Origin of the sequence: Sarcina sp. DSM 11001, from assembly GCF_900101015.1 — a bacterium.
In the GTDB taxonomy this organism is placed as follows: Bacteria; Bacillota; Clostridia; order Lachnospirales; family Lachnospiraceae; genus CAG-791.
In genome coordinates, this window is record NZ_FNFZ01000012.1 from 1 (window position 1) to 115343 (window position 115343).

General features: G+C 50.1%; 88 protein-coding genes, 5 tRNA genes and 1 rRNA gene (1 of these 94 running past the window's edge). 89 read left to right on the forward strand and 5 right to left on the reverse strand.

Going from position 1 to position 115343, the window contains the following annotated elements:
- From BLT02_RS07770 to ybaK, 11 genes are all read left to right on the forward strand, one after another.
- Positions 1–273, forward strand: a 23S ribosomal RNA gene (locus tag BLT02_RS07770); the annotation flags it as partial.
- 163 nt (positions 274–436) lie between these two features.
- Positions 437–508 (forward strand) — tRNA-Asn (locus BLT02_RS07775).
- 78 nt (positions 509–586) lie between these two features.
- Positions 587–658: transfer RNA gene (locus BLT02_RS07780), tRNA-Glu, on the forward strand.
- A 56-nt stretch (positions 659–714) separates the two neighbouring features.
- Positions 715–788 (forward strand) — tRNA-Ile (locus BLT02_RS07785).
- 20 nt (positions 789–808) lie between these two features.
- Positions 809–894 (forward strand) — tRNA-Leu (locus BLT02_RS07790).
- A gap of 249 nt (positions 895–1143) precedes the next feature.
- On the forward strand, positions 1144–2694 hold the full coding sequence (locus BLT02_RS07795) for a C40 family peptidase (protein ID WP_092993356.1): 1551 nt from the start codon (positions 1144–1146) through the stop codon (positions 2692–2694).
- 414 nt (positions 2695–3108) lie between these two features.
- A complete protein-coding gene (gene raiA / locus BLT02_RS07800; RefSeq protein ID WP_092993359.1) occupies positions 3109–3636 on the forward strand; it encodes a ribosome hibernation-promoting factor, HPF/YfiA family in 528 nt (175 codons plus the stop codon).
- A 261-nt stretch (positions 3637–3897) separates the two neighbouring features.
- Positions 3898–4776, forward strand: a complete 879-nt coding sequence (locus BLT02_RS07805; RefSeq protein WP_092993362.1) for a 3-hydroxyacyl-CoA dehydrogenase family protein — start codon at positions 3898–3900, stop codon at positions 4774–4776.
- Between the two features lie 183 nt (positions 4777–4959).
- Entirely contained in the window at positions 4960–5763 is an 804-nt protein-coding gene (locus BLT02_RS07810; RefSeq protein ID WP_092993365.1) for an electron transfer flavoprotein subunit beta/FixA family protein, read from the forward strand.
- 17 nt (positions 5764–5780) lie between these two features.
- Positions 5781–6785, forward strand: coding sequence for an electron transfer flavoprotein subunit alpha/FixB family protein (locus tag BLT02_RS07815; RefSeq protein WP_092993368.1), 1005 nt, complete (start codon positions 5781–5783; stop codon positions 6783–6785).
- 122 nt (positions 6786–6907) lie between these two features.
- The gene (gene ybaK / locus BLT02_RS07820) at positions 6908–7399 is read left to right on the forward strand and encodes a Cys-tRNA(Pro) deacylase (RefSeq protein ID WP_092993370.1); all 492 of its coding nucleotides are present in this window, start codon (positions 6908–6910) and stop codon (positions 7397–7399) included.
- Between the two features lie 76 nt (positions 7400–7475).
- Here ybaK and BLT02_RS07825 read toward each other — a convergent pair.
- Positions 7476–7549: transfer RNA gene (locus tag BLT02_RS07825), tRNA-Arg, on the reverse strand.
- A 493-nt stretch (positions 7550–8042) separates the two neighbouring features.
- On the opposite strand from BLT02_RS07825, the gene BLT02_RS07835 reads away from it, so the two are divergent.
- The 33 genes from BLT02_RS07835 to BLT02_RS08000 all read left to right on the forward strand — a co-directional run bounded on the left by BLT02_RS07835 (position 8043) and on the right by BLT02_RS08000 (position 55551).
- A complete protein-coding gene (locus BLT02_RS07835) occupies positions 8043–9842 on the forward strand; it encodes a serine/threonine protein kinase (RefSeq protein ID WP_092993375.1) in 1800 nt (599 codons plus the stop codon).
- Entirely contained in the window at positions 9839–18784 is an 8946-nt protein-coding gene (locus BLT02_RS07840) for a hypothetical protein (protein WP_092993378.1), read from the forward strand. Before BLT02_RS07835 ends, BLT02_RS07840 begins: the two co-directional genes overlap by 4 nt.
- A 275-nt stretch (positions 18785–19059) precedes the next feature.
- Positions 19060–20115 (forward strand): LacI family DNA-binding transcriptional regulator, encoded by a 1056-nt coding sequence (locus tag BLT02_RS07845; RefSeq protein ID WP_092993381.1) that lies wholly within the window; start codon positions 19060–19062, stop codon positions 20113–20115.
- A 675-nt stretch (positions 20116–20790) separates the two neighbouring features.
- Entirely contained in the window at positions 20791–21420 is a 630-nt protein-coding gene (locus BLT02_RS07855; RefSeq protein ID WP_092993387.1) for a sugar transferase, read from the forward strand.
- A 28-nt stretch (positions 21421–21448) separates the two neighbouring features.
- Positions 21449–22315 (forward strand): aldolase/citrate lyase family protein, encoded by an 867-nt coding sequence (locus BLT02_RS07860; RefSeq protein WP_092993390.1) that lies wholly within the window; start codon positions 21449–21451, stop codon positions 22313–22315.
- A 146-nt stretch (positions 22316–22461) separates the two neighbouring features.
- The gene (locus BLT02_RS07865; RefSeq protein ID WP_092993393.1) at positions 22462–24039 is read left to right on the forward strand and encodes a polysaccharide biosynthesis tyrosine autokinase; all 1578 of its coding nucleotides are present in this window, start codon (positions 22462–22464) and stop codon (positions 24037–24039) included.
- Positions 24005–24994, forward strand: a complete 990-nt coding sequence (locus BLT02_RS07870; protein WP_092993396.1) for an NAD(P)-dependent oxidoreductase — start codon at positions 24005–24007, stop codon at positions 24992–24994. Before BLT02_RS07865 ends, BLT02_RS07870 begins: the two co-directional genes overlap by 35 nt.
- Before the next feature lie 34 nt (positions 24995–25028).
- The gene (locus BLT02_RS07875) at positions 25029–26132 is read left to right on the forward strand and encodes a glycosyltransferase family 4 protein (protein WP_175453741.1); all 1104 of its coding nucleotides are present in this window, start codon (positions 25029–25031) and stop codon (positions 26130–26132) included.
- A 136-nt stretch (positions 26133–26268) separates the two neighbouring features.
- On the forward strand, positions 26269–27303 hold the full coding sequence (locus BLT02_RS07880; protein ID WP_175453742.1) for an ATP-grasp fold amidoligase family protein: 1035 nt from the start codon (positions 26269–26271) through the stop codon (positions 27301–27303).
- Positions 27281–28156, forward strand: coding sequence for a glycosyltransferase (locus BLT02_RS07885; RefSeq protein ID WP_092993406.1), 876 nt, complete (start codon positions 27281–27283; stop codon positions 28154–28156). The genes BLT02_RS07880 and BLT02_RS07885 overlap by 23 nt, the downstream gene beginning before the upstream one ends.
- 45 nt (positions 28157–28201) lie before the next feature.
- Positions 28202–29302, forward strand: coding sequence for an EpsG family protein (locus BLT02_RS07890; protein WP_092993409.1), 1101 nt, complete (start codon positions 28202–28204; stop codon positions 29300–29302).
- The gene (locus tag BLT02_RS07895) at positions 29299–30315 is read left to right on the forward strand and encodes a WaaS/CpsH family glycosyltransferase (RefSeq protein WP_092993412.1); all 1017 of its coding nucleotides are present in this window, start codon (positions 29299–29301) and stop codon (positions 30313–30315) included. Before BLT02_RS07890 ends, BLT02_RS07895 begins: the two co-directional genes overlap by 4 nt.
- Complete coding sequence (locus BLT02_RS07900) at positions 30308–31291, forward strand: glycosyltransferase family 2 protein (protein ID WP_092993415.1); 984 nt, start codon at positions 30308–30310, stop codon at positions 31289–31291. The genes BLT02_RS07895 and BLT02_RS07900 overlap by 8 nt, the downstream gene beginning before the upstream one ends.
- Positions 31292–32755: 1464 nt before the next feature.
- Complete coding sequence (locus tag BLT02_RS17775; RefSeq protein WP_242869739.1) at positions 32756–33751, forward strand: Coenzyme F420 hydrogenase/dehydrogenase, beta subunit C-terminal domain; 996 nt, start codon at positions 32756–32758, stop codon at positions 33749–33751.
- A 100-nt stretch (positions 33752–33851) separates the two neighbouring features.
- Positions 33852–34826, forward strand: a complete 975-nt coding sequence (locus BLT02_RS07910) for an NAD-dependent epimerase/dehydratase family protein (protein ID WP_092993421.1) — start codon at positions 33852–33854, stop codon at positions 34824–34826.
- Positions 34827–34860: 34 nt separating this feature from the next.
- Positions 34861–35847, forward strand: coding sequence for a glycosyltransferase family A protein (locus BLT02_RS07915; protein WP_092993424.1), 987 nt, complete (start codon positions 34861–34863; stop codon positions 35845–35847).
- Complete coding sequence (rfbF, locus tag BLT02_RS07920) at positions 35844–36623, forward strand: glucose-1-phosphate cytidylyltransferase (protein WP_092993427.1); 780 nt, start codon at positions 35844–35846, stop codon at positions 36621–36623. Before BLT02_RS07915 ends, rfbF begins: the two co-directional genes overlap by 4 nt.
- 38 nt (positions 36624–36661) lie before the next feature.
- A complete protein-coding gene (gene rfbG / locus BLT02_RS07925; protein WP_347474921.1) occupies positions 36662–37729 on the forward strand; it encodes a CDP-glucose 4,6-dehydratase in 1068 nt (355 codons plus the stop codon).
- Between the two features lie 155 nt (positions 37730–37884).
- Entirely contained in the window at positions 37885–39231 is a 1347-nt protein-coding gene (gene rfbH / locus BLT02_RS07930; RefSeq protein WP_092993430.1) for a lipopolysaccharide biosynthesis protein RfbH, read from the forward strand.
- Between the two features lie 11 nt (positions 39232–39242).
- Entirely contained in the window at positions 39243–40118 is an 876-nt protein-coding gene (locus tag BLT02_RS07935) for a transketolase (RefSeq protein WP_175453743.1), read from the forward strand.
- On the forward strand, positions 40115–41071 hold the full coding sequence (locus tag BLT02_RS07940; RefSeq protein ID WP_092993436.1) for a transketolase family protein: 957 nt from the start codon (positions 40115–40117) through the stop codon (positions 41069–41071). The genes BLT02_RS07935 and BLT02_RS07940 overlap by 4 nt, the downstream gene beginning before the upstream one ends.
- On the forward strand, positions 41072–41983 hold the full coding sequence (locus BLT02_RS07945) for an NAD-dependent epimerase/dehydratase family protein (protein ID WP_092993439.1): 912 nt from the start codon (positions 41072–41074) through the stop codon (positions 41981–41983).
- 82 nt (positions 41984–42065) lie between these two features.
- On the forward strand, positions 42066–43073 hold the full coding sequence (locus tag BLT02_RS07950; protein WP_092993442.1) for a glycosyltransferase family 2 protein: 1008 nt from the start codon (positions 42066–42068) through the stop codon (positions 43071–43073).
- Positions 43074–43581: 508 nt separating this feature from the next.
- Positions 43582–44010, forward strand: coding sequence for a hypothetical protein (locus BLT02_RS17780; RefSeq protein ID WP_242869740.1), 429 nt, complete (start codon positions 43582–43584; stop codon positions 44008–44010).
- Positions 44011–44058: 48 nt separating this feature from the next.
- On the forward strand, positions 44059–44895 hold the full coding sequence (locus BLT02_RS07960; protein WP_092993448.1) for an ABC transporter permease: 837 nt from the start codon (positions 44059–44061) through the stop codon (positions 44893–44895).
- Between the two features lie 9 nt (positions 44896–44904).
- Complete coding sequence (locus tag BLT02_RS07965) at positions 44905–46188, forward strand: ABC transporter ATP-binding protein (protein WP_092993451.1); 1284 nt, start codon at positions 44905–44907, stop codon at positions 46186–46188.
- A 59-nt stretch (positions 46189–46247) separates the two neighbouring features.
- Entirely contained in the window at positions 46248–47288 is a 1041-nt protein-coding gene (locus BLT02_RS07970; RefSeq protein WP_092993454.1) for a glycosyltransferase family 2 protein, read from the forward strand.
- A gap of 193 nt (positions 47289–47481) precedes the next feature.
- Positions 47482–48489, forward strand: a complete 1008-nt coding sequence (locus BLT02_RS07975) for a metallophosphoesterase (RefSeq protein WP_175453744.1) — start codon at positions 47482–47484, stop codon at positions 48487–48489.
- A 467-nt stretch (positions 48490–48956) separates the two neighbouring features.
- Entirely contained in the window at positions 48957–50153 is a 1197-nt protein-coding gene (locus BLT02_RS07980; RefSeq protein WP_139187479.1) for a hypothetical protein, read from the forward strand.
- 177 nt (positions 50154–50330) lie between these two features.
- Positions 50331–51815: an LCP family protein gene (locus BLT02_RS07985; RefSeq protein WP_092993460.1), complete on the forward strand. Its 1485-nt coding sequence runs from the start codon at positions 50331–50333 to the stop codon at positions 51813–51815.
- Between the two features lie 83 nt (positions 51816–51898).
- Positions 51899–53905 carry a L,D-transpeptidase family protein gene (locus tag BLT02_RS07990; RefSeq protein WP_092993463.1) on the forward strand — a complete coding sequence of 669 codons (2007 nt, stop codon included), beginning with the start codon at positions 51899–51901 and terminating at the stop codon, positions 53903–53905.
- Between the two features lie 187 nt (positions 53906–54092).
- On the forward strand, positions 54093–54701 hold the full coding sequence (locus BLT02_RS07995; protein ID WP_092993466.1) for an NUDIX hydrolase: 609 nt from the start codon (positions 54093–54095) through the stop codon (positions 54699–54701).
- Between the two features lie 127 nt (positions 54702–54828).
- Positions 54829–55551: an NUDIX hydrolase gene (locus BLT02_RS08000; protein ID WP_092993468.1), complete on the forward strand. Its 723-nt coding sequence runs from the start codon at positions 54829–54831 to the stop codon at positions 55549–55551.
- Positions 55552–55942: 391 nt separating this feature from the next.
- Here BLT02_RS08000 and BLT02_RS08010 read toward each other — a convergent pair whose 3' ends face one another.
- Positions 55943–56809 carry an endo alpha-1,4 polygalactosaminidase gene (locus BLT02_RS08010; RefSeq protein WP_092993475.1) on the reverse strand — a complete coding sequence of 289 codons (867 nt, stop codon included), beginning with the start codon at positions 56807–56809 and terminating at the stop codon, positions 55943–55945.
- Positions 56810–57091: 282 nt separating this feature from the next.
- On the opposite strand from BLT02_RS08010, the gene BLT02_RS08015 reads away from it, so the two are divergent.
- Positions 57092–58180 carry a diacylglycerol/lipid kinase family protein gene (locus BLT02_RS08015; protein ID WP_092993478.1) on the forward strand — a complete coding sequence of 363 codons (1089 nt, stop codon included), beginning with the start codon at positions 57092–57094 and terminating at the stop codon, positions 58178–58180.
- Between the two features lie 96 nt (positions 58181–58276).
- On the opposite strand, the gene BLT02_RS08020 is transcribed toward BLT02_RS08015, so the two are convergent.
- Positions 58277–59092: an IspD/TarI family cytidylyltransferase gene (locus BLT02_RS08020; protein ID WP_092993481.1), complete on the reverse strand. Its 816-nt coding sequence runs from the start codon at positions 59090–59092 to the stop codon at positions 58277–58279.
- A 326-nt stretch (positions 59093–59418) separates the two neighbouring features.
- Between BLT02_RS08020 and BLT02_RS18090 the strand changes: the two genes are divergently transcribed.
- The 9 genes from BLT02_RS18090 (at position 59419) to BLT02_RS08065 (ending at position 73315) form a co-directional block, all read left to right on the forward strand.
- Entirely contained in the window at positions 59419–62793 is a 3375-nt protein-coding gene (locus tag BLT02_RS18090; protein WP_092993484.1) for a DUF2142 domain-containing protein, read from the forward strand.
- A 269-nt stretch (positions 62794–63062) separates the two neighbouring features.
- Positions 63063–64082 carry a dTDP-glucose 4,6-dehydratase gene (gene rfbB / locus BLT02_RS08030; protein ID WP_092993487.1) on the forward strand — a complete coding sequence of 340 codons (1020 nt, stop codon included), beginning with the start codon at positions 63063–63065 and terminating at the stop codon, positions 64080–64082.
- Between the two features lie 293 nt (positions 64083–64375).
- Entirely contained in the window at positions 64376–65290 is a 915-nt protein-coding gene (rfbD, locus tag BLT02_RS08035) for a dTDP-4-dehydrorhamnose reductase (protein WP_092993490.1), read from the forward strand.
- Between the two features lie 368 nt (positions 65291–65658).
- A complete protein-coding gene (gene rfbC / locus BLT02_RS08040; RefSeq protein ID WP_092993494.1) occupies positions 65659–66267 on the forward strand; it encodes a dTDP-4-dehydrorhamnose 3,5-epimerase in 609 nt (202 codons plus the stop codon).
- A gap of 80 nt (positions 66268–66347) precedes the next feature.
- Positions 66348–67151 carry a glycosyltransferase family 2 protein gene (locus BLT02_RS08045; protein ID WP_092993497.1) on the forward strand — a complete coding sequence of 268 codons (804 nt, stop codon included), beginning with the start codon at positions 66348–66350 and terminating at the stop codon, positions 67149–67151.
- Positions 67152–67420: 269 nt separating this feature from the next.
- A complete protein-coding gene (locus tag BLT02_RS08050) occupies positions 67421–68848 on the forward strand; it encodes a flippase (protein WP_092993500.1) in 1428 nt (475 codons plus the stop codon).
- A 123-nt stretch (positions 68849–68971) separates the two neighbouring features.
- Positions 68972–70687: an ATP-binding protein gene (locus BLT02_RS08055; protein ID WP_092993503.1), complete on the forward strand. Its 1716-nt coding sequence runs from the start codon at positions 68972–68974 to the stop codon at positions 70685–70687.
- Between the two features lie 125 nt (positions 70688–70812).
- Positions 70813–71808, forward strand: coding sequence for a glycosyltransferase family 2 protein (locus tag BLT02_RS08060; protein ID WP_175453745.1), 996 nt, complete (start codon positions 70813–70815; stop codon positions 71806–71808).
- 394 nt (positions 71809–72202) lie between these two features.
- Positions 72203–73315 (forward strand): glycosyltransferase, encoded by a 1113-nt coding sequence (locus BLT02_RS08065; RefSeq protein WP_139187481.1) that lies wholly within the window; start codon positions 72203–72205, stop codon positions 73313–73315.
- Between the two features lie 263 nt (positions 73316–73578).
- Here the strand turns inward: BLT02_RS08065 and BLT02_RS08070 are convergent, their stop codons facing one another.
- Entirely contained in the window at positions 73579–75510 is a 1932-nt protein-coding gene (locus BLT02_RS08070; RefSeq protein ID WP_092993512.1) for an O-antigen ligase family protein, read from the reverse strand.
- Positions 75511–76174: 664 nt separating this feature from the next.
- On the opposite strand from BLT02_RS08070, the gene BLT02_RS08075 reads away from it, so the two are divergent.
- The 25 genes from BLT02_RS08075 to BLT02_RS08195 all read left to right on the forward strand — a co-directional run bounded on the left by BLT02_RS08075 (position 76175) and on the right by BLT02_RS08195 (position 105917).
- A complete protein-coding gene (locus BLT02_RS08075) occupies positions 76175–78142 on the forward strand; it encodes a polysaccharide biosynthesis protein (RefSeq protein ID WP_092993644.1) in 1968 nt (655 codons plus the stop codon).
- Positions 78143–78405: 263 nt separating this feature from the next.
- Positions 78406–79077 (forward strand): PIG-L deacetylase family protein, encoded by a 672-nt coding sequence (locus BLT02_RS08080; protein ID WP_092993515.1) that lies wholly within the window; start codon positions 78406–78408, stop codon positions 79075–79077.
- 171 nt (positions 79078–79248) lie between these two features.
- Positions 79249–80019 (forward strand): sugar transferase, encoded by a 771-nt coding sequence (locus BLT02_RS08085; protein ID WP_092993518.1) that lies wholly within the window; start codon positions 79249–79251, stop codon positions 80017–80019.
- Positions 80020–80059: 40 nt separating this feature from the next.
- On the forward strand, positions 80060–80905 hold the full coding sequence (locus BLT02_RS08090; RefSeq protein WP_092993521.1) for an NAD-dependent epimerase/dehydratase family protein: 846 nt from the start codon (positions 80060–80062) through the stop codon (positions 80903–80905).
- A 98-nt stretch (positions 80906–81003) separates the two neighbouring features.
- The gene (locus BLT02_RS08095; protein WP_092993524.1) at positions 81004–82002 is read left to right on the forward strand and encodes a glycosyltransferase family 2 protein; all 999 of its coding nucleotides are present in this window, start codon (positions 81004–81006) and stop codon (positions 82000–82002) included.
- 29 nt (positions 82003–82031) lie between these two features.
- Positions 82032–83270: a hypothetical protein gene (locus BLT02_RS08100; protein ID WP_092993529.1), complete on the forward strand. Its 1239-nt coding sequence runs from the start codon at positions 82032–82034 to the stop codon at positions 83268–83270.
- Between the two features lie 102 nt (positions 83271–83372).
- On the forward strand, positions 83373–84506 hold the full coding sequence (locus BLT02_RS08105) for a hypothetical protein (RefSeq protein WP_139187483.1): 1134 nt from the start codon (positions 83373–83375) through the stop codon (positions 84504–84506).
- 18 nt (positions 84507–84524) lie between these two features.
- Complete coding sequence (locus tag BLT02_RS08110; RefSeq protein ID WP_092993535.1) at positions 84525–85130, forward strand: acyltransferase; 606 nt, start codon at positions 84525–84527, stop codon at positions 85128–85130.
- A 93-nt stretch (positions 85131–85223) separates the two neighbouring features.
- Positions 85224–86546: a nucleotide sugar dehydrogenase gene (locus tag BLT02_RS08115; protein WP_092993538.1), complete on the forward strand. Its 1323-nt coding sequence runs from the start codon at positions 85224–85226 to the stop codon at positions 86544–86546.
- A 257-nt stretch (positions 86547–86803) separates the two neighbouring features.
- The gene (locus BLT02_RS08120) at positions 86804–87826 is read left to right on the forward strand and encodes an N-acetylneuraminate synthase family protein (protein WP_092993540.1); all 1023 of its coding nucleotides are present in this window, start codon (positions 86804–86806) and stop codon (positions 87824–87826) included.
- Positions 87827–88014: 188 nt separating this feature from the next.
- Entirely contained in the window at positions 88015–89160 is a 1146-nt protein-coding gene (gene neuC / locus BLT02_RS08125; RefSeq protein WP_092993543.1) for a UDP-N-acetylglucosamine 2-epimerase, read from the forward strand.
- A 109-nt stretch (positions 89161–89269) separates the two neighbouring features.
- Entirely contained in the window at positions 89270–89977 is a 708-nt protein-coding gene (locus tag BLT02_RS08130) for an acylneuraminate cytidylyltransferase family protein (protein ID WP_092993546.1), read from the forward strand.
- A gap of 71 nt (positions 89978–90048) precedes the next feature.
- A complete protein-coding gene (locus BLT02_RS08135; RefSeq protein ID WP_092993549.1) occupies positions 90049–91467 on the forward strand; it encodes a lipopolysaccharide biosynthesis protein in 1419 nt (472 codons plus the stop codon).
- A 108-nt stretch (positions 91468–91575) separates the two neighbouring features.
- Positions 91576–92763 carry a carboxylate--amine ligase gene (locus tag BLT02_RS08140; protein ID WP_092993552.1) on the forward strand — a complete coding sequence of 396 codons (1188 nt, stop codon included), beginning with the start codon at positions 91576–91578 and terminating at the stop codon, positions 92761–92763.
- Positions 92764–92795: 32 nt separating this feature from the next.
- The gene (locus BLT02_RS08145) at positions 92796–94130 is read left to right on the forward strand and encodes an MmgE/PrpD family protein (RefSeq protein WP_092993555.1); all 1335 of its coding nucleotides are present in this window, start codon (positions 92796–92798) and stop codon (positions 94128–94130) included.
- Positions 94131–94248: 118 nt separating this feature from the next.
- Entirely contained in the window at positions 94249–95232 is a 984-nt protein-coding gene (locus tag BLT02_RS08150) for an aldo/keto reductase family protein (RefSeq protein ID WP_092993558.1), read from the forward strand.
- A gap of 89 nt (positions 95233–95321) precedes the next feature.
- On the forward strand, positions 95322–96467 hold the full coding sequence (gene aepY, locus BLT02_RS08155; protein ID WP_092993561.1) for a phosphonopyruvate decarboxylase: 1146 nt from the start codon (positions 95322–95324) through the stop codon (positions 96465–96467).
- A gap of 125 nt (positions 96468–96592) precedes the next feature.
- Positions 96593–98197, forward strand: coding sequence for an AAA-like domain-containing protein (locus BLT02_RS08160; protein WP_092993564.1), 1605 nt, complete (start codon positions 96593–96595; stop codon positions 98195–98197).
- A gap of 132 nt (positions 98198–98329) precedes the next feature.
- Positions 98330–99232: a peptidase gene (locus BLT02_RS08165; protein ID WP_092993566.1), complete on the forward strand. Its 903-nt coding sequence runs from the start codon at positions 98330–98332 to the stop codon at positions 99230–99232.
- Between the two features lie 167 nt (positions 99233–99399).
- A complete protein-coding gene (locus BLT02_RS08170; protein WP_092993569.1) occupies positions 99400–100545 on the forward strand; it encodes an HpcH/HpaI aldolase/citrate lyase family protein in 1146 nt (381 codons plus the stop codon).
- Positions 100546–100628: 83 nt separating this feature from the next.
- Positions 100629–101138: a fumarate hydratase C-terminal domain-containing protein gene (locus BLT02_RS08175; protein ID WP_092993572.1), complete on the forward strand. Its 510-nt coding sequence runs from the start codon at positions 100629–100631 to the stop codon at positions 101136–101138.
- Complete coding sequence (locus BLT02_RS08180) at positions 101131–102078, forward strand: fumarate hydratase (RefSeq protein ID WP_092993575.1); 948 nt, start codon at positions 101131–101133, stop codon at positions 102076–102078. Before BLT02_RS08175 ends, BLT02_RS08180 begins: the two co-directional genes overlap by 8 nt.
- 141 nt (positions 102079–102219) lie before the next feature.
- Entirely contained in the window at positions 102220–103770 is a 1551-nt protein-coding gene (locus BLT02_RS08185) for a hypothetical protein (RefSeq protein ID WP_092993578.1), read from the forward strand.
- 345 nt (positions 103771–104115) lie between these two features.
- Positions 104116–104850, forward strand: a complete 735-nt coding sequence (locus BLT02_RS08190; protein WP_092993581.1) for a CpsB/CapC family capsule biosynthesis tyrosine phosphatase — start codon at positions 104116–104118, stop codon at positions 104848–104850.
- A gap of 29 nt (positions 104851–104879) precedes the next feature.
- Entirely contained in the window at positions 104880–105917 is a 1038-nt protein-coding gene (locus tag BLT02_RS08195; protein WP_092993584.1) for an LCP family protein, read from the forward strand.
- A gap of 36 nt (positions 105918–105953) precedes the next feature.
- On the opposite strand, the gene BLT02_RS18095 is transcribed toward BLT02_RS08195, so the two are convergent.
- Positions 105954–106079: a hypothetical protein gene (locus tag BLT02_RS18095; RefSeq protein ID WP_278277402.1), complete on the reverse strand. Its 126-nt coding sequence runs from the start codon at positions 106077–106079 to the stop codon at positions 105954–105956.
- A gap of 324 nt (positions 106080–106403) precedes the next feature.
- On the opposite strand from BLT02_RS18095, the gene BLT02_RS08200 reads away from it, so the two are divergent.
- The 10 genes from BLT02_RS08200 to BLT02_RS08245 all read left to right on the forward strand — a co-directional run.
- Entirely contained in the window at positions 106404–107582 is a 1179-nt protein-coding gene (locus BLT02_RS08200) for a YveK family protein (protein WP_092993587.1), read from the forward strand.
- A gap of 30 nt (positions 107583–107612) precedes the next feature.
- Positions 107613–108338 (forward strand): CpsD/CapB family tyrosine-protein kinase, encoded by a 726-nt coding sequence (locus BLT02_RS08205; RefSeq protein WP_092993590.1) that lies wholly within the window; start codon positions 107613–107615, stop codon positions 108336–108338.
- A gap of 191 nt (positions 108339–108529) precedes the next feature.
- Positions 108530–109225, forward strand: coding sequence for a hypothetical protein (locus tag BLT02_RS08210; RefSeq protein ID WP_092993594.1), 696 nt, complete (start codon positions 108530–108532; stop codon positions 109223–109225).
- Between the two features lie 306 nt (positions 109226–109531).
- Complete coding sequence (locus BLT02_RS08215) at positions 109532–110575, forward strand: nucleoside-diphosphate sugar epimerase/dehydratase (protein ID WP_092993597.1); 1044 nt, start codon at positions 109532–109534, stop codon at positions 110573–110575.
- A 277-nt stretch (positions 110576–110852) separates the two neighbouring features.
- Positions 110853–112160 carry a DegT/DnrJ/EryC1/StrS family aminotransferase gene (locus BLT02_RS08220; RefSeq protein ID WP_175453750.1) on the forward strand — a complete coding sequence of 436 codons (1308 nt, stop codon included), beginning with the start codon at positions 110853–110855 and terminating at the stop codon, positions 112158–112160.
- Positions 112161–112427: 267 nt separating this feature from the next.
- Entirely contained in the window at positions 112428–112646 is a 219-nt protein-coding gene (locus BLT02_RS08225; protein WP_139187485.1) for a hypothetical protein, read from the forward strand.
- A gap of 104 nt (positions 112647–112750) precedes the next feature.
- Positions 112751–113434, forward strand: coding sequence for a sugar transferase (locus tag BLT02_RS08230; RefSeq protein WP_092993650.1), 684 nt, complete (start codon positions 112751–112753; stop codon positions 113432–113434).
- Positions 113418–113951 carry a GNAT family N-acetyltransferase gene (locus BLT02_RS08235; RefSeq protein WP_092993603.1) on the forward strand — a complete coding sequence of 178 codons (534 nt, stop codon included), beginning with the start codon at positions 113418–113420 and terminating at the stop codon, positions 113949–113951. The genes BLT02_RS08230 and BLT02_RS08235 overlap by 17 nt, the downstream gene beginning before the upstream one ends.
- Complete coding sequence (locus BLT02_RS08240; protein ID WP_092993606.1) at positions 113944–114912, forward strand: ATP-grasp domain-containing protein; 969 nt, start codon at positions 113944–113946, stop codon at positions 114910–114912. The genes BLT02_RS08235 and BLT02_RS08240 overlap by 8 nt, the downstream gene beginning before the upstream one ends.
- Positions 114913–114923: 11 nt before the next feature.
- Positions 114924–115343, forward strand: partial view of a glycosyltransferase family 4 protein gene (locus BLT02_RS08245; RefSeq protein WP_092993609.1) — the 5' end (the start) only. The gene runs 675 nt beyond the window's last position; the window shows 420 of its 1095 coding nt (coding positions 1–420); it begins with the start codon at positions 114924–114926; the stop codon falls past the right edge of the window.

The following is a 115343-nucleotide window of genomic DNA, read 5'->3' on the forward strand; positions in this document are numbered from 1 at the left end:
ATCCGGCGCGGGCGTAGGATGTTTGAGGGGAGCTGCCCTTAGTACGAGAGGACCGGGGTGGACGGGCCGCTGGTGTATCTGCTGCGCCGCCAGGCGCAAGAGGCAGGGTAGCCAAGCCCGGCAGGGATAAACGCTGAAGGCATCTAAGCGTGAAGCCCCCCCCAAGATGAGACATCACAAGACCCCTTGAAGACTACGAGGTGGATAGGCGCGAGGTGGAAGTGCGGCAACGCATGGAGCTGACGCGTACTAATAGGTCGGCTGCTTATCCTCAGTTCTGGCACCGCCGCGAAGCGGAGGATGCCGGTCCTGCAGGCAGCAAGTGCTCGACAGTGAGATGTGCGCTTTTCTTATTCAGTTTTGAAGGTATGAAAACGGACACAGAACGTTTTCCATTGAAAACATTTTCTGCGCGTTATGATTCGTATACTGTTATGCCTTGATAGCTCAATGGTAGAGCACGCGGCTGTTAACCGCGGTGTTGCAGGTTCGAGCCCTGCTCGAGGCGGTTTGGGCGGCAGAGAGTTTTTCCTGCCGCTTTTTCGGTAATTATCCTTTCTTTGAGGATAGCATATATTTTTTATAAGGCTCCGTGGTCAAGCGGTTAAGACATCGCCCTTTCACGGCGGTAACACGGGTTCGATTCCCGTCGGAGTCACTTCCGGGAAAAGATCATTTTTGATTACTGCTTCAAGAGATTATTTCCTGATACAAGGATCCTTAGCTCAGTTGGTTAGAGCAACCGGCTCATAACCGGTCGGTCCTGGGTTCGAGTCCCCGAGGATCCACTAGAGTCAGCTCTGTTCATGCCGGCATGGCGGAATTGGCAGACGCGCGGGACTTAAAATCCCGTTCGACTTAAATCGAGTGTCGGTTCGACCCCGACTGCCGGCATCCTGAAAGCGTTCGCTTAATGCGGACGCTTTTTCTGTGCGTAGCAATGAGCCATGCACGTCCGAGGAAGCAGAGGACTGCCGCGTGCTGGCATCCCGTATAATTGCATACAATCCAATACCTGCGCTTACTTGACATACTATTTTATGTTTGTTATATTATGTCATAGATGTAATATATTTGTAACAAAAGACTAACAGTCCGTAAAAAAATAACAGTTATTTTTGTAATAAATATTCTGGAGGTTCAATGGCTTCTAAAAAGATAAAACTTTTATCAGGATTATTATCATTTACAGCAATTGCTTCCATGACGGGGGCTCCTGTTCTGGCGAATGAGTTCCTTCAGAACCCTCTTTCAGGTTCTGAAACTCAGGATGAAAAAGAAGCCCGGAAGTCTTTGTCTATTCTCGATGAGGACGCTGCTTCAGGTTCCATATCACAGTTTATTGAACAGGAAGATGCTGAAACACCAGCTGAAACTGTCGAGGAAGAGACGCAGAAAGAAGAGGACGGCGGACAGCAGCTGGTAGTTCTCAGTGACACGGAAGCGGCTGATGAGAATAACGTGTCGGATGAGCAGGATGCTCCTGAAGAGATTCCTTCTGCTCTTGATGCTGTAGTGGATAACTATAATCAGGCTGTGATGCCGGAGGTTTCCATTGTCTCTGGCAGAGACTCCGCAGTTACCGGCCTGCTCGGTATTGACCTTGCCGCAGATCCTGTTTCTGCTGCCCAGAGTCTTGCCATAGTAGTCCAGAAACCTGAAGCAGCTGACAAAAAGCTTGTCATTGCTTCTCCCAATGTATACCTGAACATTCACGAGTCGCCTTCTCTCGGCAGCGAGATCATTGGCAAAATGTACGGAAATGACGTCGCGATCGAGCTCCGCAGGGCAGATGACCGCTGGACCAGAGTCCGTTCCGGTGATATTGTCGGATATGTCATGAGCGATTACCTTGTTCAGGGCGATCAGGCGCAGGCACTGTCCGAAATTATCGGGAAACAGGTCGCAACAGTCGACAAAGGCGATAAAAAGGAAGTCTATCAGGAAGCAAACGACACTTCCAAGGTAGTCACCATGGTCGAAGAAGGCGAACAGTATGAAGTTCTTCAGAATGAAGACGGATGGCTGGGAATTCTCACAGAAGACGGTGAGGGATATATTCCTTCTTCGGATGTAACACTCAGCATGGCTTATCCGGTCGCGGAATCTTCCCGGGATAAGAAAGACCGGATTTTAAATTCGAATGTCAAGGAGCGCGCGGATCATGAGTTGCGTAAGGCTGAGAAAGCTGATGCAGTAGCGGAGCTCGCCAGGACCAGAGCGGATCTGGCATCCGGTCAGGATGAAGAGACAGCGACAGCGGTCGTTCAGGTTGCGCTTAGAGCGGCTGATGCCGCGGCAGCCCAGGCCAATGTAGCGAAGGTCGCCGTGAGCCAGGCAGGTGAAGAATCCGGACAGGCAGTCATTGATTTTGCCCTTCAGTATGTCGGAAATCCTTATGTATGGGGCGGCTCCAGCCTTACCCATGGCGCCGACTGTTCCGGTTTCGTTATGGCTGTTTACGGAAACTTCGGTTTCCGCCTTCCCCACTACGATGTTTCTGACAGAAGCGTAGGATCTCCGGTTTCATCGCTGGCAGATGCCCGTGCGGGAGACATTGTCTGTTACAATGGCCATGTGGCCCTTTATATGGGAGATGGAAGGATCGTGCATGCGCAGGATGAGCATCACGGGATCACCACTTCCAATGCCAACTTTATGCATATCGTCTGCATCCGCAGACTTTTCAACTGATTTTAAAATGACCGCCGGAAGATACTGGTAAAAAATACAGGAGAAAGATAACCTGTAAATAATACCGGCGGTAGAATACCTGCGAAAGATTACTGGTGAAAGAATACCGGTGCGAGAGTACCGGCGAAAGATAACTAGTGAAAGACTATTGTAGAAAGACAGGGATGAAATGTCCCTGTCTTTTTTTGTACGGGAAAGCGGATGAAGTGAGTTCATAAATGGAAAATTATTTACAATTATTTTTAATTATGGGATACAAAAATTGTGCAAATTTTGCATGGGATATGCTATAATGAGTTCGTGCAGAAAATGCTGTCTTTTACAGACAGCATATGTTCTGTATTCAGCTCATCCGCTGCAGGCTTATTTATGCGGTGGAAATAAAAGCAGGTTGCGCTGCGGAAAGAGGCATCTATGAAATACACAATAGTCGGAAAAAATATGGAGGTCACGCAGTCCCTGAAGGATGCGGTCACCCAGAAGCTGGACAAGCTGGACAAGTTCTTTTCACCGGATACGGTCGTCCATGTCACACTTCAGGTGAACCGTGACAGACACAAGATCGAAGTTACGATCCCTGTTCGCGACAACATTATTCGTTCAGAGCAGGTCAGCAACGACATGTACGTGTCGATCGATCTCGTAGAGGAGGTAATTGAAAGACAGTTAAAGAAGTACAAGAGCAAACTGATCAAACGGCACCAGGAGGCGGCAGCGTTTAAACGCGACTATATTGAGCGCGATTATTATGACGATGAGGCCATCCGCATCGTTCGAAAGAAACAGTTTGAGATCAAACCCATGTATCCCGAGGATGCATGCGTGCAGATGGAACTTTTGGGCCACTCTTTCTATGTATTTATTAACGCGGAGACCGAACAGATCGCTGTTGTTTATAAGAGAAAGGGAAATACTTACGGTATGATCGAGCCCGGAAACTGATGGAAATTTATAGGCTGAAGAAGGTTTTATAATATTTTTATAATATAAAGAATTCCTGGTAAGTACTCATAATATAGTAAGTACTCATAATATAATATATATTTTCATTTATTCTATTCAGATAGTAATCTGCAACGGATACTGCAGGTAAGGGCAGGAGATGTCACGGGGAGACGGAAACTGCGCGGCCCTGCCAGGTACCGCCTATGCGGTGAACTATAAAAGCTGAAACATCTGTTTGACAAAAAGGAGGATACGACCATGAAAGTAGCAGTTATCGGCGCTGGTACGATGGGATCCGGCATTGCGCAGGCATTTGCGCAGTGTGACAAGGTAGAGAAAGTTTATCTCTGCGATATCAAAGTAGAATTTGCGCAGGGCGGCTTCAATAAGATCAAAGGCAATTTTGACAAGATGGTTGCCAAGGGAAAAATGGAGCAGGCTGCAGAGGATGCTATCCTTGCCAAATTTGAATGCGGACTCAACACCATCGCCGTGGATCCTGACCTCGTAGTTGAGGCAGCTCTCGAAGTGATGGAGCTTAAACAGAAGACATTTAAGGAACTGCAGGATGAGATCGTCAAGAACCCTGACTGCATCTTCGCTTCCAATACCTCCTCCCTTTCCATTACTGAGATCGGCGCAGCTCTTTCCAAGCCCATCATCGGCATGCATTTCTTCAATCCCGCTCCCGTGATGAAGCTTATCGAGGTTATTGCCGGCATCAATACTCCCGCAGAGTATGTTGACAAGGTTAACGAGATCTCCAAAGATCTGGGCAAGATCCCGGTACAGGTCAATGAGGCTGCAGGCTTTGTCGTCAACAGGATCCTGATCCCTATGATCAACGAAGCAATCAATGTTAAATACACCGGCGTTTCTGATATCGCCGGCATCGACACAGCTATGAAGCTTGGCTGCAACCACCCCATGGGACCGCTTGAACTCGGTGATTTCATCGGCCTGGATATCTGCCTGGCAATCATGGATGTTATCTATGCTGACACTGGCGACAACAAGTATGCCGCCAGCCCGCTCCTTCGTAAGATGGTCCGCGGCAAAAGGCTCGGCGTCAAGACCGGCATCGGCTTCTATGACTATTCCAATGGCCCTAAGAACAAAGTCGCGACCGATAAATAAGAATATATTAGCAGTGTGATAGACCGTCATGGACAAAACAGAAAAGCGGGAAGCTTGCTTTTTTGGACTGACGTAAAAGCGTATGAAAAATAATACACTGATTTCCCGAGTCTAACTTGCGGTTTATTTGCAGTGCATGATATAGTAGACTGTATGAAAGATTCACTTTAGAAGGAGGCATTTATGAACATTCTGGTATGCGTAAAACAGGTTCCGGATACGACAATGATTAAGATCGATCCGGTCAAGCACACCCTTATCCGCGAAGGTGTTCCGGCAATCCTGAATCCTTTCGACGGCTATGCTCTCGAGGCAGCTGCCCGTATCAAGGATAAGAACCCCGGCACCAAGATCACCGTCGTGACCATGGGACCGCCTCAGGCTAAGGCTGTTCTGAAGGAGTGCATCGGTATCGCTGCAGATAAGGGTTATCTCGTAACAGGCCGTACTTTCGGCGGTTCTGACACTCTGGCTACTTCCTACATTCTCTCCCATGCGATTAAGAAAATCGAGGAGACAGAGGGCAAGTTCGATGCGATCTTCTGCGGCAAGCAGGCTATCGACGGCGACACCGCACAGGTCGGTCCCGAAATCGCTGAGTGGCTGGATCTTCCTCAGGTCACCTATGGACTTGAGTGCTTTGAGGACGGGGATGGCCTCAAGGTCAACAAGGAAATCGATGGCGGCTACGAAGTGATCGGTATCAAGTGCCCTTGCCTTGTTACTTTCACAATGCCCAGCTTTGAGTGCCGTTATCCTACCATCAAGAGAAAACTGATGGCTAACAAGGCTAAGTTCGAAGAGCTCGGCGATGATTTTGATCCTACGATGGATGCAGCACACTATGGCCTGAACGGCTCCCCTACACATGTTAAAAGGTCCTTCACACCTCCTGTAAAAGAGGGCGGCATGAAGATCAAGGAAGAGACCGGCGAAGACTCCGCAAAAGTGCTTGCTAAGATTCTTGTGGATAAAGGCATTGTCTAATAGGAGGGGAATATAGAATGGAAGCTAAGACAAAAGATTTGTGGGTATTTATTGAAACAAATGAAGACGGCACACCCATGAGGGTCGGCCTTGAGCTTCTTAACCCCGGCCGTATGATGGCTGACAAGCAGGGCGGCAAGCTGGTTGGTATCGTTGTCGGTAACAACGTAGCTCCCACTGTTGAGCAGGCCGGTATCTACGGTGCTGACCAGGTCATCTATGTTGAAGGCCCTGAGTACCAGCACTACACCACTGATGCCTATACAAAGGCTCTGTACTATCTGGTAGAGAAATATGGCCCCACCACCGTCATGATCGGTGCAACCAACAACGGCCGTGACCTTGGTCCCCGTCTCTCCTCTCGTCTGCAGACCGGTCTGACCGCAGACTGCACAAGCCTGGATATCGATGAAGAGACCGGCAACGTTGCATGGACTCGTCCTGCATTCGGTGGTAACCTGATGGCTACCATCATGTGCCCTGATCATCGCCCTCAGTGCGGTACTGTCCGTCCCGGCGTGTTCAAGAAACCTGCAGAGGGTGAGAACAAGGCTGAGGTTATCAAGGAAGAGTTCCACGTAGCTCCCGAAGATATCCGCACAACCCTGATCGAAGTCGTCAAGGAAGCAGCCGGCGAGCTGGTTGACCTTGAAGGCGCTGATATCATCGTTGCCGGCGGTCGTGGTGTCGGCGGACCCGAAGGCTTTGCTCCTCTTAAAGAGCTGGCTGATCTCCTGGGCGGCGTAGTTGGCGCTTCCCGTGCAGCTGTTGACGCAGGCTGGATCCCTCATGCTCACCAGGTTGGCCAGACCGGCAAGACCGTTGGTCCGAAGATCTATGTCGCAGCTGGTATCTCTGGCGCTATCCAGCACGTCGCTGGTATGAGCAGCTCCAAGTATATCATCGCCATCAACAAGGACGAAGATGCCAGCATCTTCAACATTTCCGATTACGGCGTAGTTGGCGATCTGTTCGAGGTCGTTCCTGCTCTGACCGCTGAGATCAAGAAACTGAAAGCATAATCTTTCACTTTTCTGATATCGAATTAATCCCGGGCCCCTCCGCACATTCGTGTGCGGAGGGGCTTGTTGCTTGAAACACATTACTGTATTGCTAACTCTTCTGCAGTTCCCAAGAGGAAAATATGGCTAAAAAAGATAAGGGAGAGGTCAAGACAAATGCCATGCGGATCCTGGACCGCGCCGGCGTGAAATATGAGCATTTCTCCTATGAAAGTGATGAATTTATTGACGGGGCGGCTACGGCAGACAAGCTTGGCCTGCCTCATGACCTGGTTTATAAGACGCTTGTCACAGTCTCGCCTGATAAGCAGTATTTCGTATTTGTGATCCCGATCGACGCTGAACTTGATTTAAAAAAATGCGCAAAATCAGTTGGCGTAAAATCAGTTGCCATGATCCATCAGAAGGAGTTGTTCCCTCTGACGGGTTATGTGAGGGGAGGCTGTACATCGATTGGAATGAAAAAAAGCTTTGTGACCAGAGTGGATGAGAGCGCAAAAGACAGAGCAAAAATATACATCAGCGGAGGAAAGATCGGCTGTCAGATCCTCCTCGCTCCCGGAGATCTCCTGAAGACAGCTTATAAAGCACAGTACGCTGCCCTGACAAGATGACCAAAACAGAAAAATAATAAAACAGAAAAATGTTAAAAAAAGAAAAGCACCTGCTCTACGCAGATGCTTTTTTTCATGTACGTGACAAGATTCGAACTCGCGACCTTCTGGTCCGTAGCCAGACGCTCTATCCAGCTGAGCTACACGTACATACCCGCTGTTCCTCAACAGCGAGTATTATTGTAGCGCTGGTTGGGACTTTTGTCAATAAGATTTTCAATCTTTTTTGACATTTTTCGAAGCCTTTTATCATTGTTGCTTTTTGACTATTTGTATGAAATTTATACTGGATATCCATTTTCTTTGATGTATAATAGAAATGGTTCAAAACTATGGATGTCAGGCGCGACATTTTCAGAAAGGAAATTCTGATATTATGCATGCGTCTGCACGTCTGATAAAAGTTGATAAAGTCAGCCGCGCCCGTTCTGAGGACAGGGCATGCGGCCGGATCCCTTTTCAGGATACTTTTAAGCCGGAGCAGATTTTAATCTGCTCCGGTTTTTTTATACCTTTCGGCTATGAAATAACGTGTGCCTGGGTAAATAACGTGTGCCTGGGTACTGAACAGGCAATAAACAGGCGTATGCTTCAGGACTCGCGGACGGATCATGCAATAGCGGATTTATAAGGAGAGAGGAATATGCTGGAAACGGGATCACTTCTCGATGGGAAATATAGAATACTGAGCGAGATCGGCAGGGGCGGGATGAGTATTGTCTATCTTGCGATCAATGAAAGCGCGAATAAAACCTGGGCGGTGAAGGAAATCCGGAAGGATAAAAAGGACGACGGGTCATTTGCGGCCAAAAGACTTATTGCGGAAACAGAGATGCTCAAGAAACTGAGGCATACGAATCTTCCAGCTGTCGTCGATGTGATCGACCAGGAGGACACCCTGGTCATCGTCATGGATTACATTGAAGGGAACAGTCTTCAGGACCTGCTGGAGGACGAGGGTGCCCAGCCGCCGGAGAAGGTCATTGACTGGGCGGTCCAGCTGTGTGATGTCCTGGGATATCTGCATGGCAGATATCCTCCGATCATATACAGGGATCTGAAACCCTCCAATGTCATGCTTCGCCCGGATGGCCAGGTCACATTGATCGATTTCGGCACAGCGCGGGAATACAGCTATGCCGGGAATGAGGACACAACCTGGCTGGGAACCAGAGGCTATGCGGCTCCGGAGCAGTTCGGCGGAGGAGGACAGACAGACGGGAGGACCGATCTTTACAATCTGGGGGCCACCATGTTTCACCTTCTCACCGGTACAGCACCTGTAAACGGCGGAGCAGCAATAGATTCTCTGGGAGATCATGTACCGGAACTGCGGGGAAGCGGACTGGAGAAAATCATAAGAAAATGCTGCCGGCAGGATCCGGAGGAACGTTTTCAGACCAGCGAAGAACTCCGGTATGCTCTTTTACATGTACATGAAGAGGATGACAGGGCTGTCCGCAGGAGAAGCTGGCGGCGGAGAGTCTTTCTGGCATGCCTTACTGCCGCCTTGCTATTCCTTTTGTCCGGAACAGGTTTCACGAAGGCTTATGCGGGAACACGGGAGGAAATGTACAGGAAGTGCATGCTGGATGCGGCAGAAGCGGACGGCTTCTGTGATACAGCGGAAGCCTGTAAAAAGGCAATGCGGATCAGTGCTTCAAACCCGGAAGCCTGGAAGTACCTGGCAGGAGCGCTTGAGGGACTGCCTGCCATAACAGAGGAGGATTATTGTTCGTTTATGCTCTGCATCCGCGATACAGACAGCGATGAAGGGCGGGCCCGAAAAGAAAACCTGCAGGTTTTTATGGAAACAGAACCTGATGAATACGGGAGGTTTCTGTACCGGACAGGGATGGCTTTATATTTCAAAAAGACATCAAACGGAGAGACTGTTTCCCGCGACTGCTTTCGCCAGGCTTTGGAGACAAAGGGACTGAGCCGGACTGAAAGATCGATCGCGTCGGTAATGTTTGCACTGGCGGATCTGCAGACAAAGCTGAGAGAGCAGGAAGCACAGGAGCTGGGGAACTCCCTGTATACCATCCGGGGATATGAGATCGATTCCGGATACAGGGAGTGCTGGGAGCGTTTTGATGAACTTGCCGGTTACCTGGAGGATCTGGGGAAGGAGACTGGAAACGTAGGGTATCCCATCGCGGTCTGCGAACTGATCGCGGATGAATTAATCGGCAGCAATATAGGAAGATATGCCAGAGACGGTGTCGATGAGAAAAAAATGAGGGCTCCCCTGGTCAAAGCAAAGCAGTTCATGGCCGGACTTGATCGATCAGGGCAGACGGACAACATGCGGCGCCGCGTGAATGAAGTGAATGAAAAGATCGCACAGGCGGAAAAGAATGTAGGGTACAGATACTATTCCACAGTACCGAAGGAAGCAGCAGAAATGAAAAATACACAGGGGAAGGAGGGAGAAGAATGAGACTACTTGAAGATCCGCAGTTTTTGAAAACAGCAGCCGCCGTCTGTTACGGCGTGGCAGCTGTCTTTGCGGTACTGGCGATTATTCTCTTCTTTGTATTTGATATCCGGGGAATGATCAGGGCATACAGAGAGATCAGAGAGATCAGAAGAACCAGAAAGATCAGTGATAGTAGTAAGATCAGACAAAACAGTAAAGCCAGAAAGACCAGTGATGGAAGCAAGATCAGACAAAACAGTAAAACCAGAAAGATCAGTGATAGAAGTGAGATCAGACAAAACAATAAAATAAGAAAAACCAGACAAAGCATTAAGGGCGGGCAAGACAGCGGTCAGAGACAAAAAGAGAGCACCGACAGGACTATGACAAACAAAAAGCCGGAAAAGAAAGTCAATATTATTCTGGCGGTGATCCTGGCAGCCGCACTGCTTCCTGCCTGGCCGCTTTCTTCTGCGGCGCATACGGTTCCCTGCACAGCAATCTCCAGCAGGGGATATGATGGAAAAACACTGTCAGCGTCAAAGGCAGGCCCCGGCCTTGCCTCCGAAAGAGGAAAAGAAGAAGCTTCTTCAGAAAGAACGAAAGCCGGTGGTACTTCAGAAAGAGTGAAGGCCGGTGGTACTTCCGAAAGAGTGAAGGCCGGGGATACTTCCGAAAGAACGAAAGCCGGTGGTACTTCCGAAAGACCGGAAGCAGAGGCTGCTTCCGAAACAGCAGAGACAGGTATCACTTCTGTAACAGCAGAGACAGGCACCACTTCCGAAATAGCAGAGGCAGGCACCACATCTGAGATAGCAGAAACAGGAGCTTCCTCCGAAAAGGCGGAAACAGGAGATTCTGATGAAAAAAGCAATCCTGACAAAACGGAGGATTCTGGTAAAAAGAGTGAATCCGTAGAAAAAAGTGATTCTGGTGAAAAAAACAATTCTGACGAAAAAAGTAATTTTGATGAAAGGAGTGATTTCAGAGAAACCGGTAATGCATCTTTAGAAGCTGACAGAGATGAGAGCCCGGCAGAGAATGATTCAGGGAATCAGTCTGAGAATCCTGGAGAAAGTGCTGCATCGGAGACAGGGAGTACACCAGCGGGAGCAGGGAGCACCGCAGCAGAGACAGGAAGTACACCAGCGGGATCAGGGAGTACCCCAGCAGAGACAGGGAGTACATCAGCGGGAGCAGGGAGTACCACAGCAGAGGCAGGGAGTAGACCCGCGGGAGCAGGAAGTACCACAGCGGAGTCAGAGATTTCCGATGAAGAGATACCGGGGATAGAAGTTTCCATGCCGCAGCCGACGATAGTATCAGACTGGCCGACATGGCATCGGGCAGACAACTGTGCTGTTTCTGTGAGGATCAAGGGAAAAGGAATCAGCGGGTACAGAATCAGGATCGGAGATGCCGTGGAGGTCACTTCGGAGAATGTGAAGGAGACCTGGCTCAGGTCAGACGAAGAAGGGATGACCATTACAGTCCCCTCAGCTGAAGTCTGCAAGAATCCTGACGGGACGATCAGGATCAGTGCACAGGCTGTCAATCAGTCAGGGGCACAGACGCATATCCTGAATGTGGTCGGCAGATACATGACCGTGGAGCGGGATGAAGAAGGGATGATCACGGAGGCCTGTTTTGAACTGGATACGAAAAGTCCGGTGATGGGAAAGGTTCAGGCAGGACTCAGGGAGAGTGGATCTTCTGCATTGCGGGAACTGACAGAGGATGATCTTCGTTACAGGATGGACACTGACGCCTTTTATTTTGCGCAGGAAAGTGTAGTCCTTGTCTGCGGGATCGAAGAGGAAAATTTTGACAGCAGTCTCTTTTCTGCCAGATGTAAAAAAGACGAAAAGAATTATGAGATCCCGGACGGCGGGGCCGGGAGCCCGGGGACTTTTTCCATTGCCATGGAGGACGAGGCCGAATATACAGAAATCACGATATGCGGGACAGATAAGGCCGGAAATCCGCTGCTGTCTGCATCCGGGAAAACGGATCCGGAGGCTGGTGTACAGGAGGAAGAGAACGGAACAGGGGGCGGCAGCCAGGAAGGAAACTCAACTGATGCTGCCGGGACTCCTCTGTGTACGGCTTTTTCAGAGGCAGGAGAAGGGAAAATTTCCTTTTTGCATGGCTTTATTGTGGACCGCACTGCGCCGGAAATCCTGATCGAACATGGGGCAGACAGAAACGGAAGAGCTTTTTTATACAGCGAAAAAGAGGGAGACCGGCTGTTGACGCTTTATACGAACTTTCAGGTTTCGACAGAGGTTACGATCACGGACCGCTGCGGGGAAAACGCTTCTCTTCTCGATGGGGACGGTATCTCTGCCGTAGCTTACAGGGGAAGCCCGGACGGGACTGTGACAGGACTGGAGATTTTGGGAAACTGGTCTGACATCACTTCTGCCAGGACTTTTTCAGGAAGTTTCAGACCTGAGAACGGTGAGGAAGGACACTATTGGTTTGAAGTCTTTGCGACAGACCGGGCAGGGAACAGGCCGGTGGTCAGAGAAGTACTCAAAAAAGAGAGGATCACGGACTTCAGGGAAAGCACATATTCCTCAGGCGTAGAGACCACGGAAAACGGTTCTGCGGAAAACGGTTCTGTGGAGTCCACTTTTACTATAGTCTGTGACTGTACGCCGCCTGAGCTGTGCCTGACCTGCCGCACCGATGCGGCCGCTTATCTGTACAGGAGCAGAATGAGAGGAACGCCGGAGAAGGAGGCCTATATGAACAGGTCTCTGACAGCCGAAGCGGAAGTTCTGCAGGAAGAAAATTATGACAGGAACCGGATCTGCTTTCTGTTGGATTTTAAAGAGGCTGATAAAATACCGGCTGGTCATATTCCTGATGCGGCAGAAGGAGCTGATGGGACGGAAGGAACCGATACAGCAGTAGAAGTTGGTACGTCAGAAGAAGTTGATGGGACGGAAGCAGCCGCTTTGTCAGGATCTGATTGTGAGAGGATCCCCATGGGTCAGGGGACCGGGCGGGCTTCCCGGACGATTGAAGCGGACGGCAGAGCAGTCTTTTCTCTGTTCGGGACGGACAAGGCGGGCAATCCTGCAGTAGTCACAGAGCAGTTTCTCGCGGAAACAGAGGACAGAAGCGGAAGCAATACGGAGGATGCAGGACCGTGGAAAGCATCAGGATGCGGGGATCATTACGATCCGCATCTGGCCTTTGTTGTGGATACAGTGGCTCCGGAAGCGGAGATCCTGTATGAGATCGGGAAAGAAGACGTATGGCTTTACAAGGAGACACTGGTAGAAACGGTGCCGGGGGCCGGAGGAGAGGAGGGCCCTTCCGTCTCTGCCTACGGCAGAGGAGATATCAGGCCGGCTGTGCGGATCAGGGAAGCCAACGACCTGGATGAGGAACGGATCCGGATCAGTGAGTTCCGGGCGAAAGTACCGGATGCCCTGACCGGTTCTTCCCGTGCGCTCAGGCCGGCATCAGTCCCTTCCAAAGAAGGATACAGAGAAGTTGAGGGTATCAAAAAGCTTTCCGGAGACAGCCTTTATCTGTTTTACGCGATCGTGGGAGAAGACAGGGCAGGAAATCCGGTCCGCGTCACAGAGAGGTTTTCTGATGAGAAAAAAGCAAAGAGCGGAAAACAGGGGGGATTCAAAGGAAACAAAGTGTTTTCCGGTTCTGCCGCGTCCGGCGGGAGGACGGGAGAGTCCGGAAGCCCTGAAAGTACGGAAGGGCAGAATGGAACAGGAAATTCCGGGAACACCGGGGATGACTGGTATATCTCCCGGCTGCTCTTGATCGTGGACAGAACCGCTCCGGAGGTTGAGCTCAGCTATGTACCCGAAAAAAGCGATCGTGAGATTTTTCTCTACAGGGAGAAACTGACCGACAAAGGCCCGGAGGTCAGCTCCTATTTTAACGGAGAGATAAGGCCTTCAATAAGTGTGAAGGACCTCAATGAAATAGATCCGGACCGGTTGGAAATCTTTGAATATACAGGGACTCATCAATTGCCTGCAAAAGGGAAAAAGAAGACTTTGGGCAGGACGGGGACGGATACCGGGAAGACCGGCGTTGATCAGGTTCATATGGTTGAGGGACTCACCACTCTGAAAAAAGACGGCAGCATGGCTTATTTTGTCATCCGCGGGACGGACCGGGCAGGAAATCCGATCGTTGTTACAAGAGATGCGATTGAGGGAAAAACAAAAATCCGGAAAATGGGACATGAGACAGGCTCTCTTGGCGCTTCTGCTTCAGCTGCGGAACGCAGGACTGACCCGCAGACCCGGTCCTATACCTCTCATTTCCTGTTTGTGATCGACCGGACTGCTCCCCGGGTCTCCCTGACATACAGGACAAAGGAAAAAGTGTATGTCTATTCCCGGAAAAGATCTGTAAATGAGCATGAAAAGCTTTTGGGAAAACCTTCCGGGATTATTTCCGGAATTTCCGGAGTAACATCCGGGAAGAGGGAAGAGACCAGCCTCTATGCATTTATATCCGGGACGGCTGACATCAGAGCTGAAGTGACGAACCGGAATGAACATATTGATCTGGCGCGGTTGTACTATGCAGTCGAAGGACCCGGAAGGGAGACTATACGGGAAAGGCCCTGGACCAGCGGCTCCTTAAACCCGGCTGTGACCTCTGTGCTGTTAAAAAGGGCGGAGACGGAGGGAGAGTATATCTGCGGGATCTGGGGAGAGGACAAGGCAGGAAATGCCATTGTCGTCACAGAATCTATTGACGGCAGGATCGTAAATCGGACAGCGGATCCTGCAAAAAATACTGTGAAGGATTCCGGAAACAATTTGAACTCCGGAAATAATACGACAAATGATAGGACACAGTTCACAAGGACTGCCTCGGACTGCGGGAAGGGCTATAGTCCCCTTTATACACTGGTCATAGACAGGACTGCGCCGCTGGTGACCTTAGAGTATTCCTTTTCTTCCACAGATACGGCTGCAGGTTCTTCTGCGGATTCTGCTGGAGGCGGGGGTAAGAAGACGGTCACTGCCTATGTCTATGATGAGAATGGCTATGATAACAGAAGCAGTAAAGAAAATAAAAACGGTAAGGAAAACAAGGATGGGCTTTCTGTTTATGTCAGCGGCAGGGCAGAGGTGACCCTGACTGTAGAGGAGGCCTACGGAGATCCGGAGAGGCTTTTTTATACCAGGACTGTGGAAGAGGTCTCGGGAAGGGAGACGAGTTCCCGTCACACAATCGGGAGTTTTTTTGCTGACATTCCAACGGGAGTTTTTTTTGGAACAGAAAATAGTAGAACAGAAAACAGTAGAACTGAAAATTATAGAGCCGGAAACAAGGGGGCAGGAATATTCGGAGCAGGAGATATCGGAACAGGGAACGATAAAGTTGGAAAATCCGGAACATTCCGGCGGTCTTTCTGCATTGATTCCATAAGGAAGGACGGCAGATACAGCTATGGGGCACTGGGTACGGACTGCGCCGGGAATCCGGCTGTCGTGGTTGAGAAGTTTGCTGCAGGAACCCGCCTTAACACAGATCATTCGGATAAAAGGGGAGGCGGCTCGGTGAAGAGTACGGGCAGAGGTAAGGAGTACGAGCCCTTTTATACGATCATCATAGATACGACGGCGCCGGAATATCGTTTTTCGATCAGTCTGCCTCCGGATCCGGAGGAGGCTTTTGACGGAGGAAACGGGAAGAGGATCACCTACTATGGTAGGAGGGCTCAAAAGATTCTTGCGGAATATACTGTCCGGGACCGTAATTTTGACGGGACGAGGATCCTCTCTGATTACAGCAGTCTGTCTGCCAGGAAAGGAAGTTCCAGAGTGGACGATCTGGAAGCTCTCTCGCCGGGCTGGACCGCGCCCAGGAGGGAACAGACCTCTCTCATAAAGGAAAAGAACTTGACGGCAGCGGTCTTTTCCATGCCTGTCGAAGTGTGCGGCATGAATGAGGGCATGTACCGGTTTGAGATCGCCGGCTGTGACAAGGCGGGTAATCTGCTGGTTCCTTCTCAGGAGCAGCGGAAGGCCGATGCCTCCGCGTCGCTGGAGGACCGGATTGCGAGGACTGCGGAGCACGGCAGGGGGGCCGGGCAGTACTGGTCTGAGAGGAAGGCTGTGGATGTCACGCCGCCGACTGGTGTGCTGAAGGTGCAGACGGGCAGGAAAGCGTCTGAGGCCTATTATGAGCTGAGGTTTGATGTGGACGGGGACGATCCCGTCCGGTGTGAGCCTTTTCGAAGCGAACGGGAGGCTTTTGTGACGGTTGAGTCCGATGACCAGTCCCCGACCAGGGTAAGTTTTTCTCTGCGTTCACAGGATGCGGCAAGGGACCGGGCCTACAGCGGACAGAATCCGATCCTGAGCTCAGGGACGGGTGCCTTTGGAAACGACAACTCTGCCCAGGCTGTTGTGCGCGGTGAGCAGGTCTTTCATATTGAGAACGTCATGATCCGGGACCGGGCGGGCAATGTGCGTGTCAACAGTCCGGGAAGTGCTTTCACCCTGGGAAAGAGCGCCGGTATCTATCTGGATGTGTCCGCTCCGGAGCTCTCCCGGATCGGGGATGCAGAAGCTCCTCAGGTCAAGATCATTGCGGACGGCAGCTTTACACGCCACGAGGCGGACGGGGAGAGGTATATCTACCGCCCGGAGGGCAGTACCCTGGACCTGAAGGTCTCCGTCACGGACCCGGGCGGGGCGGAAAGAAGCTCGGGGCTCGGCCGCGTGACGGTGAAGGTAACTGTCGGAGACAGGGATATCACGGATAAGGTCACCCTGAACAAGATCCCTTACACTTTCAGCGGGAGAAAGGGTGCCGGGATCTCTCCGGATTCACTTGTCTACTCCATCGAGGATGCCGGGATCAGGATTCCGGCGGGGGCTTTCGCCCAGTCCAATGATATCACTGTCCGGGTGGAGGCGCAGGACAACAGCGGCAACCGGTCGGACACAGGAGGCAGCGGCGGAGGACTGCTCAGGCTCGGGATCGACACGGTCGGTCCTAAGATTGAGGTCAATTATACCGATGACGTCCAGCCCCGCAACGAAAAATATTTTTCCGGCAGAAGAATTGTGCAGATCGCTGTGATAGACCGGAATGTGAGCAGGGACAGGATCCATATCAGGACCAATCTCAGTGTGCCGGACTCCCTGCAGCCGCCCCACGAAAACAGATCCGGAGACGGAAACGGGGAAACCGGGAACGGGGACAGATGGACTATGTCCCTGGTCTATGACCGGGACGGGGAGTACACACTCAGTGTGGATGGCAGTGATGCTCTCGGAAACCCGGCAGCGGATATTGTCTGGAACGGTCCCTCTCCAAAGGATTTTGTGATCGACAGGACGAAACCGGTGCTCAGCCTTTTCCTCCTGAATACGGATGTGCGAAACGGGAAATACTACCGGGATGTCCAGACAGTCGGGATCAGGGTGAAGGAACACAATTTCAGGCAGGAGGATGTGCAGTATATTTCTTCTTCCGGGAGCCGGGGAAGGGACAGGAGGCCGGGAGATGTGGCAGCGCCTGTGTTTTCCTCATCAGAAGATACCCATACGGGAACTGTCTCGTACAAAGAGGACGGTTATTATACGGTCAGGGCCAGATACGTGGATCTTGCGGGAAATATTGCGGATGAGGCCTTTCTGGAGGAGTTTGTCGTGGACAGGACTGCGCCTGAACTTGTCCTCGAAAACATTCCATCAGAGGGAGATGTTTTTACGGGACCTGCCTTCTGCCCTGCCGCTTCTATTTTTGACACCTACCCGGATGTGAAAAACAGTGTCTTTGAGGCACAGAAGGCGGGGACGCAGGTGCCGGTCCGCGGAATCTGTACGGACCAGAGGGACAATCTCTCCCTGAAGCTGCAGATGCCTGAGTTTACGGTCAGAAAAGCCTTTGACGGGGTCTACTATGTGACTGCCGCGGCACAGGATCTGGCCGGCAACCGCAGCAGAGAGCAGAGACTCCGGTTCAGCGTCAACAGATTCGGTTCTTCTTATGAAGCAGGAGATATTGCATATGGCAGAGGGAATGCTTACGGCAGTGACAACAGCCCTACCATGACCTATATCAGACGCTATTTCAACAGGGAGACAAAGGACCCTCTTGTTATCCGCGAGATCAATCCCTCTCCGGTTGAGGAGTACTCTGTCACGATGCGCAAGGATTCTGTTCAGCGGGTGCTTCAGCCGGGCAGGGAATATAAGAGGACGGTGGAACTTGACGAGGAGGGAAAACACAGTTACCTCTACGAGATTGCCTGCCCGGTCTTTGAAAAGGAAGGAAACTATAGTTTTGTCATCAGTTCGAGGGACAGCGCGGGAAATGAAAATTCCACGGCCCAGGTGATGCAGGAGGAAGCTGCAGGCGGGAGGCTGTCTGTGGGACTCTTTCCGATCGCCTTCTGCATTGACCGCACACCGCCGGTCAACCGGATCACCGGTATCAGGTCAGATGTACAGTTTATTAGAGGAGATGAACTGGAGATCAGTATTTTCCCGGAGGATGCCCAGACCGGTGTGGAGTCGGTGGAACTGCGGTTCTGGAAGAGTCCGTTTGCGGCAGGTACGGATGCTGCTCCGGAAAAAATCCTCAAATACCGGTATTACGGTGAAAAAGAAACACCGGACCCGGTTCATCCTGACCTCGGTCTGTATACAGGAGAAAAAGGGATCGAGATTCCAGTACATCTGGATGGATCCGACCAGTGGCAGATTCTGGAGATCATCACGACGGATCCGGCAGGAAACGAAAGCCGGGATTACCGGGCGGCCGGATCCCGACAGGTGGACGGAAAAGAGATCCGCACGCAGGACTGCAGACGCAGGTTTCTGATCAGTTCAGATCCTTTTGTCCGCCTGAGGCCTTTCAGACTCCTTTTCCCTGTCATCGGCGCGGTAGCTGCCTTTGTGCTGATCCTGTTGCAGAGACAGACAGGATTTGTTCCACACAGGACATAGCAGGTACATACGGACTGGATTTGCATTAGACAGGATTTGATCAGGATTGTAAGTCAGCAGTTGTCACTTGTTGATTAGGACTTTTTTGCTGTTTAACATTTATTTGTCTTTTAAAAAACGTCTCCTTTATAAAGATGATGAGAAAAATTTCATCATTCGAGTCAACAGATGGAGCATAAATATACAGATGAAGATTTGATACTATTGTCAGCGAAAAAGATTTGACGCTTTTAATAAAATGTACGGTACCATTAACGGAAAGGGGATCACGAGATATGATCACACAAAAAGATATCTCCGCAGCCTGTGGACTTTCAGTGGCTACAGTCAGTAAAGCATTATGCGATTCTTCTGATATTGCCGACGAAACAAAGCTGAGAGTCAGGACTATGGCTGAAAAAATGGGATACGGAAAGGAAATGCCTGCCCGAAGGACCAGAATATCCTTCAGAATAGGAATTATGGTCAATGGAGAAGAGGGAACAGATTTTCAGCATGAACTTATTGATGAAGTACAGAAACGCCTTCTTGAGAGAGGATATGATCTGGTGCTGTTCAGTTCTGCTGCAGGCGCAGGAGGAGACACAGGAAAACCCGGGCTGTTGTCCCGGGCAAAGGTTCTGGATCTGGATGGGATTTTTCTGTTCAATCTGGGACCGGAAGAGGACGTGTTCCATCCCGGAGAAGACAGGGACCTCTGGAATCTGATCAGGGGAGATATTCCTGTCATTGCTGTTGACAGCAAGGTCATTTCCTGCGAATGTATCCTGCCCTGCTACGAAGAGGGTGTGAGGGAGCTTCTCTGCTTTGCCAGAGGGAGAGGACACAGCAGGATTGCTTTCCTGTACGGAAAAAAAGAACAGGAGAAAGACAATACAGCTGGCTTTCTTCCCGGACAGAGCATCGAAGCAGCCGTGAGGGGGCTTCTTCCGAATGTTCCGGAAAGTTATATCTGCGGAATCGAAAAAGATAACGAGGAAGTGGCTTTCAATGCGACATTGCGCCTGCTTGAAGGAGAGGAAACAGTTCCGCCTACCTGTATCATTTTCGGGGGTGAGGAGATCCTGGAAGGAGGCCTGTCTGCGTTCCGGAGTCAGAATATCAGGATTCCGGAGGATATCTCGGCAGCCGCCATGATCGTTTCCGGGGGCGGCAGATACAGGGAACAGGGAATCACCTATTGCAGCTGGTCCCCTTCCCAGATCGCAGAGGAAGCAGTCAGACGGATGATCGGCAGGATGAATCTGCCGGATGCTGCTTTTATCCGGCCCCATACCCGGTTTGTCAGGGGAGAATTGTATGAGGGCAGATCTATTTCCGCACTCTTCTGATCAGTTCCGTTCGAGTGTGCACCCCCTCTGGGAACCAGTCAGGGCAAGGGCGTGTAATAAGAGGCACTGGGATACAGGAATAATCTTTTTAAGAAATCAGAATAGAACAAAAGAAGAACAAATATGATCTGAAAGAACAGGCACTGTGCTGGGAAAAATGCTGTACAGTGCCTGTTCTTTTTTCTTTTTGATCGGCCTTGCATCCGCAAAAAGGTTTTTTGTATGCTGACAGTTGAAATCATTCGAGTCTTTAATTGTACATCATTTCATATACGACAATATGCTTACAATAATATGCCTACAACAATATGCGCTAAAAAGTTGTTCTTCACGAGAGTTGAAAGGAGTGCGATAAAGTATGAAAACAGGAACATGAAACTTGAACCGATGAGGGGAGACAAAAAGGATATTTGGTCATTTTTGTTTTTAAACCCCTGTGCTTTGTTGTGTGTTTTGTTGTTCACTGTTGTTATCTTCATGTATGATTGCATTTCTATACACAGATATGATATATTATCTAGTTGGCAGGCCGGTCTATTGGTTTTTCTTGTTAATCTTTTATGTTTTTGTTCTTTAAATAAACTTCTGACATTTGAATGTTCGTTACCCTTTTTAGACGCAGTACCATTGTTATTAATACGAATTCGAAAAAGCAGATTATCAGGGGGTTACTGATTGTATAAGCGATATATAAAACGAGGACTGGACATCATTTTCTCTTTGTTATCCTTATTCTTTCTGTCTCCTGTTTATCTGATCACGGCGGCTGCCATCAGACTGGAGTCAGGAAGCCCTGTAATTTTCAGGCAGACGAGGCTGGGAAAGGACTGCAGGGAATTCTGCATGTATAAATTCCGTTCCATGGCAGTGGATTCTGAGCACACGGGATCCGGTGTTTACAGTGACCGCAATGACCCACGGGTAACAAGGGTTGGAAGGATCCTGCGAGCTACATCCATCGATGAGCTGCCGCAGGCTGTCAATATTCTTAAGGGCGATATGAGCCTTGTCGGACCCCGTCCCCCTCTTACCTATCATCCCTGGCCGGTAAATAAGTATTCCAGGGAAGAATTGAGAATGTTTGAGGTCAGACCCGGGATCACCGGCTGGGCCCAGGTGCATGGCCGGAAGGATGTTGAGTGGCACAAGCGGATCAGGCTGAATGTCTGGTATGTTGATCATTGTTCCTTTTTGCTGGATCTGAAGATTTTAATCATGACAGTTTTTAAAGTCTTCACGAATGTTGATAATGAAAACAAGGGAGAGACTGTGAAATCAGATAGTACGGAGAGACAGAACAGGTAAATGACAGCAAACAGGTTGAGGAATAGAGATGTCTCTTAAGTTAATGTATATTACAAATCGACCGGAAGTGGCGGTTATTGCCGAACAATATGGCGTTGACCGGATTTTCGTAGATATGGAATATATAGGGAAGGCTGACCGCCAGAAGGGGAATGATTCCCTTATAAACTATCATACACTGGAAGACGTGAAGACTATACGGGCAGCAGTTAAGAAAGCCGGATTTCTGGTCCGGATCAATCCGATTCATGATCCCCTTGAGGATTATCCCGGGTCGGAGGAGGAAATCGAAGCCGTTATAGAGGCCGGGGCGGATATTGTCATGCTCCCATATTTTAAGACACTTGAAGAAGTGAAACGCTTCCTCAAAGCTGTAGACGGAAGAAAAAGAACAAGCCTGCTTTTGGAGACAAAGGAGGCGGCGGACATTCTGGACGATATCCTCCGAATCGATGGAATAGATGAGATCCATATTGGTCTGAACGATCTGTCGATGAGTATGGGCAAAACGTTTTTGTTTGAAGTCCTTACGGACGGGACTGTGGAAAAGCTTTGCAGGAAGTTGAAGGCTGCCGGAATGGTCTATGGATTCGGCGGGGTCGCCCGTCCTGGTCACGGTATTGTTCCTGCTGAAATGATCGTCAGGGAACACTACCGGCTCGGAAGCAGTATGGTGATCCTGAGCAGAGCTTTCTGTGATTTGAAGACAATAGGAAATGATCTGCAGACTGTCAGAGAGATTTTTGAACAGGGTGTTCCGGAGATCAGAGCCCTGGAAAAAGAATGTGAGGACTATCTGAAAAAAGAAGGTAAAGAACATAATCGGTATTTTGAGCTAAATCAGAAGGAACTTGCCGGGGCAGTTTGTTCAGCTGTGAAAATAGTAGGTGTATAGTTCTGCAGTAGTGGTTTTCCTTTCTTGCCAATATGGCGGACGTTAAGTGAAAACAGTAGGTATATAATTCTGCCGGAGTAGTGTTTGTTGTTGTCCATGGGGATCTGGCAGAACAGATTGTTCTATATGTTAAGGAATAAGACTCAATGAAGAAAAAGGCAAATCAAATTGATCTTGTCAAGATGTTGTTTTTCATATTGAAGCACTTATGGCTCCTCGTTCTGTGTGCAGAGCTTGGGTTCGGCGCCTTCTATATGTATATGACACGGCGCATGCCGGAGACCTATACCGCAACAGGTACGATGTATGTCAGCAGTTATAATCCTGAATATATTGACGATGAATATACGAGACCAGGGGACTTGAGCTCTGCTTCACAGCTGATCAAAACGCTTCTGGTTGTAGTCAAGAGAGACTCTGTTATGAGCAAGGTGGCGGACCGGGTTTCGGAGACCCATCCCGGAATCGATGCCGGGATGGTCTCGTCAAGTCTTTCCATGGAATCTGTGTCCGAGACAGGCGTAGTAGCTGTTAAATCGACGACCCTCGAAGCTCAGTTGTCAGCTGATATCGCAAATGCTGTGATGGAAATAGCACCAGAAGAGATCGTCCGTGTAGTCGGGGTCGGAAATGTAGATATTATGGATTATGCAGTAGTCCCGGTGCTGCCCAATGAAAAGAAGGCGGTTTTCAGTTCCTTGAAATACGGAGCTGCGGCCGGTGCGGCTTTTGCAGTAGTTTTACTTGCCCTGCTCTACATTTTGAATCAGAAGATCACAGATCTCCGAGAGTTGAAAGAAAACTATAAACTCCCGATCCTGGCTGAAATAAAACGTCTGGACAGCGCTAAAAAGGATCCGGAGGCTTTTCTTTTGACGAACCGGAGCCCCCTGGAGGTTTCGGAAAACTACGCCAAGCTCCGCATGAATCTGTTTTATACACTGGTCGATAAAGAGCAGAAGATCGTAGTCATTACCAGCTCTGTCTCCGGGGAGGGCAAGTCTACCATCTCCGCCAATCTTGCCATCTCCTGTGCGATGAGCGGGAATAAGGTAATACTGGTGGACAGTGATATGCGGCGGTCAAGCCAGAGCGAAATTTTCAAATATGAAACCGATAAAGAGGGTCTTTCAGATGTGCTGGCCGGCAGATGTCAGTGGCAGAATGTGATCATGAAAGATGTCGCACAGAAGGTTGACCTGCTGCCCGCGGGACATCTTCCGCCTAATCCGGCGGAGCTGCTGGAATCCGCCAGAATGCAGCAGCTGCTTCTGGAACTGAATGATGCTTATGACCTGGTGCTGCTGGATATGCCCCCTGTCGATATTGTGGCAGATCCCCTGGCGGTGTCCGCTCATGTCGCAGGGTGTATCCTCATGGTCCGCCAACATTTCACCACTCATCAGGATTTGCGGAAGGCACTCAACGCCGCAGAGATGACAGACATGAATGTTCTGGGCTTCGTCTTTTACGGGGAGCACATGCACGAGTCAGGATATTACAGCCGCAAGTATTACAGGAAATATTATAAAAATTACTACAGTAAAAGAACCACTCGGGGAAGCACTCTGGGAAGCAATCTGGAAACCGCCCGGGGGAGCACTCTGCAAACTAACCAGGGAAGTACTCAGGGAAGCAATCTGGAAACCACCCGGGGAAGCACTCATATAAACACTCAGGAAACAGAAAATGAATCTGCTGATCACCGGAGCGTGGACAAGTAAATATATCGATGAGATCGAAGAAGAGGGGCACAAGGTCCTGTTTATGCAGCAGGAAAAAGACAAGCTCCCCTGCGCGTATGACTGGCCGGAGGGGATCATCTGCAACGGACTCTTTCTTTATCATCCTCTGTCCCGATTCACAAATCTCCGCTATATCCAGCTGACCTCAGCCGGCTTAGACCGCGTTCCCATGCAGGATATTCTGAAGAGAAAAATCGAGATCCACAGCGCCAGAGGTGTCTACAGCGTCCCCATGGCAGAGTTCGCGGTCGCGGGAGTGCTGGATCTGTATAAAGACATGGACCGGTTTCGGGACCAGCAAAAAAATCATGCCTGGATCAAGAACCGCCAGGTCAGGGAACTGGCGGGCAGCAGGGTCCTCATTGTCGGCTGCGGCAGCGTGGGCACTGAGTGCGCCAAAAGGTTCAAGGCCTTCGGCTGCAGGATCACCGGTGTGGACAGACTGGCCATTGAGGCAGGAAACGGCAGCACAATCAAAGACAGGAATCATGATCGGATCAAAGATTGGAACGATGTCGGGAACCTCGGCGAGAGGTTTGAAAAGATCTATGACCAGATCCGGCCGCCGGAAGCCCTGGACGAGGAACTGCCTGCCTCTGATATCGTCATTTTGTCCCTTCCCCTGACGGACGAGACTCAGGGAATGATCGACGAGAGAAGACTAAGCCTGATTAAAGGGATTCTCGTCAACATCTCCCGGGGGGGCCTCTTGGACCGGCGGGCGCTGGAAAAATGGGAGGGTGCTGCCGTGCTGGATGTCTTTGAGGAGGAACCTCTGCCGCCGGAGAGCCCCCTATGGGAAAAAGAGAATATGATCATCACGCCTCATAACAGTTTTGTCGGGGACGGAAATGCAGAGAGGCTTAAGGCACTGATTATGGGAAATATGCGGAAGGTCTGCAATCTGCCGGGGCTGCAGGAAGCAGGGCGTTGACAGATTGGTAATGAAGAATAAAACAGGATCTGAAATGAAATTCATTTTATTATCTCCCAAAAACAGGACAGCCTATAATTTTCGCGGGGATTTTATAAAAGAACTGGTATCAAAAGGATACGAAGTTGTTGTTACAGGACCTGATCACACAGATGTAGAAAAAATAGAGGCTCTCGGCGCGCGCTTTGCAGTCATTCCATTGGACAAAAACGGCACGAGTATTTTCGGAGATCTGAGATACTTCCGTTTGCTCACAAGCTTCCTCAGAGCTGAAAAACCGGATGCAGTCATGGGCTATACGGTGAAGCCGGTCGTATACGGATCGATCGCAGCAAAAAGAGCAGGTGTACAGAATGTCACTGCGCTTATTACAGGGGCCGGTTATACCTTTATTTCTACAAGTCCGAAGGCCAGAATACTCGGGATGATCGTCCGCAGGCTTTATCGGGTCGGTCTGGGGAAGGCGGACCATGTCATATTCCAGAACAGGGACGACATGCAGGAGTTTTGCCAGAGAAAACTGGTGGATCCCGGAAAATGTTCGTTTGTCAATGGATCCGGTATTAACCTGGACTATTACAGGACGGTTCCGTTACCTGAAAATCCTGCCTTTTTCATGCTGTCCAGACTGTTGAAGAGCAAAGGAGTCAGAGAATATCTGGAGGCGGCAGAAAGAGTAAAAGAAAAATATCCTTCAATACAGTTTTATCTTCTGGGAAACTATGAAAATTCGATGCAGGATGCAGTGGAAAAAGAGTATGTTGAAGGATTTATACGCAGAGGCCTTGTCCGGCGATTTTCGGAAACCGGTGACGTAAGACCTTTTTACAGGATGTGCAGTGTCTATGTCCTTCCCTCCTACCGGGAAGGGACGCCGAGAACAGTGCTGGAGGCCATGGCAATGGGCAGACCGATCATTACGACGGATACCCAGGGGTGCCGCGAAACAGTCAGAGAGGGCGTAAACGGTTTCCTTGTTCCTGCCCGAAACAGCGACAGTGTGGCAGAAAAAATGATCTGGTTTATTGAGCATCCCCATCAGATCGCCGCCATGGGAGCAGAAAGCCGCAGATATGCGGAAGAGAAATTTGATGTCAACAGAATAAATGAAGAAATGCTGCGGATCATGCAGATTTAAAAGGAACTGAAGGCTGATATGAGAAAACGGGACCGGTCATCCATTCAACAGCCTGCCTGTTTGACATAGCAGGTGACCCGTAACATCCACATTCTCAGAAAAGATGACGCAATAGAAATTGATCATGGAGACAAATATGCTTAGGCAATTGAAGGACATGATGAGGAAATGGAAAGACAGCAGTGATCTGGGAGAGAAGGTTTTTAATACCATCAGGAGCGCTGTGCTCTCCTTTTCCGGCTTTGTTCCGGACGAACCCTATGCCAGAATGTTTTATAAAATCTATACCGGGAAAGATCTGAATCTGGAAGACCCGGTCTATTTTAATGAGAAACTCTGGTGGCTCAAACTTCACAATCGTAATCCTCTGTTGACAACATGCTCGGATAAGCATCTTGTAAGAGAGTATGTCAGAGAATGCGGATTATCGGACATACTGATCCCACAGGTAGAGGTCCTAAAAAATGCCGAAGAAATAGATTTTTCCAGATACAATTATCCGGTAATGTTTAAATGCAATAAAGACTCCGGAGGACATGTCCTGTATGATCCCGATTCCCGCGGAAGCTTCGATGAAAAGGCTGCCAGAACAAAACTGAAAAAGGCACTTGCTGAAAAATATTATCTGATCTCCCGTGAATGGAACTACAAGAATATCAGTCCCCGCATTGTAGTTGAGAAAGTGATCAAAGACAAGGAAGGCAATCTTCCCGGGGACTACCGGTTCTTCTGTTTTGATGGGATACCAAGACTGCTGATGATGGATTTCGGAGTCTTGACGGATCAGGGGAGACACAAATTTGCATATCCAAGAAATATTTATGATATGGACTTCAACCTTCTGCCTGTAAGGATCGGCCGGGATAATTACAGGGGGAAAGTGGAAAAACCCGAAAACCTGGATCGGATGATCCAGATCGCGGCCAGGCTGTCGCAGCCATTCCCTGTAGTAAGGGTGGATCTGTATAATGTAGACGGAGTGATTTATTTTGGTGAAATGACCTTTTATCATGGCGGCTGCTGCCAGGAGATCACTCCTGAAGAGTGGGATCTGAAAATGGGCAGCTGGATAGATTTAACAAGCAAAAAGATAGTATTGAATTCTGAAGAGCATTGCGCGAAGCAGATAAGGTGGAGAATACAGAGAAGTGGAAAAAGCCGAAAACGTTGAAGATGCGGGAAAAGTGGAAAATGCCGGAATAATGGAAAATGAAAAGATTTCAGTCATAATGGGAATCTATAACTGCGCTGAGTATTTACCTGCGGCTGTTGAATCTATTCTGGCGCAGACCTATACAAACTGGGAATTGATCCTCTGTGACGATGCGTCCACGGATAAGACCTATGAGATTGCTGAAAAATACAAAGACAAATACCCGGACAGGATCATTCTCCTGCGAAACAAAAAGAACAGAAAACTTGCCTTCTCCCTCAACAGATGCCTGAAGCATGCGACGGGGAAATATGTGGCCCGTATGGACGGGGATGACATGTGCCGGCCTGACCGCTTTGAGAAGCAGGTCGGTTTTCTCAGAAGGCATCGGGAGTACGATCTGGTCGGCTCTGCAATGCAGAGGTTTGATTCAAATGGACCGGGCTATATCAATTACTCTGTAGATCATCCGGACTACTACACTTTAAGAAACAGGAATCCTTTTCACCATGCCACTATCCTCACTTATAAGTATGTGTATGACAAGGTAAAAGGGTATACGGTCGCTCCCAGAACGGAGAGAGGACAGGACATAGACCTGTGGTTTAAGTTTTATCATGAAGGATTCAAGGGCTATAACCTGCGGGAACCCTTATATCTGGTCAGGGAAGACAGAAGTGCGGTCAGACGGCGCTCTGCTCAGGTCAGGGTCAACGCCTTCAAAACAAAAATGATTGGTTTTCGTCTGTTAAATTATCCCCGGCACTGGATCCTTGTATCAGGCGGGGTTTCCTTTCTCAAATGTCTTGTACCCTATCCGGCCATGGACTTATACAGGCAGGTTCAGAGGAAACTAAGCAGACTCCAATAAAGGCAGGAGTCTTGCTGTGCACAGGAAAATGTGTGGGGCAGAGAAATGACAGTCTATTTGATTACTTTCCTGATCTCGGTTCTTTTCAGTTATATGGCGGAGGGACAGTATGAATCAGAGGATTCATTGAGTGATAAATATGTTGTAAAAGAAAAATATGTCGTAAATACTGAAAGACATACCGGTTACTTTTTTTTCCTGACAGGATGCGTATTGATCCTTGTTGCGGGCTTGAGGTACAGAGTCGGAACAGATTACGGTTTTTATTATTCCCGCTATCCTCGTTTAATTAATAACCTGCCTCATTCGATCCTCGCTCTGGATGAACCGGGGTTTGGGTTACTGGCATGGATCGTCACACGGTTTGTTAATGATGGGGGCGCAGTGATCCTCGTGTCCTCGCTTGTCACACTAGCCCTGCCATTAATGGTTATCTACCGCAATACTAAGAAACTGGCTCTTGCGACAGCGTTGTTCATAGTGACGGGATTCTGGCATGGGAGTTTCAATGGGGTAAGACAGTATCTGGCTGCAGCGGTCCTATTCAGCGGGTATAGCTTTTTGAAAGAAAGACAGTTTCGTCAATATTGTCTGGTAGTGTTTGCGGCTTTTTTATTCCACCGGTCTGCCATTATCATGCTGCCTGTATATTTCATTGTACATAGAAAAATTAATCAGATAAATCTTTGTTTAATAGCCGCGGCATTGGCACTGATCAATGTTTATTCCAGGTTTTTCCTTCCCATAGCCGGGTGGATCATGGAGAAACAGTATTCCCGGGATAGTGGTTATGTGACACAGCAGGTCAATATACTTCGCATTGCTGTCGAATGTATTCCTTTAATCATATTTTTGATCATGTACTGGGGAGAGGAATTATCGGAATCAGAGACCTTCTCCCTGAATCTCTTAATTATTCATGTGTCTTTGCGGGTACTGACAATGAACAGCGCCCTGCTGTACAGGTCAGGGATTTATACGACTCTGTTCGCAGCCATGGCCATCATAAACCTGCAGGACGGTTTAACGGATGGGAACAGGAAAATAATTGTAAACGTAATTACTGCCCTCTACTTCTGCCTGTGGTGGTATGATTTGAGCGCATCGAGTAGTTTAAACAGCTTTCACTGGATTTGGGAAAGATGAATTTTATTACAAAAGGGAGCGGCCCTCTTTATTATAATTTTGTTTTTCTCTTCGCGGGATACGATTACCATGCTGCCATGCTGGGTAAGGAACTGCTTACACATCCTCTTGTAAGAATATACAAGTATGCTTTTAAAGGAAACCGGCTGGAGGAGTTCCTTTTTCATTTACATACGGCTTACAGCATTAATGAGAAATTCGAAATCCCATTTAAATCCATCTGGTTTAAGCGCATGTATGAGCAGGACTTCTCCAATGACCTGCCCATATGTTTCGTATATGTAAGCCCTAATATGGTCCGTTATGAGGGGGGATTTATTGATTATGTCCGTAAACAGAATCCTGATAACCGGATTGTGATGCTGCACTGGGACCTGATCTCCAAAAAAGTAAAATATGAGTACGACATTATAAAACGCAAAGTAGATCTGGCCATCACCTATGACAGTGAAGAAGCGAAAAAGTACGGGATACACTATTTTCGGGAGACAGTATATTCAAAGCTGGTAAAAGAACCTGAAAGCCCGGAAATAAAATGGGATGTCTATTTTTTGGGAGCAGCAAAGGACCGTCTGGATAAGCTCTATGAAATCTATGCGTTTTTGAAGGGAAATAACTTGAAATGCAAGTTCCTGATCGCTGATGTGCCGGCTGAAAAACGTATTTCCGGGGAGGAAATTGAATATATTGACAGCATCACTTATAAAAAAAATCTTCATTATGTTATCGAATCAAAATGTATTTTGGAAGTCGTACAGGGAAATTCCAGTGATATAACTACACGGGCAAAAGAAGCGATGGCTTATGGGAAGCGATTGATCACAGACTGCCGAAGTGATCTGCGGTCCTGTTTCCATGAAGGACAGCTGATCTGTTTCTCAGAAGTGTCTCAGATTGATCCGGACCTGATAAGGGCTGACTACCCGACAGGGGGATATCCGCCCTTATTGGATATGAATCCCTTAAAACGTCTTTATGATATACAGGAGCAGTTGGAGAAGCTGAATGGATAATCCTCTGATCAGTATTATAATTCCGGTCTATAATGCAGGAGAGCATTTGAAAAAATGCCTGGATTCGGTTATTCATCAGACCTGGCGGAATCTGGAAATACTGTTGATCGATGACGGTTCGACAGACGGAAGCGGTGATTTATGCGATGAATATGCCGCAGGGGATAAGAGGATCACTTGCCTCCATCAGGTCAACAGCGGAGTTTCAAAGGCTCGTAACGCGGGAATCAGGCTGGCGAAAGGAGATTATTATCATTTCCTCGACGGTGATGATTACATAGAAGAGGACACCTGCGAATATCTCCTGCACCTGATCCGGGCCCATGGATGTGAAGTGATAAACTTCGAATATTATATAACCTATCCGGATAAAGAGGATGTTCATTGTCTGCGGGGGGATCAATACGGCTTATTTCAGACGGCTGAAGCTCACCGCATCACCCTCACAGGGGAACCTTTTGTGTGGAATAAACTGTTTTCCAGAGATGTCATAAAAGGGGAAAACGAATCTGACCCTGTTTTCTTCAGGGAAGATCTTTCGCGGGGAGAGGACTCTTTTTTCGCTCATCAGGTCATCGAGAGAGCAAAAACTGTCTGGTTTGATAAACGCCCCCTATACCATTACGTTCAGAGCAAAAACAGTGCGGTGAGGGGAGAATTCCGTGCATCTCAGCTGAGTGCATTGAAATTATACGGGGCATATCAGCAGTTATATCAGATCGATTATCCTGAGCTTTATCCGATCTTCCTGAAAAAAATGGGCCACCTTCTGATCAGCATTTATTTTGATATGTGGAGTGATCAAAGAGACTATGGCCGGGAACAGGAGGAAGTGTATAAATACTTTACAAAATATGGACTCCAAAAGATCTGCCCCGGTCAACTGTCACTAAAAGATAAATTTAAGTTTTCCTTGTTTTCCTTGTCACCCGGTTTATTCTGCAGGCTGCATACATTTCTGCATAAAAGAAAATAGGGGGATCGGATGAGAGCTGCTATTGTTACATTATATGCGGATAACTATGGCAATAAACTGCAGAACTATGCGCTTCAAACCATCATGGGGTCCCTGGGGTACGAAACGAACACGATCCTGATCGAGAATGGACACAGATTTCACAGGATAGAAACGATGGGAGATTATCTTTCCAGGTTATCTCCCTGTTATTTGAAAAAGGCAGCGTCTTCGAGATTTAAAAACAAGTATCTTTATAAAAATCAGAGAGACGGCATCATTAAATCGATGCAGTTAAGTAATTCGGATTTTCATATCCGATTACGCAATAAATTGCTCAATAAGAGAAGAGAGGCATTCAGATTATTTTCCAAACAGCATTTACATCTGGAAAGCAGAGTATTAAAGCCGGGAGATTATCAATATGCTGATGAATATGATGTCTATATCTGCGGTTCGGATCAAATATGGAATCCGACCTATAAAAGCTTTTCGTCACCGTTCTTTTTGAGCTTTGTTCCTGAATATAAACGTGTCGCATATGCGCCGAGCTTTGGATTAAGTACGTTACCGGAAGAATTAAAGCCCTTATACCGCAGATGGTTAAATGGAATTCCTTATTTATCAGTGAGAGAGGAGGAGGGCGCCCGGCTTATCCGGGATCTGACAGGAAAGCGTGTTCCGGTTTTGCCTGATCCCGCTTTATGTCTGTCCGCCTCGGAATGGGAGGCGATAGAAAAAAAGCCTTCACTTAAAAAGACTTTACTTAAAGAAGCTTTACCCCGGAATCCTTTACAAAAAGAGCCTTTACAGGGGGAGAAAGCTTATATTCTCACATATTTTCTGGGGAACGAGACAGATTTATATCGGAGGTTTATTGAGAAATATGCCATACAAACCGGTGCAGAGATCATTAATCTAAATGATATTCGAGAACCGGATCATTATGCGGCAGGTCCTGCAGAATTTGTCTGGCTGGTCCACCATGCAAAGGCGGTGTTCACCGATTCTTATCACGGTATAATTTTCTCCCTTATTTTTCATACCCCCTTTGTAGTGTTTAAACGAATAGAATCCGGCGGCGAGGGGATGAATTCCAGGATCGACACTTTGCTTAAGATTTCAGGAATGGAAAACAGGAGGTTTGAGACACTGTCTTTGGAAAGCATAGGCTCAGTTGATTTTAAAGATGCTGACGCCGCTGTTCAAAAGAAGGTTCGAGAAGCCAGACTCTTTCTTATGCATGCTCTGAGAAAAATGAATGACGAAGCGTCCGAGGCAAATCTCGAAAAAACAAAGGTTTCAGAAACGGTCCGCCCGGATCGGTCAGACTGCAGCGGATGCTCCGCCTGTTCACAGATTTGCCCGGTCGAATGCATCCGGATGGAAAATGACGCAGAGGGATTCCTGTATCCGGTAATTGACGGGAGTAAATGCATAAACTGTGACCGGTGCAGGGACATTTGCGTGAGGGCACAGAGTCCTTTGACGGAAAGTAATGCGGCGTCAGAGAAGTCCTATTTAGCTTACTCCAGAGATGATGATATCCGTCGCGGCAGTTCTTCCGGCGGATTGTTCAGCATGATCGCGGAAACAGTTCTGTCAAAAGGAGGACTGGTCTGCGGCGCCGGTTTTGACCGCGATTTTAAGGTCCGGCATATGTTCGTTTCCGCCCTTGCTGATCTTCCCGGGCTTCGGGGATCCAAATACGTACAGAGTGAGACGGGAAACAGCTATAAGAGGATCAGGGAGGAGCTTGAACGGGGGAGGCTGATTCTTTTCAGCGGCACACCCTGCCAGGTGGATGGACTGCTCGCCTGTCTGGGAAAAGAATACGAAAATTTATATACCCAGGACATTCTCTGCCATGGAGTCCCTTCGCCTGCCGTGTGGAAGGAATATCTGTCGATGAGAAGCGGAGGAGAGCCTGTGAAGGACGTCTCCTTCCGCGACAAAACATACGGGTGGCACTATTTTTCCATGAAAATAGAAACAGACAAAAGAAAGTATGTCAGGAGACTTGATGAGGATACCTATCTCCGGCTTTTTTTAGACGATGTGATCTTAAGACCTTCCTGCTATGCCTGCCGTCATAAAAACATTCATCATAAAGCGGACTTTACTTTGGGAGACTGCTGGGGAAAAACAGACGGCCTGAAGGACGATGACCGGGGAATATCCCTGCTTTTCGTCAACTCGGACAAGGGACAAAAGCTGATCGGGGAATTGGAAAATGATGTGCTGTTTTATGAGATACCGTTTGAAGATGCAGTCCTTAAACAGAAGGTGATGACAGAATCTGTACCCTACAATCAGGACCGGGAACTGTTTTTTGCGATGGCGGAAGAGATGGGGATTCGAAAAGTACTTGAAAAATGGTATAGTCCGGATCCGGTATCCTTTCTGAAAACCCGAAAGGGGTATGCGAAATATGTGATCGCCAGAGGATTGAAAAAAATCAGAGCAAAAAAAAGCAGCTGATTCAAGACTCGCGAACAAGTCCTGAAAGAAGGTATCATAGAGGATACATCATAGAGGATACATAGAAGAAATACAGAAGAAATACAAAGGAAGTACATCAATGAGCTACAACAATATTGTCTTCGAAAAGGATACATTATTTCTCGTTACGGGAGGAGCAGGTTTTATCGGATCGAACCTTTGCGAGGCAATTCTGAATCTCGGATATAAAGTGCGGTGTCTGGACGATCTCAGTACCGGCAGTCAGGCCAATGTTGATCTGTTCATAAATCATCCGGATTATAGTTTTATCAAGGGTGACATAAAAGACCTGAATACATGTCTTGAGGCCTGTGAAGGGGTGGATTACGTTCTGAATCAGGCAGCATGGGGCAGCGTCCCGAGATCTTTAAAGATGCCCTTGTATTACTGCGCGAATAATATTGTGGGGACCTTAAATATGCTGGAGGCTGCCCGGCAGAAGAAGGTGAAAAAATTTGTATACGCGTCCAGCAGCTCTGTTTATGGAGACGGAGCGGAGCTTCCTAAAAAAGAGGGAAGGGAAGGAAACCTTCTTTCTCCCTATGCTGTGACAAAAAGGACGATCGAGGAGTGGGCAAAGCAGTATACTATGCATTATGGTCTTGATACCTATGGCCTCCGGTATTTTAATGTGTTCGGCCGACGCCAGAATCCTGATGGAGCCTATGCTGCGGTCATTCCCAAATTCATTACGCAGCTCCTGCACGGTGAGATTCCCACGATCAACGGCGACGGAAAGCAGAGCCGTGATTTTACCTATATTGAGAATGTCATCGAGGCGAATCTAAAGGCATGTACCGCACCCTCTTCTGCTGCCGGACAGGTCTTTAATATTGCTAGCGGCACACGGGAATACTTAATAGATATCTATTATGGGCTGACTTCCGCCCTGGGGGTCGAAGTTCAGCCGGTCTTCAGGCCGGACCGTCCCGGAGATATTAAACACTCAAATGCTGACATAAGCAGGGCGCGGGAAATGCTCGGCTATGATCCGGACTGGTCCTTTGAACAGGGAATAAAAGAGGCAATTAACTGGTACAAAAACAATCTTTGAAGGCCGGTATTGATTTGAAAAGCGGGGGACTGCCATGGGTAAAGAGGATTCGCTGGTGAGTATGATCACTTACTGCTTCAATGGCGAGCGGTTTGTACATAAATACTTTGAGGCTGTTCTTGCACAGGATTACAGGAATATAGAGCTGATCTTCTTTAACAACGGGTCCACTGACCGGACAGGTGAGATTGCGGAAGAGTACAAACCAAAACTGGAAGCGAAGGGATATGAGGTCCATATCATCCACTACAGGGAAAACCAGTCTACATGCCAGCTGAAACAGGACGCCTTTCACATGATGAAGGGGGATTATTTCTTCGGGTGTGACAGTGATGATCTCATTGATCCTGATTATGTGTCGACAATGGCAGGTTATCTACAGAGACATCCCGAAAAGGGAATCGTATATTGCCAGTTGAGGGTCGTGGAAGAGGAAACAGGTATCCTTATGTCCATAGACAGAATGATCCCGAGATACAGGGACAGGGAGGCCTTTATTGATATCCTGAACGGCGTCAATATCAATTTTACTGCAATTTCCTATATGATGAGCCGGAAACACTTTGAGAAGGTGAATCCTGAAAAGAAGATCTACATTTCCAGGTATGGAGAGAACTATCAGATCCAGATACCTTTTCTCTATAACAATTTACAGGGTTATATCGAAAGACCGCTTGGTCAGTATACGGTCAGAAAAGACAGCTATACAGGAACTCTGACTACAGAAAAGAAAGTCACCGCCCTTAAGGGACAGGAAAAAAGTGTTCTTTTCACATTGAGACAGATCAATGCGGAAAAGAAATATTATCGGTTATTTATCGCGAGGATCAGGCGTGATCGTTTTTATACAGCCCTTCACGGAAAAGACAGACGGACTGCGGAAGAGTGCTGGCAGGAGTATTGCAGAGTAAAAAAACCGACGAAAAAGGACATATTGGCATGGGCGCTTTACTGCATGGGACTCTACAGAACAGTCTGGAAAATAAAAAGGAGAAAGAAGAGGTTAAATAAGCCAGGATGAAAGTTGTTATTCTTGCCGGTGGTTATGGGACACGCTTTTCCGAACAATCGCAATATAAGCCAAAGCCCTTGATCGAGATCGGCGGCATGCCCATTTTGTGGCACATTTTGAAGGGCTATTCTCATTATGGCTTTAATGATTTTATCATCTGCGCAGGTTACAAACAGTACGCGGTCAAGCAGTGGTTCGCAAACTATTTCCTGTACACAAGTGATATCACCTTTGACATGAAACATGGAAACAAGATGATCATCCACAATCAGCGCACTGAGCCATGGACAGTGACTGTGGTCGATACAGGCTTAAATACCATGACCGGCGGGAGGATCAAAAGAGTACAACCCTACATAGGAAATGAGACCTTCATGCTCACTTATGGAGACGGCGTCTGTGATGTAAATATATCCAATGTGCTTGCCTTTCATAAATCCCATGGGAGACTGGCGACACTCACTTCGGTGATCCTCGAGCAGCAGAAAGGTGTGCTTGATATAGGCGGAGACAACGCTGTACATTCTTTTCGTGAAAAAAATATAAATGACGGCGCCCCGATCAATGCGGGGTTCATGGTTCTGGAGCCGGAAATATTTGACTATATAGAGGGGGATGACACTGTTTTTGAGAGGGATTCTCTGATGAAGCTGGCGGACCAGGGACAGCTCATGAGCTATTCCCACAAAGGCTTCTGGCAGTGCATGGACAATAAACGGGAATACGATCTTCTGGAGAAATTGTGGCAGACGGGGCATGCGCCCTGGAAGGTATGGGATAATTGATGGATTTAAAAAAGATGGATTAAAAAATGGGTTTTAAAATGATGGACTTAAGCTTTTTTAAATCAAAAAAAGTTCTGGTGACAGGGCACACAGGGTTTAAAGGCTCCTGGCTGTGCAGAATACTTATGAATGCGGGAGCTTCTGTCACTGGATACAGTCTGGAGCCGGCCGGGGAACCTAATCTGTTTTCTTTAGCCGGACTGGAGCAGGGCATCCGCAGTGAGATCGGGGATGTAAGGGATTACCGCCGTCTGGCAGGGCTCTTTAAAGAGATAAGGCCTGAGATCGTATTTCACCTGGCAGCCCAGCCGATCGTAAGAGAAGGTTATTTAAATCCTAGATTTACCTATGAAACGAATGTAATGGGTACTGTCAATTTGCTGGAATGCGTCCGGAAGGCAGATTCGGTGAAAAGCCTGGTCAATGTGACTACCGACAAGGTCTATAAAAATAATGAACAGAGCCGGGGCTATCGGGAGGAGGAGCCTCTGGATGGGTTTGATCCCTATTCCAACAGCAAATCCTGTTCCGAACTTGTGACCCATAGCTATGTGAACAGTTTTTTTCAGGGGGAAAACTCCCCGGCTGTCTCTACAGCCAGAGCCGGAAATGTTATAGGAGGAGGAGACTTTGGGAAAGACCGGATCATTCCGGACTGTATCCGAGCAGTAGCAGGCGGACAGGTGATCGCTGTAAGGAACCCGTCTTCAATACGGCCCTATCAGCATGTACTGGACTGCCTCTCCGCTTATCTGATGATCGCTCAAAGGCAGTATGAAGACAAATCCAGTGCAGGCTTTTATAATGTCGGCCCTGATGATTCTAACTGTATTACCACGGGAGACCTGGTAAAAAAGTTTTGTTCATGCTGGGGCAAAGACGCCTCCTGGAAACATTGCCCTGAACAGGATGCCCCGCACGAGACCGTATGTCTGAAACTGGACTGTAGTAAGATCCGGTCGGCCTTTGGATGGAAGCCAAAACTGTCGATAGATCAATCTCTGGATCTGGTCTGCCGGTTCGGTAAGGTATGGCTGGAGGGGGGAGACCTCCCGGCGGAAATGGACAGAGAGATCCGGAATTATTTTGAGAATACAGACTTTTGAAACGGCAGACTTTTGAAGAAACAGATACTTGAAGATATGGATTTTTAAAGGGAAAGAGTCTTAAAGGGAAAGATCCTTGAAGGGAAAGATTCTTGAAGGGAAAGATTCTTAAAGAGAAAGATCCTTAAAGAGCCAGTTTTTTAAAGGGACAGATCATGTGGAGAAATGAAGCGGAGGCCAGAGCTCAGATCAAGGACCTGGTAGCTCAGTATTATCATGATTTTAAGGAGAGGAAGGCTCCTTTTTGTAAAGGCGACCGGATTGCCTATGCGTCGCGGGTTTACGATGAGAAGGAAATGCAGGCTCTTACGGATGCGATGCTTGATTTCTGGCTGACGACAGGACGTTTTTCCGGGCAGTTTGAGAAAGAATTTGCCTCATGGATCGGGGTTAAGTATGTTCATCTGACCAATTCCGGCTCTTCGGCAAATCTGCTGGCCTTTATGGCGCTGACAGCCCCGGAGCTGGGGGAGCGCAGGATAAAAAGGAATGATGAAGTGATCACTGTCGCCTGCGGTTTTCCCACAACGATCTCCCCGATCCTTCAATATGGCGCCGTTCCGGTATTCGTGGATGTGACCATCCCGCAGTATAATATTGATGTGGGAAGGCTGGAAGATGCCCTGTCTTCAAAGACGAAGGCGGTGATGCTGGCGCATACGCTGGGCAATCCCTTTGATCTGCGCAGGGTAAAAGCCTTCTGCCAGGCGCACGGCCTGTGGCTGATCGAAGATAATTGCGATGCTCTGGGGTCAAAATATACGATCGGTCAGGAAACCCGCTGTACAGGTGCATGGGGGGATATCGGGACCAGCAGCTTTTATCCTCCCCACCATATGACAATGGGGGAGGGAGGAGCGGTTTACACGAATGATCCTCTCCTGAGCCGCCTGATCCTTTCTTACCGCGACTGGGGGCGTGACTGCATCTGCCCATCGGGACATGACAATTTCTGCGGGCACAGGTACGACGGACAATATGGTGAACTTACCAAAGGATATGACCATAAGTATGTCTACAGCCACCTGGGCTATAACCTTAAAATAACAGATCTGCAGGCCGCGATCGGATGTGAACAGCTGAAGAAGCTCCCGTCCTTTACCAAAAGACGTATTGCTAACTGGAACCGACTGCACAGAGCCCTGGAGGGGGCTCAGGATCTGCTGATCCTGCCGGAGCCGGCAGAAAACAGTGAGCCAAGCTGGTTCGGTTTTTTGATCACACTCAGGGATGGCCTGGACAGAGAAAAAGTGGTCAGGTACATCGAAGACCATAATATTCAGACGAGAATGCTGTTCAGCGGGAATATCATCCGGCATCCCGGATTTGATTCGATCCGGGACAGCCGGGCCTATCGTGTCGCGGGAGACCTCCGCTGCACAGACAGGATCATGGAGAGATCCTTCTGGGTGGGCGTCTATCCCGGAATGACGGATGAAATGATTGATCACATGGCAGAGATCATCCTTGAAGCTTTACAGAAGTCCTGTGGGAATCGATGAAAATGTTATATATGGATACAAGAGAGGACATGCCCTACAGACCGACGAAACCGACGACCGTAGAAGAATTAAAGCTGTGTGCCGCGAGAATAAGACTTCAGCTGCTGGAACTATGTACGAAGGAAGTGATCCACATAGGGGGAGACCTTTCGATCGCTGATGTCATGACTGTATTGTGGCTCTATCAGATGAAATATGATCCCTCAAATCCAAAATGGGAGAAAAGAGACCGCTTTGTCCTGTCGAAAGGCCATGCGTCAGCGGTCACAAGCTTTGCCCAGGCTATGCGGGGGTGCTTTCCGGCTGAAGCCGTCATTCGCGACTATGCAAAGGATGGAAAGAGCTTTTCCATGCATTCCTGTGCCCTGAATAACCGTTTTGTCGAGGCTTCAACGGGAAGCCTGGGACACGGATTTCCCATTGCCTGCGGCATGGCGGCCGGGCTCAGACTGAAAAAAAACGACACAAGCCGGGTGTATGTCCTTATGGGGGACGGAGAACAGGCGGAGGGGTCTGTCTGGGAAGCGGCCATGAATGCGGCTCACTATAAGCTGGGGAATCTGGCGGCCATTATTGACTGCAATGGCTTTGAAGCGGACGGCCGGATCGATGAACTGACGGCGATCAATGACCTCGGGGATAAATACAGAGCTTTCGGATGGAATGTGTGTGAATTTGACGGTAATGATATCGGAGAGATCAAATACCGGTTTGACAGGCTTCCTCCTCCCCGTTCAGAGAAACCGACTGCCCTGATCTGCCGAACGGTGAAAGGAAAAGGCGTTCCCTTCATGGAAAACGAGCCGAAATGGCATGCCGGGAAGATCACACCGGAACAATTCAAAGAATGTGAAGATCTTTTGCTCAGGGAGTGGAGAAAGCCATGACACCGGGTTTTGATGTGGAAAAAAAGTATTCTCTGAGGGATACGATCGGGCAGTATGTGAAAAAGCTGGGCGGGGAAAACGAAAAGGTCCTTGTGGTAAATGCGGATCTGATGGGGACCTGCCGAAACCGGTCTTTTGTTGAGGCGTTTCCGGAAAGAGCCTTTAACGTCGGCATCGCGGAACAGAACCTGGTCAGTTTTTCGGCGGGCCTGGCCCATGAGGGCTTTATCCCTTTTGCCTTTACCATGGCGCCCTTTATGAGTATGAGGGCTTGTGAGCAGTGCAGGACGGACGTCGCTTATCCGGGATTGAACGTCCGGCTTGTAGCTGCCTATGCCGGTGTATCAGGGGGAATATCGGGTCCCACCCACTGGGGGATCGAAGACTGCGGAATAATGTGCAGCATGCCCAATATGACAGTGATCGAAGTCAGTGATCCGGTTCAGGCAGAACAGGTGCTGTCAGCCAGCTTGTCTTACGAAGGCCCGATCTATATTCGGAACGGGATAGTCCCGACCTTCCGGATCCACGGAGACGACTACCAGTACAGAATCGGAAGAGCAGACGTCATTGTTGACGGAGATGACGGCGCCATCATCTGTTCAGGAACGGTAGTTCAGTATGCAGTACTGGCTTCTCTTGAGATACGGAAAACCTGTAAAAAACAGGTCAGAGTGATCGATATGCACACCATCAAACCCATCGACAGACGAGCGGTCATAGAAGCTGCCGGCACCGGTACAGTTCTTGTGGTCCAGGATCATAATGTGATCGGAGGACTCGGTTCGCAGGTGGCCAGGGTCATTGCGGAGAGCGGTCTGTCCGCCAGGTTTGCGATCGCAGGGATACCGGACACCTTTGCTGTTATGGCTCATGCGGATTACCTGTATGCCGAATATGGAATGGACGCAGCCGGGATAAAAGGGAAAATACTTGAGATGATGGAGCATTAAATGAAAAGAGCTGTTGTTACAGGTGCTACAGGGACGATCGGCACAGCCCTGATCGATGAGCTGATCAGAAATGACATGGAAGTCGTCGTGATCTGTAATCCTGATTCTGAACGTAATGACAGGATACCGGAGGATGAACATATAAGGAAACTGTATTGTCCTCTGTGCCGGTTAAAATCTCTGGAAAACACCACCGGGAAGGAATATGACGTCTTTTATCATCTTGCCTGGCAGGGGACAGGCGGTCCTTTCCGCAATGATATCTACTTACAGTACAGAAATGTGCAGTATTCGCTCGATGCTGTCGGCGCAGCGAAAAGGTTTGGCTGCCGCACATTTATCGGAGCCGGGTCTCAGGCGGAATACGGAAGATTTAATGGAAAACTGAAACCGGAGACCCCGGCCTTCCCTGAGACAGGCTATGGGATCGGAAAACTGTCCGCCGGCCTGATGACCAGAGAATACGCGCATCAGGCAGGCCTGCGTCATATCTGGGTGAGGGTCCTGAGTGTGTATGGGCCCAATGACAGCAGTCAGACAATGATCATGTCTGTTATTAAAAGTATTCGGGAAGGAAAAACGCCGGAGCTGACAAAGGGAGAACAGATGTGGGATTATCTGTACAGCGGTGATGCGGCGAGGGCCTTTTTCCTGTTAGGAGAAAGAGGCAGGGACGGAAAGACCTATGTGCTCGGAAGCGGGAAGGCGGAACCTGTAAAGAATTACGTCAGCATGATCAGAGACAGGATGGATCCCTCAGCGCCGCTTGGCTTTGGAAAAGTCCCCTATGGAGACAGGCAGGTGATGTACCTGTGCGCGGATATCAGCGACATAAGTGCGGATACGGGATGGAGGCCATCGACCCCGTTTCATGAGGGGATTCAGACTGTCATAAAGCATTTCTGCACATAACTTAACATGACTCAGCTTCGTGATCCTGCACATGATCCGGCTATATGATCTTAGCGGCCTCTAAAGAGAAAGCGGGCGGTAAATGTTGAACAGCAATAAGGAACAGGATGATCTGGTCAGTATCATTGTCCCTGTCTACAATGTTGAAAGCAGGGTGGAGCTTTGCCTCAGATCACTGCTGGCACAGACCTACAGGAATATTGAGATCATCATAATGGATGACGACTCGACAGACAACTCTCTGTCCCTGTGTGAACAGGCGGCAAAACTGGACAGCAGGATCATTGTCAGACATAAGGAACACGGCGGTCTGGGGGCTGCAAGAAATGCCGGCCTTGAAATTGCCGGAGGAGACCTGATCTGTTTTTGCGACAGTGACGATTACGTCGACAGACAGTGGGTCGAGGTGCTCCGCAGGGGGATGGAGCCGGAAACAGAACTGGCAATATGCGGCTTCACCCGTGTGTATGATGACACTTATTCTTATAAGGGCCCCGAACCGGCGATCGATTACTATACTCCCGGAGATCTGTGGCTTTTATTCCGCCGCGGATTAGTGACGACAGCGTGGAATAAGCTGTATAGAAAAAGTCTCATCGAGAAATACAGACTCAGGTTTAACCATGAAAAATCAGGGGAGGACCTGCCCTTTAATCTGGACTATATCGCTGTAATGAATGGGAAAATCGCGGTTACCGGGGCAGGGCTTTATGCCTATTATCAGAATCCGAAGAGCATTACAAATTCTTACATACCTCAGATGTGGAGAGCCAGTTGTATCAGAATGGACCGCCTTAAAACTGCCACAGAGCGCCTGGGACTGGATTTTCATAAGGTTGAAGACGAGTATTATTTCCTATATGCCGATTTACTGGAAAGAAATCTGAAAAATGCATATAAGAAAAAAACAGGCGGACCGGATATAGTCAGAGAAATAGATTCAATCATCAAAGACGAAAAAACAAAAAAGATCATAAAAAGAGTTCCGGAAGCGAAAAAGACAAAAATCATAAGACTGATCGAAAAGACCGGCTGTTCAACTGTTTCCGGTATTCTGGTGTACTTATATTACAAATACAGGACAAGATGACACAGAGAGAAAGAAACAGGGTGTTCCGCAAAGACGGGACAATAGCAGAGCCGGTGGACCTCGATCTTTATAGAACCGATGTGCCGCCTTACTGGATCTCATAACTGAATGGGAGCCATTTGCCATGATTCCTAAAATCATACATTACTGTTGGTTTGGACGCAGTGAAAAGCCTGACCTGGTAAAAAAGTGCATAAACAGCTGGAGAGCGTACTGCCCCGAATATAAAATTATTGAGTGGAACGAGGATAACTATGATTTTTCCACTGCTCCGGCCTTTGTTCATAAGGCTTTAAAGGAAGAAAAGTGGGCATTCGTATCTGACTATGTGCGATTGAAAGTAGTTTATGAATATGGCGGAGTGTATCTGGACACGGATGTAGAGCTCATCAGGCCGCTGGATCCCCTCCTGAAGAATAAGATTTACTTCGGTGTCCAGTATGATTTTCATCCCGCTACCGGACTGGGATTCGGTTCCGAGAAAGGTATTCCTTTTTTAAAAGAACTGATGAGTACCTATGAAAACTGCCGCTTTTCCTCTCAGGACAGTCTGGATATGATCCCTTGCCCAGACCGTGATATAGAGGTTTTTCTTGCTCATGGCTTTATCGTGGACGATAGGGAGCAGACTCTTGACGGTTATATACATATTTATCCCACGGATTACTTCTGCCCGGTCTCCTTTTATTCATCCAAAAAAAACTTTACTCCCAATACAATTTCGATTCACTGGTATGCTGCAAGCTGGCATCCGGTTTATGGGAAGAAGGGACGTCTGTACAGATTAGTCAGAAAAAAGATTTGTATTGCCGCTGATTATATCCTGCATATTCCAAACCGCATCGGGATGACGGTGTTGGGTATGGAACGATATGAACATCTCAAAAAAAAAGCTAAAAAGAAGAATATGAGTCCGGGATCAGACAAAGCATTATGAGCGGGCAGCAGGTCTGCCGCAGGATCCTTTCAGCCAGGGGGGGAGCAAATGGAAGACTTTGATGTTGTAATTGTATCTAAAAAAGGATGGCTCGATGTTGATTTTAAAGAGCTTTGGAGATACAGGGACCTGATTTTATTGTTTGTAAAAAGGAATTTTATTTCACTGTACAAACAGACGATACTGGGACCGGCGTGGGCAATTATCCAGCCGCTTCTTACAACAGTCATTTTTACAGTTGTTTTCGGATCGATGGCGGGTCTGTCGGCAGACGGAGTTCCTTCTTTTTTGTTTTATATGAGCGGGACGATTCTATGGACGTATTTTTCAAACTGCCTGACAAAGACGGCGAGTACTTTTACCGCGAATGCCAGAATTCTGGGAAAGGTCTATTTTCCAAGACTGGTCATGCCTATTTCCACGGTTTTAACCAATCTCATCTCGCTCGCTATTCAGTTTGCCATGTTTCTCTGTTTTCTGGCTTATTACGTGATCAGAGGAGAGGTTCGTCCAAGCGGCTATGTGCTGCTGCTCCCCCTGCTTGTGCTGCAGACAGCTCTGCTTTCCCTGGGGAGCGGGATCATTGTATCAGCTTTGACAACGAAATACAGAGATCTGCAGATGCTGGTCAGCTTCGGAGTTCAGCTCTGGATGTACGGGACACCGGTCGCCTATGACATCAGGATCATCCCCGCCAAGTATATGAGGTTCTATATGCTGAATCCGATGACGCCGATTATTAATGTATTTAGAAAAGCCCTGTTGGGAATAGGCCGGTTTCAGCCGGGATACTATTTGTGCGGATGGGTCGTTACGATCTTCATTACCTTTATCGGAATCGTTCTGTTTAACCATGTCGAAAAAACTTTTATGGACACGGTATAAGGCATTTGTATGAATAAAACTGTGATAAGAATCGAGCATGTTTCGAAAGAATATCGCCTGGGCGCGATCGGAGGAGGTACTCTGAAAGGCGATCTTCAGACCTGGATGGCAAGAATGCGCGGCAGGGAAGATCCGAATTCAAAGATTGGATCGACCAGGAACGCAGGGGCCGGCGAGCGCTTCCTCGCATTGGATGATGTCAGCTTTGAAGTCCAAAAGGGGGAAGCCCTGGGGATCATCGGTCATAATGGAGCGGGAAAATCAACCCTGCTTAAACTTCTGTGCAGAGTGACCGCTCCTTCGAAAGGTAAACTGTCTTATAACGGGCGTATTGCCTCTATGCTGGAGGTGGGAACAGGGTTTCATAGTGAGCTCACCGGCCGGGAGAATGTCTACATGAACGGCGCTATCCTCGGGATGACAAAGCAGGAGATCAGCCGTAAATTTGATGAGATCGTCCGGTTTGCCGAAATGGAACAGTTTATCGATACACCGGTAAAGAGGTATTCCTCGGGCATGTATGTAAAGCTCGCATTTGCCGTTGCGGCTCATCTCGACAGCGAGATCATGATCATGGATGAAGTACTGGCTGTCGGTGATGTCACTTTTCAGAAAAAATGCCTGAGACGGATGCGGGCGGCCGCGACAGAGGAAGGAAGAACGGTTCTGTACGTCAGCCACAATATGAACACGATCCGCGAACTCTGTGACAGGTGCATTGTCATGGATCACGGGAAGATTATTTATGACGGGGATGTTGAAAAGGCGATCGGGATCTATATCGGAGCCAATGATTATTTCAGAACCAATTATGAATATACTTCATCCTCCCATTCCAGGGGAGGAAGAAAACAGGCTCTGATCGAATCGATCAGGTTTGAAGACGGTTTTACAGGCCAATGTACCGCATCCCGGGAAGTGAGGCTGACCCTGGGAGGAAGAGCTGTGGATAAACTGCAGAATCTGCGCTTTCACTTTGAGATCGAAGCGCCTAATGGCAACAGGATTGGTACCATGTTCACGGACAAAGAGATTTCCGTGAATAAGGGAGAATCGTTTACTGTTCCCATGAGCCTCGATCTTTCAGGGCTTGCGCCGGACCGCTATATATTCCACGCAGTCGCGGAAACTTTGGAGTCCTATGAGACCTATGCGTGGCAGGACTCAGTCAGCCATGCCTTTACCCTGGAGATCCTCGCGGATCCCGATTCCCGGAAGATGGGCATATGGGCCACGAGAAGCTGGGGGAATGTGAAGCTGAAGGATATCAGGATCAGAGCGGATGATGTGTAAGTCATCCTCGCATATCCATTTAGAAAAGTAAATGATTAAACCCGAGGAAGGGGGATGTTTTGTATTTTGAGAAAAAAATCAGCATTGTCATGCCGGTCTACAATACATCCGTCCTTTTCCTGAAAGAAGCCGTAAGCAGTATCCTTGGTCAGTCCTTTGATGAATTTGAATTTATCATCATTGATGACGGATCCGCTGCCCCCGTCAGAGACTATCTGGATTCTCTGGAAGATCCCCGCATAAGGATCATACGCAATGAAAAAAATCTGGGCATTACAAAATCCCTGAATACAGGCTTCAGAACCGCAAAGGGAAAATACATTGCAAGGATGGACAGCGATGATATCAGTCTGCCCGGCCGGCTGCAAAAACAGTATACTTTCATGGAGCGCCATCCTGATGTGATCATATGCGGGACGGAGACAGAAGCAATTGGTTCTGCTGAGGGAAAACAGGGCAACCTGTCCGGTAAATACAGAATTGAAGATACGGAAGAGTACAGGATTAAAATGCTCTTCGAAAATCCCGGTCCCTTCCACCCCACGGCCTTTTTCCGGCATGAAAAACTGCTTGAACATGGCATTCTGTATGATGAGAGTCTTTACTATGCTCAGGACTACGGGATGTGGGAGACGATCAGTCATTATGGGAATGTGGCTGTTCTTGAGGATGTATTGTTTCTCAGGAGGAAACATGAAAACCAGATTTCCACTGCGCACAGGGCACGCCAGATTCAATGCGATAAAATGACCCAGAGGAAACTCCTTTCAGAATTGCTGGGAAGTGTAACGGAAGAGGAGATGGACCTGCATTATGTTCACTCCACAGGGGCCTTTCGCGATGCGAAGATCACACCTGAAGTTGTGCAATGGTATGAACGTATCCTTAAGGCCAATGACCGGAGCCGCATCTACAACAAACGAAAACTGAAAAAAAGGATCCTGATTATTGAAAGAAGACTCGTAGAGCAGTCTTTTACCAAAGAGATGTCAAAGCTGGATAAGCTGCGGCTTGTCTTCAAATATCTGCCTTTCCCGTATGCAGTCAGAGAAACGAAAGAAATAGCTTTACTGAAATTCAGGAGTCTCATTTCCGACTGACAGGCTGAGCTGTTTACGAAAAACATTTACGGAAAAAGCCGTGTGCGAAAAAAACTGCGTGTGAATAAAGCTGTTTATAAAAAACTGTGTACGAAAGATGAAGAGTGATAAAAAAACTGCTCATAAATCTGCTGAAAGCACATCTATTCAGCGACGTTTCTCTGTTGTGAAAAGAGCAGTACTCTTTTCAGTGTTGATCGCAGCGATCCTGGTACTGATGCTGATCCGCGGCCAGATGCTCGTCGTACGAACCTGTTTTGTACCCGTTCATCCGGAAGACATGCCTTCCACTGGATTCAGGATCGCAGCCCTGGCCGACCTGCATGGCCGGATGATCGGAGAGAATCAGGGTAAAATAGTCGGCAGAGTCCGGGAGATCAGGCCGGATCTGATCGTCTGTCTCGGGGATATGGTGGACAGATCGAGGGCGGAGGAATCGAAGACAGCGTATACTGCTCTCGTAAAACTACTCACGGCTATAGCACCGGTATATTATGTGGACGGAAATCATGAACTGGATATCCGGGACAGCGATCCGGAGATCTATGCCCGGTTGAATGCGGAACTGAAGGAGGCAGGAGCTGTACATCTTCAAAATGAGATCGTACGATTTATGATCGATGACGAAGACATTCGGCCTGAAGGCATGGAGCCTGAAAGCATGGAGCCTGAAAGCATGGAGCCTGAAAGCATGGAGCCTGAAGCTGCCGCGGTTGGAAAAGCATTGGACAAAGGCGCCTCAGACCGGAAAGGGTCCGTTGTCAATCTCTGCGGCATTACCACACACTACTACTGGGGGGAGGCGGAATATGCCCTTGTCGACCACCTGCGTCAGATGGATGGTGTAAATATACTGCTCTGCCATTATCCGGAATCTGTTCTGTGGTATGATGCCTTTGAAGGGGGAGGGCTGGATGCCGCCCTCTGCGGACATACTCACGGAGGATTGATCCGCCTGCCTTTTGTCGGCGGTGTGTTCTCGCCGGAGCAGGGCTGGTGGCCCCGGTATGATCAGGGAGCTTATCCGGTTTACACGGATACAGACAAAAGAAATTACGGCGGAGGTGTAGGCTCCCAATACCTGGGAACTATGATCATTTCCGGAGGACTTGCCGGGGAACATGGGGTTCCCAGGATAAACAATCCAAAAGAAATATCCGTAGTGGAGATCAGCGGGATTATCGGATCCCCGGGGGAGTAAATAAAAGTAAAAGTAAATAAAAGTAAATAAGAAATGTTGCCTGAAACTCAGCTCGATAATACAATATATTGTTACGATGTCATTACATGCCGCAGTGGATTACACTGGCTGTCACTACTTCAGACTGCGGAGGATAATTATTTCGGTAAACCAGGAAAAATGGACAGGATGTAATACACCAACTGTTTTTTTATCAAGACTTCATTGTTTTTTAACACGCAGGGGTTATAAGTATTGTTATAGTGTTTGTAACAATACGGAGCAATAAGCCGTGTTGTGTAATGGGTCTTGTCGAAAAGGAAGGTGCTTTCCTTACTGTTTGTCTGAAAGACATTGTTAAATCAGAAGATATTGCTAAATCAGAAAACATTGCCGGATCAGAAGATATTGCCAGATTAGAAGTCATTGCCGGATCAGAAGATATTGCCGGATCAGGAGATACTGTCAGACCAGGAGATAAGGATAAAATGAACATCAGAAAATTAGTACTGCCTGTATTGGCATGGATCATTTGCATAGTGGGGGCTTACAAACTTTATACTCTTGTCCGGGCAGATCAGGCCGCGCAGGAGGAGAGATATGCGGTTCTCCAGATGCAGGCGGCTGCCAGTGAAGAGACTGAAGTCGAGAAACTGGAAAAACAAACGGATATTTACGACAAATTGTACTCACAGATCGATGTGAATGATTTTATCTGCTGGGGGGACAGCGCGATGGCGGGAAACGGCTCCCGCTCTCTCCCGAATGTCTTGAAAAAGGTGATAGAAGATAATCTCTTTTCATCCCTCAAAAAAAGCTTCAGCCGGGTGCTGGATACAGATGAATATACGACACCCTCTGTGAAGGTAAACAATATGGGGGTCACCGGTGAGGGAATGCGTCAGATCCTGGTGCGTGCAGGGGTAAATATCATGGAGACCGGCGAGTCGATCACGATTCCATGGGGAACTGAACCAGTTACTGTCAGGTTTATGGATGATGAAGCATGGGACAGGCTGGATCCCAAAAAGAACCCGGACGAGCAGCTGAAGTTTGCGAGACAGAAGACTGTCGATTTCGGCAAGGTTTACATTGACGGGATCCGGGGATCTCTGGTTACGACAGATAACTGGTTCGATTCCGGCCATCCTCAGTATGCTTTCGTCAGAAAAGAAGAGGGGGACAGCACTTATGTGCGGTCAGGGACAGAGATCGAGATCGAAACCGCGACCAGGTATCTCGGCGATACACCTGTTTTCTTCTTCGAAAACGATTCCGGCCGCTCCATTGACGGATTCGTGACCGATATCGAAAAACTGGTGAACCGTTACGCCATTGACGAAGTCCCTGAGACTGACCCATCAGAGGAAACGTCACAGGAAGAGGAAAAAGAAAACAGCCCGGATGATGAAAATGCAGAAGAAAGCGACGCCTCCGCAGAACCTGCTTACGACCGCCCCTTCGTGGTGATCTGTACTGCGCTGGAGGATTCTGACCTGGATAAGGCTCTGAGAAGGCGGTTCGGCACCCGCTATATTCGAAACGATGACTATGCCAGCGAGATGACGGAACGCAATTACAAAAAGCTCGCCCAGGAAGTCTTTGACAACCTCGATTCCCAGGGGTGCTTTACTGAGGTTCAGGCACAGATCCTCATGGCTGTCCAGGAGGCAGAGGGGCTTTGATATACTGGCCTGTGACGTCAGGTATTTAATATAACATCAGGTATTTAATATAATAACCGTATGCAATATCAATGGTATATGATTACATGGAGTTCATGGAATTGTACGCAATATCTGATTTATCAGCATTTTTATTAGTTTTCTCAGATTATTCAAATAGGGTATATTAAGTTTTTTATGGAACGCACATTGGAATTTTTAAAAAAATGGAAGGAACCTGTTTTCCAGGCCCTTATATCTATTGTTCTGCTGGCCCTGATGTTTTCATGCGGAATGATTCCCCTTAAATATATGGGAATCGCAGTGCTGATCGCACTGTTACTGCTGGCTCTGACTTTTCTGGCTGTGAGAAGCAGGAATACTGCTGTCAGGTCTGTCGGGATCATACTGGCTGTCCTCACCTGTCTTGTGTGTGTTATTGGCGCTTTGCTGATTCAGCATGTTATGAATAAGCTGAATCAGATGGCGGGGGCGGAAACACAGATCGAGAATATCGTTGTCATGGTAAACGACACTGATTGTGCGCTCGCAATAGCGGATACCCCCGGCTATTCATTTGGTGTCTTTGAAGGAGCGGATTCTGAACTGATCGATCAGATGATCGACGATGTTCAGCAGTTGAACGGAGATGGAGAGATACAGAAGCGGGTCTTCGATTCGCCCCTTACTCTGGCTGAAGCCCTGCTCGATGGAGATGTCGACGCGGCGATCTGTAACAAAGCCTATCTGTCTCTTTTAGAGGACTCTGTCCCTGACTATTCCAAACAGGCAAAGATCATCTACGAGAAGGAATATGAGACAGACCCTGACCGGTGGGAACGGATGTCTGCCCTGGATGAAGATCAGACCGGGAACGGAGAGTCTATGGATGAGACATCGGAAAATGCTTCCCTCACAGACCACTCCTTTAGTGTCCTGATCAGCGGAATTGATGTTGACGGACCGATCACCGCCACCAGCCGGAGCGATGTCAATATTATTATGACAGTCAACCCGATGAAGCAGAGGATCCTGCTGACTTCAACCCCCAGGGATTACTATGTCCATATTCCCTATGTTTCCGGAGAAGAACTGGACAAGCTGACCCATGCAGGTATCTATGGTGTAAAAACATCGATGAAAACACTGGAGAACCTGTACGGAGTGGGAATCTCTGATTACATCAGGATCAATTTTGATTCCCTGATCCAGCTGGTGGATGTGCTGGGAGGCGTGGATGTGAAGTCAGAGGTGGAGTTCAGTTCCGGCTCCTACCATTTTGTCAAAGGAATGAATCACCTGAACGGAGACCAGGCGCTGGTCTTTTCCCGCGTGAGACACGCGTTTGCCGACGGAGACATCCAGCGCGGAAAAAACCAGATGAACGTCCTGACAGCGATTCTGAACAAACTGCAGTCCCGCGCGCTTTTGAAAAACCCGGCAGATGTCCTGGATGTGATCAGTCAGAGCATGCAGACCAGCTTTTCGACTTCCCAGATCACAAAAACGATCGCCTGGCAGCTGGAAAACAGGCACAGATGGGAAATCAAGAGACAATCAGTCACTGGATCCTCTGATTCACAGGAGACCTTTTCCATGCCCGGGACAGAACTTTCTGTGATCTGGCCGGATGAAGACAGCGTCAGGGAGGCAGCCGGAAAGATCAGGGATGAATTAAAGTGACAGCAGGACATTGTCCTGTCATAGACGTATCATCTGCAGATTTTGTAAATATAAAGTAAATATTAAGTTAAGAGGCAATCGATTTGATTAAAAATAAAACAAATCCAACGGATACAGAACTGAAGGTTCCTGCAGAGACCGGAGAAGAGACAGCAAATGCTGAATCTGGAACCGGAGAGCAGACAACAGCTGAAGGATCTGGATCGGGAGAGCAGACGATAGTTGCAGGATCTGAAGCCCCCGAATCTGAAGCTCCTGAAGCCGGATCTTTGACAGATGAATCTCCGACAGATGATTCTGTCTCAGCTGCCCCTTCCGAGGTTCCTGAAGGCAGTCCTTCTGGAGCCGGGATTCCTGAAAGTAATCCATCTGAGGCTGAAGCTTCAGACGGTGCCCCTTCTGAAGCCGGGACACTGGAGAGCAGCCAATCCGATGCTGCTGCCCCGGAAAACGAGAGTAGCTCTTCAGAGACCACTCCATCAGAAACACCAGCCCCTGAAAATACCTCTCCGGAAGCTGAGACACCGGAGAGCAGCCCTTCCGGCGTTTCTGCCACGGAAAACGAGAGCAGTCCTTCTCAGGTCCAGACTCCCGGATCTGAAATCCCTGCGGTGGAAGACCCCGAAGAGAAGAAAAAAAAGAAAAAGAAAAGACGTTCTCTGCTGGCTTTCTGGCTGTCTTTCCTGATCCTGGCCGGGGCTCTCGGCGGGATCTACTATTATGGCTATCAGTATTGCCAGACGCATTTCATGCCGGGGACGACAATCAACGGGTACGACTGCAGTGATATGACTGTGGATGAGGCGCAGAGATGGTTTGATATCGCGGCAAAGAATTATGTCATGAACATCCGCTTCCGCGGGGGAGCGACGGAGACGCTGAGTGCTGAAGACATGGGTTTCTCCTATCAGCCCGACGGCAGCATCGACGTCCTTCTGCAGAATCAGGATGAAACTTTCTGGCCCAAGTATTATCTGGAGGAGAATCATTATACGATAACGCCGACGGGCACTTATGATCCCGACGTTCTCGAGGCTTCGCTCCGGGCTCTTCCCGAACTGCAGGAAGAGAATATGATCCTCCCTGAGGACGCCTATATTCAGTTCCGGGACGGCACGGAAGATACAGACGGCGAATTTGTGATCGTTCCGGATGTCAAGGGCAGTACGATCGATCTGGATCAGCTCGCCGCAGGTGTCGGCGACGCGGCTGCCCGCTATGAGGAGATGGTCGATGCGGAGGAGATCCCGTATGCCTACAAGACGGCCGGCACCCAGGCGGATGACGCGAAGCTGGTAGCCCGCTGTATGGACCTCAACGATATGGTCGGCGCCAGCCTCACCTACGTGATGCCTGACAAAGAAGAGATCAGGCTCAATTCGGATATTCTGAAAGACTGGCTGGTCAAGGATAAAAAGGGAAGGCTCGTCAAGGACGAAGAGATCTGGAAGGAAAAGATCAGTGATTTCGTCCAGACCCTTGCGGACAATGGAAATACAGTCGGAATGAAGAGGCACTTCAATGCGACGCTTCAGGGTCCGATCGTGGTCGAAGGCGGCTTCTATGGATACGCGGTCGACCAGGAAGCTGAGAGAAACCGGCTTGCAAAGGATCTCGAAAACTGTGTAAAGGATACCCGCACCCCGATTTATTGGAACTTACCCTATAATGAGGAGACTGAATATGACGGCATAGGCACGACCTACATCGAGGCTGACCTGAGCGCCCAGCACGTCTGGTGTTATATACAGGGCAGGCTCGTCATGGACTGCGACTGCGTAAGCGGGACGATGAACGACGGTCACGCCACACTCGCCGGTGTCCACGGGATCATGTTTAAGAAAAGAAACGCTCTGCTTCAGGGGCTCATGCCGAACAGCAGTACAGAATACGAGTATGAGACGGAAGTCAAATACTGGATGCCTTTTTATACAGATGTCGGCTTCCATGATGCCTGGTGGCGCGCTGACTTCGGAGGAGATATCTACCTCAAGGACGGTTCGCACGGATGCATCAACCTGCCTCCGGAGGCTGCGGAAGAACTTTTTTCCTATTGTGATGAAAATATGCCGGTTGTAGTTTATTATTAAAGGTAATAAGTGGCTGGGTGCTGAGATCTAGTGTGACGGCACACTAAAGGAACCCCGGAAAAAGCCTTCGGCATATTTCCCGGCATCCGTTATAAGACCCCTGCGGATTCCACGTTTGATTTCACGTTTGTGAGACGCAGCAAGGTCGCACGATCGATAATCAAAACCATCATAAGGAGGAGGCGGCATGGCACAGATCAGGGAGATCATCAGGCAGACACAGAATAAGTTTCTGAACATGTTTGAATTCAGGGGGAAAAATAAAGTCGGACATGATTTCCGCTACTTTGTTGCCTCCCGCGCGGAATCAGACAGTGATCTGAAGGCGGTCAGCGGTGAGAATCATCCGGACGGTGTCATCATGTATGCACTGTATGGAGAAAAAAAGGACCGGGTCGTCCTGATCCGTCAATACCGGTTCCCCCTCGGAGGTTTCATTTATGAATTTCCTGCCGGCCTGGTTGAAAAGGGAGAGGACTACAGGGAATGCGCGGTCCGGGAAATGCACGAGGAGACAGGACTTACCTTTACCCCCGTTCAGGCGGATCCCATGTTTGAGGAGGCCCGTTTCACGACAGCCGGTCTGACTGATGAATCCTGCTCCATGGTCTACGGCTACGCAGAGGGAGAGCCCAGCCGCAAATATCTTGAGGAAGGCGAGGAGATCCAGATCGTCCTTGCCGACAGGGAGGAGATCCGCCGCATTCTCAAGGAGGAACGCGTTGCCCTGATGTGCGCCTACCAGCTTATGCATTTTCTGGCAGATGAAGAACCCTTTGCTTTTTTGAACATATAAGCCCCGGACCTGGGGGTTATAAGGCCTTTAAGATTATATGGCCTTTTAAAACTTTTTAAGATTATCAGCCTTTTAAAAATTGAACGGAGACGTACTTTTGCTGACGGTTTGTAAGAAAGGTTTGTAAGTGGGTATTCAAGAAAAAGAGCACGAAACAGAGATAGCAGAAAACAGCAAAACAGAGGACAAGGGGGCTGTGGGAACTGTTTCTGCCTCTTCCCTCAGGGACTGGATCACAGAAGGCCATAAAAATCAGATCAGGAATCTGCCCAGAGGGAGTGCGGCTGTTTTGATCCCGATCCTGATCAGGGACGGGGCTTATCATGTTCTGTATGAAGTACGTGCAGCAAAGCTCCATACTCAGCCCGGTGAGATCTGTTTTCCCGGCGGGAGGATCGAACCCGGAGAGCTTCCTCTGGAAGCTGCCGTGCGCGAAGCGACGGAGGAACTGCTCATCCAAAGGGACCAGATCGAGATCGTCGGAGAACTGGAAAAGACCACCGGCCCTGGTATGATTGCTTTTTATTCCTTTATCGGTGTTTTGAACGATTATGAAGGAACATGGTCCGAGGACGAGGTCGAACGCGTCTTCACTATTCCCCTGGAATGGATCCTGGAGCATGATCCCGATATCTATAAAATATCCCTTGAACGCCATTTCCCGGACGATTTCCCTAATGAATATGTTCCAGGGGGGCCGGATTACCATTGGAGAAACCAGTACCACACAGTTCCTTTTTATCCGGACGCTGTCCCCAGAAAGGGAGATGAACCCGTTCTCTGGGGTATGACCGCCCGCGTGACCTATGCGCTGGCTGGACTCCTCCGGGAGGGACGAGTAAAGCTTTAAAGAGAAAAACCGGAATGATCCGGGAAAATCAAGATATCGGAAAGAAAAACCGGAATGATCCGGTAAAACGGGATATCGGAAAGAAAAACCGGAATGGTCCGGGGAAAATCGAGATATCGGAAAGAAAAACCGGAATGGTCCTGCAAATCGGGATATCGGAAAGAAAAACGGAAAACCGTAAAGAGAGCTTGGAAAAGAGTAATAAAAAACGCCCTGCGCGGCTCAAAGGGAGACGCACAGGGCGATGACTTGTTTTTTCCTATGTATACGTATGACACGTATGATACGTAAGATTCCGTTTTTTATGCGGGCTCCTGATCAGTTCAGTGCGGACTAGTTCAATGGACCAGTTCAGCACGGACCAGTTCAGCACGGACCAGTTCAGTCACGATCAGTTCAGTGCAACATTCGTGGCAATGTAGTAAGAATAGCCGTGGTTTTTGCAGTACCTTGCGATTGTCTGGCGCATAGCTGTCCCTCTTGCATATTCAAGCAGGGCGATGGAATAGCCTGCAGCTTTGACTCTCTTGAGGTAAGCTTCATAGTACTTGCGGTCGGAAGCGAGCTGGATGGCAAATTTGTTTCCGTTGTAATTGGTGATCCTTGTCAGGACTTCTTCCTGCATGACTCCATCGAAGCAGCCCTTTTTGCCGTTCTTGATGCAGTGGGTTACGAATACGTCGCCGCCGTTGATGATGACTGGCAGTCCTTTATTTTTGCATCTTCTGAGAGTGTAGACGAGGCCGTTAAAGATGCCGGCGCGGGGGTATACATAGAAAACATCCGTATTGTCGACCCAGAGTCCGTCGACACCCTTTTTCTTGAAGTTTGCAACCAGACTGTTCACTACGAAATCCTGCCATTCCTTTTTAGAGGTATCGATCCAGCGCTCATTTTTCCAGTTTGTATAACCACCGATCGTGTATTTCTTGAAACGATTGTAGTAAGAGCGGTAGGTGGCGATGGAACCGATGCTCAGATAGGTGTAGACCTTGCGTCCGCCTGATTTTAGCTTTTTGATTTCGGCAGCGGTATATTTCTCTGCATCGATGACGATGGACTTGTAGTTTTTGACGCGGGAAGTATTGCCGTGCAGATTTACACCGATGAAAACACCCCAGGTTGTGGTCGAGGCTGCGTCAGCCGGTACAGAGGTGACAGGCATTATCACAGTAAGGCAGATCGCCGCGGAGAGAAGAAGAGAAAGAAAGCGCTTCTTCATCGTAGTGGTCCGAGTTGTTTTGTTGGTTTTACTCAAAATAACCCTCCTTTATTTTGGGACTAGATGTTTACGCAGTCGTTTTTCAGATCAGAGGATCCGGTTCTTTCCAGTTCGTAATTCCGGTAAAGATCCTTTGGGAATCTCCGGTCCTTCGGGACTGCGCAGTGTTCGTTATTCCGTTCTATGGTATTGGAAACATATTGTAACATCATTTTTATTTTTTGTATAGTATTTCATTTTTATGCACTGAAAGCGACATATTCACATAAAAGTTACATTTCAGCGGTTTTTACGGACTGACAGGGGCAGAGTTATATTATGGTCTGGAAAAAGATTTTGTTCATTTTTAACCCGGTATCAGGGCGGTCACAGATAAAAAACAACCTGATGGAGATCCTTGAGATCCTGTCCGGCGCGGACTTCAAGGTCGTCTGTTATGCGACGAAAGCATCCGGAGACGCAAGACGGATCGTGCGCGAACGGGAAGACGACTATCTGTACATTGTCTGCGCGGGAGGCGACGGTACCCTGGATGAGGTGGTCAGCGGGATGATGGAGAGCCGGGACAAGCCCTTTGTCCCGATCGGGTATATTCCTGCAGGAACGACGAATGATTTCGCCACAAACCTGCATATACCTTCGGATATGAGAATGGCCGCAGAGGTTATTGCCCACGGGAAAACCTTCCGCTGTGACCTCGGACGGTTTAATAAAAAAGATTATTTTACATATGTGGCAGCATTCGGAGTCTTTACGGGGACTTCCTATCAGACCCCGCAGGAACTCAAAAATCAGCTGGGGCATTTTGCCTATATCCTGCAGGGCGTGTCTGAACTGGGGAAAATGCGCGCCTACCATATGCATGTGAAGGCGATTGAGGCGAAGGAAGCTGAGAACGGAAAAAACAGTCCATATGATATAAGTACATATGATGTATTTGAAGAAGACGGCAGAAAGGATGCGGACTATACAAAGGACGTGGGCAGTCTACAGAACGTACGGGCAGCAGGCAGAGCCGGCAGCCGCAAAAAGGCTAAGGAGGGAATCATCGATATCGAGGATGATTTTGCCTTTGGGATGATCACAAATTCCCGCTCAATCGGGGGAATCCCGAATATCACCGGACCCGACGTTGATCTGCAGGATGGACTTTTTGAGGTGACACTGATCCGTTTGCCCAGAAACCCGCTGGAGATGAGTGAGATCGTGATGGCCCTTGGAAATACGGAGATCCGCACGGAGATGGTCACGACTTTCAAGACCTCCCGCATCACGTTCTCCTGCGAGGAAAAAATCGACTGGACCCGCGATGGAGAGTACGCAGGAGGACATAAAAGAGTCACTCTGGAAAATATCCCCGGCCAGCTCAGGATCCTGGTGCCGGAAAAAGACGGAGATTTTTATTGAGGTAATGGGCAGCAGCCAGATTGAAGGAATGGGCAGCTGCCGGATTGAAGGAATGAGCGGCGGCCGGATTGAGGGAATAAGCAGCGGCCGGAATGATTACCGCAGCTGGTCGTTCTCTCTGGCGTCTGCCACAGCCCTGAACATAAAGAAGTCCTCCGGCGTGGTGATCTTGACATTGTCCGCGCCGCAGTCGACGATCGAAAGGGGGCGGCCGTAGTGGTGCATGAGCGTACAGGTGTCGATCATGTTTGTCAGCCCTTCGCTGATCGCCCGCTCCTGAAGGTCCAGGATCTCATTCAGCCGGCAGCCCTGGGGCGCCTTGGCGATCCTGGAACGGTTCCTGTTTACGACCTCTTCGACCTGCTGAGTCTGGTCATTGACGAGAACGACTGTTTCCTTGGCGGGCCCGCTGCTGATACTGGTGCCATTCTTCTCGACACAGCGAAGGTTTGCCGTGATGAGATCTTCGTCGATCAGGGGACGGACACCGTCGTGGATCAGCACTGTGTGTGCTTCCCGCCCGTAGACTCTCGCCGCTTCCTTCAGCCCGTTATAGATGGACATCTGCCCCGTCTCACCGCCGGGGACGATGGAGACGATCTTTTCGAGGCGGTAGGTATATTTCAGCTCCTCCATATAGGGGATCCAGTCTTTGATGCAGACGACGATGATCCCGTCGATCTCCGGATGGCGGTTGAATATTTCCACGGTATGGACAATGATGGGCTTGCCGTGCACAAAAAGAAACTGTTTGGGGCGGTCTTTGGCGTGCATTCTCTGTCCGGATCCGCCCGCAAAGATCACGGCTAGATTTTTAATCGCTTTATTTTTATCATCAGAAACATTTTTATTATCAGAAGTCTTATTATTAGAAATATTAGAAATCTTCTTATAATCAGAATTGGTATTCATAAAAAACTCCGCTGCGAATATGTCTGTCAGAAGTATTATCAGAGAAACAGATCAGGGAAAACAGACTGTCGGTTTTCCACGGCTTGACGGCAGATTACGATGATAATCACGAGATTTACTTGATGATATGATGATGAATATCAGTATGCTGCCGATTGGTTTTATCCTGATTCATCATACACCAAATTGTGATTCGGGTAAACAATCCGGTACGATAATAGCCCGGTAATGGTTATTGTAATGATTGCCTGGACCGGAACAGCTCTGTAATTGCTGAACCGGAACAGTTATGAAAAAAGGATTGAAAAAGGATTAAGAAATAAACAATGAATAGATTTATGAGACTGGTCCGGGGGATACCCGGACAGGGAGTGCCTGCATCCGGTGAGGCTGCCGCTGTTCAAGATGATCATCATGATGAGCAGGGCACCGACTCCACACACGATGAATATAAAAAGGTGACCCGTTTTTTCTCCGTTTATTTTGTAGTCATAACGCTCATCCTTCTGTGGAATCTTTTCCATTGTACCACAACCTCCTGGGTTACCCGGGATGCAGTCAGTCTGTCAGAAACAGTTAAGTCAGGAACAGTTGAATCAGGAAATGACTGGTCAGAAACAGGAGAACCGGGAACAGGAGAGCCGGAAACAGGAGAGTCAGAAACTGGCGGGGCGGGAACTGTCCAGTCAGAAACGGAGAAAGAGACGATTGAATTGCTCGACGGGCAGTCTCTGATCCTCCACACTGTGGATCAGGACGAGGAAATAGTCAGCAGCGAAGCTGGTGGAAATGCTGTCCTTCGCGGAGCGGCTCTTCTGGGCTACGAGAACAGGAATGCCCTTCGGTTTACGGACGAATCAGTACAGGCGGAAGTCATCCGCGCAGAGACAGGAGAGGTGCTGGGTACAGCAGACCTCCTTCTGAGGAATCAGACGCCCTATCCTGCGGACGAGATGATGATGTATTTCACTTTTTCCACACCTGTTGCCGGGACAGCCGGAGAGGAATTGGAACTCAGATTTTCTGCAGAAGGACTGCCCAGAAACGGGATTTTTTTCACCGGCCTTACAGAAGAGGACCTTTCGGGACAGGATTCCTCAGGACAGGATGGTTTAGAGCAGGATTCCTCAGGACAGGACGCTTCAGGACAGAGTTCTTCAGGAGAGGGTTCTTCAGAGCAGGATCTTTCAGGTAATGCCTTTTCCGGGCAGGACAAAGTGGTTCGGGCAAGGCTTTTTTATGAAAAGAAGATCTGGTCGCCGTTTACGTCGCTCCTGTATTTCCTGGCGGAGGCGGCTCTGGCTGTTTTCTGCCTGAAACTCTATCGAAAAAAACGGTTTCCTTTCTGTGCGGACAGCAGAAGCTCCGACGGGATTATCCGGGGAAATACCCGTACAAGGTTCCGTGACCTGGTTCCCCTTATCGTCATCCTGATCGTTTTTCTGTTTTCCATGGCTTTTTCCTATATCCATGCAGTCAGGAAAGCGGTACACTCTGTTTCCGCAGAAATGCTGACCAGCCAGCTGATGCAGCAGTACACTACGATCCCGAAGCTGGAGGAGGAAGAGGAGACTGTCAGGATCCGCCCCGGTCAGAGGGTCCGCCAGATAATTATCCCCGGACAGGATCAGCTTTCGGGACTCGGAATCAGGATCCAGAATAAGGAGGGCATGGAAGAGACCCTTCTGAACTGGAGTCTCTATGATGAGACCGGGACGAATCTGCTGCGCAGCGGAAGCGGCAGGATCGGCAGATTGAAAAAAATAAGTTCCATCCTTCCCAAAGAGAACATGTCTGAGATTTTCCGGACAGAGACTGAGCGATATCTGGAACTTCCTCTGGACGCACCAGCTCCGGAAACAACGGGCAGGCATTTTGTGTTTGAGCTCTCTGTCCCTGAGGAATCAGAGGATTCCGTCAGAGTCTACGCCAGAAAAATGACCAACGGTTCCGTATTCAGAAGCTCAGGACAGGATGTTTCACTGGAAAACGAGGATGCCGAGGATGGCCAGGACGGGATAGATTCCCTGTCAGGTTTTGAAATGAATTCAGAAGCAGATTCTGAAATAAATTCAGAAGCAGATTCTGCAACAGATTCTGAAATCCTGCCTCTTGAAATCTGCACAATGGGAATTTACAGGAATAACGGGTTCATGAAGGCTCTCTTTGTGAGACTCAGTTTTGCCATGTGCCTGCTTCTGATTCTCCTGTTTTTCGCCGCGAAAGTACTGCGCGGCAGGCCGGAGCTCCTTTATCTTGCCTGTGCGGTCAGTATGGGACTGGTGTTCAGCTTTATGACTCCTCCCTGGACGATCTCCGATGAGAGGACTCATGTTGATACGGTTTACATGGTCTCCAATTCGCTTCTGGGGATCACAGATACACCGGGGCCTGAAAAAATGTACAAGCGGGCCTGTGATATCGACATGTCGATGAACTACACGATGCCAATCACTACTGCCAGATACCGGGCAGTGGAAAGCGGTCTCTTCGCTCCCGCCTCTTCTGTACATTTTGCGGGAGAGAGCAGTACCAGCAGCGGGAACGGTCTTGAGCTCACTGCCTGTTTTGCTGAGACATCCCTGGCGAATGTTTCCATCCTTTGTTATCTGCCGTCCGCAGTCGGCTTTACCATTGCCAGACTGCTGGGGAGAGACATGATCACTATGTTCATGGCGGCGAGATGGGTGAATGTGCTTGTCTGTTCCCTGATCATCAGTTTTGCTGTGAAACGGATTCCCTATGGCGGAGCCTGCCTGGCAGCCATTGCGTTGTTCCCTAAAACTCTTCAGCAAATCGCCTCCTGTTCCTATGACGGAGTCGTCATCGCGGGAACCTTTTTGTTCATCGCCTACTGTATTGCGGCAGCTTATGACAGACGGTTCAGCATAATGGATCTGCTTGTCCTCTTCCTGTCGGGCTTTTTTGTCGCTTCCTCCAAGGGCGGTACTTATGTGCCTCTGCTGGGGATCGCCCTGATGATCCCCTTTACCGCAAAGAAGCTGCACAGAGAGAATATTGAACTGCAGTCGGTATGGAAAGGCATTACCGCAGCCCTCCTGGGCAGCTGCGCTGTACTCTTTTTCGGAAAATTCGTAGGCCTTGTTTTTGGCATGCTTATGCGCCAGTCCGGCACAGCAGTTTATGGGGCTGGAGCTTCTGAGAGAACGCTATATTCACTTTCAGACCTCATCAGTTCTCCTGGCAAGCTGATCGACCTGTTTTTGAATACTGTAAACGTCCGGGGTGACGGCCTGATCAGTGAAATGGTCGGCAAAAATCTCTGCCAGAGATGGTACCTGGTCTTTGCCTTCCTGTTTCTGGCCTTTCTCGGGATACTTCATGAGAGAAAAAGCGGGGACGGGATTGAAAGAGAGACTGTGTCAGACCAGAAGTCTCAGCACACTCTCCCCTGCTATATCAACATGGGTGGGAGGGTCTGGCTCCTCTTCCTGGCGGCTTCGAGTACGGCACTTGTCTTTTTGTCCATGCTCGTCGCTTTTACGACAAAAGGAGCTGCTTATATTGAGGGCATCCAGGGAAGGTATCTCCTGCCGATCATACCTCTGGTGTATCTTGCGGCGGAAAACAGAGTGCTGAGCAGGGAAGGAATCAGGGACGATCATATTCTCTACGCGGAAGCATGTCTGCTCGCCCTGACCTTCAGCCAGATTCTTCTGTATTACTTTGGAGGAATCTGATCCTGGACTCGAAGCCGCTTTATATTTACGGAATCTGTTTTATCTGCTGGAAGCAATGGTATTATTGCTTAACCTGATTTTGCTTAAAGCTGCTTTATTGTTGCGGAATCTGTTTTATCTGCTGAGAGCAGTGGTATTATTGCTCAACCTGATTTTGCTCAAAGCTGTATTATTTTTGCAGAATCTGATATACTGCACAGAGAAAAGGTGCCTTCAAAAATATTGAAAAAGGTGCCCTTAAATTTAAAAAATCATGGGGTATAGAGAATATGACGATCATCGTGACCGGCGGAGCCGGATTTATCGGAAGCAACTTTGTTTTTTATGAGCTAAAAAACCATCCGGAGGACCGCATTGTCTGCATCGACAAGCTGACCTACGCCGGAAACCTCTCGACACTGGCTCCTGTCATGGAGAAACCGAATTTCCGCTTTGTGCGGATGGACATCTGTGACCGTGAAGGAATCTATAAGCTGTTTGAAGAGGAAAAACCTGACATTGTCGTTAATTTCGCGGCGGAATCCCATGTGGACCGTTCGATTGAGGACCCGGAGATCTTTCTGCGGACCAATATTATCGGGACATCTGTCCTGATGGATGCCTGCCGCAAATACGGGATCACCCGCTATCATCAGGTCTCTACAGATGAAGTGTATGGAGATCTGCCGATCGACCGGCCCGATCTGTTTTTCACAGAGGAGACGCCGATTCACACCAGCAGTCCCTACAGCAGTTCCAAGGCTTCTGCGGACCTGCTTGTGCTGGCCTATCACCGGACCTACGGGCTGCCGGTCTCCATCAGCCGCTGCTCCAATAACTATGGTCCCTATCATTTCCCGGAGAAGCTCATTCCTCTGATGGTCATCAACGCCCTGCACGACAAGCCCCTGCCGGTTTACGGCGAGGGACTCAATGTCCGCGACTGGCTCTATGTCGAGGATCATTGCAAGGCGATCGACCTCGTCATGAGGAAGGGCCGTGTCGGTGAGGTCTACAACATCGGCGGTCACAATGAGATGAAAAATATCGATATCGTCAGACTGATCTGCAAGGAGCTGGGCAAACCGGAGAGCCTGATCACCTATGTGACGGACCGCAAAGGACACGACCTGCGCTATGCCATTGACCCGACCAAGATCCACAATGAACTCGGCTGGCTCCCGGAAACCATGTTCAAGGATGGAATCAAAAAGACTATCCGCTGGTATCTGGACAATCAGTCCTGGTGGCAGCCGATCATTGACGGCGAATATCAGAATTATTACGAGAAGATGTACGCCAACCGGTGATACCTGGTGATACCTGGCAGGCAGGCTTGGCAGGTTTTTCGCGCATGACAGCAGCAGGCTTGGCGAGTAAGGGCATGCGGAAGTGAGTCGCCGGGTACGGTTTCGGCTGACTCCTTCGAAAACGGAATCATAAAAAAGAATTCTAAAAAGAAAAATCTTCCACATCTGTTAGTGGCTTTTTCTTCAGGAATCACTAATTCTGGTGAAGATAACTGCAAAATACTACTATTTGCGGAAGAGCCAAAAAGAATTCTCAAAAAAATCAAAAGAAATTATCAAAAGGAATTATCTATATGAAAGTACTGGTAACAGGTGTCGGCGGTCAGCTTGGGCACGATGTCATGAATGAGCTGAGCTGCAGAGGGTATGAGGGAATCGGGAGCGACCTGGCACCGGCATATTCCGGCCTGCAGGATGGAACTCCTGTCACTTCCATGCCCTATCTGTCTTTGGATATCACGGACAGAGAGGCTGTGATGAGAGAGATCGGCAGACTTCGCCCCGACGCCGTCGTGCATTGCGCCGCCTGGACAGCGGTCGATGCCGCCGAGGAAGAAGCTAATCAGGACCTTGTCCGCAGGATCAACGCGGATGGCACCCGCTATATTGCCCAGGCCTGTTCGGACTGCGGCAGCAAAATGGTCTATCTGAGCACGGACTATGTTTTTGACGGGACAGGGACTGAACCCTGGAAGCCTGACTGCAAGGATTACAGCCCCCTCAACGTATACGGACAGTCGAAGCTCGAGGGTGAATTTGCTGTATCAGAGACTCTAAAAAAATACTTCATCGTCCGGATCGCATGGGTCTTTGGCATCAACGGCAAGAACTTTATCAGGACCATGCTTGATATAGGAAAAAAATACGACACGATCCGGGTCGTCAACGATCAGATCGGAACTCCGACCTATACTCTCGATCTCGCGAGGCTTCTCGTGGATATGATCGAAACGGAGAAATACGGATATTACCATGCGACCAACGAGGGCGGCTTCATCTCCTGGTATGATCTCGCCTGCGAAGTGTTCCGGCAGGCCGGCTATCCCACAAAGGTGGTCCCTGTGACAACACAGGAATACGGTCTCTCGAAAGCCGCCAGACCCTTTAACAGCCGCCTGGACAAGTCAAAGCTTGCGGAAAACGGCTTTACCCCCCTGCCGGACTGGAAAGATGCCGTCCGCAGGTACCTTGAGGCCTGCCTTTCCTGACTTTACAGGGAATCAATCTTTTCCAGGAAATTGATTATTCCAGGAATTGATCCTTTCTGGAAACCAACTTTTTCCAGAAAATTGATCCTTCCAGGAAAACAATCTAATCCAGGAAATCAATGGAAAACACAGGAAATATGTGATAAGAAAGCATGATAAGTGAACATGATTTAACAATTTTTCCTTTGTTTTTTCATATTTATCAATTATGTTTATCAATTATGATCCTGAGACCAGCCCCCGGATGTACAAACGGACAGATACGGGAAGTTTCTGGAAAGTCATCTATATGCGGCAGATACTGGTGCCATAGGTGGGAAATTTCCGGGGCGGAACAGGAGAGTATCATCAGAGAGGACAGACGAAAATTGGGACAGATCACAGTGACAAAAACAGAAATCGACGGCCTTCTCATCGTAGAACCTCAGGTCCACAAGGACGACCGCGGTTTTTTTATGGAGACCTATAATCAGAAAGATATGCAGGAGGCAGGGTTGGATATGATCTTTGTCCAGGACAATCACAGTATGTCTGTCCGCGGTGTCCTGCGCGGCCTGCATTTTCAGAAACAGTACCCCCAGGGCAAGCTTGTGAGAGTTATCCGGGGAGAGGTTTTTGATGTGGCTGTTGATCTGCGCGAAAACAGTCCCACATTCGGAAAATGGCACGGAATCATACTTTCCGAAGAGAATAAAAAGCAGTTTTATATTTCAGAGGGCTTTGCCCACGGCTTCCTGGTCTTGAGCAAAACCGCCGAGTTTCTTTACAAGGTCACGGATTTTTATCGGCCGGGAGATGAAAGCGGACTGGCCTGGAACGATCCTGAGATCGGGATTGAATGGCCTCAGGTCACCGGGACCTACAGAGGAAACGCCGACAGCGAAGGATACAGTCTGGAGGACGGCACCCCTCTCATTCTGAGTGAAAAAGACAAGTACTGGAAAGGGCTGTCAGAGACTTTCCACTTCGGAGTGTAGAAATTTACTTTGTGGTGCAGGAATCTGCCCCGAATAAAGAAACTCAATTCGGAGTATAGGAATATACAAAGGAAGAACCTATGAAACAGAAGACACATATTTTTGCAGTCTGCGCTTACGGGGAGAGCCCCTATCTGGATGAATGCGTGCGTTCGCTCCTGGCCCAGACCGTAAAATCGGAGATCATTCTGGTGACCTCCACTCCCAATGACCACATTCGCAAGTGTGCGGACAGGTATGGTCTCAGAGTTCTGGTCAACCACGGTCAGGGCGGAATCACCCAGGACTGGAATTACGCTTATACCCATTCCCATGCCAGGTATGTCACGATCGCTCACCAGGATGATTTTTATGAGCCCGATTTTCTGGAAAATGCCCTTAAAAGGCTGGAAAAATCGAGAAAGCCGCTGATCTTTTTCACTGACTATTTTGAGATCAGGGATGGTGTGCGGGTCTATAAAAACCGCCTGATGTTCATCAAACGGCTGATGCTGCTGCCCATGCTTTTACCGGGGGCGGAGCACTCCAGGTGGATCCGCCGCAGGATCCTTTCCTTTGGCACGCCCATCTGCTGTCCTTCTGTCACCTATGTTAAAAAGAACCTGCCTTACGCAGTATTCCAGCATACCTTCCTGGCCTGTGAGGACTGGGAAGCCTGGGAGATGATCTCCAAGATCAAGGGGGATTTTCTCTACTGCACAGAACCTCTGGTGGGCCACCGCATCCACGAAGAATCCGTGACGACCTCTATTATCCGAAGCCACCAGCGCAGCAATGAAGAGATCATCATGTTCCGCAAGTTCTGGCCGGAATGGATCGCCCGTATCCTGAACAGGGAGTACGCGAAAGCCCAGAGTTCCAACGAACTGGAAGACGAAGAATGACAGAAGAAGGACAGAAGAATGACAAGAGGGACGGCTCTTCTGTCACATTAACAAGTGGCGGAGAGCGGTCCTTTTTTTAACTCTTTCCAGGAGATATGGCTCAACATCAACATCCTCCCGGGGGACCAGCAGACTGCAGGAACCGTCCTTCCAACCGCATACCAGGGGATGCAGACATCTATCGCTGCAATTGGACCAAGTAGTTTGCAGGAACCATCCTTTTAACCGTCCTTTCAGCTTTCATTAGTTCCACATCTGATCGATACGATATGAATAAACTGTCTAAAAATTATCTGATGACAGGCGGGTATCAGCTCCTGAACATTCTGATCATGCTGATCATCACCCCCTATTTGACGAGGACGCTGGGGAGCCAGAGCCTGGGAATCGACGCCTATGTCCTGTCGATTGTCCAAATCTGTCAGATCATGGGGTCTCTGGGGAGCACTGTCTATGCCAACAGGGAGATCGCCTACGTCCGCACAGACAAAAACCGGCTCACCTGCGTGTTCTGGGAGCTCTTTATCCTCAGGATCCTGCTGGGGAGCATCGTCACGGTCTTTTATCTGGTGATCGCCTTTCATTCCGCCTACAAGGCTGTTTTTCTGATCCAGCTGATCACTCTGCTCAGCTATTATCTGGATGTCTCCTGGCTGTATATCGGGACAGAGGACGTCGCTCCCCTCACGCTCTGCAGTGCAGTCGTGAGGCTCTGCACCACGCCCCTGATCTTTCTATTTGTAAAAACACCCGCCCACCTGAACCTTTACGTCGCCATTTACGCAATGACCCTTGCCCTGATCTGCGGGATCCTGCTCTTCGGGGCCCGCAAAAGGGTCGGCAGACTGCCCTTCGGACAGCTGAATCTCGGACGGCACTTAAAACCCGTCATCGCCCTGTTTCTGCCGCAGGCGGCGTCTTCCCTCTATGTCATGTTTGACAAGACGATGCTCGGCCTTCTGGCCTCCGATTTTTCCAGAGTCTCGATCTATGAAAAACCGGAACTGATCGTCAAGGCGCCCACGGTCCTGGCAATGGCCCTCACGACCGTGACCATGCCCCGCATCGCCTTCTGCCATGCCCGCGGCCGCAAAGAAGACATCCGGGACCTGGTCCGCAGCTCGTTGGAGCTGGTTTTCCTGCTCTTTATCCCGATCAGCGCAGGAGTCGCGATCGTGGCTCCGATCTTTATCCCGGCTTATCTCGGACCTGCCTATATGGACAGCGTCCGGGTCGTCTGGATCTTGGCTCCGATCATCCTGGCGATCGCTATGACCAACGTGAGCGGATCCCAGTTCCTGACCGGCTGCAATGAGACAGGATATTTGAGCCTGTCCTATCTGGTGAGCGCTGTCTTTAACATCGTGGGAAACTTCTTCCTGATCCCCCACTTGGACGAGATCGGGGCTTCCTTTACGACGCTCGGCGCGGAATGGCTGGTCGTTCTCATACAGTTCAGTGCCATGTACCGGATCCTTGGCAGGATTGGCATCCGGCAGATTGCCTGTAAAAAGCTGATCGCGGGGGCAGTCATGTCCGCAGTAATCCTCCCGCTCCCTAAACTCCTCGGCAGTACCCTGCCGGTCATGCTCCTGCAGATTGCCGCCGGGGCAGTAGTCTATTTTATAGCCCTTGTCATCATGAAGGACAGCGGCCTGTACCACAGGCTCAATATGCTGCGGAACAGGGAAGGATAGCTCCTCTGACCGCAATTTGATCAATATAAGGACGGAATTCCTGACTGCGTTTTGATCATTAAAAGGACAGCATTCCTGACTGCACTTTAGATAACAATCAATATATGGAAAGGCAGAATCACTATGCTGAGTTTACCCTTCAGAAAGTATCCCATCGGCCTGCAGGATTTTTCAGGGCTGCGCCGGGACGGTTACATTTATATTGATAAGACTTCTTACATATTCCTTCTCGCCCACACCGGCAAGCAGTATTTCCTGAGCCGTCCAAGACGGTTTGGGAAAAGCCTTTTTTTATCCACTCTGCGCGCCTATTGGGAAGGTAAAAAAGATTTGTTTGAGGGCCTTTCTGTCGAGCGCCTGGAAAACAGCAATCCGGAAGCCTGGGAGGCATATCCTGTTTTTTACATTGATTTTAACAGGGACGACTTTGAAAAGCCTCGCGATTTGACTTTAAAATATTCAAACAAAAACGATAGTATTAAAGGACCAGGAACCACGAAAAACCAGGGAACACCTTCCTGTTCCCCGGAGGGCATTCTGGAAGCTGCCACGAAAAATCAGGAAACACCTATCTGTTCCCTGGAGGGTATTCTGGAAGCTCATCTGGAGGAATGGGAGGAAGAATACGGATGCCGTAAAAAAGAAGCATCCCTGGCCGTCCGCTTTCAGAATCTTTTAAAAACAGCTGCTGAAACGCAGGGAAAACGCTGCGTCGTCCTTGTCGATGAATACGACAAGCCCCTTCTGGAGGCGCTCGGGGACAAGGAGCGTGAAGATCACTACAAAGCAGTGTACAAAGGCTTTTTCAGTGCTCTCAAAAGTTATGAAAAATACCTGCAGTTTGTCTTTATAACGGGCGTTACAAAATTCAGCAAAATCAGTATTTTCAGTGATTTGAACCAGCTCGAAGATATCTCCTTTGATGAAGATTACGCAGGCATCTGTGGGATTACACAGGAGGAAATGCTGGGGACCTTTGCCTCTGAGATACACAAAATGGCAGAGGGGCTGGAAATGACAGATGATGAATGCCTGAAAAAACTGAAAGAGACCTATGATGGATACCGTTTTTCATCCGGTCCGACCAGTGTTTACAACCCTCACAGCCTCTTGAATGCCTTTAAAAAGAGAAAGCTCGGTTTTTACTGGTTTGAAACCGGCACGCCGACCTTCCTTGTCAGAAAGCTCAGAGAGTTGAACTTCGATGTGCGTAAGCTTTCGGATCTTTCTCTCCAGACGACTGAACGGGTGCTTTCCGATTACAGGGAGGATAATCCTGACCCGATCCCGCTCCTGTACCAGACTGGATATTTATCGATCCGGGATCATGACCGCGCCGCAAATATTTATACCCTGGGCTTCCCGAACAGCGAAGTGGAATATGGCTTTTTGGAGAGCCTGATGCCTGAGTATGTTGCGGATTCAGGAGCCGGTTCCGGCAAAGATATTCTTTCCATCAAAAGATATCTGGAAACAGGAGACCTGGGCCGCCTGCGGGATGCTCTCACTGCGCTTTTTGCAGGCATACCCTACACAAAACAGGAAGATCCGTTTGAGAATTATTTTCAGTCTGTCATTTACATTGTATTCACGCTGCTTGGCCAGTATGTCCAATGTGAAGTGCACAGTTTTCAGGGGCGGGCAGACTGCATTGTTGAGACAAAAAAGTATGTTTATCTGTTCGAATTTAAACGCGATGCTACTGCAAAAGAAGCTCTGAAACAGATTGAGGACAAAGGCTATGCGCTTGTTTATCAGGCGGACACCAGAACACTGTATCGTGTCGGAGCCGGATTTGATTCAAAGAACCGTATGCTCACTGATTGGGAAGTGTATTAACGATATCAAGTGAGCTGACGATATCAAGTGAGTTAACGATATCAAGTGAGCTGACGATATCAATTGAGTTAACGACTTCAAGTGAATTAACGGTATCAGGTGAATTAATGTTATCAGGGAGAAGAATGAGTAAAAAAGCCACAATCATTATTCCTGTCTACAACGGGGAACAGTTCCTTGCGCGGTCAGTCCGCGATATCTTCCGCCAGACTTACGAGGATATTGAACTGATTACTATTGATGACGGTTCGGCAGACGGCTCTTTGAAGCTTCTGAATAAGCTTGCCGCGTCTGCCCCGGCACACAACATTTCCATGCGCGTTTTCACTCAGCCCAACGCGGGCATCTGCGCCACGCGAAACCGCGGCCTTGATCTTGCGACCGGGGACTATATCCTGTTTATGGACCAGGATGACCGCATGAAAAAGGACTGTGTGGAATCCCTGGTCACGACACTGGAGCAGGAAAAAGCGGACATGGTGATCGGCGGCCACCTGCTGGTCGATGAAAAGAACGGACGTATCCTGGAAAAATGGCAGTATGACACAGGCACACCCTGGCACAAGTACCGCAATTCAGCCCCTTGGGGAAGAGTATACAGAAGAGAGATCATTGAGCAGAACAAACTCCGCTTCATGCAGACCCGGATCAGCGAGGATTTCTATTTCAACGTAGTCTATATGAGCTGCTGTACAAAAGTCCACGTCACGCCTTATATCGGCTACGGATGGACCTACCGGGCCTCCTCGGAATCCCACCATAATATGAGCCGGTACGCTTTGGACAGAAACCCCCTTCCCATGCTCTCTCAGACCCTGCAGGACATGAAGCGCCCGAATTCTCTTGAGCCTGACCTGCTGGAATACATGTTTATCAAGCACATTGTCTGGTATCTCCTCTTTACTGCAAAGGGGACACCGCGAAGCATTCTCCGCGACATGCACGATTCCTGCTTCGCATGGCTGGAAGAAAATTTTCCTGATTATGAAAAAAATCCTCAGCTGATTCGCATGGGACCCCATGGAGAGACCCTGAAGGTCCGCGGCATCGTCCGGACGGCCGTCACACTTCACAGCGCGGGACTTTTTCTTCCCTTCCTGAAGGCATATTCAAAACTATAGGGGAACCCTGTAAACCCCGATAAACCCCTATAAAACCTGTAAAGACCTATAACCTGAAAAATGAACCTCCCGAACACAATCACAGGAAGTTCATTTTTTTTCCACAGAATGCCTGATTTTCTGTCCTAAGATACAACATGAAAACTATTGTCATATGATATGATATTAAAATCATTGTCCTGTGAAACAGCCCTGCGTGCGATATTGTCCTGCGCCACTGGCTTGTGATACAGTCCTGCGGTATTGTCTGCGATATTGTCCTGCAATACTGTCCTGCGATATCATATGACATCATCAGAGCATTCAAAAGCCAGCTAATGTGACTGCATTGCTGAAAGCTCTCAGAACAGAGTCTATCTTGCAGGTCTGCAGCTGTGAATATGAAAGAGTAAAAATGGGAAAAAAAGATCCAGAGCATAAAGCCTTGATTCCCCTGGTCATTCCGGCCTACGAGCCGGATGAGAGAATGACGAAGCTTTTTGAGGAATTCAAAGAAAAGGGGATCCACGATGTGATCCTGATCGATGACGGAAGCGGAGAAGCTTACCGGGAGGTTTTTCAAAAGGCGGAGGAGATCCTGAAGGAGATTGGAGGCGAACTCCTTACTCATGAAAAGAATAAAGGAAAAGGGGGGGCAATCAGGACGGCCTTTGCTCACGTACTTGAGAAGTATCCGGAGGCTATCGGTGTGGTCACGGCAGATTGTGACGGACAGCACCACGTGGAGGACATCCTGGCGATCATGCGCAGGCTGTCGGAAAAGCCGGACTGCCTGATCGCGGGCGTCCGCAGGTTTGACGGTGAAGACGTACCGTGGAAAAGCGCCTTTGGCAATAAGCTGACCGCGAAAGTCGTAAGTTATATCTCGGGGATCAGGATCAGCGATACCCAGTGCGGCCTGCGAGGCATTCCGCGGAGCTTCATGAAAGAGCTTCTGAATGTCCCCGGGGACGGTTTTGAATACGATACCAGAATGCTTCTGGAATCAGCCGGGAAATACCCGATCGAGGAGGTCGGGATCCAGACAATCTATGACTCAAAGGAGAACCACCAGACTCATTTCAGGCCGGTGAGAGATTCCATACGGATCTACAGAATCCTGGGAGCAAGATTTATCACCTTTATTTTTGCCTCCCTCTCTTCCAGCGTCGTAGACATTGGGCTGTTTGCCCTGTTCTGTCGGCTTTTCCGGAGAGGAATCCTGCAAATGCCGGCCATTCTGAGCCGCGTGCCCTATGTCGCCGCCGCGACAGTCCTGGCCAGGATCCTGTCCTGTACATACAACTTTACCGTCAATTACAAGGTTGTTTTCCAGAGCAGCGAGCATGTCGGCCGCAGCGCCGCAAGATACCTCGCACTGGCTGCTTTCCAGATGAGCCTCAGCGCCCTCCTCGTGACGGGAGGAGTCCTGCTCCTGCCTGCCCTGCCGGAAGTGCTCATAAAAGTAGTTGTCGACACCTGCCTGTTCCTGATCAGTTATTATATACAAAGAAAATATGTGTTCTGATATTATGTACAATGTGTTCTCAAATTAAAAGATTGTACTATGCACCTTGCTTTTGACTTGTAGCAGAATGCGGAAAAGAAAAGCGATTTCTCACAGGCAGTAGTTACCTTTCTCCCCTACAGCGGCTATATCGCTTTGCGACATACCGTCTCCGCATGCCCAGAGTCTCTCACTTGGAAGTCTGGCTCTAATTACAAGAAAAATCCGACCGGAGCCGGATTTTTCCTGATATGTAAGTCAACAGTCCTTGTTCTTTAAGTAAGTCAGTGCACTTTTGGGGTAGTCAGCGCATTTTTAATGAGAATTGCCAGAGCTGCCCAGAAAATGAGGGATTCTGGATTCATATTGAAGAAGAGCTCGTTGTCAAACATGGCGGTGATGGCTCCGGCCACGACTATCAGCAGGGAAAAGAGAAATTCCAGAGACAGGGATCTGCTCCGCAGGATCTGTTTGAATACAGCATGTGCGCACCGGACAATAAAGATAATCAGCAGGGCGAGGCCCAGAAAACCGGTAGCAACGAAAACGCGCAGGTAACCACTGTGCGTGTGGTAGACATACCCTGTTTTGTAGAGGTCCGGCTGGTGTCTCCTGATGATCCGGCAGATATAGAGCTCAGGATGGATCTTCTGGATGACAAACCCTGCGTTTTCAGGAGAAAACCCGATCAGGCCGATCTCTCCGGCCATGCTCAGATAATTTGACCAGATATCCCTTCTGCCGTTGGAAAGTTCACCGCCTTTATACCTGCGGTCGAGGAGACCTTCCTCCTGGGTGTTTTCTGTGTCTTCTGCTTTTTCTCCAGCCGCTTCCTTTTCCTTGTCTTCCTCTTTTTCAGCAAAAATAAACGCAGCAGTTTCACCTTCTTTTAAAGCAATATTTACAGCAGTTTTTCCAGAAGATTTATCTGTAGAAGGTTTTTTTATTTTTCTGCTGGTATTTGATGTGTGATCAAAGTCCGATGTAAAAGCAGAGTCCGATGCAAAAGCAGATTCCAATGCAAAAGCAGATTCCGATGCAAAAGCAGAGTCCGATTTAAAAGCGACAGCCGGAGCGAGGGACTCTGCAACCAGCGAATGCATTCCTGATAAACCGGTCTTAATACCGGAAGCAGGAGAGCCGGAAACCAGACCTTTGATTGCCAGATCATTGGTTGCCAGATCATTGATTAACTGATCCCTGCCCGGCAAATCGTTGTCTGGCTGGTCATATATTGACTTCCCGGTTGTTATTTCTGCCGTGTCATCACCTCCGGTTCCGGAGAACAGGGGCGGGATATGGGCGGCGATCAGTCTGGTCCCCATATATAAGACCAGGAAGATGATCACCGAAGCTGCGGCCGCCTGTAGTGAGAAGGGAAGGCTGCGCCGCAAAGCGAGTTCCCGGTTTTTCCATAAAAAGAGGAGAGTGCCGGTAAAAAGCACAAGGCCAAAGGCAAGAGCGGCGTTTCGGGAGCCGCTGATGACAATGTAGGGGAAAAAGGGCAGGCTGAACAGGACGATAAAAATCCTGACGAAGCGGCTGCGCAGCCTGATGAAATAATAGGCTCCGATAATGAGGAGCATCAGGCCGGTGACTGATCCGTATTCCGGATACCCGAATACACCGAAGAGCCGGTGCCGGGCAAAGCCGACCCCGCCCAGCCAGGGAGTAGTGGCATAGTTGGGACCGTCTTCCCCGATCTGAAGGACAAACTGGGCCAGAGACAGCCAGCTCGCGACGCTCCAGATGACCAGAAGAATCATATAGGTGACTGTGACAAAAACCAGGAGCCTGCGCCTCTTCACCCGGAACAGGGCGCCGTAAAACAGGCAGGACAGGGTCAGCATCCACTCGATCGTGACCAGATTGTTCCTGTAGCCGTACTCCAGCTGAACGAGGGAAGAGACTGCCGCGATCAGACATATGCCGTACAGGCAGAAAACACCCGGCACCTGGCGCAGCCGGCGGGCCAGAATCAGATTGGCGACCGTCAGAAAGACACCGATATACCGAAGGTATCTGATCATCTGCCGCAGAGGGGTTTTAGAAACTAAGTTGATAAAGGGCACGATCACATACAGGGAGTACCAGATTATACAGAAGCCCGTAAAAATTAGGATCGCATATTCAAGAAAAAGAAGAAGCCTTCTGTCTGCTGAGGCGGCCTGCACCGGATCAGCGGAAACAGAGGATTTTTTATAGCGTTTTACCATGATAACTCCTGAACGGAATACTCCTGACTATCACAGGTCAACCAGGGTCGGATTCTGACTTGTTTTCTAAAAGACAGGTACGACAGGTACCTGACCCGGACAAAGCGGAACATTGACCGGGAACGATTGAAAACAGGAATGTACCTCATTTTATGCCAATAATCGTAGCTTTGTCAAACCGCTGCCTGCGTTGACAAATACCGGGATTCGTAGTTTAATGTTCATATCTGTGCAGACGTAAATAGCGCTGGCTATGGCAGTTTTTTATATTACGGCAGTTAAAAATATGATATTTTCATATATTTTTGAATATGGCATAGAATACTGTTTTCCTATAGAATAGTGAGCGAGATGAGAATACAGCCGATAGGATAGATGACCCTGTCGGCGATTTTGCTATGTCTGCATATTTGTTTTCTATCTATACGGTATTTAATATACGGCAGGCCCGCGGAATGTCGCAGCAGGGATTATTGCGGCGGGTATACCTGCAGGTATGCACCGCGGTATTGTTCCACTTTATGGACAGGGTTAGTAAATTATGAATGATTTAAATGAAAAAAAGAACACACAGGCAGACCCCGGCAGTCTGGACAGTTTGAGGGAAGAGTTCGGGGCAGACAACAAACATTTCCAGCGCTGGCAGGTGATCAGCCTCCTGCTCATGGTCTACGACGCGGTGGCTGTCAATATCGCCTATCTGGCCGCCCTGTGGCTGCGCCACGACTGCCAGTTCAGCGCCATCGAGGCACGTTTTCTGAACCCCTGGAAGGGATTTGCGCCATTCTATACTGTGGCCGCCCTCCTGGTCTTCTGGTTCCTGCGTCTGTACAAGAGTGTCTGGAGATTCGCCAGCTACACAGAGCTGGTCAGGATCTGTATGGCTTCAGTCATCACGTTCGTCATCCATACTGTGGGAATCACGATGATGTACCGCCGCATGCCGATGACCTACTACTTCTTCGGCGCGATCCTGCAGTTCATCCTGATCATAGGAGTGCGGTTCTCCTACCGGTTCGTACTGTTGATGACCAACAGGGACAAAAATACCAGCGAGACAGCCAGGCACCGGATCATGCTGATCGGAGCCGGTTACGCGGGGCATATGATCCTGAGGGACATCAAGGAATCGCAGGAGATCGGGGAGAAGGTCGTCTGCATCGTCGACGACAGCCCCAATAAGTGGGGACGTTTTATTGACGGAATCCCGATCGTCGGAGGCCGCGACTCTATCATGGAAGCGGTCGAGAGATACAGTGTGGACAAGATCTATATCGCGATCCCCAGCGCCACCGCAGCCCAGCGCCGCGACATCCTGGCCATCTGCCAGGAGACCGGGTGTGAACTCAAAAACCTTCCCGGCATGTACCAGTTGATCCTGGGACAGGTCAAAGTCTCCGCCATGAAGGACGTCTCGGTCGAGGATCTTCTGGGACGTGAGCCTGTGAAGGCGGACATGAAAGAGGTCTTTTCCTTTATAAATGGAAAACGAGTTCTCGTCACCGGTGGCGGCGGATCCATCGGTAGTGAGCTCTGCCGCCAGATCGCAGCCCACGACCCCGCTCAGCTCATCATTTTTGATGTCTACGAAAACAACGCTTATGAGATCCAGCTTGAACTGCGCGAGAAGTATCCGAATCTCGATCTGGAGGTCCTGATCGGGTCTGTCCGCGACAGCAGGCGGATGTTTGAACTCTTTGAGCACTACCACCCGCAGATCGTCTACCACGCCGCCGCCCATAAGCATGTCCCGCTGATGGAGGACAGCCCCTGTGAGGCGATCAAAAACAACGCCATCGGCACTTACAAGACCGCCTATGCGGCCATGGTCCACGGCTGCGAGCGCTTTGTCCTGATCTCCACCGACAAGGCCGTCAATCCCACTAACATCATGGGTGCCAGCAAGCGCCTGTGCGAGATGATCATCCAGAGCTTTGACCACAAGATCAAGGAGGGAAAAGCCTCCGAGATCCCCCAGCTCTTCACCCATTACGGCAAGGAAGATGCTGATAAGGACGGCACAGGAAGGGTCTTCAAAGATATAAAGACGGAATTTGTCGCCGTCCGTTTCGGCAACGTGCTGGGCAGCAACGGCTCTGTCATCCCGATCTTCAAAAAGCAGATCGAAAAGGGCGGTCCTGTCACCGTGACCCACCCTGATATCATCCGCTATTTCATGACCATTCCCGAGGCGGTCAGCCTCGTGATGCTCGCGGGTACCTATGCCCATGGCGGTGAGATTTTCGTCCTCGACATGGGAAGCCCGGTCAAGATCGACACCCTGGCCAGAAACCTGATCAGGCTTTCGGGCTTCAAGCCTGACATCGATATCAAGGTCGAGTACACCGGCCTGCGCCCCGGCGAGAAGCTCTATGAAGAGAAGCTCATGTCCGAGGAAGGCCTGAAAAAGACGGACAGCGACCTGATCCACATCGGCTGCCCCATCCCCTTTGAGACAGATGATTTCCTGAAACATCTCGGCACCCTGATGAATATCGCCTACGCCAACAAAGAGGACATCATCCGTTCCAAGGTGGAAGAGATGGTATCCACCTATCATCCTGAAAAAGCGGACAGCGGAGCTGTCAAGGATTCCACTTACGAGAAGCTGGTCGAGCAGGATGACAACTGATGACCTCAGGACATTAAGAGTTCCTGAAACATCAGCATTAATTCCTCTCCGGCGGACACAAATACTGGACACAAATATTAATCTGATCCCTTCCGGCGGACAAAAAGAGCTGCTATGCTATGGTGCCTCTCCGGCGGACACAAAACATTAATCTGATCCCTTCCGGCGGACAAAAAGCAACACGGTAATAATTATTCCGGCGGACAAAAAGAAAACAGAAGCATAATCAGACAAATTACTAATAATCAGTCAGGAGAAAACACATGAGAATTCTGTTTGTAGTTGCCCACCCGGACGATGAAGTACTGGGAGCAGGCGCAACGATTCATAAGCTCGCACAGGAAGGACATGAGATTGCTGTGTGCACGATGGTCAACCACGCAGCAGCAAGGGTCAACCTGTCGGCCACCCTCCAGGATGACCAGGCAAAGGCCTTCGAGATCATCGGCGTTCAGAAAAGCTATGCGGGCGACTTCCCCAATATCCAGATGAACACCATTCCCCACCTGCAGCTGGTCCAATTCATAGAGGCCGCCATCGGGGACTGGGGGGCAGAAGTCCTTTACACCCACCATCCGACAGACACCAACAATGATCACGGCATGACCTCCTATGCCTGCCAGGCGGCAGCCCGGCTCTTCCAGAGAAAAGAGCATCTGCCCGCCCTGAAACAGTTTTCCTATATGGAGGTCCTCACCTCTACAGAATGGTCCTTTGATTCCTCCTCCAACCGCTTCACACCCAATATGTTTGTCGAGGTTGGGAAAGAAGGCATCGACATCAAACTGAAAGCCCTGGAGGCTTACACAGGCGTGATGCACCCCTATCCCCATCCCAGGTCGGCAGAAGCCCTGACCGGGCTGGCCGCTTACCGGGGCGCTCAGGCCGGCTGCTGTTACGCAGAGGCTTTCGAGACCGTTTTCTGCCGGATCTAATCGGTGACTCTGATCAATGGGTTTAATTGATGATTTGATCAATGAATTTGATCGATGCATCCCATTTATGCAATCTGATCGATGGATCTTCGGCGTATCAGCCGTATCCATTTTGTGCCCAAATACCTACTTTGTGCCCAATTGACCCCGCAGCCCATGGAGGTAAGGAACATGAAAAAAAGAGTCAGAAAACCGGGTATAGGCTACCAGGCCATGAAGCGCACATTCGATATTGCGGCCTCCGCAGCAGGGCTTGTCCTCACAAGCCCCATTTTTGCTGCCTCCGTCATCGGGATAGAACTCTCCGATCCGGGCCCGGTGTTTTATTTTGCCAACCGCGCGGGCAAGGACAACAAGACATTCAAAATGTTCAAGTTCCGCTCCATGCGCGTCGACAAAAACGCTGATGAAAAAAGCCTGCGCCCCGACCAGGACAGAATCTTCCCCTTTGGCCGGATCATGAGATCCACCAAGATCGACGAGCTCCCGCAGTTGCTCAATGTCTTTCTGGGGACAATGGCAGTCGTGGGTCCCAGGCCTGCCGCTGTTGACCAGATCCCTGTCACCAGGGGAGGAAAGAACGCGATCGTGGCCGCGATCAAGCCTGGTCTGACGACCCCCGCCGCCCTCTACGACTACCTCTACGGAGACATGATCGAGGACGAAGACGAATACATGGAAAAGGTCGCTCCCACCCGCCTGGCCCTGGACAGATACTATCTGGAGAAACAGAGTGTCAGCTATGACATGAAGATCATCTGGTACACAGTCCTGTGCATCATGGGCACGATCCTCAAAAAGCCCCCTGTCTTCATTCTGGAAGAAATGATCGATGCAGTCGACGGCGACCGGAGAGCTCTCGAGGAAGTGAGAGAAATGCTGGTCAAAGAGGGCAGAAAAGAAATGAAAAAAGCCGGCAGAAAAGTGCCGGAAACAGTCTGAATGCGTCATCGGAAAAGTATCCAAAAAGGAATAAGCAAAGATGAAAATACTCGTTACCGGCGCGAAGGGTATGATCGGGTCGCATCTGGTGACCGCGCTTCTCGCGGAAGGATATGAAGTGGTCGGTGTCGACCGCGCGGGGGAAGACTCCCGCAGCAAAATGCTCAGCTTTTTCAAGGCGGACCTTGCCGACCGGGAGGGCCTGTGCAGGATCATGGACGAGAACGGTGTTGACCGCGTCATCCACCTCGCTGCCCTGGCTCATACAGACGGGGAACCCGACCTGTCCTGGGAGAGATACTACCACATCAACGTCGAGTGCGCGAAGAACGTATTCGAAGCGGCAGGAGACAGGCCGGTGCTCTTTATCAGCACGATCGATGTCTACGGCTTCTTTGATGGCAAAAAGCCCGTGACCGGCAAGACCAGGATCCACCCCGTCTCCAACTACGCAAAGAGCAAAGCCCTCGCCGAAAAAGAGTGCAGGAAGCTCAGCCATTATTCCATCTACAGGCTAAGCCCCGTTTATACGGATGAAGTCAAACGGGATATCCAGAAGCGGTACTATCTGAAATACCCCGGGATCGCCTATCAGATTGGCAAAGGATCGGAGTACGAGGTCCTCAACGTCCGCAAGGCCGTCGCCGAGATGGTGGACTGGTGCGGGCAGGAGCCCCGCAACAACGTCCGTATCATAAAGGACGACCGTCCCATGTGGACTCCGGACTATATAAAAAGCGAAAAAGAGGCCGGAAGGGCACGTATCGTGCTCCACATCCCCCGCTGGATGGTCAAATGCGGTTATGTCGTCCTCAGACGGGCCCTTGGCCGAAACGAGAAGACTTACCTCCTCAACAAGGCCGTCTATCCCCTTAAAAGCGAGTGATGACCGCGGTAACTGCACGGTGATAACATAAAAACAATAAGACATACGACAAAATAACATATAAGCGCCCTTCCTCTTCAGGAAAGACAGGAGACACAATGAGCCAGGAAAAGATTTTGACCATATCTGTCGCCGCATACAATGTTGAGAGCTATATTGCGGAAAACCTCGACTCGATCCTTATTACAGACGTCAGGGACGAGATCGAAGTCCTCGTCGTGGACGACGGAGGGAATGACGGCACTCTCGAGATCGCCAGAAAATATGAAGAGCAGTATCCCGGTATCATCCGTGCCGTCCACAAGGAAAACGGCGGATACGGCTCTGTCCAGAATTACAGCATGCAGAACGCGTCCGGGAGATTTTTTAAGATCCTGGACGGGGATGACTGGGTCGACAGGGAAGGCCTGACAAAGCTCGTGGAATACCTCAGGGACACGAAGGCGGATGCGGTCGTCACGGATTACCTCAAGGGTCCGGACAAAGATTCCCTGACCAGAGTCAGGGAATGGCGCAATTACAAAGAAGGCGCCCTGATGAAGCCCGACTCGGTCCACAGCAGGCCCGCAGGCATGTGGTCGCTGACCTACAGGACCAGCGTCCTGAGGAAGTCCGGCCTCGTCCTGCCCGAGCACACCCTCTACACAGACCGGATCTACGCGACCATCCCCTTCAGCTATGTCCGCGGCGTTGCCTATCTCGGCGATCCCGTCTACTGCTACAGGACCGGAAGGGACGGACAGAGCGTCAGCCGGGAATCCCGCATCAAACACATCGACGAATACCTGACGGTGACAGAGACCATGTGCCGGCACTACGCTCAGGCTCCTGACAGGAACAAAAACTATGTCCGCAGGAAGTGCTCCGATGCCTACAAGGTCACGATCAGGATCCTGCTCATGCTGCCCGCATCTGTCGAAAACCTGGACAAGATCGTACAGTACGAGAAAAAAATCAAAGAGATTTCAAAAGAAATCCACAAACGCAGTGCCTCTCCCAAGACAAGAATGGGCTGTGTCCTCACCTTCCTGAGATCAACAGGATACAAAGGATACTGGATCCTGGCGAACCTCCCGAAAAAGATGGTCGACCTTTGATATTGTTATAGCGTGAGACGGAGTAAAAAATGAATCGTGGTGAAACAAACAGCCTGCCCCTCCTGAACCAGATGGCAGGACCTGCTCTATTTTTATATTTCGTCTCCATTCTGCTGACGTACATTATGACGGCAGGTTTCCGCCAGGGCCTTTTTTACATGACGACAGCCCTGTGCGTTGGCATTTTTATCGTCTGGAAGGCCCGGAATGAGACACCCGTCGTGAACATGGACATCGTACTTTTTGCCTGCCTCTGCATGGTGACAGGACTCCTGAACTTTGTCCTGATCGGGAATATAACGCTCAAAAAGCTGCTCGAATGTGCCTTCCTCAACACAGCCACGGCGGCCATGCTGATCGAGATGAAATTTAACCGCAAGTGGCTCCTGTATTCCGTCTATATCTACTGCGTCCACTTCGCCATCAAGTTTGTCACGACAGGACTGGATGTGAGGGTGCTGCCCCGCTACAGCAACAACTTTATTTCGCTGATCATCATCATGCCGACAGTGATCTACTATGCGGTGAGCGAAGCCTACGGGGACAAGATCTCCTACATCCCCGCCTTTTGCGTATGGGTCATCTGCCTCCTCGCCAAGGGCAGGAGCGGGATCGGAGCAGCGACGATCCTTTTTGCCCTGATTTTTGTCTATGTGGAGACCAGGAGGGAAAGAAGCGGCTACAAACGCCCCGCAGTCCTGATCCTCAAAGCCCTTTACAGACTCCTGATCCTGCTGTTCCTTGCGGCTGCGGTCTACCTGGTTTTCAGCAGGTTTTCCGCCGTGATCACCAAGAAATTTACTAAGAGCGGCACGGACAACACGGAGCGTGCCATAATCTGGAAAGACTATTTCACTAATATGATCGGCCAGATCCGGTATGTTCTGTTCGGAACCTCCAAGGAAGGCCTGATCCTGGAAAACCTCTACGAAGGAAACGCGCACAATTCTTTTATCAACATACACATGTACAACGGCCTTCTGGTCATTATTGTCGTGCTGTATCTGATCAGAGCGGTCATTTTTGCTCTCAGAAAAAAAAGATGGGTGTTCCTGATCTGCATGGCAGCCTACTGCTTCAGGGGCAGCTTTGACAACGTATTCTGGTGCACAAAGGGAACGACCATGCTGATGTACTTCATGTTCTTCCCCGTCCTGTTTACAGCGGCACAGCCAAAAAAACTACCGGTATCGCGGTCAGCGCCGCCGTCGAAACCGCGGCAGCTGCCAAGTCCGGCACCGCTCTCGACAGCAGCCCGGAACCACTGACGGCAACATGTCCGGCGCCGCTCTCGACAGCAGTCCGGAACCAGTAACATGTTCATCACCGCTCTCAACAGCATCGCGGTGATCCCCAGGAGGGCCAAAAACATGAGATGTTTATACTACTGCTCGACACCCTTTCAGGTGCTCAATGCCCTGAACATGCATTACAACAAGATCCTCGCTCCCTCAGCAGATGACGTTGAGGATTTCAAGGGCGTGATGGTCATTGTGGATGTTTTTTCATCCGCCCGCAGGCTCGCGAAAAAGATCAAACAGGAGGGCCTCTTCGAGAAGGTTTTTCTGATCGATGAAGAAGATCACAAGAGCCACAACAACAAAGTGAAAAAAGCGTTCGGAATCGCGCGGGACACCTTTTTCCCTGAAAGACTCCTCAGACAGCAGTTCCGCCGCAAGTCCGCGGCCTTCCTCAGGAACAGGTTCGACTGCATTGTATCCAGCACATTTTCCCATCCGGTGGCTGCTCTCTGCACCGTCAATCCCGATGCGAAATACGTCATGATGGACGACGGCCTGGCCAGCTATTTCGGAAACTGGACAAAGCGGCTCCGCTCAGGGCCCTATCTGGCCATGCTCAAAGCCAGAAACCATGGGAAGGACGTCTCTGATCCCGAAGCCCTGTATGTCATGCGGACGGAGCTCTGCCACACAGAGCTGACCGACAACATCCTCCAGCTCCCCGATTTTTCACAGGGCTTCCTGGAGACCGCCTTCCGGATCTTTGAGATCCCGGACGACATCCCCGCCTACAGTCAGAGGGTTGTCTGGCTGGGACATGTCTCCGGCAATCCCGAGAAAAAGGCCGGCACCGTAAAGATGACAGAGGTCTTCAAAAAATATAAGGACGACGTGATCGCCCGCATCCATCCCAGAGAAAAAGAACTCGAACTCTATGAGGGGCTGGCGACCGACACCGACGGATACATGTGGGAGCTCCAGCTCAGCAAGACCTCCATGGAGGGCCGCCTTCTGGTCACCCTGGGATCTACCGGCGTCTTCACGCCCAAACTCCTCTACAACAGCGAGCCGAGACTGCTCTTCATGTATAAGCTGATCCCCCTTCCCAACGGATCAGCCCTTGACGAATTCCTGCAGATCGTCAGCCAGCTGAAAGAGTCCTATGCCCATCCCGAGCATATCTACGAGCCCGAGACCTGGGAAGAATTTGAAAAATTCATTCAGGAGTACCTGGACGAGACTTCGCCCGGCACCCTGAAATAAACATACAGGAGACCAACTATGGGATTTTCAATTAAAGGCGGATTCGCCCGCCTGATCGGCCATATCTTCTATGACAAAGCCTACCTCAAAGGCCGCCACTTTTCCGGCAGCTACAGCAACGGCTGGCGCAACGTCATGAGATATTTCTTTATCCAGAAGATCATCGGCATCAACCGGGGAGTACCCTTCCCGGTGGATTTCAGGATGCAGGTCGCGAACTGGAAAAACATCATTTTTGACCCGGATGAAATGAATGTCTTTTTCAAGATCGGCAACTACTACCAGGCAATGGACGCAAAGATCTATATCGGAAAAGGCGTACAGATCGCCAACGGAGTCGCCATCGTCTCCTCCAACCACGACCTCATGGACATCTCCGTCCACACAGAGGGCAAAGACGTGGTCATCGGAGACGAATGCTGGATCGCCTCCAACGCGGTCATCCTTCCCGGCGTCCACCTCGGTAAACACACGATCGTGGCGGCGGGAGCCGTCGTCTCAAAAAGCTTCCCCGAGGGCTGGTGCGTCGTCGGAGGCATCCCCGCCAAGGTCATCAAAAAACTCGATCCTCCCGAAGGAGAGCTGAAAGACCAGCCGGAAACAAACCAGCCGGTGGCAGAATGACCGTAAGAAGAACAGCAAAAATAAAAGACAAGAGTCGCAGTGAAAGACAGAGATAACAGTATACAGAGCGCATCAAAGGAGACAGAGAAAACTATGAAGCTATATGAATCACTGATCAATAAAAAAGAAAACCTCAGCGTTGTAGGCCTCGGCTACGTCGGTATGCCCCTCGCAGTCGCCTTTGCGGGCAAAGGCCTCAATGTTATCGGCTTTGACCTCAATGCCGAGAAGATCGGATTATACAAAGAGGGCAAGGATCCCACCAACGAAGTGGGAGACGAGGTCATCAAAAATACCACCGTCAACTTCACCTCCGACGAATCCATGCTCAAGACAGCAAAATTCCATGTTGTCGCAGTTCCCACACCCGTCAACACCGACCACACTCCCGACCTGACGCCCGTCATCGGCGCCTCCCAGATCGTGGGCAGGAATCTGGTACCCGGTTCCGTCGTCGTCTATGAATCCACCGTCTATCCCGGCTGCACCGAAGACGTCTGCATCCCGATCCTCGAGAAAGAATCCGGGCTCAAATGCGGCCCCGACTTCAAGGTCGGCTACAGCCCCGAGAGAATCAACCCCGGCGACAGAGTCCACCGCCTCGAGAACATCCACAAGATCGTCTCCGGCATCGACCAGGAAGCCCTGGAGACCATCAAGGCCGTTTACGACCTCGTCATCGAAGTCGGGACCTACCCCGTCTCCAACCTCCGCACCGCCGAGGCAGTCAAAGTCGTCGAGAACAGCCAGCGCGATATCAACATCGCCTTCATGAACGAACTCGCCATGGTCTTTGACCGCATGGACATCGACACCAACGAAGTTGTCGACGGCATGAACACCAAATGGAACGCCCTCGGCTTCAGACCCGGACTCGTCGGCGGCCACTGCATCGGCGTAGACCCCTACTATTTCACCTACGAAGCAGAGAAACTCGGCTATCACAGCCAGATCATCCTCAACGGCCGCATTGTCAACGACTCCATGGGAACCTACGTCGCTGACGCCGCCGTCAAAAAGATGATCGAAGCCGGCCAGGCTCCCAGAAAGAGCAAAGTCGTCATCCTCGGCCTCACCTTCAAGGAAAACTGCCCCGATACCAGAAACAGCAAGGTCAATGACATCATCCGCCGCCTTGACACCTACAGCATCGAACCCGTAGTCGTCGACCCCTGGGCTTCCGAGAGAGACGCCATGAAAGAATACGGCGTTACCCTCCACAGCATGGACGAGATCAAAGATGCCGACTGCATCATCGTCGCCGTTGCCCACAACGAATTCAAAGAACTGACCCTCGACGACCTCAAGAAGCTCTACAAAGCCGGCCCCGACAACGAGAAAGTCCTCATTGACGTCAAAGGCCTCTACAAGATCAAGGACCTCAAGGACTCCGGCCTCTGCTGGTGGAGACTCTGATCAGGAGACAGGGGGACGGTCCTTCTGTCCACTTGTAAATGTGGAGACAGGGGGACGGTCCTTCTGTCCACTTGTAAACAGTTGGACCAGAGGATGCTTCCCTATTCCATTAGTCAATACAAAGACTATGGCCAATAAAAAGATTATAGTCAATACAACAGACTGTAGTTAATACAAAGATTAGTTCTACGTTCTATAGTTTTAGTCTCGAAAAGCAGATTTACGTACATCAGGTATGTTCAGGCAGGAGGTAGTTCATGGATTGGTATAAAAACAAAGACAACGATGTCCTGGTCATAGGAGAGATCGCACAGGCCCATGACGGAAGCCTGGGAGCGGCGCACGCCTATATCGACGCCATCGCTGACGCCGGCGCCGATGTGATCAAGTTCCAGACCCACATCGCCGCTGCGGAGAGCACCAGGCAGGAGCCCTGGCGCGTGAAATTCAGCTATGAAGACGACCTCCGCTACGATTATTGGGAGAGAATGCAGTTCACCGAAGAGCAGTGGATCGGCCTCAAGGAGCACGCTGAGAATCGCGGCCTGATCTTCCTGAGCACCCCCTTCTCCGTCGACGCCGCGAAGATGCTCGACAGAATGGGCATGACCATGTGGAAGATCTCCTCGGGTGAGGTCAGCGACCCCTGGCTTCTGGAGTACATCCTCTCCACAAAGAAACCCATCATCTTCTCTACGGGCATGAGCACCAGAGAGGAAGTGGACGCGTACGCGAAAAAGCTCGCTTCCCACGGCGCGGAATACGCCCTTCTTCAGTGCACGACGAACTACCCTGTCGCGCCCGAAAGAGTAGGCCTCAACGTCCTCGACGAATTTATTCAGAAATACCCGGTCGTCGGCCTGTCCGACCACTCCGGAGAGATGTGGCCTTCCCTCGCTGCCGTCACCATGGGAGCCAAGATCATCGAGGTCCACGTCTGCCTGAGCAAATATGATTTCGGCCCGGACGTCCCCGCCTCCCTGACCAATGACAAATTCGCCGAGATGATCCGCGGGATCAGATTCATTTCAAAAATGAAAAACAACCCCGTCAACAAGGACGATCTCAGCTCCGAGCTGTCCAGAAACAGCCAGATCTTCGCCAAGAGCGTCTGCGCGAAGGTCCCGATCGCAAAGGGTACCGTCCTGACAAAAGATATGCTGGCCCTCAAAAAGCCCGCCAACGGCATTCCTGCCAGAGAAGTCAATTCCGTCCTGGGCAAAACCGTCAACAAAGACTTTGCTCCGGATGATTTCATCCAGTACGGAGATGTAGACTGATATAAAGAAATAAGCCGGGAGCTCAAATAAAAACGGCTGAGAAAAGACCGTCCGAAAAAACGGTACAGAAAAGAACGTCTTAAAAAAACGACTTAGAAAAAACCGTTTGAAAAAAGCTGAAAAAGAACTGGTAAAAGAAACAACAGACGCCGGAGACGGCATTCCACATGAGCACGAGGAGAGACCAGATGAGGAAAGTATGCGTAGTGATCACCGCGAGACCGAGTTATTCCAGAATCAAAGGAGCCATGCTCGCCATCAAAAACTCGCCTGACATGGAACTGCAGATCGTTGTGGCGGCATCCGCCATGCTCAACCGCTACGGCGACGCTTACAAACAGATCGAAGACGACGGATTCACGATCAACCGCAAGATCTTCAGTATTGTAGAGGGTGAAAATCCGGTCGCCATGGTCAAGACCACAGGCCTTGGCATGATCGAGCTCGTGACGGCTTTTGAAGACCTCAAGCCCGACGTCGTCGTCACCATCGCCGACCGCTATGAGACCATCGCCACCGCCATCGCGGCCTCCTATTCCAACATCCCCCTGGCCCACATCCAGGGCGGTGAAGTCACCGGCAACATCGATGAAAAAGTCCGCCACGCCATCACTAAGCTTTCCGACCTCCACCTGGTCGCCAGCGAACTGGCCGCGGAGAGAGTCATCAAGATGGGCGAAAATCCGAAAAACGTATTTGTCACAGGATGCCCTTCCATCGACCTGGCTAAAAAAGCCATCATGCCCGAGCTCGACTTTGATCCCCTCGAGAGATACGGCGGCAGCGGTGAAAAGAGATTCGCTCCCGAGGATTACTACATCGTCATCCAGCACCCCGTCACCGACGAGAGAGGCCTCGCCCGCAAGCAGGTCACCGAGACCCTGGAAGCCATGTACGAACTGGGCAAGCCCACCTACTGGATCTGGCCCAACCCCGACTCCGGTTCCGACGAGACCTCCAAGGGTATCCGTATGTTCAGAGAAAAATATAAACCTCAGAACATCTGGTTCTTCCGCGACATCCCTTCCAGAGACTTCCTGAAGCTTCTCTACCACAGCAACGGAATCGTCGGCAACTCCAGTGTGGCCATCCGCGAATGCTCCTACCTCGGCGTGCCTGCCATCAATGTCGGCAGCCGCCAGTCCGGCCGCGACCGCGCCGAAAACGTGACGGACGTCGACTACAACAAGCAGCAGATCCTGGACGCCATCGCGCTCAGAAAGACCCTGCCCCGCGTCCAGAGCACCCTCTACGGAGACGGCAACGCCGGAGTCAGGATCGCCGAAGTCCTCAGGACCGCCGAACTGACCTATTCCAAGAAGCTCATGTATTAAAAACATACAGCAGGCAGAACACCGGTATAAGAGATTCGGTTATAGGAATACCAGATCCGATTACAGGTGATCCTGTAACGGGAGATAGATATAGGAGACCATACAGAATATGCGCAAAAAATACCTCGGGGTGATCCCCGCCCGCGGCGGCTCCAAGGGAGTCCCCAAAAAGAATATCAAAGACATGAACGGGAAGCCCCTGATCGCCTACACGATCGAGGCCGCCCTTAAATCCATGGAAGACGGAGTCCTCGACCGCCTTGTTGTTTCCACAGACAGCGAAGAGATTGCGGAAATTTCCCGCACCTTCGGAGCTGACGTCCCCTTCATGAGGCCTGACTATCTCGGAGCCGACACAGTCAAATCCGTGGACGTCATCCTCCACGCCCTCTCCTTCCTCGAAGAGAGAGGAGAGCACTACGATGCCGTCATCACCCTCCAGCCCACCTCCCCCATGAGGACCGCTGAGGACCTCACCGGCGGCATCAAAATGTATGACGAGTACGACTGCGATTCCCTTATCGCCGTCTACGAAGACGTCAAGGCCAACGGCTTCAACTACTACCGCATGGGCGAAAACAACGCCGGCATAGCGGAGCACAGAGAACACAACACAGGCATCCGCCGCCAGGACATGAAGCCCATGTACATCCGCAACGGCGCCCTCTACATCTCTTCGAACTCCCTGCTCAAAAACAGGAAGCTCATCATCGGCGACATTCCCCTTTTGTATGTCATGCCCAAAGAGAGATCCGTAGACGTCGACTCCATGCAGGACTTCGAATACGTTGAATGGCTGATGAAAAAGAACAGCTGATATTCAGATCAGGAAAAGCATTGAATCAGGAAAAATCGCAGAACCAGTAATAATCTCAGAAACAGGAAGAAATGGCAGAATCAGGAAAATCAGTTAAATCCGGAGTGGTGATCCGGGCAGGAATCTGGTACACAATGAGTTCCTTCATGACAAAGGGAATCTCATTTTTATCGACACCGGTCTTTACCAGGCTGCTGAGCAGCAACGACTACGGTGAATTCAGTAACTTTGTGGCCTGGGCGGGCATCGTTGTCATCGTGGCGACCATGGACATGCACGCCACAGTCAACAGGGCGAGATACGACTACGAAAACCTGGACGGCTACCTGTCCTCCGTGGCGATCTGCGGCACGGTCGTGACGACCATCCTCTGGGGGATCGTCCAGCTCTTCCCCGCCTTTTTCACAAAGTTCTTCTCCATGGAGATGCCCTATATCAACATCCTCTTTATCACCACCATGGTTTCGCCGGCCCTGACCCTGCTCCAGGCCAAAAACAGGATCAACTACAGGTACAAGACCTACGTAGCCCTGTCCTTCGGCTCTGCCCTCCTGGCGACCGGCGTCTCTCTCATCCTGGTCCTCCTCATGAAGAACCAGCTGGCGGGCCGCATCATCGGCCACTACGGGACGGTTTTCCTGATCGACCTCTGCGTCTACATCTACATCCTGTACAAGGGCAGACAGGTCAGATGGGACCAGTGCAAGTACGCCCTTTTGATCTGCATCCCCATGATCCCCCACCTGCTGAGCAAATACATCCTCAACCAGTCTGACAGGATCATGATCAAACAGTTCTGCGGAGCCTCCGACACAGCCTTCTACAGCCTCGCCTACAGCTGCGCCATGATCCCGATCATGCTCGGCACAGCGACCAACGTCGCCTGGAGCCCCTGGTCGAGCGAACAGATCTACAAGAGCAAATTTGAGACCGTCCGCAAGGCGTCCTACTACTACATCCTCGGATTCTACCTCATCGTCCTGGCCATGTTCCTGCTGGGCCCTGAAGTGATCTTTATCATGGGTGGAAAAAAATACGCCAGCGCTCTCTACGTAATGCCGCCCGTCGTCATGGGCGCCGCCTTCCAGTTCCTCTACAACTTATACGTGGCTCTGGAACAGTTTGCCAAAAAGACAGTCGGCATGGCCTTCGGCACCGCCGCGGCAGCCCTGATCAACATAGTCCTCAACTTCATCCTCATCCCGAGGTACGGATATATCGCAGCAGCCTATACCACCCTTTTCGGCTACATGTGCCTGCTCATCATCCACTTCTTCCTCGCCAGGAGGACCGGCTATGTACAGGCCTATGACACCAGATTTGTCTTTGGTTCCGTCGCGGCCCTGTTCGTCATCATGCTTGCCGTACTCATGATGTATTCGCTCACCCCCCTGATCCGGTACGTGATCGTTGCCGTCCTGGGAGTTGGCGGCTGCACATTTATTTACAAAAATCTTGATTTTATCAAAAATATCATGAAGAAACGCTGATTATTTACTTGAAGACTGATTATGTATTTGAAGACTGATTATGTACTTGAAGATTGATTATTTACTTGAAGAAGCTGCTTCAAGGACACGATGTAAGGAGACCAACGCATGAAGTCTGGAAAGACAAGTAGCAAGTTAAGATATAAAGGCAAAAAAGTCCTCCTGCTCGACGGGTACGGACGGCAGATCCCCAGCCTTCTGCACCAGCTGCATGAGCTCGGCTGTAAAGTCACCACCATGTGCGAATCCAGACTGGACGTCGGTTTTACTTCCAGATACCCGTCCAGGAGGATCGTGGTCCACGGGATCCGGGAAGATGTCGACATCTACCGCCAGGCGATCGAAAAGGAGCTCGAGAACGGCTACGACGTGCTTTTCCCCATCCTGGAGAAATCCACGGATATCTGTACCGACGGGAAGATCAGCGCCCTCTACCCTGAGCTCAAGATCATCGCGGCTCCCCGTGAAGCCTTCCTCAAGGCCTACGACAAACAGCAGACCATGACAGCCTGCATGAAGAACGGCATTCCCTGCCCCATCACCAAAATGGACGATGAGACCATGGACGATTTCCTCTCCAGAGTCTCCTTCCCCCTCGCCGCCAAGCCCAGAAAGGGCAGCGGCTCCGCAGGCTTTAAAAAGATCCACACCAGGGAGGAGCTGGACCAGTACATCGCCGACGGCGATATCGTCCCGGAGGAATACGTCATCCAGGAGTTCATCCCCCAGGACAAATACATGTGCAACTGCTATGTCATGATGGACGACCAGCAGAATCCCATGTATTCCCTGGCCCTCAAGACCTACCGCTGGTACCCCGTGGATGGAGGCCCCGGCTGCTTTGCCAGGACCGTGGACCAGCCCGAAGTGACCGAAAACGCCGTCAAGCTCTTCAAAGCTCTCGGCTGGAGCGGCTTCGGCCAGGTCAGCTTCATGATGGATTCCAGGGACAATACTCCCAAGGTCACCGAGATCAACGGACGCATCTCCGCCGGCATCAAGATCATGGAATATGCCGGCTGCACCCCTGTCCTCTACATGCTCGAGAGAGCCTACGGCCGCAGGATGAAGCCCAAAAAGGACGGCATCCGCCAGGGACTGGGCCTCAGATACTTCCACACCGACATTCTGTGGCTTCTCAAATCCCCCGACCGCTTCCACGCTGACCCGAACTGGTTCGATTTCAGGAAGAACATTGACTACATCTTCTCCTGGTCCGACCCGCTCCCCTTCTTCAGCTACGCGATCGAACACGCCGCGACCTACCGCAAGGACATGGCCAAGAGAAAACACTGATAGAGAATACTCTCAACCCCCGGAGGAATTAAGTGAATAAATCGATAGAATTTCTGAAAGCAATAGACACAGTCTGGAATACCCCTGTACCCGCAGAGGTCATGGAGAGAGCGAAGAGGAGCCTTCTGGACTATCTGGCCGTCACCTGTGCCGGCGCGAAGTTCCAGCAGGAAAAACTGGACCGCTATTTCGACTTTGCCATGCCTGAAGGAGGAAAATTCAGGGCGATCGGAACCTCCAGGGACCTGGTTCTCAAAGAAGCCGTCTTCCTGAACGGCCTCAACGGCCATGCGCTCGACTTCGATGACGGCACCAACAGCGGCATCATCCACCTGGGAAGCCCCATTTTCTCCCTTCTCATCCCCCTCTCCCAGAGATACGGAATCGGGATGGAAGAGATGCTCAGAGCCGCCATCACGGGCTACGAAGCCTCCTACACGATGGCTGTCTCCATCCAGCCCGGCCACAAGGCCATGGGCTATCACGCCACCGGGACCTGCGGGACCCTGGGCGCCTCCCTGGCAGCCTCCTACATGCTCGGCTTCTCAGAAGAAGAGAGATTCCAGACCTTTGCCTCCGCCTGCGTCGCAGCAAGCGGCATGCTCAAGGTCCTGGACGACGGGAGCGAACTCAAGCCCTACAATGTAGCCAAGACTGCGCTTCTCGCCCTCACCGCCCTCCAGCTCGGGAAATCAGGCTTCAAAGGCCATCCCGATCCCCTCGGAGGCCGCGGCTTCCTCAAGATGATGACCGGCAGAGAAGACATAGAGCTCAAGCCCATCTTCCTGAACGGCACCTACGCCATCATGAAGAGCTACACCAAGCCCTACGCCTCCTGCCGCTACACCCACCCTTCCGTCGAGGCGGCGATCCACCTCCGCGACAAGGTAAAACCCGAAGAAGTCGAAGCCATCGAGATCAGCACCTATGACCTTGCTGTCTCCGGCCACGACCACACAGAGATCCCCGGAAGCTATTCCGCTAAGATGAGCATCCCCTACGCCACAGCCGCCGGACTCCTCTATGGAAAGGCGGGACTCCAGGAGTTCACAGAGGAAGCCGTCCGCGGAGACCGGATCCTGAACCTCACCGGCAAGATCAAAGTCACCGCCGATGACAGCCTGAGCGAGGTCTTCCCCGCCATCCAGGCCGCCATCGTCAAGATCCATACACCGGAAGGTGAATTCACGGAGCGCGTGGATTTCCCCAAGGGAGAACCGGAAAATCCCCTTACCGAAGAGGAATTCAGAGACCGCTACGATGGCCTGATGGCCTATGCCGGCGTGGATCCGTCCGTGAGTGCCGGAATCTACACCACTGTCCACAACGAAAACGCCACTGCTGACAGCCTGGTGAAAGACCTGTAAGAGTTGCACGGGTGATTTTCTGCCCTCCGTGGCACTCTGTCGCCAGACTTTTCCGCAGCACGGGTGATCCCCAGTCAATGCTATTGCTATGAAACAGAAAAAATAGAAAGAAGAGACTATGGAAAAAGTAAAACTGATCCTGGGCACCATGACCTTTGGAGAATCCGTCTTTAACCCTCAGGCAGGAGAATTTATCAACGCTTTTCTGGACGCAGGCTATGAAGAACTGGACACCGCCTATGTCTACAACGACGGTACCTGCGAGCGGCTCCTCGGGGAAGTGCTTCCCGGTCTCGGGCGCCCCTACAGGATCGCCACCAAGGTCAACCCCCGGATCAGCGGCAGGCTGGACGGCGAAGCAGCCTACAAACAGGTGAATGAATCCCTCGAAAGGATGAACCTCCCTTCCGTAGATACTGTCTACCTGCACTTCCCGGACCCCAAAACCCCTGTGGAGAGTGTTCTGGAAGCCATGGCGGACCTCCACAGACAGGGCAAATATAAAGAATTGGGTCTCTCCAATTTCCCCGCCTGGATGATCACGGACGTCTGGCACATCTGCGACAGCCGCGGCTGGGTAAAGCCCACCGTCTTCCAGGGCATCTACAACCCCCTGACCCGCAAAGCCGAGACAGAGCTGAACGCCTGCCTCAACCATTTCGGCATGCGCTTCTACGCCTACAACCCTCTGGCGGGCGGACTTCTCACCGGCCGCTACGGCGCCTTTGAGGACGATCCGACCGACGGCCGCTTTACCCACAGGCCCAACTACCAGAAGCGCTACTGGAAGAAGAGCTTCTTTGAAGCCGTGGACCTCATCCGCAAAGCCGGAGAGAAATACGGCATCAACACCATTGAAGCTACCTACCGCTGGCTCGCCTTCCATTCCATGCTGGATGGAAGCCGCGGCGACGCCATCCTCATCGGCGCCTCAAAGCTCGGTCACTTGCAGCAGAACATGGATACCCTGAAAGCAGGTCCTCTTCCCGAGGAAATGGTACAGACGTTTGAACAGGCCTGGGCAGTCACAAAGGCGGACAGCCCGGAATACTTTACCCTGTACACAGGTCAGGTTCCTGCTCCACCGATAAAAATAAAGTAAAATATATACATTATGTATTTAAGCGTCAGGCACGTGATAATACTTCCGAAAAAAGTTATGATCACATTCGAAAAGGAGATATGTGACTGATGTTAGATCAGAAAAGAGTGTTTGAAATATTAGGCGAAAACGGCATCACCTTCTTCACCGGCGTACCGGATTCCTATCTGAACGGTTTCTGCAACTACGCCCTTGCCCATAACCCCGACAGGAACATCATCGCCGCCAACGAGGGAAACGCCGTCGGCATCGCCTCCGGCCACTACTTCGCCACAAAGGAGATTCCGCTTGTCTATATGCAGAACAGCGGCCAGGGAAATACCATCAATCCCCTTGCCTCGCTGGCTGACCCCAATGTCTACGCTGTCCCCATGCTCCTGCTCATCGGCTGGAGGGGCCAGGGAAATACCGAGCCCAACCACCCCCAGCACAAGCTTCAGGGGGAGATCACTGCGAAGCTCCTGGATGTGATGCACATCCCTTATTCAATCCTGACTGATGACATTGAGGAGTTCGGACAGGCGATTGAAAAAGCTGTGCGATACTGTGCAGAAAACAGGGCTCCCTACGGCCTCATCGCCCCCAAGGGAGTTATGGCGGCCTCCGAAAAAGCCAATGACGTCGATTCCACATTTCCCATGAGCCGGGAAGAGGCGATAGAAGTCATTCTGGACCACATGCCGGAGGACACTATCTATACCGCGACCACCGGCCGCGCCACACGCGAACTCTTTTTCCTGCGCGAAAAACGCGGGGAGACCAAGGCCCGGGACTTCCTGAATGTCGGCTCCATGGGTCATGCCTCCTCGGTCGCCCTGGGTATCGCACTTGAAAAGCCTGACAGGCATGTCGTTGCTCTGGACGGGGACTCCGCCGCTATCATGCACATGGGCGCCATGACCATGGTCAGCAAGCTGGAGGCACCGAAGTTCATGCACGTCATCCTCAATAACGGCGCCCACGAATCCGTCGGCGGCCAGCCCTCTGCCGGCTACCTCCTCGAATTCACAAAGATCGCGGAAGCCTGCGGCTACACCACTGTCGGGCATGCCGTGACCACAGAGGAAGAACTGATCGAGGCCATAGAGCAGCTCAAAAACTGTGGAAAGGCCTCCTTCATCGACTGCCGCATCCACAAGGGCCTGAACAGCAAGCTTCCCCCGATCGTCTTTGACCACAGGGAAGCCATCGACGCCCTGATCAATGATCTGAATCCCGGTTTAACCCTTGAGTAACCATTGCCCTGACAGATTGTAAGGAAGATTCAGCCAAAGTCCGGAAAGAGTTCCCCGGGTGGAATCCAGAATGAGGATCCAGAACGTGATCCCGGAATCAGAATCATAGAACAGAGAGATTGCAGATGAAAGTATTTAATACAACGGCAGTGTGTATACCGGAAAAGCATTATATGGTTGATCTCTCCGAACGGGTAAAAGAAATCAAAAAAATGGTGGATGCCGGAAAGTATTTTACGATCAACCGGGCCAGACAGTATGGAAAGACAACGACACTCAGCGCGTTGGATTTGGCGTTATCGCCTCAATACGACGTAATCAACATTGATTTTCAGGATATTACGGATGCAGACTTTGAGAATGAAAACGAGTTCACAAAAGGTCTGTCTCAGATGCTGTGTGATACGAGAGACAGCATTGAGATTCCTGTTCCTGACAAGTACTATGAGCAACTTCAGGAGCTTGCCGGCAGAAATGAAAAGGTAAAATTAAATGATATTTTCAGGATCTTTGACAAATGGTGTAAAGAGAACAGGAAACCAATTGTTTTAATGATAGATGAGGTGGATACAGCCACAAACAATCAGGTATTTCTGGATTTTCTTGGCAAATTGAGATCCGGTTATTTGAAACGTGAGAAGAGCACAAAATATAAGACCTTTCAGTCCGTCATCCTTGCCGGAGTGACTGACGTCAAGCATTTAAAAAGCAAGATTCGGCCTGATGGTGAACATAAAGAGAACAGTCCCTGGAACATAGCTGCCGATTTTACGATCGATATGAGCCTTTCTGAAACGGGAATTGAGGGCATGCTGAGGGAATACGAAGCAGATCATCATACAGGGATGGACACTGCAGCCATTGCCGGACAGATCAGGGAATACACAAACGGCTATCCGTTCCTGGTCAGCAGAATCTGCCAGCTTCTTGATGAGAGGATGGTGCCGGACACTTTCGCGAGTCTTCGGGAAGCATGGACACAAGACGGCATTGAAGCGGCTGTCAAGATGATCCTCAGTGAAGAAAACACACTCTTTGATTCGCTTATGGGAAAGCTTCGGACGATGCCCCATTTGCGTGGCCAACTAAAGGAAATCCTTTTCCGGGGGGAAACAATCCCAAGCCTTCCTGATAACGACGAGCAGAAGCAGCTCCGGATGTTCGGCTTCATTGTGAACAACCACAATACGGTTGCGATCGCGAACAGGATTTTCGAGATGAGGCTCTATAATTATTTCATTGGAGAGAGTCATTTTGCACAGGAGCTTCGCGGCAATGCGCTGGATCATAAGCCGGAATTCATAAAGGGCGGACAATTAAATGTTCCCCTGATTATGGACCGCTTTATTGAGACGCAAAAATACATCCGGAATATTGACGATGAAAAGGCCGAGAAAAGGTTTCTTGAGGAACAGGGCCGGGAAAAGTTCCTGACCTATCTGTCGCCAATTATTAACGGCGTCGGAACCTTCAGCGTTGAAGAACAGACCAGAGACAGAAAAAGAACCGATGTGATTATTCATTATCGTGGCAAACGATATATTATTGAGATGAAAATCTGGCATGGAGAGAGCCGAAATAAGGACGGCGAAAAGCAGATCATAGGTTATTTGGATCGCTTCGGATTAAAAACAGGTTATATGCTAAGCTTCAGTTTCAACAAGAACAAAGAACCGGGTGTTCATGAAGTCCGCATCGGAGACAAACTTCTGTATGAAGGACTTGTGTGATCAGCAGAAAACAGCCTGAATGGCAAACTAAACAAAGAGATTAAAAAAGAAAAACCAAAAAGAAAAATAAAAAAGAAACGCATCAGAAAACACCACTAGAAAGAACCACAAGAAAGAAAAAGAGGAAAAACGATGAACAGTATGGACAAAACCAGAGAATTCCTGAAAAAGGCCGGTCTTCCCGGCGGCGACGCCTATGACCTGCCCGATTCCCGGAAGCGCTTTAAAGACGGCGGCCAGTACCGCTTTGAGGTTCCCGGCATCCAGGGCCCCAAGGTCATGCGCGCCCTCCTCGAGGCCATGGACAGCTATGGACTCTATCTCCATCGCGTCACCCAGACCCAGGGCATCATGCGCCTGACCGACGCCGAGATCAGCAAGATGGTTGAGCTTGCCCACGAGTGGCAGACCGACCTGATCCTCGCCATCGGACCCAGGGCGACGACCGACACCTCCGCCTCCGTCCACACCGAAGAGGGCGTCAGGATGGGTTATCGTCTGCGCGGCCAGGAACAGGTCGTCAGGGCTGTCGAAGATGTCAAGCGCGCCGCCAGGCTCGGCTGCAGAGGCTTCCTTGTTTATGACGAGGGCTGCCTGTGGATCCTGAATGAGATGCGCAAAGCGGGCGAGATCCCGGAGGACTGCCATTTCAAGATTTCCGCCCATGCCGGACACGGCAACCCCTGCTCCGCAAAGGTGCTCGAGATGCTCGGCGCGGACTCCATCAACCCTGTCCGCGATATCCAGCTTCAGATGCTGGCCTCCATGCGCCAGGCAGTGGACTGCCCCATCGATATCCACACAGAGAACCCCAAATCCACCGGTGGTTTCATCCGTCATTACGAAGTGCCTGAGATGATTAGGATCGCAGCTCCCATCTACCTCAAGACCGGCGGCTCCGTAGCCCAGACCCACAGCTGGGACAGCACCGAGGACGACGCCCGCAAACGCGCCAAACAGTGCAGCCTCGTCAAGAGAATGATCGACGAGTACTATCCCGAAGCGATCTGGTCTCCCAGAGGCAGCCTCGTATAAATAATCGTGCAGTCATGCGTCATTTCACGTATCATAATGAAAAGTCATTTATGAAACATTATTTGCGGAACGTCATTTATAAAACGTCATTTATAAAACGTCATTTATAAAACATCATTTATGAAATACCTTTTATGAAACATCACTTAGGAGGAAACTAATTCACCATGAGACATCAGCGCTATAATCCTGATTTTTCTTTTGTTGTCGAACCTGAACATTTCAATAAATATACAGACAGGGATCTCCTGCAGTATTGCCTGGGCGCGACCATGTATATGCCCGGCTACAAGGATTTCCTTGAAAAGATTCTGGATAATTCCATGCCCGGCCTGACTACGATGGTCCTGGACTTTGAGGACGCCTGCCCCGAGGAGCGCGTACCGGAAGCCATGGAAAACGTTCACACCCTGCTCGCCGCAGTGACCGACGCCGTTGACAGCGGCAGACTGGACGCAGACCTCGTCCCCCTGATCTTTGTCAGGATCCGCGACCTCGCCCAGTTCAAAGCCTTTGGCAGCAAGCTGACCAAAAAAGAGGCCAGATCCCTCTGCGGCATCAACTTCCCCAAGTTCAACGCTGAGAACGGCTACGAGTACTTCGCCTATCTGCTGGATCTCAACGAGCAGCTCGACGAAGTTCTCTACGGCATGCCCATCATCGAGGATCCCGAGGTCGCCTACAAAGAGACCCGCATCAGTGAGCTGATCGGGATCCGCAAGATCCTTGATAAATATCACCGTCTGGTCCTGCAGGTCCGTGTCGGCGGAACAGACTTCAGCTCCGTCTTCGGCGTCCGCAGAGGCGTCGACTACTCCCTGTACGACATCATGGTCGTCCGCGAGTGCCTTTCCGACATCATCAATGTCTGCGCCAGAAACAACGACTACGTGGTCTCCGGCCCCGTCTGGGAATATTTCCGTGCCCCTAAAGAGCTCATGTTCGAGGAGCTTCCCAAGCACGGCCTCGAGGACTACCTCATGCGCCGCAAACCCATGGTCAACAACGAGATCGACGGTCTGCTCCGCGAAGTCATCCTGGACAAGGCCAACGGCTTCATCGGTCGCACCGTTATCCATCCCACCCACGTCAAGTTCGTCAACGCCCTCATGGCAGTGACCAAAGAGCAGTATGACGACGCCCGTCAGATCCTCGGAACCGGCGGCGGAGTGGTCAAGGGCTCCGGCGGCAACAAGATGAACGAGATCCGCCCCCACACCAACTGGGCAAACAAGATCTACAACCGCGGCAGAGCCTTCGGTGTCATCGAAAACGAAGCCGCCTACATCAAGCTGTTTGCTGTAAATGAATAACACGGCTCCTGCTCCACTGATCTGTCTTCTGGAACGGAACATGTTGATGCTATCGAATAACACGTGACTGGAGATATAATTATATGCCAAAACAGATAACAACACCGATCAGTGAGGAGACCGCGGCCGGCCTCATGGTGGGAGATGAGATCGAGCTCAGCGGAGTCATCCTCTGCGGCCGCGACGCCGTCCTCCCCAAAGTCCTAAGGCTCATCGAAGAGGGCAGGGTGCAGGAGCTGGGCGTCGACCTGCACGGGCAGGTCATCTTCCATACCGCGGTGAGCCCCGCCGGCGTAGGCCCCACTTCCTCCAACAAGCTGGAGATCGAGAGCAGCATCGCCCCCTTGTCAGCGGCCGGCGTCAAGCTTCATCTCGGCAAAGGAAAACTCAAACAGGAGACGGTGGATGCTCTCGAGGCAAACAATGCGGTCTATGCCGTGATCCCGCCTGTGACCGCCCTCCTGGAAGCCCGCACCCTTGAAAAAAAGGTCCTTGCCTTCCCCGAGCTGGGAATGGAGGCCCTGCACCTGATCCGCGTCGACAGATATCCGGCCATCATCGGAGCCGCCCACGGGAGGAGCATCTATGAATAAGGCCTGCTGTGAAAAAAACACTAAAAATAACATCAGTAAAAATAAAATCAATAATAACAACAGAGATAATACTAACAGTCTCTGTGAAGAGATCTCCGCCCTGGTGAGTGAGACTCTGGTCACCGCCGGATCCACCTTCCGGGAGGACAAGAAGGACGCCTACCGCCGCGCCATCGCGGCGGAGCATAATCCCAAGGCCAAATGGGTCCTGGAGACCATCCTGGAGAACGCGGAGGCCGCGGAGACCAACCGCAGTCCCCTCTGCGATGACACCGGGATTCCCCACCTCCTGCTTGAGGTGGGACCGGACTGCGCCGTCTCCGGCAGAATGCTGGACGCCATCCGGGAGGGAGTGGAGAGAGGCCTCAGGGCTCTCCCCGGCCGCCCCATGGGAATCATGGGCAGCGACAGCCAGCGTATTGACCAGAGCGGCGGACTCGACCCCGACAGTGCCGGCGTAAAGCCGGCCCCCATCCTGCTCCGCCCCTGCGAAGAAAACGTCCTCCGCCTTCACATCCTCATGTTTGGCGGCGGCCCCGCCATCCGGGGCAAGACCTACCGCGTCTTCCATAAGCACAGCGTTGATGTCGTCCTGGACGAGATCATCAGCTGGGCAAAGGACAGCGTAGCCCAGCTCGGCTGCTCACCCTGCACCCTCGCGGTCGGCATCGGAAGGAGCCACTTCGAAGCGGCTTCCATGATGCTGCAGGCCCAGGCCGACGGCAGGTACGATGTTCAGAGCGAAATGGAACAGGAGATCACCAGACGGGTCAATGAAGCTGACATCGGTCCTTTGGGACTGCACGGAGATACCTCCGTCCTGGCGACCTTCCTCAAGATCGGCCCCCAGAGAGCCTCCGGCGTCCGCGTCGTCTGCCTGCGCCCGGCCTGCTGCTTCGAACCCCGAATCGCTACGGTGGACCTGCCCTGTATCGGCTGACAGATTCGTACAGGAGCGGGATCAACATCAGCCAACTCGAAAGAAAACTGAATGGCCGGTTTTGCCTGCACGCTTTGAGGTACATCAAGATCAACAGCAATCCAACACTGAAACAAACCCCAACCCGGGAGGACCATGAAAATGAACGAAACAAACGTCAATACAGAGCAGAATATAGCCCTGATCGACTGCCTGCTCCTCTTTCTCGAGAAGTGGCGCTGCTGGGTCGCCGTCGGCATCCTTTTCGCCGTCCTGGTATCCGGCTTAAAATACTCCCTGGATATGAGGGAATACCAGAACCTGAAGAACCATGTCGATGAAGTCAAGTTCGAGACAGAACTGATGAGCCAGTCCGAGACCCCTTTTTATCAGGCGCTGACCCAGTACAGCCGCTGGATGGACAGGAGAAGCTATTTTAATAATTCCTTCATTATGAAAGTGGACGCCGCCCGGGAACACCGCCTCGTCCTCCGCTATTATGTCAAAGCAAAAAAGGGTTCGGACACGGATGTCAACACCATCGGGAATTACTACACGACCCTGACCTCGGACAATGTCTTCCTCAAAAAGATGGCGGATGCCATGGCGATCAGCGGAGAGAACCAGTATATCCGGGAGCTGATCTCCATCAACCCCCTGCAGCAGGAAGTCGCGGCCGCGGATACGAAAGGCACCGCCTTCACAGTCCTCACCATCCTCGTCAATGACGCGGACCGGACCAGGATCCGGAACACCGTCACCGAATACCTCTACTCTGTCCGGGACAAGCTGAGCAAAGTCATGGGCGACTTCACCATCGAACTGATCTCCACCGAGGAGGCGGTCGTGGACAACCAGGCCCGCATCAATTCCCAGATGGAAGCTTACACAGCGATGCTCAGGTCTGAGAATGCCTTCTTTGAGCAATACAATGCCATGACCAATACAGAGCGCGAAGAGCTCAACCAGATCCTCATGGGCGGCGAAGTCGAAAAATGGCTGGAGAACGCCAGACTGACGACAGGAGATGCCGAGACGGTCAGCGACACCACCGAAGACCATGAAAACGAGGACGGGATCGTCGAGGAAATGGATCCCCTGACCGCCTCCGGTACGAAGGCGCCAAAGCCTTCCTTCAAAATCCTCTTTGCGGTCCTGGGCTTCTTCGTCGGCATCTTCCTCTATGCCGCCGCCTTCCTCTTCCGCCTTCTGACGGATACCCGCATCAGAAATGAAAAAGAGATCCAGATGCTGACAGGGGTCCGCTCCTACGGCGGTATCTACGAATACCCCTACAAGAGCCTCCCCGCCAGATTTGCCCACTGCAGGATGGTCTATAACCTGCGGCACAAGAAGGCAGGCCGTCCCGAGATGGACGCCAAAAAGACCGCTCTTGCCATCGCTGCCAGGGCCGGCCATATCAAGGCAGAAGGAGTTTCCCTGATCACCCTCGGCAAATCCGGGATCTGGGAGGAGAGGATCCTCTCCAGACAGAAAAAAATTCTCTCCGAAGAGAGAAATCTGGAAGTCCGCAGGATCCGCGCGGACCAGGGCGTGTCCTCCATCAACGAGGACGATTTCAGGACCATGCCCCCCGCAGTCATCGTACTGCTCTCCGGCATCACGACGCCGGCTATGGTATCGAACCTGCTCCTGCGCCTGGAGGAATACGATATTCCTGTGGTCGGAACGGAGTTCCTGGAAGGCGCCTGAACAGCCTGTTCCTCCGCTTCAAAGAATACGATATTTCAGTGATCGCTATCTGGTTCAGGAATGTGACGGAGCTCTGCTTCAAGAGCATTTTCCTGTCCGGATGGCGTTTTCGCCAAAACCATCGCCCTGCAGGTATGGTTTTACGTGCAGTTTTAAGGACTTGACTATTCAACATATCCGCTTTATAATCACCCTACGAATAGCTGTAATTTAATGTTTTGTTAATAAACTCAGGCCTCATCTCTTTCTAAAAAACGGTAATATTGACATTTACAGAGACCGGAGTAAGCAGCTTATGCTGTATGAACTGCATAAGTCTGCGGAAAATGAGGCTGCAGAGGTACTATGAATTTAGTCGATTTTCATACGCACATCCTACCGGGAATCGATGACGGCAGTCAGGATGAGAGCATGACGCGAGACATGCTTTTTGAGGAGAAACGGCAGGGAGTAGTAGATATTGTAGCTACTCCTCATTTTTATGCCAATCAGATGTCTGTGGACGGATTCCTGGAAAACCGCAGTGCCGCCCTGAAAAAGGCGGAGCAGATCCGCCGGGAGGCGGACGAATCCCTCCCTTCAATCATTACAGGCGCGGAGGTCTATTATTTCTCAGGGATCGGCCGCGCGGAGGAGATCCCCAGGCTTTGCATCGGAGACACCCGGGTGCTCCTGCTCGAGATGCCCTTCGAACAGTGGACCGATGACGTCCTGAGGGATGTGAAGGACCTCATCAGGAAGCAGAAGCTCACCATCGTTCTGGCCCACATCGAGCGCTATTACCGCTTCCAGAAGGACATGGATATCTGGGACTGTATCATGGACCTTCCCCTCCACACCCAGATCAACGCGGGCAGCTTTGTCAACAAGGGACGCTTCCTCAGACCGGACCGCAGATGGCAGTTCTGCATCGACTTCCTGAATGACCATCCCGATACCCTCCACATGGGGAGCGACTGCCACAACATGGTGAACCGCCCGCCCAATCTGGAAAAGGGAAGAGAAGGAATCAAAGCCAAACTGGGGCAGGAAGCCCTTGACTGCATCGATGCCTCCACCGCGAAGCTACTGGGACTGTGAGGCGGTAACGCCATAGAATCCTATAAAATATGAAGAGAAGAACTGAAAAATGGAAGATCGCTGCGGGCGTGGCGATACTGATCCTCCTTGCGACGGCCATAGCCGTCGGCAGCAGAATAATAGAAAAAAGGGAGAAAAAGGTCAAAAAGAACAGCGACTATGACGAGGAGACTTCCGTGCAGTGGACAGAGGAAAATACCCTCTACTTCAATGGTACTCTGTACGGCTATGACCACAGGATTGAGAGCTTCCTCTTTATGGGAACTGACAACAGCGGGAACGAAGAGGGAACCGGCGAGGACTACCACGGCGCCATGGCCGACTACCTGCTCCTGATGGTCCTCGACCACACGGACAGGTCCTGGGGCTGCATCCAGATCGACCGTAACGCCATCACCTCCGTCAATGTCCTGGAGGAGGACGGGAGCCTGCGCACGATCCGCGAACAGCAGATCTGTACCGCTCACTGGTACGGCTCCAACAAGGAGATGAGCGCAGAGAATCAGGTGGACTCGGTCAAATTCCTCCTCGGCGAGCTCGGAACCATTGACGGCTACTATGTTCTCAATATGAAGGACATCAGCACCCTGAACAGTCTGGTGAACGGTGTGGAGGTCACCTTCGAGGAAGATATGACGGACGTCGATCCCGTATTTGTAAAAGGCACCACCCTCACCCTGACCGACGAACAGGCGGAAGAATTCGTCCGATCCCGTATGAGACTCAAAGACCCGACCAACGCCGCCCGTATGACCCGGCAGAAGCAGTACATGGACGGCTTCTTCCAGAAAGTAAAAAAGCGTGTCGCGACGGACGCGAAGTTTGCCCAGACCTTCTGGACGACCTTCCGCAAGACCGCCGTCACGGATATGAACGGCAATGCCCTGTCCAGGATCGCTCAGATGATCCTGAAGGGGGAGGACAAGGGAATCCTCCGCCTGGACGGAAAAACGAAGATAGGCAAAGTCCTGGACGACGGCCTGGAACACGAAGAGTTTTATCCGTCCAAGGATTCGATCTATGAAACCGTGGACCGGCTATATTCGCTGGTACCCGTAGAGGAGTAATTGATGAAACAACAACCGGAGACGCTGGGAGAAGCTTTATCCCAGGGCCTGAAGAGCCAGATGAAGCAGGTGAGACGCCTGAGCCGGCAGCTGCAGAGACAGCAGGCCCAGCAGGCAAAACACAGAAGCCAGGCCCGCCAGACCGCTCATCCTGCCCAGCATCAGTCTGCTCAGCCGACACAGCCGCAACAGTACCAGCAGGCCGAGCCTCAGCAGGTGCAGCCACAGTCGTTGCAACAGCCGCAGTACCAGCAGGTACCGCCTCAGCCGGCACAGCCACAGCAGTACCAGCAGGTACCACCTCAGCCTGTTCAGCCCCAACAATATCAACAGGAACAGTACCAGCCGGTGCAGTCACAGCCATTGCAACAGCCGCAGTACCAAGAGGTACCACCTCAGCCGGTACAGTACCAGCAGGTACCACCTCAGCCTGTTCAGTCACAACAATATCAGCAGGAACAGTACCAGCCGGCACAGCAACAGCCGTTGCAACAGCCACAGCAGTTCCAATCTGCGGAGACGTTAGACCACGTTGAAGAACCGGCGGGCGAAGGGCAGTTCTCCTTTGACAGGTTCTGGAGCAGCCCGGAACCCGGCCTGACAGACCAGCCTTACCAGACACAGATGTCTGAAAATCCGGCTCAGCCGGCTTATGAGGACGCGCAGATGAGGGAAGGGCCTTCACCTTCCTATAGCGAACAGGAATACACACGCATGGAAGCAAACCCGGAGCAGAATACAGAGTATCAGGATACAGATAAAGAAATGCAGCAGGAAGAGAACAGAGAATCTGTTCTCCAGCCTCCTGTCCACCGCAGCCAGGACGGGTCCTTTGGCCCAAGAGGCGGAGGCGGCGGTTCCTACAGCAGTATGGAGCAGCCGACCCAGAGAAGCAGCATTCAGCAGACCGAGGAGATCGACCTCATTGATCTGTTCGGCTATTATATGAGCAGACTGCCCCTTCTTATCGCGGCGGTCGTTATTGGCGCCATGGTTTCGGGCCTGTTTACTCACTACTTCATCCCGAACCGTTATACAGCCGTTTCCCGTATGTACATGATTTCTGCTTCCTCGGATTCCGTCCTAAATCTTTCGGATCTCAATCTGGGCGCATCGCTTTCCAACGACTACGTGGAGCTTATGAAGAGCCGTCCCGTCGTGGAAGAGGTCATCGACACCCTCGGGCTGGAATACACTTATGAACAGGTCTTGGGCATGATCGGCCTCAGTGTGGTGAACAACACGCGAATCGTCAAGATCTCCGCGACCAGCACCGACCCCTACGAGGCCATGCAGATATCCAATGAAATGGCGAGGGTCTCCAAGATCCAGTTGCCAAAGGTTATGGACGCTCCGGCCCCGACCATTGTGGAAGAGGCTGTCCTGCCCGCCTATAAGAGCTCGCCTTCTCTTAGCCGAAATGTAATGATGGGAGCCATGCTCCTGCTCGTCCTGGTCCTCGGCGTGCTCACTGTCCTTTATCTCATGGATGATACCATCAAGACCTCCGAAGATGTCGAGAGAGAATTCGGCATCATGCCGCTGACCGTCATTCCGGAGGGTAACATCGAAGGCCTGAAAAAATCAGAGGAATCCAAATCCGAACGGCGCATGCGCTACTGGAAGAAGACGAGAAAGAAAAAGAAAAAGAAAAAGAAAAAATAGTCGGTATCGAGAGAGAAGGAGTAGACATTTATGAATACGAAAGCGATCATCGGAGTGAATCCCAAACTCCCGTACGCGATCGAGGAGGCCATCAACCGTCTCAGGATCAATGTGAGCTTTTTCGGGACCGACATCCGTAAGATCATGATCGTCAGTTCCGAACCCAATGAAGGCAAGAGCTTCATCGCGATGAGCCTGTGGAAACAGATGGCGCTCGCCGGTGAAAAGACGATCTTTGTCGACTGTGACATGCGCAAGTCTGTCCTGGTCGAGCAGTACCAGATTGAACGCGAGGACGGCAAGGACCTGTGGGGACTCAGTCATTATCTCTCCGACAACAAGAAGCTGGAGGACTGCATCCTCACCACAGACCTTCCCGACGGGGACATCCTCCCCAACGCCAACAACATCGTAAACCCGTCCATGCTCCTTGAGAGCAGGCGCTTCAGCGAACTTCTGGATATCCTCGCTGAGAGATACCGCTACGTCTTTATGGATGTGCCGCCCCTCGGCCTCGTCTCTGACGCGGAGCGGGTCGGCTACTTCTGCGACGGCGCGATCCTGACCGTTCGCAGCGGCGAGACTCCCAGGAGCATCATCCGCAGCTCCATCTCCCAGCTTGAGCGCGCGGGCTGCCCGATCCTGGGCATCGCCCTCAACCGGGTCGGAGCCAGCTCCGGCAAGTACTACGGGGGATACTACGGCCGCCATTACGGCAGCAAGTATTATACGGATAAATACTATACTTCCAAATAATTGCCAATAGCAGCATTTTTCTCGTGAAGATCGTGGATTTTTCCATGACATCGGGTTACAATGCTGACAGCGGCGTCCGGATCCTGTACAGGAACCGGGAAACAGCCGCCATTCATCTGTTACCGGTAGGTTCCCGTCGACCGCGGGTTCTCTATAATAAAACCATTCTATGAAAGGAGGTAAGTGTCATTATGTGCATGAAAAAGAAACTGTTGTCTGTCGTCCTGACCGCGCTTATGATCCTGAGCATGGGTGTTTCCGTCTTTGCAACGGCGGTATCAAGCCCCACAAAACCTGATGACAATAAGCCGAAGAACCCCGGTTATGTCAAGTCCAGTGACTTCGACGTTAACTCCCAGGATCATATCCACAACGTCGTCAAGACCAAGATCGGCCAGAAAACCATTGTTGTCAGGGCTGTCACATCTCTGAATGGCGATGCCAAGTCTGAGCTTCATCTCAGAACTGCGAGGAACATCGACAATAAGCGTGTACCGATTACCCACCTCGGTAACGGCACCACAGGTATCTTCGACACCAAGACAGGATCTTTCGTAAAGTATCTTGCAATCAGATCTGAGAAAAAGGTCACCCTTCGCGCGAACGCGTTCCTGAATGCTCATGTCGAGAGACTGTATCTGAGCAGTTCCTTCTTCACACTGCAGAAGGATTGCTTTAAAGGCACAAAGAAGTCGAATATGATCATCACCCTTGACGGCGATACCAAGTATTCCGGCCGTATGGTGTTTGAAGATGGCTGCTTCAATGGACTGACCAGTGGCGCGAAAATCTATGTCAGCAGCAAATGCTGCACGCCGGTCACATTCAACAGGATTAAAAAGAATGCCATCGCAGCAGGCTTCAAGGGTCAGATCATCTACAAGTGATCTATACCTGAACATTCCTGTAGGAAATGATGACACATAACAGGAAAAGGAAATCGAGAATGGAGTCTGACCGGTTTCCTTTCTCCTGTCTGTGTCTCAAAGATGCCTGTGGGATCATACTTTGAAGAATACTCTTTATAGTTTCTAAATACTTATTATAGACGGCAGCACAGAGGATATTGACCAGCTATCCTTTTCTATCTCGCAGACGGATATTACTTGAATGATCTTCAGTCTTAGCCGGTTACAAACCTGGAGGACTGGAGTTTTTTACACTTAATGACCACTCTACAGAGAGGAGTCTGAATGCAGAACGAACAGAAGACAAATCAGAACCTGATAAAATGGGTCTTCCGGATTGGCTTGATCCTGGTTGATATCTTTATTGTCAACTTTTCCTATTATCTGGCGCTGTTGCTGCGGTTTTATGTAAACCATCAATTTAATCCCGAGGCTGTTCCCTATATCCCCCTGTTTTATCGTTTTGCGCCGGGATATACGGTATGCTGTATCATTGTATTTGCTTTCTTCAAACTCTACCACGGTATATGGCGCTTTGCGGGGATCAACGACGCCAACCGGATCATAAAAGCAAACATAATAACCTGTGTTATTCAGATCGCAGGGACACTCATGACAGTTGGAAGAATGCCCAGGACCTACTATGCCCTCGGCGCAATGATCCAGTTTATGCTGATGATGGCAGTCAGATTCTCCTATCGGATCCTCAAGGGCGAATACATCCGATTGACCAGAAATAAAAACATCGGGTCAGTGAACGTCATGATCATCGGTGCGGGAGAGACCTCGCGGATTTTTCTCCAGCAGATTTATAGTGATAAAGATAACGCTGCTCATCCTGTCTGCGTCATTGACGGCCGCAATCAGGAGAAGGGCATTGTTTTCTATGGTCTTCCTGTTGTAGGCGGTCTCGATGACATCCCTGCTGCTGCAGCTAAATATAATGTCCGTACTGCTATTATCGCGGATTCTCTCATGTCTGCGGAACAAAGAGAAACAGCGCGCAAAATATGCAAAAACCTGGAAATAGGTGTACAGGACTTCTCCGGTTACAATCAGGTTACCTCAGCGATCGGATTCAATCAGCTGATGACCATTACGGACGGTCCTGTCCAGATCAGATACAAGGGAAAGACTCAGGACTATGAGAACGGTGAGCAGGCTGCCATGGCCTGGCCGGGGGGATACGTTGTTAAAGAGATTTCTTCTACAGCCAAAGGCGTTCTTAGGGTGAGAATTGAAGAGGACCTTGTCAAGCTGAATAATGTCAATGAAGCCTGGGTCCAGTCTTATGAGAAGGAAACAGGGGAGAAGATTAGCTTCTTTTAAACCCCGGGTAATACCCTTAAGGATAATCAGGAAAGACCTCACTTACAGTAGACGGAAAGCGGAGGGAAAGAGCAGGGTAAAACTAATCTGCTATCCTTCTAAGGCATCTGAAAAGTACTGCGTTTGAGGGCTCAAAAAGCAGGATCCGAAGACCCTGCTTTTTGAGAATTCAAGCGCGTTATTTTTCTTTAGCGGTACCAGTGGATTGTACATGAAGAAATGATTGAAGTATAGATACGGATTTACAGGGGATTAGAAGATTACAAGGGAGTAAATGATGGATTTTTTGAATGATCCGCGTTTTAAAGGAATTGAAAAGCTCGAATCCAAAATCTGGCTCTCGTCTCCGACTATGCACGGTGATGAGCGACGGTGGGTCGACGAAGCAATCCAGACCAACTGGGTTTCTACAGTCGGCGCGAATATTAATGAAGTAGAAAAGCAGATGGCTGAGTATCTGGGATGCAGGTACGCAGTTGGACTGAGTTGCGGTACGGCTGCCCTTCATCTGGCAACGAAATTGGCCGGTGAGAGACTGTATGGACAGGCGAGGCCTAATCACGGAACGTTGGAAGGGAAAAAAGTATTCTGTTCTGATATGACTTTCGATGCGAGTATAAATCCTGTGGCTTATGAAGATGGTGAAGCCGTGTTTATTGATACAGAGCCCGATACCTGGAATATGTCCCCGGAAGCATTGAAGAGGGCTTTTGAGCTATATCCGGATGTCAGGCTGATTGTGGTAGCCCATCTCTATGGTACTCCCGCGAAGATGGAGGAGATAAAGAGAATAGCCGATGCGCATGGGGCATTGATAGTAGAGGACGCAGCAGAGAGTCTGGGTGCCAGGTATAAGCTTGGAAATGAATGGGTAGAGACCGGCATACTGGGCGATTACAACGCGATCAGTTTTAATGGAAATAAAATCATCACGGGATCAGCCGGAGGGTTGTTCCTGACTGATTCCAAGGATGATGCTGACAAAGTCCGGAAATGGAGCACGCAGAGTAGAGAAGCGGCTTCCTGGTATCAGCATGAGGAGATCGGCTATAACTACCGGATGAGTAATATCATCGCGGGTGTGATCAGGGGCCAGATTCCCTATCTGGAGGAACATATAGAACAGAAGAGGAGGATATACGAGCGGTATAAGGAAGGTTTGAGGGATTTGCCGGTGAGTATGAATCCTTTTGACCCATATACAACGCAACCTAATTACTGGCTGTCGTGTATGTTGATAGAGGAAGGGGCTATGGCACCTTTTGTTCGAGGCGAGCAGGATGAGTTATGGACACACGAAGCTGGGAAGTCAAGCCCCGGTGAGATTTTAGCTGCTATAGCGGCGTTTGGTGCTGAAGGAAGGCCAATTTGGAAGCCCATGCATATGCAGCCGATATATAGGACGAATCCCTTTATAACAGCTTCCGGAAACGGTCGAGGGCGTACAAATGCTTATATTTCAGGCACTTTTGAGGACGTTGGGGCCGATATTTTCCGCAGAGGGTTGTGCTTACCTTCGGATAACAAGATGACTCCGGAGCAGCAGGACGTGATTATTGAGATCATTCATAGGTGTTTTCGGTGATGTCAGGCCGTGTCGGCTGGATGTGCATAAGGCGATCAGATAGCAAGAAAACGCATCGGCTGAGCATCAATCAGGCGGTTACAGTGAATCTGCCGCATATGCATGAGGGGTCATATCGACATCTGCTGGATATGCATGAGGATTGTACAGAGAAAAAGTAGCATCTGCCGCATATGCATCAGGTGGTCAGATAGAGAATAAGGCATCGACTGCATATAAATGAGGAAGTCATATGTACATCTGCTGAGTATGACTGGGGTATTCACAATGAGCTGTTTCATAAGCCGTAAGAAAGACAAGATTTCCGCCGTATTTGAAGCGGTCGGAACAGATGCTGATGAGGAAAGCTTTATCGCTACCTTCAAACAGATGTATCCCAATGACTGGACACTGATTAGCGAAAGATGGCGGCTCGAAGAAGAAAATACTCTGCCCAGTAAAAAGCACTCCCTGCAGCATCCCGATGTGTACATGAAGGAAATGTAGAGAAATCATAGGCCAATAGATGAGGAAGTAAGTTGATGATAATTCTAAAAATAATAATCGCCATTATTCTGTTAGCGGCGTGTGTAGGATTTATTGCCCTGGTAATGGAGCTATTTACTAAATCATACAATCATAAACCTTACGGACTTTATGAGCGCTTATTTAAACGGTTTCTTGATGCATTCCTCTCGTCGGGTGCACTCATCGTGCTTTCACCTGTTCTGCTTGTAACTGCAATCCTTGTGAGAGTTAAACTGGGCTCTCCTGTGCTTTTCACACAAGACCGTCCTGGAAAGGATGAGAAGATATTCAAGCTCTATAAGTTCCGCTCTATGACAAATCAGCGAGATGAGAATGGAAAGTTGCTACCGGACGATGTTCGCCTCACGAAGTTTGGCCGTGTTCTTCGCTCAACTTCTTTAGATGAGCTTCCAGAGCTTCTGAACATTATCAAGGGCGATATGTCAGTAGTGGGTCCAAGACCGTTACTGGTTGAGTACTTACCGTACTACACAGATGAAGAACACCATCGTCACGATGTGAGACCGGGCTTGACCGGCTTGGCCCAGGTTAACGGACGCAATGCAATTAGCTGGGACACTAAATTATCTTATGACGTCCAATATGTCTCGAAAATCACCTTTTTCGGCGACGCAAAAATAGTAAAAGAGACATTTATAAAAACAGTGAAACGATCAGACATTCAAGTTGGATCAGAGTTCAAAGCGGGAAAGTTTATTGATCAAAGAAAAGAGAGAATGGAGAAGGCTAATGCAAAAATCAATTGATTCAGTCTCACTCCGAGATTTTGCAGAAGAAGATATCAGACTAAAAGTCGAGTGGATAAATAATCCTGAAAACAATCAATATCTTCATTACGATATTCCTATTGAGTATGGGAAAACGCTGCGTTGGTTTCATCAGAAGGACAATGCTCATAGAGTGGATTGCACCATCGAATATGACGGACAACCTGTAGGAGTCATAGGATTGCTGGCTATAGACAAAGTGAATCAAAAAGCGGAGTACTACATAACGGTAGGGAATACTTCATATCAAAGAAGAGGAATTGCAACAAAGGCGACAATGCTCATATTAGAATATGCTTTTTTAGATTTAGGGCTAAACAAAGTATATCTCACAGTAGATGCTGATAATGAGAAGGCGTGTGGCCTTTATGAGCATGTTGGAATGACTTGTGAAGGCTTGTTTCGTGAAGATCTTTTACATCATGGGAAACTAATTGATCGCAAAAGATATGCAATTCTGAAAGAGAACTGGAGTTGTGGGTGGCGTGATGAATAAAAATATTCTAATCCTTGCCGCTGGAACGCGGAATAAAATCGTACAGTATTTTAAGAGGACTTTTGACGGCGTCGGAACCGTTGTAGCTACGGATGCGAGCACTTTAAGTCCTGCCATCTATGACGCTGATAAATATTTCATTGTTCCTCCAATCACAGAAGAAGGTTACATAGACAAGATTCTTGAGATTTGTAAGAAAGAACAGATTAGCGGCGTTCTTAGCCTTATCGATCCGGAGCTAAGCTTGCTTGCAGCCAATGAAGAGAAGTTTAAGGCGGTTGGTACAACGATTATCGGCTCATCCTACGACCTCTGTGAAATGGCTCTGGACAAGATGCAGATGTACGAGTGGCTGAAGGCTCACGGGTATAACTGCGCTCGTTCCTGGATGGACAAGGATGAGTTCTACAGGGCTGTAGATGCTGGCGAGGTTTCGTATCCCGTCTTTGTGAAGCCGTATCGAGGGAGTGCAAGTATAAGCATCTCAAAAGTCTATGACAAGGAAACCGTTGATCTTCTCTTTGCCCACGAGGATGACCTGATGATTCAGGAGTTCCTTGATGGTCAAGAGATCGGCGCGGATGTGTACATCGATCTTATCAGCGGAGAAGTAGTATCCATTTTCACAAAGGAAAAGATTAAAATGCGTGCCGGTGAGACGGACAAGGCGGTCAGCTTTAAGGATCCAGAGTTATTTGCGCTGATTGAGAAGTTCGTGAATGAAGCTGGATACCGGGGACAGATTGACATTGATATCTTTGAGATTGAGGGTCAGTATTACATCAGCGAAGTGAATCCTCGATTTGGTGGAGGGTATCCGCACGCATATGAGTCTGGCTGCGATCATATGAAGCTGATTCTGAACAATCTGCAGGGCATAGTAAACGAGAAAAATATCGGTGCCTACGAAGAAGGCATCTACATGATGAAATATAACGAAGTGAAAATCGTAAAGATGTGAGGTTAGACCTGATGCGGGAAAAGATTCTAATTGTGAGTAATGTGACTGGTGGGCTTGCAAGCTTCAGAAGCGAATTAATTGCGACATTATCAAAAGATTATGATGTCATAATTCTCGCATCAGACAACGGGAGAGAAGAAGTACTTGAAGCTGCAGGCGCAAAAGTGATTCTGATGAATTTGGATCGGCATGGAACCAATCCTCTGAAGGAAATGAAGCTTGTTTCTTATTATAAGAAACAAATGCAGGAGATAAAACCCAAGATTGTTCTTACCTATACCATTAAGCCCAATGTTTATGCCGGAATAGCGGCTGCTTCATTAGGAATACCGTATATAGCTAACATTACTGGTTTGGGCCCAGCAATTGAGAATGGTGGGCTTCTTCAGAAGATAACAATTCCTCTTTATAGATATGGCCTTCGCAAGGCA

Coding starts and splice junctions, on each gene's coding strand:
- BLT02_RS07795 (WP_092993356.1), top strand. CDS start 1,144: ATGGCTTCTAAAAAGATAAAACTTTTATCAGGATTATTATCATTTACA.
- raiA (WP_092993359.1), top strand. CDS start 3,109: ATGAAATACACAATAGTCGGAAAAAATATGGAGGTCACGCAGTCCCTG.
- BLT02_RS07805 (WP_092993362.1), top strand. CDS start 3,898: ATGAAAGTAGCAGTTATCGGCGCTGGTACGATGGGATCCGGCATTGCG.
- BLT02_RS07810 (WP_092993365.1), top strand. CDS start 4,960: ATGAACATTCTGGTATGCGTAAAACAGGTTCCGGATACGACAATGATT.
- BLT02_RS07815 (WP_092993368.1), top strand. CDS start 5,781: ATGGAAGCTAAGACAAAAGATTTGTGGGTATTTATTGAAACAAATGAA.
- ybaK (WP_092993370.1), top strand. CDS start 6,908: ATGGCTAAAAAAGATAAGGGAGAGGTCAAGACAAATGCCATGCGGATC.
- BLT02_RS07835 (WP_092993375.1), top strand. CDS start 8,043: ATGCTGGAAACGGGATCACTTCTCGATGGGAAATATAGAATACTGAGC.
- BLT02_RS07840 (WP_092993378.1), top strand. CDS start 9,839: ATGAGACTACTTGAAGATCCGCAGTTTTTGAAAACAGCAGCCGCCGTC.
- BLT02_RS07845 (WP_092993381.1), top strand. CDS start 19,060: ATGATCACACAAAAAGATATCTCCGCAGCCTGTGGACTTTCAGTGGCT.
- BLT02_RS07860 (WP_092993390.1), top strand. CDS start 21,449: ATGTCTCTTAAGTTAATGTATATTACAAATCGACCGGAAGTGGCGGTT.
- BLT02_RS07865 (WP_092993393.1), top strand. CDS start 22,462: ATGAAGAAAAAGGCAAATCAAATTGATCTTGTCAAGATGTTGTTTTTC.
- BLT02_RS07870 (WP_092993396.1), top strand. CDS start 24,005: ATGAATCTGCTGATCACCGGAGCGTGGACAAGTAAATATATCGATGAG.
- BLT02_RS07875 (WP_175453741.1), top strand. CDS start 25,029: ATGAAATTCATTTTATTATCTCCCAAAAACAGGACAGCCTATAATTTT.
- BLT02_RS07880 (WP_175453742.1), top strand. CDS start 26,269: ATGCTTAGGCAATTGAAGGACATGATGAGGAAATGGAAAGACAGCAGT.
- BLT02_RS07890 (WP_092993409.1), top strand. CDS start 28,202: ATGACAGTCTATTTGATTACTTTCCTGATCTCGGTTCTTTTCAGTTAT.
- BLT02_RS07895 (WP_092993412.1), top strand. CDS start 29,299: ATGAATTTTATTACAAAAGGGAGCGGCCCTCTTTATTATAATTTTGTT.
- BLT02_RS07900 (WP_092993415.1), top strand. CDS start 30,308: ATGGATAATCCTCTGATCAGTATTATAATTCCGGTCTATAATGCAGGA.
- BLT02_RS07910 (WP_092993421.1), top strand. CDS start 33,852: ATGAGCTACAACAATATTGTCTTCGAAAAGGATACATTATTTCTCGTT.
- BLT02_RS07915 (WP_092993424.1), top strand. CDS start 34,861: ATGGGTAAAGAGGATTCGCTGGTGAGTATGATCACTTACTGCTTCAAT.
- rfbF (WP_092993427.1), top strand. CDS start 35,844: ATGAAAGTTGTTATTCTTGCCGGTGGTTATGGGACACGCTTTTCCGAA.
- rfbG (WP_347474921.1), top strand. CDS start 36,662: ATGATGGACTTAAGCTTTTTTAAATCAAAAAAAGTTCTGGTGACAGGG.
- rfbH (WP_092993430.1), top strand. CDS start 37,885: ATGTGGAGAAATGAAGCGGAGGCCAGAGCTCAGATCAAGGACCTGGTA.
- BLT02_RS07935 (WP_175453743.1), top strand. CDS start 39,243: ATGGATACAAGAGAGGACATGCCCTACAGACCGACGAAACCGACGACC.
- BLT02_RS07940 (WP_092993436.1), top strand. CDS start 40,115: ATGACACCGGGTTTTGATGTGGAAAAAAAGTATTCTCTGAGGGATACG.
- BLT02_RS07945 (WP_092993439.1), top strand. CDS start 41,072: ATGAAAAGAGCTGTTGTTACAGGTGCTACAGGGACGATCGGCACAGCC.
- BLT02_RS07950 (WP_092993442.1), top strand. CDS start 42,066: ATGTTGAACAGCAATAAGGAACAGGATGATCTGGTCAGTATCATTGTC.
- BLT02_RS17780 (WP_242869740.1), top strand. CDS start 43,582: ATGAGTACCTATGAAAACTGCCGCTTTTCCTCTCAGGACAGTCTGGAT.
- BLT02_RS07960 (WP_092993448.1), top strand. CDS start 44,059: ATGGAAGACTTTGATGTTGTAATTGTATCTAAAAAAGGATGGCTCGAT.
- BLT02_RS07965 (WP_092993451.1), top strand. CDS start 44,905: ATGAATAAAACTGTGATAAGAATCGAGCATGTTTCGAAAGAATATCGC.
- BLT02_RS07980 (WP_139187479.1), top strand. CDS start 48,957: ATGAACATCAGAAAATTAGTACTGCCTGTATTGGCATGGATCATTTGC.
- BLT02_RS07985 (WP_092993460.1), top strand. CDS start 50,331: ATGGAACGCACATTGGAATTTTTAAAAAAATGGAAGGAACCTGTTTTC.
- BLT02_RS07995 (WP_092993466.1), top strand. CDS start 54,093: ATGGCACAGATCAGGGAGATCATCAGGCAGACACAGAATAAGTTTCTG.
- BLT02_RS08015 (WP_092993478.1), top strand. CDS start 57,092: ATGGTCTGGAAAAAGATTTTGTTCATTTTTAACCCGGTATCAGGGCGG.
- BLT02_RS08020 (WP_092993481.1), bottom strand. CDS start 59,092: ATGAATACCAATTCTGATTATAAGAAGATTTCTAATATTTCTAATAAT.
- BLT02_RS18090 (WP_092993484.1), top strand. CDS start 59,419: ATGAATAGATTTATGAGACTGGTCCGGGGGATACCCGGACAGGGAGTG.
- rfbB (WP_092993487.1), top strand. CDS start 63,063: ATGACGATCATCGTGACCGGCGGAGCCGGATTTATCGGAAGCAACTTT.
- rfbD (WP_092993490.1), top strand. CDS start 64,376: ATGAAAGTACTGGTAACAGGTGTCGGCGGTCAGCTTGGGCACGATGTC.
- BLT02_RS08045 (WP_092993497.1), top strand. CDS start 66,348: ATGAAACAGAAGACACATATTTTTGCAGTCTGCGCTTACGGGGAGAGC.
- BLT02_RS08050 (WP_092993500.1), top strand. CDS start 67,421: ATGAATAAACTGTCTAAAAATTATCTGATGACAGGCGGGTATCAGCTC.
- BLT02_RS08055 (WP_092993503.1), top strand. CDS start 68,972: ATGCTGAGTTTACCCTTCAGAAAGTATCCCATCGGCCTGCAGGATTTT.
- BLT02_RS08060 (WP_175453745.1), top strand. CDS start 70,813: ATGAGTAAAAAAGCCACAATCATTATTCCTGTCTACAACGGGGAACAG.
- BLT02_RS08065 (WP_139187481.1), top strand. CDS start 72,203: ATGGGAAAAAAAGATCCAGAGCATAAAGCCTTGATTCCCCTGGTCATT.
- BLT02_RS08070 (WP_092993512.1), bottom strand. CDS start 75,510: ATGGTAAAACGCTATAAAAAATCCTCTGTTTCCGCTGATCCGGTGCAG.
- BLT02_RS08075 (WP_092993644.1), top strand. CDS start 76,175: ATGGTCTACGACGCGGTGGCTGTCAATATCGCCTATCTGGCCGCCCTG.
- BLT02_RS08080 (WP_092993515.1), top strand. CDS start 78,406: ATGAGAATTCTGTTTGTAGTTGCCCACCCGGACGATGAAGTACTGGGA.
- BLT02_RS08085 (WP_092993518.1), top strand. CDS start 79,249: ATGAAAAAAAGAGTCAGAAAACCGGGTATAGGCTACCAGGCCATGAAG.
- BLT02_RS08090 (WP_092993521.1), top strand. CDS start 80,060: ATGAAAATACTCGTTACCGGCGCGAAGGGTATGATCGGGTCGCATCTG.
- BLT02_RS08095 (WP_092993524.1), top strand. CDS start 81,004: ATGAGCCAGGAAAAGATTTTGACCATATCTGTCGCCGCATACAATGTT.
- BLT02_RS08100 (WP_092993529.1), top strand. CDS start 82,032: ATGAATCGTGGTGAAACAAACAGCCTGCCCCTCCTGAACCAGATGGCA.
- BLT02_RS08105 (WP_139187483.1), top strand. CDS start 83,373: ATGAGATGTTTATACTACTGCTCGACACCCTTTCAGGTGCTCAATGCC.
- BLT02_RS08110 (WP_092993535.1), top strand. CDS start 84,525: ATGGGATTTTCAATTAAAGGCGGATTCGCCCGCCTGATCGGCCATATC.
- BLT02_RS08115 (WP_092993538.1), top strand. CDS start 85,224: ATGAAGCTATATGAATCACTGATCAATAAAAAAGAAAACCTCAGCGTT.
- BLT02_RS08120 (WP_092993540.1), top strand. CDS start 86,804: ATGGATTGGTATAAAAACAAAGACAACGATGTCCTGGTCATAGGAGAG.
- neuC (WP_092993543.1), top strand. CDS start 88,015: ATGAGGAAAGTATGCGTAGTGATCACCGCGAGACCGAGTTATTCCAGA.
- BLT02_RS08130 (WP_092993546.1), top strand. CDS start 89,270: ATGCGCAAAAAATACCTCGGGGTGATCCCCGCCCGCGGCGGCTCCAAG.
- BLT02_RS08135 (WP_092993549.1), top strand. CDS start 90,049: ATGGCAGAATCAGGAAAATCAGTTAAATCCGGAGTGGTGATCCGGGCA.
- BLT02_RS08140 (WP_092993552.1), top strand. CDS start 91,576: ATGAAGTCTGGAAAGACAAGTAGCAAGTTAAGATATAAAGGCAAAAAA.
- BLT02_RS08150 (WP_092993558.1), top strand. CDS start 94,249: ATGGAAAAAGTAAAACTGATCCTGGGCACCATGACCTTTGGAGAATCC.
- aepY (WP_092993561.1), top strand. CDS start 95,322: ATGTTAGATCAGAAAAGAGTGTTTGAAATATTAGGCGAAAACGGCATC.
- BLT02_RS08160 (WP_092993564.1), top strand. CDS start 96,593: ATGAAAGTATTTAATACAACGGCAGTGTGTATACCGGAAAAGCATTAT.
- BLT02_RS08165 (WP_092993566.1), top strand. CDS start 98,330: ATGAACAGTATGGACAAAACCAGAGAATTCCTGAAAAAGGCCGGTCTT.
- BLT02_RS08170 (WP_092993569.1), top strand. CDS start 99,400: ATGAGACATCAGCGCTATAATCCTGATTTTTCTTTTGTTGTCGAACCT.
- BLT02_RS08175 (WP_092993572.1), top strand. CDS start 100,629: ATGCCAAAACAGATAACAACACCGATCAGTGAGGAGACCGCGGCCGGC.
- BLT02_RS08180 (WP_092993575.1), top strand. CDS start 101,131: ATGAATAAGGCCTGCTGTGAAAAAAACACTAAAAATAACATCAGTAAA.
- BLT02_RS08185 (WP_092993578.1), top strand. CDS start 102,220: ATGAACGAAACAAACGTCAATACAGAGCAGAATATAGCCCTGATCGAC.
- BLT02_RS08190 (WP_092993581.1), top strand. CDS start 104,116: ATGAATTTAGTCGATTTTCATACGCACATCCTACCGGGAATCGATGAC.
- BLT02_RS08195 (WP_092993584.1), top strand. CDS start 104,880: ATGAAGAGAAGAACTGAAAAATGGAAGATCGCTGCGGGCGTGGCGATA.
- BLT02_RS18095 (WP_278277402.1), bottom strand. CDS start 106,079: ATGCTGGGCAGGATGAGCGGTCTGGCGGGCCTGGCTTCTGTGTTTTGC.
- BLT02_RS08205 (WP_092993590.1), top strand. CDS start 107,613: ATGAATACGAAAGCGATCATCGGAGTGAATCCCAAACTCCCGTACGCG.
- BLT02_RS08210 (WP_092993594.1), top strand. CDS start 108,530: ATGTGCATGAAAAAGAAACTGTTGTCTGTCGTCCTGACCGCGCTTATG.
- BLT02_RS08215 (WP_092993597.1), top strand. CDS start 109,532: ATGCAGAACGAACAGAAGACAAATCAGAACCTGATAAAATGGGTCTTC.
- BLT02_RS08220 (WP_175453750.1), top strand. CDS start 110,853: ATGGATTTTTTGAATGATCCGCGTTTTAAAGGAATTGAAAAGCTCGAA.
- BLT02_RS08225 (WP_139187485.1), top strand. CDS start 112,428: ATGAGCTGTTTCATAAGCCGTAAGAAAGACAAGATTTCCGCCGTATTT.
- BLT02_RS08230 (WP_092993650.1), top strand. CDS start 112,751: ATGGAGCTATTTACTAAATCATACAATCATAAACCTTACGGACTTTAT.
- BLT02_RS08235 (WP_092993603.1), top strand. CDS start 113,418: ATGCAAAAATCAATTGATTCAGTCTCACTCCGAGATTTTGCAGAAGAA.
- BLT02_RS08240 (WP_092993606.1), top strand. CDS start 113,944: ATGAATAAAAATATTCTAATCCTTGCCGCTGGAACGCGGAATAAAATC.